Origin of the sequence: Neobacillus sp. NPDC058068 (assembly GCF_042885335.1) — a bacterium.
In the GTDB taxonomy this organism is placed as follows: Bacteria; Bacillota; Bacilli; order Bacillales; family Cytobacillaceae; genus Neobacillus.
This window is the reverse complement of record NZ_JBHVSI010000001.1, coordinates 113,609-228,951: the sequence shown is the minus strand read 5'-3', so window position 1 is coordinate 228,951 and position 115,343 is coordinate 113,609. Positions and strand designations below refer to the sequence as shown.

General features: G+C 39.3%; 89 protein-coding genes and 2 pseudogenes (2 of these 91 running past the window's edge). 15 read left to right on the top strand and 76 right to left on the bottom strand.

The features are described 5' to 3' along the window. Positions 1 to 1,049: the 3' portion of a right-handed parallel beta-helix repeat-containing protein gene (locus ACFVSW_RS01050; protein WP_387311228.1), read on the top strand. It extends 352 nt beyond the left edge of the window; 1,049 of the gene's 1,401 nt are visible here — the last part of the coding sequence; the start codon falls outside the window, past its left edge; its stop codon occupies positions 1,047 to 1,049. Positions 1,050 to 1,125: 76 nt separating this feature from the next. Here the strand turns inward: ACFVSW_RS01050 and ACFVSW_RS01045 are convergent, their stop codons facing one another. The 12 genes from ACFVSW_RS01045 to ACFVSW_RS00990 form a co-directional block, all read right to left on the bottom strand. Next, entirely contained in the window at positions 1,126 to 1,698 is a 573-nt protein-coding gene (locus tag ACFVSW_RS01045) for a hypothetical protein (protein ID WP_387311226.1), read from the bottom strand. A gap of 17 nt (positions 1,699 to 1,715) precedes the next feature. Further along, entirely contained in the window at positions 1,716 to 2,999 is a 1,284-nt protein-coding gene (locus ACFVSW_RS01040) for a hypothetical protein (protein ID WP_387311224.1), read from the bottom strand. Positions 3,000 to 3,047: 48 nt separating this feature from the next. Then, positions 3,048 to 5,660 (bottom strand): glycosyltransferase family 4 protein, encoded by a 2,613-nt coding sequence (locus ACFVSW_RS01035; protein ID WP_387311222.1) that lies wholly within the window; start codon positions 5,658 to 5,660, stop codon positions 3,048 to 3,050. A 43-nt stretch (positions 5,661 to 5,703) separates the two neighbouring features. Beyond that, positions 5,704 to 6,606 (bottom strand): ABC transporter ATP-binding protein, encoded by a 903-nt coding sequence (locus ACFVSW_RS01030; protein WP_387311220.1) that lies wholly within the window; start codon positions 6,604 to 6,606, stop codon positions 5,704 to 5,706. A 15-nt stretch (positions 6,607 to 6,621) separates the two neighbouring features. Next, on the bottom strand, positions 6,622 to 7,425 hold the full coding sequence (locus ACFVSW_RS01025) for an ABC transporter permease (protein ID WP_387311218.1): 804 nt from the start codon (positions 7,423 to 7,425) through the stop codon (positions 6,622 to 6,624). After that, positions 7,422 to 8,699: a nucleotide sugar dehydrogenase gene (locus ACFVSW_RS01020; RefSeq protein ID WP_387311216.1), complete on the bottom strand. Its 1,278-nt coding sequence runs from the start codon at positions 8,697 to 8,699 to the stop codon at positions 7,422 to 7,424. Before ACFVSW_RS01020 ends, ACFVSW_RS01025 begins: the two co-directional genes overlap by 4 nt. A gap of 49 nt (positions 8,700 to 8,748) precedes the next feature. Beyond that, positions 8,749 to 10,038, bottom strand: a complete 1,290-nt coding sequence (locus ACFVSW_RS01015; RefSeq protein WP_387311214.1) for a glycosyltransferase — start codon at positions 10,036 to 10,038, stop codon at positions 8,749 to 8,751. After that, positions 10,035 to 11,276: a glycosyltransferase family 4 protein gene (locus ACFVSW_RS01010; RefSeq protein ID WP_387311212.1), complete on the bottom strand. Its 1,242-nt coding sequence runs from the start codon at positions 11,274 to 11,276 to the stop codon at positions 10,035 to 10,037. Before ACFVSW_RS01010 ends, ACFVSW_RS01015 begins: the two co-directional genes overlap by 4 nt. A gap of 110 nt (positions 11,277 to 11,386) precedes the next feature. After that, the gene (wecB, locus tag ACFVSW_RS01005) at positions 11,387 to 12,547 is read right to left on the bottom strand and encodes a non-hydrolyzing UDP-N-acetylglucosamine 2-epimerase (protein WP_387311210.1); all 1,161 of its coding nucleotides are present in this window, start codon (positions 12,545 to 12,547) and stop codon (positions 11,387 to 11,389) included. 828 nt (positions 12,548 to 13,375) lie between these two features. Then, complete coding sequence (locus tag ACFVSW_RS01000) at positions 13,376 to 13,870, bottom strand: aminodeoxychorismate lyase (RefSeq protein ID WP_387311208.1); 495 nt, start codon at positions 13,868 to 13,870, stop codon at positions 13,376 to 13,378. Next, entirely contained in the window at positions 13,860 to 14,240 is a 381-nt protein-coding gene (locus ACFVSW_RS00995; protein WP_387311648.1) for a hypothetical protein, read from the bottom strand. The genes ACFVSW_RS01000 and ACFVSW_RS00995 overlap by 11 nt, the downstream gene beginning before the upstream one ends. 192 nt (positions 14,241 to 14,432) lie before the next feature. Further along, positions 14,433 to 14,924 (bottom strand): hypothetical protein, encoded by a 492-nt coding sequence (locus ACFVSW_RS00990; protein WP_387311206.1) that lies wholly within the window; start codon positions 14,922 to 14,924, stop codon positions 14,433 to 14,435. A 380-nt stretch (positions 14,925 to 15,304) separates the two neighbouring features. On the opposite strand from ACFVSW_RS00990, the gene ACFVSW_RS00985 reads away from it, so the two are divergent. Together ACFVSW_RS00985 and ACFVSW_RS00980 are read left to right on the top strand one after the other, a co-directional pair. Beyond that, positions 15,305 to 16,315 carry a 2-oxoacid:ferredoxin oxidoreductase subunit gamma family protein gene (locus tag ACFVSW_RS00985; protein ID WP_387311205.1) on the top strand — a complete coding sequence of 337 codons (1,011 nt, stop codon included), beginning with the start codon at positions 15,305 to 15,307 and terminating at the stop codon, positions 16,313 to 16,315. Between the two features lie 18 nt (positions 16,316 to 16,333). Next, a complete protein-coding gene (locus ACFVSW_RS00980) occupies positions 16,334 to 18,646 on the top strand; it encodes a thiamine pyrophosphate-dependent enzyme (RefSeq protein WP_387311203.1) in 2,313 nt (770 codons plus the stop codon). A gap of 583 nt (positions 18,647 to 19,229) precedes the next feature. Here ACFVSW_RS00980 and ACFVSW_RS00975 read toward each other — a convergent pair. From ACFVSW_RS00975 to ACFVSW_RS00960, 4 genes are read right to left on the bottom strand one after another with little or no spacing between them, the layout of a single operon-like run. Beyond that, positions 19,230 to 19,715, bottom strand: coding sequence for a nitroreductase family protein (locus tag ACFVSW_RS00975; protein WP_387311201.1), 486 nt, complete (start codon positions 19,713 to 19,715; stop codon positions 19,230 to 19,232). 2 nt (positions 19,716 to 19,717) lie between these two features. Beyond that, on the bottom strand, positions 19,718 to 20,353 hold the full coding sequence (locus ACFVSW_RS00970) for a hypothetical protein (protein WP_387311199.1): 636 nt from the start codon (positions 20,351 to 20,353) through the stop codon (positions 19,718 to 19,720). Positions 20,354 to 20,366: 13 nt separating this feature from the next. Further along, entirely contained in the window at positions 20,367 to 21,317 is a 951-nt protein-coding gene (locus ACFVSW_RS00965; protein WP_387311197.1) for a carbohydrate kinase family protein, read from the bottom strand. Positions 21,318 to 21,333: 16 nt separating this feature from the next. Further along, a complete protein-coding gene (locus ACFVSW_RS00960) occupies positions 21,334 to 21,765 on the bottom strand; it encodes a MarR family winged helix-turn-helix transcriptional regulator (RefSeq protein WP_387311196.1) in 432 nt (143 codons plus the stop codon). 274 nt (positions 21,766 to 22,039) lie between these two features. On the opposite strand from ACFVSW_RS00960, the gene ACFVSW_RS00955 reads away from it, so the two are divergent. Next, positions 22,040 to 22,495, top strand: coding sequence for a CBS domain-containing protein (locus ACFVSW_RS00955; RefSeq protein WP_387311193.1), 456 nt, complete (start codon positions 22,040 to 22,042; stop codon positions 22,493 to 22,495). A gap of 65 nt (positions 22,496 to 22,560) precedes the next feature. Then, the gene (locus tag ACFVSW_RS00950) at positions 22,561 to 23,805 is read left to right on the top strand and encodes an MFS transporter (protein ID WP_387311191.1); all 1,245 of its coding nucleotides are present in this window, start codon (positions 22,561 to 22,563) and stop codon (positions 23,803 to 23,805) included. 37 nt (positions 23,806 to 23,842) lie between these two features. Here ACFVSW_RS00950 and ACFVSW_RS00945 read toward each other — a convergent pair whose 3' ends face one another. The 4 genes from ACFVSW_RS00945 to ACFVSW_RS00930 all read right to left on the bottom strand — a co-directional run bounded on the left by ACFVSW_RS00945 (position 23,843) and on the right by ACFVSW_RS00930 (position 30,016). Then, on the bottom strand, positions 23,843 to 24,748 hold the full coding sequence (locus ACFVSW_RS00945) for a TIGR01777 family oxidoreductase (protein WP_387311190.1): 906 nt from the start codon (positions 24,746 to 24,748) through the stop codon (positions 23,843 to 23,845). 209 nt (positions 24,749 to 24,957) lie between these two features. Beyond that, positions 24,958 to 25,671: a DUF2161 domain-containing phosphodiesterase gene (locus tag ACFVSW_RS00940; RefSeq protein WP_387311188.1), complete on the bottom strand. Its 714-nt coding sequence runs from the start codon at positions 25,669 to 25,671 to the stop codon at positions 24,958 to 24,960. 109 nt (positions 25,672 to 25,780) lie between these two features. Beyond that, a complete protein-coding gene (locus ACFVSW_RS00935) occupies positions 25,781 to 27,250 on the bottom strand; it encodes a protein adenylyltransferase SelO (protein ID WP_387311186.1) in 1,470 nt (489 codons plus the stop codon). A 384-nt stretch (positions 27,251 to 27,634) separates the two neighbouring features. After that, the gene (locus ACFVSW_RS00930) at positions 27,635 to 30,016 is read right to left on the bottom strand and encodes a polyprenyl synthetase family protein (RefSeq protein ID WP_387311184.1); all 2,382 of its coding nucleotides are present in this window, start codon (positions 30,014 to 30,016) and stop codon (positions 27,635 to 27,637) included. A gap of 541 nt (positions 30,017 to 30,557) precedes the next feature. Between ACFVSW_RS00930 and ACFVSW_RS00925 the strand changes: the two genes are divergently transcribed. After that, entirely contained in the window at positions 30,558 to 31,379 is an 822-nt protein-coding gene (locus ACFVSW_RS00925) for an RMD1 family protein (RefSeq protein ID WP_387311182.1), read from the top strand. A gap of 86 nt (positions 31,380 to 31,465) precedes the next feature. Here the strand turns inward: ACFVSW_RS00925 and ACFVSW_RS00920 are convergent, their stop codons facing one another. The 3 genes from ACFVSW_RS00920 to ACFVSW_RS00910 all read right to left on the bottom strand — a co-directional run bounded on the left by ACFVSW_RS00920 (position 31,466) and on the right by ACFVSW_RS00910 (position 34,505). Further along, entirely contained in the window at positions 31,466 to 31,876 is a 411-nt protein-coding gene (locus tag ACFVSW_RS00920) for a hypothetical protein (RefSeq protein ID WP_387311180.1), read from the bottom strand. 131 nt (positions 31,877 to 32,007) lie between these two features. Beyond that, positions 32,008 to 33,081 (bottom strand): NAD(P)H-dependent flavin oxidoreductase, encoded by a 1,074-nt coding sequence (locus ACFVSW_RS00915; protein ID WP_387311178.1) that lies wholly within the window; start codon positions 33,079 to 33,081, stop codon positions 32,008 to 32,010. Positions 33,082 to 33,206: 125 nt separating this feature from the next. After that, complete coding sequence (locus ACFVSW_RS00910) at positions 33,207 to 34,505, bottom strand: MFS transporter (RefSeq protein ID WP_387311176.1); 1,299 nt, start codon at positions 34,503 to 34,505, stop codon at positions 33,207 to 33,209. Between the two features lie 95 nt (positions 34,506 to 34,600). Here ACFVSW_RS00910 and ACFVSW_RS00905 point away from each other — a divergent pair, with 95 nt between their 5' ends. Next, positions 34,601 to 35,053 carry a DUF2269 family protein gene (locus ACFVSW_RS00905; RefSeq protein WP_387311175.1) on the top strand — a complete coding sequence of 151 codons (453 nt, stop codon included), beginning with the start codon at positions 34,601 to 34,603 and terminating at the stop codon, positions 35,051 to 35,053. Positions 35,054 to 35,167: 114 nt separating this feature from the next. Here ACFVSW_RS00905 and ACFVSW_RS00900 read toward each other — a convergent pair whose 3' ends face one another. The 23 genes and pseudogenes from ACFVSW_RS00900 to ACFVSW_RS00790 all read right to left on the bottom strand — a co-directional run bounded on the left by ACFVSW_RS00900 (position 35,168) and on the right by ACFVSW_RS00790 (position 66,075). Continuing rightward, complete coding sequence (locus ACFVSW_RS00900) at positions 35,168 to 36,118, bottom strand: ribose-phosphate diphosphokinase (protein ID WP_387311173.1); 951 nt, start codon at positions 36,116 to 36,118, stop codon at positions 35,168 to 35,170. Positions 36,119 to 36,452: 334 nt separating this feature from the next. Then, entirely contained in the window at positions 36,453 to 37,301 is an 849-nt protein-coding gene (locus tag ACFVSW_RS00895) for a carbohydrate ABC transporter permease (RefSeq protein ID WP_387311171.1), read from the bottom strand. Next, positions 37,301 to 38,185, bottom strand: a complete 885-nt coding sequence (locus tag ACFVSW_RS00890) for a carbohydrate ABC transporter permease (protein WP_387311169.1) — start codon at positions 38,183 to 38,185, stop codon at positions 37,301 to 37,303. The genes ACFVSW_RS00895 and ACFVSW_RS00890 overlap by 1 nt, the downstream gene beginning before the upstream one ends. Before the next feature lie 52 nt (positions 38,186 to 38,237). Next, positions 38,238 to 39,500: an ABC transporter substrate-binding protein gene (locus tag ACFVSW_RS00885; protein ID WP_387311167.1), complete on the bottom strand. Its 1,263-nt coding sequence runs from the start codon at positions 39,498 to 39,500 to the stop codon at positions 38,238 to 38,240. A gap of 168 nt (positions 39,501 to 39,668) precedes the next feature. Further along, entirely contained in the window at positions 39,669 to 43,322 is a 3,654-nt protein-coding gene (locus tag ACFVSW_RS00880) for an FIMAH domain-containing protein (RefSeq protein WP_387311165.1), read from the bottom strand. Positions 43,323 to 43,834: 512 nt separating this feature from the next. Then, entirely contained in the window at positions 43,835 to 43,960 is a 126-nt protein-coding gene (locus ACFVSW_RS00875) for a hypothetical protein (protein WP_387311163.1), read from the bottom strand. Between the two features lie 164 nt (positions 43,961 to 44,124). Further along, positions 44,125 to 47,796 carry an FIMAH domain-containing protein gene (locus ACFVSW_RS00870; protein ID WP_387311161.1) on the bottom strand — a complete coding sequence of 1,224 codons (3,672 nt, stop codon included), beginning with the start codon at positions 47,794 to 47,796 and terminating at the stop codon, positions 44,125 to 44,127. 90 nt (positions 47,797 to 47,886) lie between these two features. Continuing rightward, positions 47,887 to 48,984: a D-xylose ABC transporter substrate-binding protein gene (xylF, locus tag ACFVSW_RS00865; RefSeq protein WP_387311159.1), complete on the bottom strand. Its 1,098-nt coding sequence runs from the start codon at positions 48,982 to 48,984 to the stop codon at positions 47,887 to 47,889. Positions 48,985 to 49,080: 96 nt separating this feature from the next. After that, complete coding sequence (locus ACFVSW_RS00860; protein ID WP_387311158.1) at positions 49,081 to 50,181, bottom strand: response regulator transcription factor; 1,101 nt, start codon at positions 50,179 to 50,181, stop codon at positions 49,081 to 49,083. 1 nt (position 50,182) lies between these two features. After that, a complete protein-coding gene (locus tag ACFVSW_RS00855; RefSeq protein ID WP_387311156.1) occupies positions 50,183 to 51,622 on the bottom strand; it encodes a sensor histidine kinase in 1,440 nt (479 codons plus the stop codon). 6 nt (positions 51,623 to 51,628) lie between these two features. After that, a complete protein-coding gene (locus tag ACFVSW_RS00850; RefSeq protein WP_387311646.1) occupies positions 51,629 to 52,441 on the bottom strand; it encodes a substrate-binding domain-containing protein in 813 nt (270 codons plus the stop codon). Between the two features lie 539 nt (positions 52,442 to 52,980). Next, entirely contained in the window at positions 52,981 to 53,532 is a 552-nt protein-coding gene (locus tag ACFVSW_RS00845) for a GNAT family N-acetyltransferase (RefSeq protein ID WP_387311154.1), read from the bottom strand. Positions 53,533 to 53,797: 265 nt separating this feature from the next. Beyond that, positions 53,798 to 55,183, bottom strand: a complete 1,386-nt coding sequence (locus ACFVSW_RS00840; protein WP_387311152.1) for an amino acid permease — start codon at positions 55,181 to 55,183, stop codon at positions 53,798 to 53,800. A gap of 193 nt (positions 55,184 to 55,376) precedes the next feature. Further along, entirely contained in the window at positions 55,377 to 56,228 is an 852-nt protein-coding gene (locus ACFVSW_RS00835; protein ID WP_387311150.1) for a DegV family protein, read from the bottom strand. A gap of 208 nt (positions 56,229 to 56,436) precedes the next feature. Next, positions 56,437 to 57,090 (bottom strand): vWA domain-containing protein, encoded by a 654-nt coding sequence (locus tag ACFVSW_RS00830; protein WP_387311148.1) that lies wholly within the window; start codon positions 57,088 to 57,090, stop codon positions 56,437 to 56,439. 77 nt (positions 57,091 to 57,167) lie between these two features. Next, positions 57,168 to 58,165: pseudogene (locus ACFVSW_RS00825) on the bottom strand (macro domain-containing protein). A gap of 168 nt (positions 58,166 to 58,333) precedes the next feature. After that, a complete protein-coding gene (locus ACFVSW_RS00820; RefSeq protein WP_387311146.1) occupies positions 58,334 to 59,380 on the bottom strand; it encodes an ABC transporter permease in 1,047 nt (348 codons plus the stop codon). Positions 59,381 to 59,398: 18 nt separating this feature from the next. Beyond that, positions 59,399 to 60,877 carry a sugar ABC transporter ATP-binding protein gene (locus tag ACFVSW_RS00815; RefSeq protein ID WP_387311144.1) on the bottom strand — a complete coding sequence of 493 codons (1,479 nt, stop codon included), beginning with the start codon at positions 60,875 to 60,877 and terminating at the stop codon, positions 59,399 to 59,401. 104 nt (positions 60,878 to 60,981) lie between these two features. After that, a complete protein-coding gene (locus ACFVSW_RS00810; protein ID WP_387311142.1) occupies positions 60,982 to 61,956 on the bottom strand; it encodes an ABC transporter substrate-binding protein in 975 nt (324 codons plus the stop codon). 101 nt (positions 61,957 to 62,057) lie between these two features. Further along, positions 62,058 to 63,044, bottom strand: a complete 987-nt coding sequence (locus ACFVSW_RS00805) for a Gfo/Idh/MocA family protein (protein ID WP_387311140.1) — start codon at positions 63,042 to 63,044, stop codon at positions 62,058 to 62,060. Then, entirely contained in the window at positions 63,041 to 63,865 is an 825-nt protein-coding gene (locus ACFVSW_RS00800) for a sugar phosphate isomerase/epimerase family protein (RefSeq protein WP_387311138.1), read from the bottom strand. The genes ACFVSW_RS00805 and ACFVSW_RS00800 overlap by 4 nt, the downstream gene beginning before the upstream one ends. Before the next feature lie 174 nt (positions 63,866 to 64,039). After that, positions 64,040 to 65,047, bottom strand: coding sequence for a Gfo/Idh/MocA family protein (locus tag ACFVSW_RS00795; protein ID WP_387311136.1), 1,008 nt, complete (start codon positions 65,045 to 65,047; stop codon positions 64,040 to 64,042). A gap of 38 nt (positions 65,048 to 65,085) precedes the next feature. Further along, entirely contained in the window at positions 65,086 to 66,075 is a 990-nt protein-coding gene (locus ACFVSW_RS00790; RefSeq protein WP_387311134.1) for a LacI family DNA-binding transcriptional regulator, read from the bottom strand. A gap of 169 nt (positions 66,076 to 66,244) precedes the next feature. On the opposite strand from ACFVSW_RS00790, the gene ACFVSW_RS00785 reads away from it, so the two are divergent. Next, complete coding sequence (locus tag ACFVSW_RS00785) at positions 66,245 to 67,213, top strand: sugar phosphate isomerase/epimerase family protein (RefSeq protein WP_387311132.1); 969 nt, start codon at positions 66,245 to 66,247, stop codon at positions 67,211 to 67,213. A 75-nt stretch (positions 67,214 to 67,288) separates the two neighbouring features. Here ACFVSW_RS00785 and ACFVSW_RS00780 read toward each other — a convergent pair. Continuing rightward, a pseudogene (locus ACFVSW_RS00780) lies at positions 67,289 to 67,561 on the bottom strand (ATP-binding cassette domain-containing protein); the annotation flags it as partial. A gap of 237 nt (positions 67,562 to 67,798) precedes the next feature. Between ACFVSW_RS00780 and dacB the strand changes: the two are divergent. Beyond that, a complete protein-coding gene (gene dacB / locus ACFVSW_RS00775) occupies positions 67,799 to 70,666 on the top strand; it encodes a D-alanyl-D-alanine carboxypeptidase/D-alanyl-D-alanine endopeptidase (RefSeq protein WP_387311130.1) in 2,868 nt (955 codons plus the stop codon). A gap of 446 nt (positions 70,667 to 71,112) precedes the next feature. Then, positions 71,113 to 72,138, top strand: coding sequence for a phosphotransferase enzyme family protein (locus tag ACFVSW_RS00770; RefSeq protein ID WP_387311129.1), 1,026 nt, complete (start codon positions 71,113 to 71,115; stop codon positions 72,136 to 72,138). Positions 72,139 to 72,217: 79 nt separating this feature from the next. Here the strand turns inward: ACFVSW_RS00770 and ACFVSW_RS00765 are convergent, their stop codons facing one another. The 5 genes from ACFVSW_RS00765 to ACFVSW_RS00745 form a co-directional block, all read right to left on the bottom strand. After that, complete coding sequence (locus tag ACFVSW_RS00765; RefSeq protein ID WP_387311127.1) at positions 72,218 to 73,024, bottom strand: RQC-minor-1 family DNA-binding protein; 807 nt, start codon at positions 73,022 to 73,024, stop codon at positions 72,218 to 72,220. Positions 73,025 to 73,207: 183 nt separating this feature from the next. Further along, the gene (locus ACFVSW_RS00760; RefSeq protein ID WP_387311125.1) at positions 73,208 to 74,068 is read right to left on the bottom strand and encodes an HD domain-containing protein; all 861 of its coding nucleotides are present in this window, start codon (positions 74,066 to 74,068) and stop codon (positions 73,208 to 73,210) included. A gap of 247 nt (positions 74,069 to 74,315) precedes the next feature. Next, entirely contained in the window at positions 74,316 to 74,663 is a 348-nt protein-coding gene (locus ACFVSW_RS00755) for a hypothetical protein (protein ID WP_387311123.1), read from the bottom strand. 58 nt (positions 74,664 to 74,721) lie between these two features. Continuing rightward, positions 74,722 to 75,294, bottom strand: a complete 573-nt coding sequence (locus tag ACFVSW_RS00750) for a DUF4386 family protein (RefSeq protein WP_387311121.1) — start codon at positions 75,292 to 75,294, stop codon at positions 74,722 to 74,724. Between the two features lie 348 nt (positions 75,295 to 75,642). After that, a complete protein-coding gene (locus ACFVSW_RS00745) occupies positions 75,643 to 75,870 on the bottom strand; it encodes a hypothetical protein (RefSeq protein ID WP_387311119.1) in 228 nt (75 codons plus the stop codon). A 442-nt stretch (positions 75,871 to 76,312) separates the two neighbouring features. Between ACFVSW_RS00745 and ACFVSW_RS00740 the strand changes: the two genes are divergently transcribed. Together ACFVSW_RS00740 and ACFVSW_RS00735 are read left to right on the top strand one after the other, a co-directional pair. Continuing rightward, positions 76,313 to 77,371 carry a PrsW family glutamic-type intramembrane protease gene (locus ACFVSW_RS00740; protein WP_387311117.1) on the top strand — a complete coding sequence of 353 codons (1,059 nt, stop codon included), beginning with the start codon at positions 76,313 to 76,315 and terminating at the stop codon, positions 77,369 to 77,371. Between the two features lie 309 nt (positions 77,372 to 77,680). Then, a complete protein-coding gene (locus ACFVSW_RS00735) occupies positions 77,681 to 78,823 on the top strand; it encodes an ElyC/SanA/YdcF family protein (protein ID WP_387311115.1) in 1,143 nt (380 codons plus the stop codon). A gap of 460 nt (positions 78,824 to 79,283) precedes the next feature. On the opposite strand, the gene ACFVSW_RS00730 is transcribed toward ACFVSW_RS00735, so the two are convergent. The 4 genes from ACFVSW_RS00730 to ACFVSW_RS00715 all read right to left on the bottom strand — a co-directional run bounded on the left by ACFVSW_RS00730 (position 79,284) and on the right by ACFVSW_RS00715 (position 84,026). After that, a complete protein-coding gene (locus ACFVSW_RS00730) occupies positions 79,284 to 79,604 on the bottom strand; it encodes a ribonuclease E inhibitor RraB (RefSeq protein ID WP_387311113.1) in 321 nt (106 codons plus the stop codon). A gap of 152 nt (positions 79,605 to 79,756) precedes the next feature. Then, positions 79,757 to 80,863, bottom strand: a complete 1,107-nt coding sequence (locus ACFVSW_RS00725) for a glycosyl hydrolase family 18 protein (protein WP_387311111.1) — start codon at positions 80,861 to 80,863, stop codon at positions 79,757 to 79,759. Between the two features lie 228 nt (positions 80,864 to 81,091). Beyond that, the gene (locus ACFVSW_RS00720; protein WP_387311109.1) at positions 81,092 to 82,819 is read right to left on the bottom strand and encodes a glycine betaine ABC transporter substrate-binding protein; all 1,728 of its coding nucleotides are present in this window, start codon (positions 82,817 to 82,819) and stop codon (positions 81,092 to 81,094) included. Position 82,820: 1 nt separating this feature from the next. Further along, a complete protein-coding gene (locus tag ACFVSW_RS00715; RefSeq protein ID WP_387311107.1) occupies positions 82,821 to 84,026 on the bottom strand; it encodes a quaternary amine ABC transporter ATP-binding protein in 1,206 nt (401 codons plus the stop codon). A gap of 183 nt (positions 84,027 to 84,209) precedes the next feature. On the opposite strand from ACFVSW_RS00715, the gene ACFVSW_RS00710 reads away from it, so the two are divergent. Further along, on the top strand, positions 84,210 to 84,890 hold the full coding sequence (locus tag ACFVSW_RS00710; protein ID WP_387311105.1) for a Dph6-related ATP pyrophosphatase: 681 nt from the start codon (positions 84,210 to 84,212) through the stop codon (positions 84,888 to 84,890). Between the two features lie 101 nt (positions 84,891 to 84,991). Here the strand turns inward: ACFVSW_RS00710 and ACFVSW_RS00705 are convergent, their stop codons facing one another. Both ACFVSW_RS00705 and ftsH read right to left on the bottom strand, forming a co-directional pair. Next, a complete protein-coding gene (locus ACFVSW_RS00705; protein ID WP_387311104.1) occupies positions 84,992 to 85,717 on the bottom strand; it encodes a 3-ketoacyl-ACP reductase in 726 nt (241 codons plus the stop codon). A gap of 364 nt (positions 85,718 to 86,081) precedes the next feature. Next, positions 86,082 to 87,929, bottom strand: coding sequence for an ATP-dependent zinc metalloprotease FtsH (gene ftsH / locus ACFVSW_RS00700; protein ID WP_387311102.1), 1,848 nt, complete (start codon positions 87,927 to 87,929; stop codon positions 86,082 to 86,084). A 232-nt stretch (positions 87,930 to 88,161) separates the two neighbouring features. Here ftsH and cls point away from each other — a divergent pair, with 232 nt between their 5' ends. Then, positions 88,162 to 89,613 (top strand): cardiolipin synthase, encoded by a 1,452-nt coding sequence (gene cls, locus ACFVSW_RS00695; protein ID WP_387311100.1) that lies wholly within the window; start codon positions 88,162 to 88,164, stop codon positions 89,611 to 89,613. Positions 89,614 to 89,715: 102 nt separating this feature from the next. Here cls and ACFVSW_RS00690 read toward each other — a convergent pair whose 3' ends face one another. From ACFVSW_RS00690 to ACFVSW_RS00620, 15 genes are all read right to left on the bottom strand, one after another. Continuing rightward, on the bottom strand, positions 89,716 to 92,274 hold the full coding sequence (locus ACFVSW_RS00690) for a glycoside hydrolase family 84 protein (protein ID WP_387311098.1): 2,559 nt from the start codon (positions 92,272 to 92,274) through the stop codon (positions 89,716 to 89,718). Between the two features lie 301 nt (positions 92,275 to 92,575). Further along, on the bottom strand, positions 92,576 to 94,162 hold the full coding sequence (locus ACFVSW_RS00685; RefSeq protein ID WP_387311645.1) for a long-chain-fatty-acid--CoA ligase: 1,587 nt from the start codon (positions 94,160 to 94,162) through the stop codon (positions 92,576 to 92,578). 486 nt (positions 94,163 to 94,648) lie between these two features. Beyond that, positions 94,649 to 96,106: a 4-hydroxyphenylacetate 3-hydroxylase family protein gene (locus tag ACFVSW_RS00680; protein WP_387311096.1), complete on the bottom strand. Its 1,458-nt coding sequence runs from the start codon at positions 96,104 to 96,106 to the stop codon at positions 94,649 to 94,651. Between the two features lie 130 nt (positions 96,107 to 96,236). Further along, a complete protein-coding gene (locus tag ACFVSW_RS00675; RefSeq protein ID WP_387311094.1) occupies positions 96,237 to 97,418 on the bottom strand; it encodes a M20 family metallopeptidase in 1,182 nt (393 codons plus the stop codon). Positions 97,419 to 97,458: 40 nt separating this feature from the next. Further along, positions 97,459 to 98,787, bottom strand: coding sequence for an MFS transporter (locus ACFVSW_RS00670; protein ID WP_387311092.1), 1,329 nt, complete (start codon positions 98,785 to 98,787; stop codon positions 97,459 to 97,461). A gap of 30 nt (positions 98,788 to 98,817) precedes the next feature. Beyond that, positions 98,818 to 100,407: a class I adenylate-forming enzyme family protein gene (locus tag ACFVSW_RS00665; protein WP_387311090.1), complete on the bottom strand. Its 1,590-nt coding sequence runs from the start codon at positions 100,405 to 100,407 to the stop codon at positions 98,818 to 98,820. A gap of 22 nt (positions 100,408 to 100,429) precedes the next feature. Next, positions 100,430 to 101,194 (bottom strand): SDR family NAD(P)-dependent oxidoreductase, encoded by a 765-nt coding sequence (locus ACFVSW_RS00660; RefSeq protein ID WP_387311088.1) that lies wholly within the window; start codon positions 101,192 to 101,194, stop codon positions 100,430 to 100,432. A gap of 240 nt (positions 101,195 to 101,434) precedes the next feature. Next, complete coding sequence (locus ACFVSW_RS00655) at positions 101,435 to 102,865, bottom strand: sigma-54 interaction domain-containing protein (RefSeq protein WP_387311086.1); 1,431 nt, start codon at positions 102,863 to 102,865, stop codon at positions 101,435 to 101,437. Between the two features lie 441 nt (positions 102,866 to 103,306). Then, on the bottom strand, positions 103,307 to 104,728 hold the full coding sequence (locus ACFVSW_RS00650) for an NAD(P)/FAD-dependent oxidoreductase (protein ID WP_387311084.1): 1,422 nt from the start codon (positions 104,726 to 104,728) through the stop codon (positions 103,307 to 103,309). A gap of 21 nt (positions 104,729 to 104,749) precedes the next feature. Continuing rightward, positions 104,750 to 106,216, bottom strand: a complete 1,467-nt coding sequence (locus ACFVSW_RS00645; protein WP_387311082.1) for a sodium/proline symporter — start codon at positions 106,214 to 106,216, stop codon at positions 104,750 to 104,752. Between the two features lie 221 nt (positions 106,217 to 106,437). Then, on the bottom strand, positions 106,438 to 106,785 hold the full coding sequence (locus tag ACFVSW_RS00640) for a cupin domain-containing protein (RefSeq protein ID WP_387311080.1): 348 nt from the start codon (positions 106,783 to 106,785) through the stop codon (positions 106,438 to 106,440). 15 nt (positions 106,786 to 106,800) lie between these two features. Beyond that, on the bottom strand, positions 106,801 to 107,559 hold the full coding sequence (locus ACFVSW_RS00635; RefSeq protein ID WP_387311078.1) for an SDR family NAD(P)-dependent oxidoreductase: 759 nt from the start codon (positions 107,557 to 107,559) through the stop codon (positions 106,801 to 106,803). A 25-nt stretch (positions 107,560 to 107,584) separates the two neighbouring features. After that, complete coding sequence (locus tag ACFVSW_RS00630) at positions 107,585 to 108,679, bottom strand: Glu/Leu/Phe/Val family dehydrogenase (protein WP_387311076.1); 1,095 nt, start codon at positions 108,677 to 108,679, stop codon at positions 107,585 to 107,587. A gap of 33 nt (positions 108,680 to 108,712) precedes the next feature. Continuing rightward, positions 108,713 to 109,537, bottom strand: a complete 825-nt coding sequence (locus ACFVSW_RS00625; protein WP_387311074.1) for a thiamine pyrophosphate-dependent enzyme — start codon at positions 109,535 to 109,537, stop codon at positions 108,713 to 108,715. 10 nt (positions 109,538 to 109,547) lie between these two features. Continuing rightward, positions 109,548 to 111,224 (bottom strand): 2-oxoacid:acceptor oxidoreductase family protein, encoded by a 1,677-nt coding sequence (locus ACFVSW_RS00620; RefSeq protein WP_387311073.1) that lies wholly within the window; start codon positions 111,222 to 111,224, stop codon positions 109,548 to 109,550. 139 nt (positions 111,225 to 111,363) lie between these two features. Here ACFVSW_RS00620 and ACFVSW_RS00615 point away from each other — a divergent pair, with 139 nt between their 5' ends. Continuing rightward, complete coding sequence (locus ACFVSW_RS00615) at positions 111,364 to 112,017, top strand: GntR family transcriptional regulator (RefSeq protein ID WP_387311071.1); 654 nt, start codon at positions 111,364 to 111,366, stop codon at positions 112,015 to 112,017. A gap of 215 nt (positions 112,018 to 112,232) precedes the next feature. On the opposite strand, the gene gucD is transcribed toward ACFVSW_RS00615, so the two are convergent. The 3 genes in view from gucD to ACFVSW_RS00600 are tightly spaced (at most 47 nt apart) and all read right to left on the bottom strand, a layout consistent with a single transcriptional unit that may run on beyond the window. Then, on the bottom strand, positions 112,233 to 113,711 hold the full coding sequence (gene gucD, locus ACFVSW_RS00610) for an alpha-ketoglutaric semialdehyde dehydrogenase GucD (RefSeq protein ID WP_387311069.1): 1,479 nt from the start codon (positions 113,709 to 113,711) through the stop codon (positions 112,233 to 112,235). A gap of 47 nt (positions 113,712 to 113,758) precedes the next feature. Beyond that, the gene (locus ACFVSW_RS00605) at positions 113,759 to 114,913 is read right to left on the bottom strand and encodes a M20 family metallopeptidase (RefSeq protein ID WP_387311067.1); all 1,155 of its coding nucleotides are present in this window, start codon (positions 114,911 to 114,913) and stop codon (positions 113,759 to 113,761) included. A 34-nt stretch (positions 114,914 to 114,947) separates the two neighbouring features. Then, positions 114,948 to 115,343, bottom strand: partial view of a thiamine pyrophosphate-dependent enzyme gene (locus ACFVSW_RS00600; RefSeq protein ID WP_387311065.1) — the 3' end only. 1,290 nt of this gene lie beyond the right edge of the window; the window shows 396 of its 1,686 coding nt (coding positions 1,291-1,686); its start codon lies off the right edge, out of view; its stop codon occupies positions 114,948 to 114,950.

The following is a 115,343-nucleotide window of genomic DNA, read 5'->3' as shown; positions in this document are numbered from 1 at the left end:
CTGTAATTTTACAAAAAAATAAAACAAGTGCCTTTATTTTCGAGAACAAACCGGTAAACACAACAAATGTGATTGAAAAAATGTCAAAGAATGATCGTTACGTGGTTTTAGAAAATACGAAGGGAATGAAGCAAGGGGGTTTGCTTCACTTAAAGTCTGATAAACTTTGGTACTGGGATAATCGTGATTATCTAACAAAAGGTGGGCTGTATAAAATTACAAAGATCCGCAATCAAAAAGTATATCTGGATCGTGACTTAAGTGAAAGCTACGATATTGGTATAAATGAAAACGTCACTGTAGATGCGTATGCGAATCATGAGATAAATTTAAAGGGAATTTCATTTACCCATCCATTGCCTTATGATTCAAAAATGGTCGTTATTCATTTTTCAAGCAACGCCACGATTAGTGATGTGTCCATAAGTAATTCAAAACTAACAGGTATATTTTTGAATAAAACATTTGCGACAACAATTCAAGATGTCAATATCAATCTTGGCGTTACTAAAAAGACAAAGTTAGGCTATGGCATTCAGGATTATGGTGGTTCAGGGACGATTATACAAAACAGTATTTTCAAGAATGTTCGCAGAGGGGTGGATTTTTCTGGAGATACCCCCTCCCGCTATGGGATCGTATCTGACTCCAAGGTATTCGGAGCAAAAAAGGGCAGCCTCGCACCAGGTAACAGTGGATTTGGAACTCATTCAACGGCTGAACATATTTTATTTAAAAACAATTATGTTGTAAATTTTAACCAAGCTTTTCTCGTGAGAGGCAATGAAATTACGATAAAAAATAATATCCATACTGGTAAAAGCAACTATTTTTTATCCCTTGGATATGGGAATCATGTCACACTCCAAAATAATATCTATAAGAGCACAACCAATGATTCACTAAAAAGTTTCGTATTAATTCAGAATAGTTATTTTGGCTCGTTAATAGCCGAGGGTAACAGAAGCGGAGACAATCCAACATTCATTGGCGGTAATCTCAAACACTTAGAAAAGTTAGCATTACAAAAAAAAATATCCATTAATTAAAATAGGAAAGGAGTAGCGTCTCCCTTCCTTTTTTAATTTGATAATTTATTCACATGATTGAACATCAACGAGCACACTATTGAATAATATAGTCATTCGACCATTTCGAAAACTTATTACCGGAAAGATCCTTCACAAATAACTTGATTGTGTAAGTACCTTTTTCTGGAGGAGACCATTCTAGCTGGTTTGATTTCGAAAATGAAATATAGTCCACTCTCTTGTTGTCTTTATAAACATACCACGCATATTTCAACTCTTCCCCTATTACATTTGCCTCCCATTTAATCACAGCACCTACATGCTGCGGGCTTTGCAGGTTTGGGGTTATATGTTCGATGTCCTCAAACTTTAAACAATCAATCACCTTATATTCAGCTGATTTAATCGAAACTTGTTCGCCATCTTTATCCCTTGTAAATGCTTTTATATAATAAGAACCGGGTTCATTCGGTTCCCATTCCAGTACATTAGCTTCTTGATAAGGAATATATTCAATCCGCTTGCCATTTCTAAAAATATACCAGGCGAATTGAAGTTTATCGCCATTAGCGTCTAAATCAAATCTTATCTTAGTGTTAATCGTCACTGGACTCAATTTATCAACTTTTAATAAATTGATCCAAGGAAATTGTGCAGTTACAGTCAACTAGATCCCTCTCTCTGTTATTTATTACTTGAATTTACTAAACTACGCGTAAACTCAATCTCATGGGTTTTATTACTGATTTTCTCTCCATTCTGTTTAGACCGAACAAAGTAATGGATTCTATAGGTCCCCGGTTGTGTAATAGGAAAAACTAATTCCTGTTCCTCCTGGTACATAATCTTCTCATATACTTGATTGTCCAGGATAATATAGAATGCGAATTCAACATCTTGAAGCTGATGACAATCTAGTTGAAAACAGATTTTGTTATTTTCGATGGAAAAATTATAGGTATTTTGTAAATAATCTCTACTGAAAATGATACTTTCCAGTGGAATGGATAGAGACTTTTCATGGAGAATTTCTAAGGCAATATCGATTTTTTTAAGCATATTACTTGATCCGATAGCGGATAAATCAAATCTTCCTTCAGCCTCAAACGGGATTTCCAAAATGGGTTCATCTTGGTGTTTAATAGAAACAACTGTACGAACTTCCTGTTTCACCGGTACATCGACTCGGATCTGCCGCCTGCCGCTGTCCATTTTCTCGTAAACGATTCCCAAGTCTAGTCCATAGATGAGCTGATACAAAGTTTTTTGTAAAAAATAAGGAAAATGTTTAGCAATATGGCTATGGTTTTTTATTTCATTGTTGATCTGAATGTGACTTTTTATCTTGTTCTGATTCAATTGATTCAAAAATGGTTTTATGTGTATAGGAAATTGACTATCATTCTCACTGGATAATAGATGTAACTCAGATAAAATGTCATGATCCATTTGATCAAAGATGATTTGATCTACTTTTTCTATTGCTTCTCTAGATGGATGACTTTCTCCAAATATATAGGCTGCAGTATCTTTTGCAGACTTTAACACATAGTCAGCAATTTTGGTTTGCGGAGCACCGGCAATGATATGCCCATAATGGTATTTAAGTCCAAAATATAAGGCAGCTGAGCCGCCCTTAGATGAACCAGCTGTAATGACATTTTTCTGGCTAATTCCGTATTTTCCGGTAATGTAACTAATTAATGAATGAACAGAAGTTTCTACCTCGAAATTCATATTTTCCCCTAAGTAATAACAGCCTCGGGGGCCATAATTGTCAAGAATAAACAAGCGGTGACAATCGATATGCTGTAAGGAACGAATATAATTGTAACTGTGCTTGATTTCCGCTTTTTCAGGTGAAAATGCAGAGAAAACGACAACCAAATGATCTTTGTTCACTTTCCCTTCTGAAAAAACATACTTTATTGGCAGATTGCTTTTGTATGTATGCTCGATTATCTCCAAGGAAAATCCCCACCTTTCATTCAATTTTCTGAGGGACTCTGTTTTGAGTTATGCCTCTAGTGCTTGAACCGGTTCTGCTGACTCTAATTGATAAATTTCATGATAGATTCTAGCTAATTGGTCCCAAGCTCGATTATTGACGACCCACTTTCTCCCTTGCTTAGCTAAATGCTTCGAGTTTTCTACTTGCTGAAGGCATTCGACTAACGATGATACGTCCTCAGCTTTGAATACAAGGCCAGTTTCGCCATCAATCACCATTTCCCTTAAAGCCGGAATATCGCTTACTAACACAAGTTTTCCCATCGCCATTGCTTCGAATGGCTTAAGCGGCGTTACTAGCTGACAAACCTTTGCCTTTGTACGCGGGAAGGGAAAAACATCAATTACAGAATAGTAGTCTTTGACTTCATGATGAGGTACTCTGCCTACAAATATGACCTCTGCTTCTAATTGAAGCTCCCGTGCTAATTGTTTAAGATCGGGAAGTGCCTTTCCATCCCCTACTAACAGAAATGAAAAGGATATTGCCATTTTCTTCAGCTCGGCTAATGCCTTTAATAAATAATCAAGCCCTTCATAATGGGTAACCGACCCGATAAAGCCAATGACTAATTTATTTTCTAAGTCAAACTTTTTTTGAAGTTCTGTATTAGGCAGCTGCGGCTTAAATTTCTTTACATCTACTCCATTTGGAACAAAGTAAATTTTTTCCTCTGGAATCCCCTTATTGATTAGATGTTCCCTTAAACTTTGACTAATAGCCACAACTCGGTCCGCAGTATGGCAGCAAATTAACTCGTATTTTTCATGCAATAAATAGCGTTCTGAATTTTCAAAACCCGCTGTTTTCGTTGCCTGTGTGTCATGCCAAAGCCCTCTAACCTCATAAACGGAGGGAATCTGGTACTTTTGTGCCACTTTTAAGGCAGGCAGGGCATTTTGAAAATTAGAAGCCGTATGGATCAAAGCGGGATTTATTTGGCGTAGGGCTCGGGCAAAGTGATCTGCATAAGTCCGAAAATACTCGCTCATTGGAACTTCATTTATTTTCGAACTGCCGTTTACATCCATAAGGCGATAATGTTCAATCCCATTATGAATTTCTCTTCCGATGCTTTCTACAACCTTCGAATCAAAAGAATAACCTAATTTCGTGATCACAACTGGATGTATTAGTGAATTCTTTTGATGTTCAACCATTTCAGAGCTTCTTATCGTATAGCCGTTTACTTCCGGTAATGACTTATTCAACACATGAACAATTGTCTTTCCTTTTTCAATGTTTTTACTTTTTCTCGACCAATTCCATTCGTTTTTTTGTAACAAGTATTCATCTAACGCCATCTCATATTCCTTTTTAAAAAGGCGATGAGGTGCCAATTTTTTAAGTTTCTTGATAAAATAATATCTTTCGGAAACATTGCCGAGCCGATGGTGACTGGCAATTAATCTCCTAAGGACTACCTCATGATTTTGGCTAATCTGATAAGCCTTTTCACCAAATATTAGGGCAAGTTTATTTAATTGCTGTTCATGGCAGTACTTCGCAACATATAGCAATAATTTTAACTGCTTGTCTTGTGGAAACGGATTTATAAAATCGTCTATATGTTCTAGCTCATTCCTCTGTAAATACCACCGCACCTCAAGACAATCCCATTTATGCTTTCCTTTTAAATAACTGGATAAAATCTTAAATGCTTTCTCATTAAAAGGCAGAGGCTGCGATGAATGGATAAGAGGATCAATTAATTTCAAAAGCAGGGATTTAAAAATGGGTTCAGGTAAGCTCTCACCATACACGACCACATTGGAAAAATCATCCTCTTTCCCTAAAAAGTATCGGCCATCGTATACGTCATGAAAGCCGCGGCAATTCGTAAGGAGATAAAGAGCGTCTTTACTGGTTAACGGAAGAAAACCCTCATCGATCATTAAATTTACGTCATGAAGATATTTCTTTTTCAATCCGATTTCTTTTAACGTTTCGATCAATGTGTGATAGATTAGCGGGGAGCGGTCTCCTTCTTTAAAAGAATGTAACACCAAATTTAAAGCTGGTTCATCCTTCATTTCTCTTAATGTTAGGGCCAATGCTGGCGACCCATCCCAAGACTCGCCTCTTCTTTCCATTTCTTTATACTTTTCTATTAAATCTTTGAAATGAGAAGTTCCATCATCAAAAACCTCAGATAATTGACGTGCCTTGAATGCCCCGTGTTTTCGAAATGAATATTGGATTAAAAAGTGTTTTTGTTTATCATCTAACGCCGAACCCGCTGCTATTTCTTTACTAAATTGAATTAACTCTTCAATGTTCCTGGCGTTATAAAGGGTGTTGCTTTTTAAGGAATGTATTTCTGGAGATTGATCATCGATCTCTTTTAATTCCATCCATGCCTGGTTATACAAACCTAGGTTTCTCCAAGCATAGGCCGCTAAGTATCTCCTTTGGTTTTCATCCAAACGCATACATTGGCTTAAATGACTTAGAAACCTCTTTTGCTTGCCTAAACGGCAGGAAACGCCCAGTAAATATCTCCCTCCAGCCAGCCTATTTTTTTTTCCTACACACAAATTGAACATAACTTTCTGCACAGGCTGTGGCCCGATATACAAACTAACAGCATAAGAAGCAGCCAGAAAAGCTTTCATCATGAAAAGATCACTTCCGCATTCAAATAAATTCTTTATTCCATACTCATTTACTTAGGAACATCCAAATCCCTGAAAGGATTGAAACAACCAATAATAAGCCTGTTTGGAAATAAAATCCCCAGGCCTTCTTATCTGTATTTCGGCTAACGGCAATAACTTTGTTGAATTGTTCTATTAACATCGTTTCTTTATACTGTTTTTTCTCAGGCGTACTTAAATTATTAAACCATTTTACAAACGAATCGTATTGACCAAGAACCGCTTTTGTCTCATCAAACTGTTTAACCTCACCGAAATGTAGCCAAAGAACCCGGTCACATAAATTACGAAGCTGTGAAATCGAATGGCTGATGAAAAAAATGGTTTTACCCTCCGCCTTTAGATCATTCATTTTTTGCAGGCATTTTTCATAAAAGGTTTGATCACCTACTGATAAGGCTTCATCGACAATCAGTATATCCGGATTTAAATGAACCGAGATGGCAAAGCCTAAGCGCGATTTCATCCCGCTTGAATAGTTTTTGATTGGCTGCTCGATAAAAGTGCCGATATCGGCAAATTCGATAATATCGGAGCTGATTTTAGCAATTTTCGCTTTTTTAAACCCGTTCATCAAACATTTTAATTGGATGTTTTCACGACCCGACAGCTGGTTATTTAATCCAGCTGAAATCGCAATGAGGGACGAATCACCATTGATGTCAATATTACCGGAAGTAGGCGGCATGACTTGTGCTAACAGGTTAGCAAGCGTCGATTTACCGGAACCGTTTATTCCTACAACGCCTATGGTTTCTCCTGCAAACACTTCAAAGGAAATATTTTTCAATGCATAAAATGCTTGTTTTCCGTGTTTATTCCCGATCAAGTCGATAAATTTATCCCGTTTTCTTCTATATAAATGATATGTTTTTGTCATATTTGAACAAGTTACTTTTGGTTTCATCCTGATTCCTCCATCCTACAAATAATCGATAAATTTACTTCTGAATTTAAGATGTATAAAGGAACCGATAAACAAGAACAATAATGTGATCGACCAAAAGTAAAGACCAAATTGTTTGTCCGTATAAAACCATCCTTGTCCTAAAAATGTGAATCTATATCCTTCTATTAAATAGGAGAACGGATTTAATTTTAATAATGCTTGATAACTAGAAGGTAAATGACTTCGATCCCAGATAACGGGTGTGATAAAAAATAGGAGTCTCATTGCATTTTGCAGCATAAGTTGAAAATCACGAAACATAATCGAAATCGTCGAACCTAATAGGGTAAAGGCAAATAGGAACGCCAGAGTACAAAGCAAATAATAAGGTAATTGCAGCAAATAGATTCCCGGTCTAAACCCATTTGCGAGTAAAATAACGAGTAAAACGATCAACATGATGAGAAAGTTTCGAAAATGGCTAAGTATCTTTGTTCCAGGTAGGACACTGATTGGGAATTTCATTTTTGAAACTAGATTCACTTTTTCATATACACTATTACACCCCTGAGTAACTGCAGGGCTGATAAAAAACCACGGAATCAGTCCTGCCACTAACCAAAGGAAATAAGGAACGCCGTTTATTGGAGCACCTTGTCTTAAACCAATGCCAAATACAAACCAATAGACAGCAATTTTTAGAATCGGAGTAATGAGCTCCCAAAAAATCCCCAAATAATGCATTCGATACTTACTCTTGATATCATAAGAAACAAGAGATAAGACAAGATGAAAGTTTTGAGCCAGTTCTTTCAAAACTTGCAGGACAAATCTCATGCAATAACGGCAACCTTTTGCGTATATTCATAGAGATTTCCAAAAGTAATATATTCAATTTCACGGTCATACTTTTGCACGCAATTTCTTGTATCAAAGATTCGTTTATGGGCCATCCCGCCAAATTTGTCCCCATTCAAGTGCTTAAATTCATTATGATCCGTTAAAATGACTACTAAATCTGAATGATCAACAGCTTCTTCCATATTCTTTATAACTGGATGTTGGTTGACATGCGGATCAAACGCACGGATCTCGTAGTTTCCTTGCTGCTTTAACATTTCGAAGATTTCCATTGCCGGACTTTCGCGAATATCATCGACATTTCCTTTATAGGTCAAGCCGAATATCGTCAAAACTTTCCCATTGACTTTTTCCATTAAAGCGTTTATGTTTTCAACCACAAAATCGGGCATGGACGTATTAATCGATCTTGATAAATTTATTAATTTTGCCGTTTCCGGTGCTTTGGCAACTATAAAATAAGGATCTACGGCTAGACAATGCCCGCCAACTCCCGGTCCTGGAATATGTAAGTTCACCCTTGGATGTTTGTTTGCCATCTGAATCACATCCAGGGCATTGATTTCTAACTCGTTACAAACCTTTGTCAATTCATTGGCTAATGCAATATTTACATCTCTAAAGGTATTTTCCATGAGCTTAGACATTTCAGCAGTTTTCGCGTTTGTTTTAATGATTTCACCTTTTACAAACGTTCCGTAAACTTTCGCTCCGGCTTCCGTACATGCTGGTGTAATCCCGCCGACAATCCGATTGTTATATACTAATTCATGGAGAATTTGTCCAGGTAAAACCCGTTCAGGACAATGGACTAAATAAACATCGTCTCCAATTGTAAAACCGGCCTCTTCCACTAAAGGTTTGACATCATCCACCATACTTCTTGGTGCAATCGTCGACTCTACAATAAGGACATTTCCCTTTTCAAGATAAGGAATAACCGAACGCACGGCAGAACGTACGATCGATAAATCACATGATTTATATTCGTCTTGATGGTTTGGTGTTGGTACTGAAATAATAAAGGTATCCGCTTTTTCTGGAGTTAATGAGGCCCGGAACATCTTTTTTTCCATTACCTCCGTTAAAGCTTCTTGTAGCCCCGGCTCTTCAATATGTATTTTTCCGTCATTTAATGCCTCTACCGCATTCACATTTACATCAACACCAACAACTTCTACATCATGTTTCGCAAACATAATTGAAGTGGGTAATCCAATATATCCTAATCCAATCGTACAAACTTTCATTCTAATCCCCTGCTTTCTTATCGTAATGTAATGAAAATAACCAATTCATTTAAGCTAGATATTTCTTCGTGCTTGAATATACATTTAGGAAGTTTACTTTTTCTTTCGTCCAATTGTATTTTTCCTTCGCTGCGGCACATCTGTCTTTCATCTTTTGATATTCTGCCTGAGAATCTAGTAAATAATTGACTCCTTCAGCAATTGACACCGAGTCATGTGAATCAATGCACAAACCTAAGGCATCACCCTCGACTACTTTTTTGATTTCCGGAAAAGAGCAAGCTATTACCGGTACATCGCTCATAATGTATTCAAATAACTTATTAGAGGATGCCGAATAATGATTAAAACAAACGTTATTTAACACTTGAAAGCCGAGATAAGCATTTCTTGTATATTTCGGTAATTCAGTAAGAGGAACCTTTGGAATGAATTTTACTTTGTGATGTAAGTCCATTTGATCCACCATTCTTTCCAGATCAGCTTTGATTTTTCCATCACCTATAAAAACAAGCGTTCCTTCTTTAAATAGCTGTGCAGCTTGTATTAATTTCTCTAATCCGCGCCCCGTTTGAATACCGCCTTGGTATAGGAGAATCTTTTCGTCCTCCGCTAATCCAAGCTGTTGCGTTAATGACAGTTGTTCACTGATATCTTCACGATGAATGTCCGGGTAGTTATAAACGACATACGGATAAAAGCCATAAAGATCTTCATTGTATTTTGCTCTCGTATGATTTTCGACAATCATGGCATCAATGCGTTTAATCAATATCCTCTCTATGATTCCATAAAGTCTGCTATTATAGCCGGTTCGACTCGTTTGAACTTCGTGAGAATCATAGATTAAGATCCTTTTCTTAAGTCTCACCTTTGAACAGATGAACCCCTGAAGCAGTGTATTCAAATCATTTGAATGATAAATATCATAATTTTTCCGTAGTCCCATGAAGATCATTCGTAAAAAGATTGTTCCCCTAATCCAAATCACTCTCATTCTTGTTTTAAGCAATAATAAAAGGAGCACTGCCAATGGAATCACCACTACCGGGAACATTACTGTTAAATAGGCCGAAACGAGTAGTCCTATTATTTTGAATATCGGTGCCATCCTAAAGATCCTTTGAAGCTGTAAAAGGATATCCGGATACCTTTTCACGCGATAAACTTTAAAATTAGGATTTATTTCTTCATAACGAGGAAGCTCTTTATTGTTTGGATTATCGATACAGATTAGGTCAACCAATTGGTCCGTTTCCGATAAAGCCGTGCATTCCCTCAATACTCTCGCGTCATTTGTGAAATGATTCCAAACAAACATACATACCCGTTTTTTCATCCTGTTTTAACCTCTGCAACATCTTCATTTACATGATCTTTAGAATGAGATTCAATGATCCCCACCAAGATTTTTATATTGTTTTCCCAAACGAAGTTTGACCTAACATAATTTCTAGCATTCATTGATAGCTTTTCTTGTATGTCAGCGTGTTCGAAAATTTCGAGAATATGATGTAACATTTCATTTGGGTTATGGGCATCGGATACAAAGCCAGCCTCTTCCTTGCAAATAATGTCACGCGCATAACCGGAAACAGCACCCACTATTGGAGTTCCGCAGGTCATATAATCGATAATCTTCCCTGGCAAAACCATTTCAAATACTTCATTGTTCGTTAAGGCTACTAGTCCAGCTTGATAACCGGAAATGAGCTTTAAGCATTCTTTTCTTGTTTTGGGAGTGAAGAAGCGGACATTGTTCAGATTTTCCTCTTGGACAAATTGATAAAATTCCTCCTTTTTCATTCCAAAGCCAATTATGTCCATTGAAATGTTCTGGTTATGTAACATTTTGGCAAGTTCCTTTAATACTTGAACATCTTGCGCCAACCCAAGATTTCCAGCATAAACAATTTTATTTTCTCGCTTTGCCGATACCATTTCTAATTCTGAGTGCCTGACACCGTTTGGAATAAACGTTATTTTTTGTTTAGGAATACCGGCATCTTCCATAATGTAATCAATATAGACCTTGCTGTTGACTATGATGGAATCAGCATGTTGATACATAAGCTTTTCCAGTTTTTTCACTAAAAAAATGACAAGCGGATGATGAAACACCCCTACTCCCTTTAACGACTCCGGCCATAAATCCCTAATATCTAACAGTAACTTGCCTCTAAAAATCCCTTTAGCAAGCAAACCGGCAATTCCTATGAAGATCGGCGGTGTTGTTACAAAAATAACATCATATTTTTGCTTATTAAAAAGGAGAAAAATTAGCATGCGAATGGTAATCTCTACATAATAAATCAATCGATTAAAAATACTTTGCGAATATTTTTTATTGGTTATTTTAATTCGCTTGATCGCTTGAGAATCATGATTCAGCGTTTCATCATCCCAAAACCTTTCATCCTCATACATTTTCTTATTGGGATACGATGGTTCGGTCGTTAGTACTGAAACGTTATATCCTTCCTTTTTTAAAAGTTGATAGATATTCTTCGATCGATTTGCAGCACTTCCAATCTCAGGATAAAAGTTCTGTGAAATAATCAAGATTTTTTTCGACATATCTACCCCCACTAGGGTTAATTTTTCAAGGAGCAACATCATTCCTGAATCAAAAGACTGACTAAACAAATTTGTTTAATCGGTTTTTATTTTGAAAATGGCTAATTTTTCTACATTGAATAGACTTTTTCACTACTTTCGATGTCTTGTGGTCGTTTGTCTGAAACATGAAAGTAATATTTAATTGCTTCGACAATTCGTTGGGACGCCTTGCCATCCCCATATGGATTAGATGCTTGAGCCATATTTTGATAGACTTCTTGGTCTGTTAATAGCTCTTTCATGTATGAGTAGATCGTTTCTTGATCCGTCCCGGCAAGCTTTAATGTCCCGGTCGCAATCCCCTCAGGACGCTCAGTAGTATCACGTAAAACAAGCACAGGGGTTCCTAATGATGGCGCTTCTTCCTGAACACCGCCGGAATCAGTTAAAATGAAATACGCCCGGTCCATAAAGTTATGGAAATCCTTGACCCCTAACGGCTCGATTAAATGAACTCGGGAATAATCCCCTAAAATATCACTTGCTGCTTCGCGCACAAGTGGGTTCAAGTGAACCGGATAGACTACTTGGACATCATCATGCTCCTCGACAATCCGCTTGATCGCTTTAAACATATTACGCATAGGTTCACCCAGATTTTCTCGCCGATGAGCTGTTAATAGAATGATTTTGTTCCCATTTAACTCTGTTAACAATGAATGTTGGTAGTCTTTTGTCACTGTTGTTTGAAGAGCATCAATAGCAGTATTTCCTGTAATAAAGATGTTATCTTTGTTTTTGTTTTCGGCTATAAGATTGTCAGCAGACTTTTTCGTCGGGGAAAAATGTAAATCTGCCATCACTCCTGTTAGCTGGCGATTCATTTCCTCAGGAAACGGTGAGTTCTTCTTCCAGGTTCGTAATCCCGCCTCCACATGCCCGATCTGAACTTGATTGTATAAAGCAGCTAGACTCGCAGCAAACGATGTAGTGGTATCGCCATGAACAAGTACAAGATCAGGTCTTTCTTTTTTGATGATTTCATCAAGGCCAGCCAGAGCACTTGAGGTAATATCAGTTAGTGTTTGTTTGTCCTTCATAATATTTAAATCAAAATCAGGGGTTACACCGAAGACTTCCAGTACTTGATCTAACATTTCTCGATGTTGGCCGGTAACAGTAACGATTGCCTCTACATCCTTATGTTTTTTGAGTTCAAGTACTAAGGGAGCCATTTTGATTGCTTCTGGTCTTGTGCCAAAAACAGTCATTACTTTTAATTTTCTCATCCATTCTCACGATCCTTTTACCGTTTCTTCAAAACCATTTACAAAATGTGTCGAATCATGATCATTAACAATCTATTTCTCCTCTTTTAATTTGTCGTTTCTTGTTGATTAGTAAATATTTTGTCGATGACATCTGATTGGTTCCTATTAAACACCTTTCCATTCGTAATTTAAACCTTTTTCATCTAAATTGGTATGAATTCCTTACTAAAAAATTGTTCTACGTCATCATGGTTGTTAAGAAAGTAGGATAGTCAAACTTCCTTCCTATCAAGGTTAGGTATACAGAAAAAATGGCCGCGGTAGTGGTGGTTTTTATGAACATTGATTGTAATTTTTTCGCCTTCGTCCATATTATTAAAGCGCTTTACTACCTTTTCCAAAGGCTTTTGACTTTTAATGCTCTGTGCGAAAATCAGAAATTATTGCGAAGTAGAATTCGCTGTTCCGCCAACAAAATAATGTCAATCCACCCTGACCAGATTCCCTAGTTTCTCTTAACAAGAATGAAAGGTATGATACAAATGCATGAATTTATTTTTAGGAAAGATGAATGAAGTCGAACTTTATGCTCAATTATGTCGTGGATTTCAGTAGATGCTTAATGTGTTTGTTCAATTATGACTGAATATTCAGGGGGGTTAAACACGGTCAAAGAACAACTTGAGGAGCTAAAGATGAGTGAGTGGTATCGATATGATATGCTTAAAAAATACTCCGATTTTCTTATATAGATACCCGGAGCTTTCGTTTAAATTTAAAGATGCCTGCCCCCGCCGCTTTATAGCTTTACAACACCGGGGGACAGGCATCTCTATTTACTTTTGTTTACTTAAAAATAGTAGTGATCATTTGATCGGTAGACATTTCACTATCAACTACATAGACACCAGGGCGCAAATTTTTATCTAGCCCTTTTTTCTCTACATCCATTGAGAAGTTAAATCCATTCGGAATCAAATTGGCTTTTTCTAGGCTTTTTCCGACATCGATACTGGTCATACCATCGGATACATTGACGACGACCCGTGTTACCTCTTTAGCAGGCTTTTTGTCATCAGCCGGAGCTTCTTTTTGGACAGATGCCTTCGCCGCCTTCATATTCTTGTCATATTCAGCTTTCGATTGAACAACATAGCCTTTCGTTTCAAGCTTTTGTTTCATTTCTTTTTCAGTTGATTGAACCTTAACCGTTTTTTGGTTATTGGATATTTTGGCAGCTGTTTTTGGCGCATCACCTGTACTAGAAAAGTAAACAATTCCAGAAATAGTTGTTGCAATAAGGATTCCTGCTGCAAAGCTGCTTAATAAGTTAATTCTCATTGGCAACTTTTCTCCCTTCATCCTTTATTTTCTGAAAAGGAGCCAACCTCTGTTCAATTTCACTTTCTGATACTTGTTTTTGTTTTGCGATACTTTCGATCGAGTAATTGCGTTTATATAAGTCTAGTATTTCACGCATGAAAACCTTTTCTTCTGAAGAAAGGTGAATCCCTGCTTCCTTCATTACCACTTCTATATCAATCTCAATATTCCGAATTGATTCTTTTAGGACATTGATTTCTTTCATAGTGGATATATGAATCACGTCAATTTGATTATGTTCCATTTTAGCCACTTGAGTAGATTTTAATATAGAAATTATCAGTAATAAAACGGATATCACAAACAATCCGCCAAAAGTCCATACCATCAAAATAATTTCCTCCTTCATATATATAACAAGTACTAATTATACATCCAAAACGAATTTTTTTCGCTTTTAATTTTAAAAATGCGTAATAAGTCGGAGGAACTTTACAAATTTTGTGGATTTAGGAAATCATTTTTCCCATTGGAAGATTAATTTGAAAAAGCACCCCAAAGAGTGCTTTGGATTAGCTATTCAGCTTTTCCAATAATCAGAAATGAATGCTTGGAATATTTCATTTAATGCTCCCTTTTTTTGAGATTTTAACCATTCAACCTGGTCAATTGGCAGTTTTAATTTTAAACTAACTTCTTCAATCGGCATTTCCACTTTTCTAATTTCTTCTATTGTTATGCCTTCTTCTATATTCGGAAACCAAGTATCATGTTCGTTCACTTTATCAAAATCATCATACTCTTGAATGTCATTAAGTTCGCAGAATAAATTAAGCTGCGGCAATCCGCCTGACAGGATTTTTAGGTGCATAATTGAATTTATCAATCTACCATCTTCTAACTCAATCTCCATAATCAGGTTTTCAAACTTTTTATATTTTTTTACAACAATTTCACTAACAATAATATCCAATTCCAAGGTAAATCCCGAGCTTGATTCAAAAATATAGATGGCACTTTTAAAAACATGAATACTTTCACCATCGATTTTTATACTTTTTATTCCAACCATAAACCGTTCCCCCATACAGCTTTGTGATTCATTTTAAACAAACACATATTGGATTAATTATATCTCTTTATAAGTTTTTTGCTACAGTTTTCTAGGGTTTAATAGAAAAAGACCGAATATTATATCTGTTGTCTAAGATTCCTTTGTTGTTATACAACATTTAAAATCTGTACTACATCACATTGTGGTTTTTAATAAACTAAAACATTAAAATTTTTTTAAAAGTGTTAAAATACAGGGTTTTAAGGCTTTTGTTAATTTTCCCCTTAATAATCTGTTGTCATTGATTTTGTATCCTGTTACAATAAAAATGGATAATTTATAGAAAATTTATAAAATTCCAATTGTTAAACTGATTTAAACAGATAGGAGGAATACGTTTGTCAAAACTGCCGAAAACCAATGAATTAGGTTTTTTTGAAATTCGCCTTGAATCAATCGGCGGATTGGGAGCTAATTTAGCTGGAAAAATGCTTTCCGAAGATGGAGTTGTTGGAAACGGACTAAACGGAGTCGGTTTTTCATCTTACGGATCAGAGAAAAAAGGCTCTCCAGTAAAAGCACATATTCGTTTTTGCGAACCTGAAACAAACATCAGAGACACGACACCCATTGAACGCCCACATGTAGTAGGGATTTTCCATGATGCCCTTTTTAAAACCATCGATTGTACAAGCGGGGTTTACCCTGACAGCAACATCTTAGTGAATTCACAAAAATCCCCTGACGAACTTAAGACGTTAATGAAAATTACTGGTGGAACAATCGCCATAGTTGATGCAACCGGAATTGCTTTAGAAGAACAAACAAAAGCCAACACGGCAATGTTGGGAGCGCTTTATCGAATCATAGGCTTCTTAGATCCAGAATCAATGAAACAAACGATTCGCCGTACATTCGAGAAAAAGTATCCACACCTTGTTGAACCAAATATTCGGACGTTTGACCGCGGATACAATGAAGTCGAATTCAAAACCTATTTGGTTGATGATGGGTACGAACCACAACCATTTATGAGAGCTGAACCGCTGCTAGGCTATCAAACCCAAGCGATTGGCGGGACCATTACAAATCCAGGGAACAGCATGTTAAAGGATTTAAGCATTTCTCGTGCCGGGATGCTGCCGCATTTTCACGAAGAAAAATGTATTAATTGTGCTGCTTGTGATACTGCCTGCCCTGACTTTTGCTTTGTTTGGGAAGAAAAAGCAGACAAACGCGGCCGGCCGCAAATGTTCCTGCAAGGGATTGACTACCAATATTGCAAAGGCTGCTTGAAATGCGTCACAGCATGCCCTGTTGAAGCATTATCAGGCGAAAGAGAATATAATGACGGTTATGCCGACAAGAACCGTGTGCCTCATTTATATGATTTGGCAACATCAATTTAAGGAAAGGGCGGGATCTTCATGTCCATTAATTTAGAACAAGAAAAGGGATCGATAAAAACAGGGTCCATTGAACAAACTGTTGTTTTTGAATCAGGCAATGAAATGGCTGCCTATGCAGCACATCAAATTAATTATCATGTTATGGGCTATTTTCCGATTTCCCCTTCTACTGAAGTCGCCCAGTTCCTCGATGGGATGAAGGCCAAAGGAGAACATGATATCGTGTTAATTCCTGCTGATGGTGAACACGGATCCGCCGGCATTTGTTACGGGGCATCAACTGGCGGTGGACGTGTGTTTAACGCAACCAGTGCCAATGGGTTTCTCTATATGTTAGAGCAGCTGCCTGTTCAATCCGGAACTAGATTCCCGATGGTATTGAATTTGGTCAACCGCTCCGTCTCGGGACCGTTAAATATTCACGGAGATCATTCCGATTTATATTTCGCGTTAAATACTGGATGGCCCATCTTGATGGCCCGTGACCCGCAAATCGTCTATGATATGAACTTGATTGCTATTAAACTAGCAGAAGATCCTGAAGTTCGTCTTCCAGTGATTGTATCATTCGACGGCTACTTCACCTCCCATCAAAAGCGACGGGTCCAGGTGTTGAAAAATAAACAAGATGTTCATACGTTTATCGGCGATCCTCCGAGGAACTTCCCTCATGCGCTAGATCGCGAGAATCCGGTCACAATTGGCCCTTATATGAATGAACCTGATTATATTAATAACTGCTATCAACAATCGGAAGCCATGTATAATGCAGAGCAAGTCTTCGAGAGAATTTCGAAGGAATATACAGAATTAACAGGCCGGGAATATCCAGTCCTTGATTTATATCGTATGGATGATGCTGAAGTTGCGGTATTTATGCTAAACTCTGCCGCTGAAGTTTGTAAAGACGTAGCCGACAAGCTCCGCTCACAAGGGATTAAAGCCGGGGTCATCTCTCCTAATATGATTCGCCCCTTCCCGCAAGCAAAATTAGCAGAAGCATTGAAAAATGCGAAAGCGGTTACGGTTGGGGACAGGGCCGACTCGTACGGAGCACATGGCGGAAACATGGCCCTTGAATTAAGAGCGGCGCTGCAAACCGTTGGAAATGTCAGCACAAAGGTGATTAACCGCATCTACGGATTAGGCGGTAAAGATTTTTATGCCGATGATGCAGAACACTTTTTCCAGTTAGCACAAGAAGCAGCGGAAACTAGCTTTGTTGAAAAGGGATTTGACTACTTCGGACATAATCCCGGCAGACCAGAATTCGCACCTAAGCGTGTCTTAAATCCAATGAAAAAAGAAGATTTGAATACCGGATTAATCACCGTCACTCCTGATGAAAATACAGGTGAACTAAAGGTGAAAATCCCGCCGCTTAGGAGCTTAACGAAAAAGCCAAAACGGTTAGCTTCCGGACACGGAGCATGTCCAGGATGTGGCATTTTCTCAGGGCTCGAGTTGTTTTTTAAAGGAATTGAAGGTGATATTGTCGCGCTATTCCATACCGGCTGTGCGATGGTCGTGACAACCGGCTTTCCATACAGCGCCCATAAAGCGACTTACATCCACAATCTCTTCCAAAATGGCTCGGCGACGTTATCGGGTCTGGTGGAAATGTTCCATGAACGAAAACGGCGCGGTGAATTGGCTGAACTGGGCTTAAGCGATGATTTTACCTTTGTCATGGTTACGGGTGACGGCGGCATGGATATTGGCATGGGGCCAGCCATCGGAACCGCACTGCGCAACCATAAAATGATTATCCTTGAATACGATAACGAAGGCTACATGAACACGGGCAGCCAGCTCTCCTATTCGACACCGATGGGACATATGACGAGCACCTCAAATGTTGGCTCCTTCCAGAACGGAAAGCCGTTCCATCATAAGGATACAGCGCAAATCATGGCAGCTACTCATATTCCGTACGTTTTTACGGGCACAGAAGCGTTTGACCGCGACCTATTAAAGAAAGCGGCAAAAGCCCAATGGTATGCTAATAATGAAGGCCTGGTTTACGGGAAAATTTTGATTACCTGCCCATTGAACTGGAAGTCGAAGGATGAATTAGGCCAGACAATTGTTGAGGCTGCCGTTAATTCCAACTTCTTCCCGCTCTATGAGGTGGAACGCGGAATCACGACGATTACCTATGATCCTGAGGCTAAAAATAAACGGTTAGCCGTAACGGAGTGGCTGAAGTTGATGGGGAAAACAAAGCATATGCTAAAAGAAGACAGTCAAGCCATGCTGCAAATGTTTGATGATGAGGTCGAACGCCGTTGGAACCGGCTAAAAGCGAAGCACGAAAGTCCTTATCTTTAAGGGTAACTATGGTTATAAGAGATTGAGAGATTAACTGTTACGGTCGCCAATAGGGGTTATTGGCGACCGTTTTCTAAATTTTTGGCGGTTTTCGGTCACGTAGAACTTCTCTCGCGAAGGACAATTCCCTCTTACTTTTCACTCGAAATGTCCTTCGGCACCCTCACGAAGGACAAATACCTCTTACTTTTTACTCGAAATGTCCTTCGGCACCCTCACGAGGGACAAATACCTCTTATTTTTCACTCTAAATGTCCTTCGGCACCCTCACGAGGGACAAATACCTCTTATTTTTCACTCGAAATGTCCTTCGGCACCCTCACGAAGGACAAATACCTCTTAATTTCACTCGAAATGTCCTTCGGCAAGTCACGAAGGACAATTCCCTCTTACTTTTCACTCGAAATTTCCTTCGGCGCCCTCTCTATGTGACCGGTCTCCTGCTTTTTTACTGTTTGCGGTCACATAGAACCTCTCTACGTGACCTTTCACTAGCTTTTTTAAGGTCTATTAAAGACATTTCCAAGGTATAGCCAGCGAGTTGTGTCCTTAAGTACGGACGGTTGTTGAATTGAATCAATGTTTAAGGTAAATATTTGATTTTATTTTCAATCGGAGTTCGTGGTTTAGGGTCTGGTATCATCTCAGGATATCCAACAGCAAGAACACCAAGCAAATCATAGTTATCAGGCACGTTTAGAATTGCACGTTTTTGTCCTGTTATCCCAATCGACGACCAAAATGTCCCTACTCCCTCGGTCCATGCAGCTAAATTAAAATTTTGGATAAAGCAGGCTGTTGCTGCGGCATTTTCTTCGGTTTCAACTTTAGAAGCCCCGTGCCTTGATAACACCGCCATTAAAGTAGGCGCGTTGCCAAAATTTGTTTTATGATTTAATTTTCCTCTTGTTTCTGCTCCAATAAAATAAATTTCCCACGGTTCAGTCATTCGGTGATTGGGTGCCATTGCAGCCGCATCTAACCAGATTTTAATTATGGTTTCATCGACCTGATCCGTCTTAAAATTTTTTATATTCCGGCGTGATTTAATCAAATCAATCATATTCATATCTAGCTTCCTCTCATTTGTTCAGAAGGGTTTGTTTCGCACAGAACCCCTTTCTGATGTAGTAAAGTTCGAATTTGTTCAAGTTGTGCAGAATTTCCTATCACAAGGAAATTCGAGTGAAATAGATTCCTTTTCACGTGAATTGTCAATTTATAGGCATTGTTTACCTTCTTAACTAGACCATATAAGGCATGCCATCGGACGATTTGCTCAGTCTCATAATTTTTAATTTGACTGTAGGTAAAATATTTTCCATTTAGAACGATCCCTTTTGGCAAAATAAATAGATTCCCGCGATGCCGAATTGAGCTAATGATGGCGAAAAACAAATAGGCCAAACTAAAATAGGAAGAGTCTATCCAATTGGTAGTAAGGACAATCACCAAAAGGGCTGTTAATAAAATTAGAGCTGCAACCGTTCCACATATTACATATCGATAGGACTTCGTGTTTTTTGTCAGGGGCTCCATCTGTTTCCATTCATTTGGAATAATGATGCCCGCAAACTCACTCTCATTCATTGGATAAAGAGCATCTTTTGAGAGCTCCGCTGCTTTTTTCAAATTGAAAAGATTTCGGATTAAATAATAAATTCCACTTAAAAAAATTGCAGTAAATAAGATAGTAGTTAGTATCAATGATATGTCCTTCCTATAAACCATTCTTCTGGAATTGTTTTTTCAACTCTCTCATATCAAAATTGGCGGTCAAGGACCCAAATTCCGTTGTCACGGCAGCACCTGCATGATTGGCAAAATGAATGTATTCAGTTAACTGGGAAGGTTCTGCTGGCTTCCCTTTTTCATGAAAGCAATATAAAATCGCAGCCATAAAAGCATCACCTGCACCTGTAGTGTCAATCGCATTTACTTGCACACCAGGAACATCTACTCTGGTCCCATTATAAACAGCAAATGCACCATTACCTCCCATTGTTACAAATAAATAAGGAATCTTCCATTGATATGCTTTCTCCAGCCCAGCCTCTATTGATTTGGTTTCCGTTAAAAACAGTAACTCATCTTCAGCAAATTTAACAATATCAGCATTCTTAATAATTGAGCAAACAATTTGACGACAATGGTTCTCACTCTCCCAGCGCTTTAACCTTAGATTTGCATCAAATGCAACCAACATCTCGGATTCCTTAGCATATTTTAGCCCTGTTTCTGTTGTCTTTTTGGCTATTTCATGAAAAAGTGTTCCAGAACCGAAATAAAAGATTTTTGCCAGTTCAAAAAGTTCCTTTTTCAACTGGTTTTCTATTAATACCTCATCTGGGGTCTCGTTTATGTAAGAGTAAAAATAGCGCTCGCTGGATTCATAAATATGAACATATACGCCACAAATCTTTTTGCTGGGGGTGCGGACACAAAATTCAGTATTGATCCTTTCTTTTTTTAATTCTTGTTCTACAAAATGGCTGATTTCATCGGTGCCTAATTTACATAAATAATAGGTGGGAATCCCGAGTCGACTTGTTCCAGCTGCCAAATTGACGGTTGCGCCTCCCAACAGCTGCTGGTATTTTGTGTTCGTTTGGTCTGTGGAAATAAAATCTACAAATGCTTCTCCTAGTGAAATGACACCTTTCTTATCCAACTTGCCCCTCGCTCTCTTACTGCTCTTGAATCGCAGATTGATTAAATTTTTTCAAAAGTTCTCCAAATACTCTGCTTTCTTCTTCAGACCAACTTTCCAAAACTTCAACAATTCTCGTCAATCGTTCACGCTTGTTTTCAGTATATTCCTTTTTTCCCAATTCCGTAATTTCGAGAGAGTATGCTCTCCCATCTAGTGGATCTGGAATTCTGTACACATATCCTTTTTGTTCAAGTGCTGCAGTTTGCCTGCTAACTGTGGAAATATCCAATTGGAATTCACCGGCCAAAGCCTTTACCCCCGCTGCCCCATTGGAGATTATTTGGTGTAGTAATAAATAGGCAGATCGGTCAAGATTGCCGAATTTTTTATGGGATGAAATTGACGTGGTCCGGCGAATCAAGATGGCCAGTTCCAGTTCAATCATTTCCAACACATGTTCATTCATGTTATATCTTCCTCACTGTTAACCGTATTTTCTAGACTTATGATAGCATAATCACTATAAACTTTGAAATCACTTGGTATTGCTGCAGGTAGCAATTGTATCATTGCCTGCACTATAAATTCCTTGTGATTTCGCAATAATTCGAGTTCAAAATGGAAACGCTGTACTTTAAAAACAGTATTGACATCGCAGAAAATGGTTGTATAATACAATTACATAGTTTCATCATACAACTTTTTGAAAAAGAAGGAAATTTATTATTGGGGGATTTAATATGCTCGCACATGAAATCATGATTAGCCAAGTCCATAAGGTGAAGGAAACTGACACAGTCCGTTCCGTTATTGAAAAATTTATTGAGTATCATATCAGCGGACTTCCCGTGGTTAACGACAGAAATGAAATTATTGCCTTCTTAAGTGATGGGGATATTATGCGTTACATCGGTAAACATGATGACCGAATTGTGGATGCTATCTACTATACATTCGTGATAAAGGGAGATAACGAAGATTTCCAGGAACGAGAACAAAAACTATTGAATTTAAATGTGCTTGAAATTGCCAATAAAAAGGTTATCAAAGTCGCCTGGGATGAGAAATTGGAGAACATTGCTGCGATTCTAGGAAAAAGACAAATTAAAAAACTTCCTGTCGAACGGAATGGGGTATTGGTCGGAATAATAAGCCGCGGCGATGTCATCAGACATTCCTTTAAATCCCTGCTGTGAAAGTGGCACTGTTCACATCTTGATAGTTTTTCTGAAAAAATTTTATTCAGAAGAGGAGAAAAGATATGTCAACTAGATCACAATCTGTGCCTGCAGCTCAGGCAAAAGCACTTACTGCAACCGAAGGAAATACGAGTCTTCTAACGCAGCCTAAAGCAGTTTGGGCCGTCTTTTTTGCATGTATTATCGCTTTCATGGGGCTTGGTCTTGTTGACCCGATTTTACCGGCAATAGCTAAACAATTAGACGCCTCTCAGAGTGAGGTAACATTGCTTTTCACCAGCTACAACGCAGTAATGGCCGTGGCAATGCTTATTACCGGTGCTATTTCGTCAAGACTTGGAGTCAAGTGGACGCTCCTGACTGGTATTATCATTATTGCATTATTTTCAGCCCTTGGCGGGGCTTCGAATAATATCTGGGCACTCGTCGGTCTCCGCGGAGGCTGGGGTCTCGGCAATGCCCTGTTTGTCGCTACCTCACTTGCCGCAATTGTCTCCCTTTCAAATAGCGGAACTGCAAAAGCCATTATATTATATGAAGCCGCAATTGGACTTGGCATTTCCGTTGGACCACTGCTTGGCGGCTGGTTAGGCGGCATGTCATGGAGAGGCCCGTTTCTTGGAGTGGCAACATTGATGGTGATTGCCTTCATTGGCCTTTCGATATTAATGCCAAAATCAAATTCCAATGCGACTGTAAAAACCAAAACATCCTTACTAGATCCATTCCGTGCTTTAAAACACCGTTCGCTTTTAACATTCGGAATAGCAGCAGCCCTTTACAACTTTGGATTCTTCACCCTGCTTGCTTTCGCACCTTTCGTATTGGGATTAGACGAACATGGATTAGGTTTTGTATTCCTGGGTTGGGGGTTATTGCTCGCCGTTACTTCTGTTTTCATGGCGCCAAAACTTCAACAAGCGTTCGGAACCATTAAATCCATGTGTCTTATGTTAATCTTATTTGCTCTCCTTCTCCTAGTAATGGGGATCTGGACGTCAACTCAATGGGTCCTTATCACCGCGGTTATTCTAGCTGGAGCTTTATTAGGAAATAATAATACGTTGATTACAACGGCCGTTATGAACTCGGCCCCTGTTGAACGCTCAACAGCATCTGCAGCGTATAGCTTCCTGCGGTTCCTTGGCGGAGCGATTGCGCCATTTCTAGCAGGTAAATTGGCTGAGTGGTACAACCCGCATGTTCCCTTTATTGTTGGCGCAGCGTTTGTACTTATTTCCGTGCTATTTATTGGCATGAACCATAAACATGTGAAGCACGTTGATCAAGCTGGTGCTGGCCATTGATATCAATTAAGGATCTGCGATGAAGCAGATCCTTTTTTCAATTTTTTATAAGTAAATCTTCTAAAGCAGTGCGGAGTGAGGGGAACATAAATTCAAACCCTTCTTCTAATAACACCTGTGGAATAACATGCTGCCCTTCAAGAACAAGTGTACTTTTTTGTCCTAGGACCATTTTCATGGCAAATGAAGGGACTGGAAGCCAGTGAGGACGATGTAAAACAGAACCAATGGTCTTACCTAAATCCTTCATCTGGATTGGAGACGGCGAAGTGACATTAACAGGTCCACTTAATTTGTCATGCTCAATGGCAAAGTGAATAGCACGTACAACATCCATGACATGTACCCATGAAACCCACTGCTCACCCGAACCAACGGTCCCACCGACGAACAATTTATAGGGAAGTGCCATGAGGGGAAGTGCACCGCCGTCATTGCCAAGCACAACTCCGAATCTCATTAAGATGACACGAATTCCAAGTGTTTCTGCTTGTTTCGCTTTGTTCTCCCAGTCAAATACCGTCTTACCGAGAAAATCATTTGCCGTTTCTGTTGAATTTTCTGTATATATTGTGTTTATGGATGTAGGGTAAATGCCGATTGCACTAGCATTAATTAGTACAGAAGGCTTGTCAGGCAATGCTGCGATTATTCTTAATAACTCGTCTGTTGCTTTCATCCGACTGTTGTAAATTTGTTTCTGATGGTTTGTATTCCATCTGCCATCGTTTATTGAAACACCTGCTAAATTAATAAATACATCAGCATTTTTAATTTCTTTTTCCGGAGAAGTGCCTTCCTCAAGCCACTTAACGTTCGTCACATTCCCAGCAGACTGTTTATCCTTCCTTGTTAAAATCACAATTTGATGTCTGGCGCTTAGAAGGATGTCAGTCAATTTCTGGCCGATAAATCCTGAACCACCAGCAATAACAATCTTCATCCTTCCCTCTCCAATCCTGATACAAAGCTATTTATTTTCAGATTCAATAAAAAAGTCATACGAAGTAGCGAACAAACGACTCAAAATATTTAACTCCAAACTTTTAAGTCCTTTTCTGTAAATATGTTAACTTCCACTTTTTCCGGTAATACGTCTATAAATTCCTCATTCAAGTCTATAGCTAATATCTTTCATCTGTAACCTTTTACCTATTTTTCCAAATAATAACCCATAAGATCCGGGTACGCCTTTATCTCTTGTATCCCCTTCTCACTAATTACATAGGTACCTCGTTTGATTCTTTCAAACCATCCATAATAGTTTTTAGTTATAATCGTGGAGGTTTTCTCGCCAGTTCCCATTTGAATTAACGACTTGGGGGATAATGGACCTGATTTTTGAAGATAACAGGCAATTTGGATAGAATTTTCTTTATAGGCCGTCATGATTTTTGTTCGATTACTACCACCCACATTGAAGTCCGCACTCCGACCATTGATTTCTTTCATTATCGCTGCTCTCTTTTGCTTGCTCTGACCGATACTTTTACGGCGATTAAACGGAGTAGGATGAAAAATTATTTCTGCTTTTGCATACTTCCCTGAATATGAAACAACAATCAATCCCAACTCCAGCCTTCTAACTAAATGGCATTTATCTACCCATTGCCTAGAATTTAATCGATATTTTGGTTTTGGTATCGCAATGTAAACTTGATCCGTTAACCGTTGCCGTTTTGCAGCCTGGATTAGCAGGTCCACACTTAAGGTGAGCTTTAATTCAATAATAACCAACTCATCCCCTTTTACTGCAGCGATATCACAATCTTTAACTTCCCCATATACCTCATACTCTTCACCTAAAAAATACGTCTGAATTGGCTTGTATAAATCTACTTCTAGCAACTTTTTCATTTCCTTCATATGTCATCACCACGGAACAAGGGGACAGGCTTTTTGTCCCACAGAATATCTATAGAGTTAAACAAATCTAATTGAATGTGGAACACTGTGTCTGTCCCCATGACCCTTTTCATGTTCCGCAAAACGTCCGGTAAGGTTGGATTGATGGCGCTGGAAGTGTCGAGTAAACAGCCTGTTCGCTCGTGTGCGCGAAGGGGCTTGAAAGAACTTCAAGAAGCTTCTCCATCACGCTATAATCTCCATGCTGCACTGCCGCTTCAAGTGCCTCTTCTACCCGGTGATTCCGTGGGATTAGCGCCGGATTGCTGTTTTGCATCAACTGAATCGAAGAGTCTTTCGATTCCTGCTGTCTTTCTTTCCTTGCCTGCCACTGTTCATTCCACTGAGCAAATTCCGGAGTTCCAAACAGGGCGATATCCTCATATCTTTCAAAGGTTAATGCGTGGAAGGTATTGGTATAGTCCGCACGATACTTCTGCATCATAGTGAGAAGGGTTTCAAATAGGGATTCGTCCTCTGCCTCTGCATTAAATATTCCCAGTTTCGCCCTCATTCCAGCGAGCCAATTACTCTTATACAGCTCCATATAATCTGAAATCGCAGCCTGCGCAAGTTTAACAGCCTGTTCCTGATCATCATGCAACAGCGGCAAAAGGGTTTCGGCAAAGCGTGCGAGATTCCACCCGCCTATATACGGCTGATTGCCATAGGCATAGCGGCCATGCCTGTCAATGGAACTGAATACCGTTTCCGGGTTGTATTCATCCATAAAGGCGCATGGACCATAATCAATGGTTTCACCACTAATTGCCATGTTGTCAGTATTCATCACCCCGTGGATAAAACCAACTAGCTGCCATTTGGCGATTAACATAGCCTGACGCTTGATCACTTCCTGAAGCAGTGAAAGATATCGACTCTCATCAGCTTCAACATCTGGATAATGACGCTTAAGTGTATAGTCAGCCAAGACCCTTAGTTCCTCATCTGTGCCCCATTTTGCAACGTATTGAAAGGTGGCGACACGCAGATGACTAGCAGCCACACGGGTCAGAATCGCACCAGGAAGTTCGGTTTCGCGGATTACTGACTCACCGGTTGTCACCACTGCTAGACCGCGGGTGGTAGGGATCCCAAGCGCATGCATCGCTTCGCTGATGATGTATTCGCGCAGCATCGGTCCAAGCGCCGCCCGTCCATCTCCTCCGCGGGAGTACGGTGTTCTGCCTGGACCCTTGAGCTGAATATCAACCCGCTCACCTGTGGGAGTAATCTGCTCGCCAAGCAGTATAGCCCTGCCGTCGCCTAACATCGTAAAGTGCCCATATTGATGTCCCGCGTAAGCTTGAGCAAGCGGCAAACCGCCTTCCGGAATTTGGTTCCCGGCAAAAACAGCTGCGCCATCTTCACCTTGTAAAGCCTCTTCGTTCAACCCCAAGGATGCTGCTAACGGATAATTGAAAATAATCAAATTCGGCGAGCTTACAGCAGTTGGGTTGACGCTGGAAAAAAATGATTTCGGTAAACGTGAATAACTGTTATCGAAGTTCCACCCTGGATCTTTTATTTCTTTTGTCATCGTATCTCCTTTTCTTCTTTTGATCATTCATGCTGGGATTTAATTATTTTATTTCAAATGCTTTATCTTACTCTAATTAATATATCATTATTATCCATTAATAAACTCATTTAACTGTGTCTATTTGCTTAGCTGCTTCATCAATTTTAGGCTGTGTTAAAAGTGAATGTTGATTTCCGTTCCAGGCGCGAGCGGTTCGCGGGGCGGGCGGTGAGCCTCCTCGGCGCTAAAGCGCCTGCGGGGTCTCACCTGTCCCGCTGCTCCCGCAGGAGTCTCGCGCCTACCACTCCAATCAACATTGTGCTCAAAATCAACAATGTTCTTTAACACAGCCTATTTTTAAAGTCCTTTTATTCAACCTGAATTTTTAGATAGCACAAATGTTTAATGGTCCCGGTTCACAATATAATTCAATAAATGCTTCAAAAAAGTCGTCTTTAGCTGCACCTCTTGCAATGCTTCCATGGCAGAACAGTAATGTTCCCACATCGCCTTTCTGGCACCTTCCAGACCTAGGATTGACACAAAGGTTGAATTTTTGTTTTCAGCATCTTTACCAATCGGTTTTCCTAGTTTGAACAGTTCTCCTTCAACATCAAGCAAATCATCCTTTATCTGAAAAGCAATGCCGGTATGGTAAGCATATTTTTTCAAAGCTCTTATTTCCAATTCGTTTGTCTGTGCAAGAATCGCAGGCATGATAAGTGAAGCTTCGAAACCGATTCCAGTTTTATTAAAGCACATCAAATTCAATTGTTCCAGTGTCAATGGTTTCCCTTTAGAATCCAAGTCCATCGCCTGTCCATTACACATATCCGCTGTCATTTGCGCTGAATAATGAATTAACTTCATCACCGTTTTTGAATCGAACTGGTCAAGAGATGCTTGTTCCTCAGTAGCCTTCTGGGTCAGAAAGAGAGCGGTTAATTCTGCGATGGCAATATTATACGTCTTATGCAGGGTTGGACGCCCTCTGCGAATGGACGCATTATCCTGTGATGGCAGATCATCGAAGATTAGTGAGGCGGTATGCATATATTCCAAAGATTTCAGAAGCGGCTCGATTGAAGAGCTTTTTAATCCGTATTCATTAACGCCCATGACCCAGGCAACGATAGGACGGAGTCGCTTTCCATCTCCTTTTAAACTGTAATTTGCCGCATCAATGATGGGCTCTAACATCAAAGGGTTATGATCGTTTTTAGGGATAGGCAAGACGTGGTTAATCTGATTACGGACCATCTCAATCGTATCTAAAAATTCTTCTTGCTCTTTCCGTTCATTTTTCAGAATGGTCATCATATGGTCACGAAGCAATTTATCAAAGAAATCCACATTATCCGCTTTTCGAACCATTTTTTCGATGATCCGATTGAATTGCAGATTTCTTGGAGCAAACAACTCCATCACTTCATTGTATTTTTTTGTTCCGATTCGTTCTTTAAAACGTTTTAATCCATTTATGGCACGACCCAACATCACCTCACTCGTCTTGGGATCTGAGTGATAGACATTATGGATTAAATTGTAAATGACCGTCCAGTATAATTCAAAGGGGTTAATAAGATCGGGACGCTTTCGATGGTGTTTCAGATAATAGGTATAGGGTGTCACAGCGCCATCCTTCAAGTCATCAAACATATCAGCAAAGTCATCTGCCAGCTGGTTGTAAATGCCATATAAGAATGTTCGGTTGTAAAAGCCCTCATCCTCAGGAGCACTGAGTACCGAACGGGCAATCAATCTTGATGAAGAGGATTTTAATATGATTGGGATATAAAGCTCTTCATTGGTGTACTTTCCATAGGATAGATCCTTTACACGGTCTACTTCCTGGGAATGAAAAAACACATAGGCTTGCTCGAAAAATTTCCTTCTTGACTCCGGCCGCTGGTGTCCTTTAATGTACTCAAATGCCTCCCGAAGTTCCTTATGAATATATCGGATCAGGTTTGTGTTACTGCCAGTCCACTTGCCCAATTTCGGCACAGTTCCTGTGATAAGGGCAGTCCGTATCAAATCAGAATATTGTTTTTTCTCATTAGCGGACAAAACGTCTGAATCCAGAAGATCGTCAATGAAGGGATATGTCAGACCATAGGCATAGCCTAACCTAATTGCTTTATCTAGTTTGTGAGTCCGTTCTTCGGCAGATATCTCCGAACCCATCTCTTCAAACTCGTGCAAAAGTACTCCGGCAATGATTTTAATAAGTTTTCGCTGAGCTTGTTCTGCATACATCCCCTTTGGAATATTGGAGGAAACAGTCTTCAGTTTGTCGAATACCCAGATTATCGTTGATTCAACACTTTCCTTCTGAGCCCATCGGTACAACCGGGCCATACTAAACGACTCAGTTTTATCTCCCCGGTCCGTTGTCAAATGATTCTTTAAACTGTCAACAACACGCCGGATTCTTTTTTGTGTGTCAGATGAGTCAAGTCCTTTTCCCAGGTCCCGCATGAAAATATAGGAGATGCTTCGCTCCAGGTAATTATCTAATTTGCCTGTGTAATCTAGCCATTTAATATAATTATGATACTCGCGAGAATCGCGTTTTCCCTTTCCACGTGTAAAAAAGGATAATAAGGAAGGATGATGAATATGGTTCTGTTTCCAAGATAGAAAATCTTTTGTCAGGGAAGGAACATAGGTCTTCTGTGAGACCAGCTCATAAAGTACGCGGAAATAATCAGCAGCCTTCTCCTCAGCCAGCCGGTAGCATGCATCAGCATTTTTTACTAACTCCTCATTCATCCTGTACATACAATACCTCTGCTTCATATTTTCTTAAAAACTATCAAAATATATTTAAATATAAGCAATAAATACCATCTTTATTACAAAAAAGAAAAAGGAAAAAGGGTGTCAGGCACCATGTAAATTTTTCACATGGTGCCCAGACAATAGTTTTACCTCTTTCCATAAAAGCCCATAAAGTGACTTTTCAAATTTTCTTTTCCGATGTCAAATTGGAAATAAAAACAAATGTGAAGGGGAAAAAGAATGGATAATAAAGATTCGTTACGAAGATATGATATTGATTGGTTAAGAATTTTTGCAATCTTGCTACTATTCCCGTTTCATTCTGCCAGAGTTTTTGATTATTGGGACCCTTTTTATCTGGATAAAAACTAAAAAAACCACACCATTACTTAATCAAGATCAAAATACGACAGTTTAAAAATAAGCAAACATTGTCATTCTAATCCAGATCTTCTCATAGAAATAATAGTAGTAAGAGATTGATAGAAATTGTTATTTTTCTACTTGCAACGTAAATATTTCGCTGGAAAGAGTGATTAGAATGACTCCTATCCATTTTAAGGCATTTGCGATTACGAATGAAATTGATTTAAACAAAATTGCCATTCAATGTGGCATTCCTAAAAAGTTTACTTGGGAACAGCCCTTGATCCTAAAAGGCAATATTCTCCAAACCATCCTCCAAAAAAAGCTGGACGACTCACAAATGGTGATGGTTTTTTCCTTTGGCAGCGTTGTCTTTATTAATCACTCGCACACCGATGAGATAACCTGCTTTTTGAAATACCTTCATTCCTTTGAACAGGATATTGATATCAAAAATACTAATAGATATACCGACGATTACAGTCTTCATATCAAAGAAACCGAAAATATTGAGTTAACAGACGAATATATTGTGGTTCCGGAATATGAGGTTTATTTCCCGGAGTTGATTTCTACTGTCCTTGCCAAATCGGTGGCACTTGAGAAAACAGAGGAGCAGCTCGGAAAAATCCATGATAAACTCGAAACGATGATTGACCGGCTGGAAAAAGGCAGACTGAGAATTGGCAATAAAGAACTGGCGAGGACGACCGCGAAAATCGTCCGCCACGAATACAACACGCTTGCGTATATCATGATTTTAGATAAACCTGATATTACATGGACGAGCAGTACGGCAAACGAATTTTACGACAAGATGGTCGAGTTTTTTGAATTAAATGACAGATATATCATTTTGAAAAATAAAACAGATATTTTATATAATATCATGAATGGTTTTTCCACCATTAGTCATTCCATCCGTGGACTCTTCGTGGAATGGATTATCGTCTTACTCATCCTCTTCGAGATCATTCTGACGATTATAAAATACTAGTAAAAATGGGGTGAGTCCCCCGGCGCTATAAAGCTTTATCGCACTGGTGGACTTACCTCTAAAGTAAGAGGCCAGTCCACTGTGTTTTATGGAACTAAGGGAATTATTTTTGCTGATTCCTCTTCAAGTACATGAATTCCTCCAATTACTTCATAAGCTGAGCCAATTGATACTAGCAAATCTCCTGTGATAGCGAGTTTTTGTTCTTGGATAAGTTTTACTAAATCTGTTTCTCTTAATTGTCTTGATACAGATACAGCCTCAAGTATTTGTCCAATTGTCCTAATCCAAACACCTGTTAATATTTGTTTTTCGCCTATTGCATTTGCATCTTCCTCTAAATGAAAAAGTTCTGATAAACCTTTAAGTTCAATAATCTGCCCCAAAACTTGGACCCAAAGCCCGAATGAAACCTCTTTTTCTAGTTGTAAAATTTTTTTGCTTTTATTAACATTTAAATCTTTTTCGTTTTGGTTCATATGCTTTGGATTATCCATTCTTACCAACCCCAGAACTCATTTTTGCTTTATTTTATGTAAAACAAATGCAATTGTGTATTCCAAAATTGAGGTCATTCCCCCTGCGCTGTATGGCTTTATCCCGTCGGGGGAATGAACCCTTAGGTAATTTATTTACTAGAAAGTATTCGGTCTGCACCTGTTACTAGCTTTCTTATTAAGTTTTCAGCAGTTATTTCGTTTAGTAATAGTCTTGTAGCCTGCCCAGCCCATAGCGACATATAGTCGGGATTATTGTGAAAAGCTGCTGCCCTGCGAATGTCACTGGTCAACGTGTTTTGGGTTGGGAAGTCGGCAGGAGGTATTTTTGCATCTTGGTAGGCTTTTATAAAAGCATTTTTAATTCCTCTAGCCGGACGGCCAGAAAAGACTTTGGTAATAACCGTGCTTTCTTCTGTACTATTGATTAGTGCTTGTTTATATACTGGATGAGCACCAGACTCTATAGTAGTTAAGAATGCCGTTCCCATTTGAACAGCTTGTGCCCCTAATGCTAATGCTGCAACAATGCCGCGGCTATCCATGATTCCGCCTGCAGCCACCACTGGTACCGAAACAGCATCCACTACCTGGGGGACAAGGGAAAAGGTTCCGATTGCAGCTCCAAGAGTATCTTTTTCGATTTCAAATGTTCCTCGATGACCGCCGGCGTCACTCCCCTGGGCGATGATGATATCTGCGCCCTCATTTTCTGCCAGTTGAGCTTCTCGAACAGTCGTTATCATCGTTGTAACTGTTATTCCCTGTTTCTTGGCTGCTGCCATTTTATCCGGGGGAAGAACACCGAAAGCGGTAGACAGTACTGGTACTTTTTCTTCCAAAAGGATTTCAAATTGTTTATCAAAAAAGTTGTTTGTTATCACCTGCTGATCCAAATACTTTAAACCTAACTTTTCTCGAATCGGATTCAGTACCTGCTGAGACTCTTCTACTCCTTCATATTGATCTTGCCAATTGGTACAAAATAAATTCACGGCAAATGGCTTTGTAGTCCTCTCTTTTATTTGTCTGATCGCCTTTCTTATCTCATCTGGTTTCATATAGGCCGCACCTAAGGTTCCTAAACCGCCAGCATTAGAAACATTGACAACCAAATCCACGGTTGTTGGGCCTCCAGCCATTCCAGCTTGAATAATCGGATAGGAAATACCCAGTATTTCGCATAGTTCTGTGTTTAGCCGCATAAACAACTTCCTTTCAATCTTTTATATTTCGATGTGGACACAGGGAAAGGGTTTTTTCCCACTGCAAATCTACCAATAAAGAGTTAATCAATAATAATTTATGGAGGGACACCGTGCCTTTCCCTTCATTTATGTCGGGACCATAAAACAACCGGAATCAGCAATAGTGAAAAGATTCCTCCTGCAAGTGAGAGTGTTGCATAACTTGATTGGGCAACAACCATCCCCGAAAGTGCTCCCCCTGTCGCTCCTGCTAATGCAATCAAAACATCTACAGAGCCCTGCGTTTTGGCGCGAGTTGAGGGAAGGGTTGCGTCTACGATGAGTGCTGTGCCGCAAATCAAACCGAAGTTCCAGCCGAGCCCAAGCAAAGCAAGAGCGATGATGAGAAACAGCATGGAATCAGCGGGTGCAAGAGCGGCAAAAACACCGGCTGCAAGAAGCGTGGCACCAGCAGCAATAGCCATTGCCGTCCTGCCAATTTTATCAACGAGAATTCCAGTCACGAAGGATGGCTGATACATGAAGGCCACATGAATGCTGATGACCATTCCTACCTCACTCAAACCATGTCCATGATGCCTCATGTGGACGGGTGTCATCGTCATAATGCCAACCATAACCATTTGAGTCAAAATCATGAGTACTGTTCCAACAACGATACCCCGCCCCTCTAATCTTTGAGTGTCGCTGGACTTCTCAATTGTAAAATCTTCCTTTTCCCTTCTTTTCACTACTGCAATGCCGTTAGCTACCAGAAGAGGATCAGGACGAAGAAAAAATAAGTGTACCAAACCGGCTAGAATGAATGCTGTGGCAGCCAATATGAAAGGGCCGGCTAAAGCTGGAACACCGATTGACGCAGCAAATCCCCCCATGACATCAACCAGGTTTGGACCTGCAACAGCTCCAAACGTGGTTGAAGCCATGGCAATACTAATGGCTGTAGCCCGCTGTTTCGTATTGGCCATGTCGGTACCAGCATAACGAGCTTGGAGGTTGGTTGCTGAACCAGCTCCATAGATTAATAGAGAGACAAAGAGCAATAGAAGATTATTAGTCAATGCCGCAATCACAACTCCGATGGCGCCAATACCGCCAGTCAGGAATCCTGCAGCAAGTCCAAACCGACGTCCATATCGTTGAGAAAGCCGCCCTACAAAGTAGGCTGCTGCTGCAGAACCTAAAGTGAACAATGCAGTAGGAATGCCGGCAAATCGATCCGTACCTAGCATATCTTGAGCAATCAGTGCCCCGACCGTAATTCCCGCAGCAAGTCCGGCACCACCAAAAATTTGTGAAATAACTACAACCATCAACGTCCGTTTATATAACTGCCCTTGTTTTTCGGGAGAATCAATGTAATTTTGTATCCAATCCGGTTGACTTTCTAAAGCTTTTGACTCATCAGCTGTATGGGACAAACAATCAGTCCGCCTTTCCTTTTAAAAATAGATGTTCTAATTTTTCGATAAATTCAGTAAAATCAAAACGTAGTAATAAAGAAGGAGTGAAGAACATGACATTTTACTCATTTGTTTTGCTCATTCACATTGTCACAGCAGTAGTCGGATTGGGCTCGACTTTTGGCATGCCCGTGTTGATGGGAAGGGTGAGAAATGTTTCCCAGGCTAAGTTTGCTCTGTCAGTTTCACGAGGAACGGAGAAATTAGCCAAAGTTGGAAGCATCACCTTGCTGGTAACAGGCATCATAATGGGCATCATGCATCCGGACTTATTCAAGGAAATTTGGTATATCGTCTCCATCGTCATTTACATAGCGGTGCAGCCAATTGCTGCTGGGATGCTTCCCAAGAAAGCTAAACTTCAAATGGAGATCCTTGAAAAATATGATGGCGAAGAGCTGCCAGCGGAATATATTCTGGTAGCTAAACAGGCTGTTCCGCTTAATAATACCTTATATGTTTCAGCAATTATTTTAATTATTCTAATGACAATTAAACCATTTTAATACTTAAAATCAATGGTCTTACAGGTTTTTTATTCATTTATTCTCGAAAAATGCAACCATTTCCATACAATATGAAAAAGCCAACTATCTTAGACAGTCAGCTTTCCACTAAACCTATTCAAATAATGGACTTACGGCTTTTTCATTATGAATCCGATCAATTGCCTCTACAAGCAATGGCGCAGCGGATATCATTTTTATTTTTCCAATTAATTTCTCTTCCGGTAACTCAATCGTATTCATTACTACTAATTCTTTAATAGGTGACAGTTGAATTTTTTCAATCGCTTGCCCGGTGAAAACAGGATGGGTACAGCCCGCATAAATAGATGTTGCCCCGTTTTCTGCTAGTGCCTTAGCTGCGGATGTAATGGTTTCAGCTGTATCAATTAAATCATCAATGATTATGGCATTTTTCCCTTCAACATTACCAATGACATTGAGGGATTCGAATTCATTATCTTCAAGTTTTCGTTTATCGATAAGCGCAAGTGGAGCATGTAATAGGTTAGCCATTTTTCTCGCTCTGCCGATGCTGCCATTATGCGGCGCAACGACAACTAAATCGTCTAATCCTTTATTTTTAAAATACTGTGTAAGGATTGGAACGCCAATTAAGTGGTCAACTGGAATATCAAAAAATCCTTGAAGCTGTGGAGTATGTAGATCCATTGTAAGAACTCTAGTTGCTCCTGCAGCCTCTAACAGGTTAGCCACTAGTTTTGCCGTAATCGGTTCCCGAGAACGAGCCTTACGATCTTGGCGGCCATACCCATAGTAAGGAATGACTACATTAATCGTTCTCGCCGATGCCCTTTTCAAGGAATCCAGCATAATGAGAAGCTCCATAATATTTTCATTAACAGGGTAAGAGGTCGATTGAACAATAAATACCTCACTGCCGCGAACGCTTTCTTCTATATGAATTTGAATTTCTCCATCACTAAATTTAGTTACAGAGCATTTGCCCAACTCACAGCCCAAAAGCTCGGCCATCTCGGTTGCAAGCGTTTGATTTGAATTCAATGTAAACATTTTAAATCTGTTATTTAATTGATACGTCACCTTTTATCCTCCACACATGTAGATTTCATACAGTCTTTTACTTCAATTTCTTATTTTACTATATTAAACAATATAATGGTAGGAAATACACCGGATAGAATCATCAATTTTCGAAAAAAGATACTATAAACCGTTTAGAAATATTTCAGCTTTTTATAGGACTTCTTCAACTTCACGTGGATAAAAATCAAAAATTCCAAACCGATCCAAATTCCTATAGGAATGTTACTCATATAAATCTCCCTATCCAAAAAAAGGAACTGCAAAGGCAGCCCTCAACTAAAATTCGCTGTATGGTTCGAAAACTCATCACAAACTATCAATACTTTAAGAATCATTCTTTCACTCCTCCTCCAGTCATCCCTTGGACCAATTGTTTTTGGAACAAGAAAACTATGATAATTGGCGGCAATGAGGCTAACACTCCACCAGTTGCTACCATACCGTAGTCAACAGAATTTTTCCCACTAAATTCTGATATAGCAACCGATATTGTTTTTGCATCCAGTGACGAGGTGAATAATAACGAAAAGAAGAACTCGTCCCATGATAGAAGAAATGCGAGAATTCCTGTCGCAATGATTCCTGGTTTTACTAAAGGCAACACAATATGCCACAAAGTTTGAAATCTGTTACAGCCATCAATAGAAGCAGCTTCTTCAAAACTCTTAGAAAAAGATGAAAAATAACTCTGCATAATCCAAATAACAAATGGAATCACAAATGTTAAATCAAGTAGTACTAATGTACTTTTTGTATCTAACATTCCCATATTGCTCAACAACAAATAAAGAGGAATAACCACGACAACAGGTGGAATCATGTAGGTGAATAAAAATAAATAAATCAATTTTTTACGAAAATAAAATTTTAGCCGCGCGAATGCATAAGCAGCTAATGAACCGACAATTAAAGCGATGGAGGCAACACAAATTGAGACAATTAAACTATTCAACATGGAAACCTTAAACGCATAAGCCATATCATTATTTGGATTGGTAAAAATATCGAGATAGCGTTGAAAGGTTACATCATTTGGTATCCAATCAAGAGGGACTTTGGTTAAGTCCTTTTGGTAAGAGACGCTTGAAATAGCTAACCAAGAAAATGGACCCAATGTACAAAGTGTAATGACAATGGCAAATAGATATTGAAAAAAGGTTAATACTTTGTTTTTTTTCATCAATTTGCCGCCTCACTTTTTAGTAGTTTTACATATAGAAGGGTTAAGATAAGAACCATAAAAGCAATCAAATACGAGATTGTTGCACCCTGTGAGTATTGTAGATTGGTGAACGATTTTAAATAGGCATCATAGGTTAAGGTAAGTGTCCCATTTGCAGGACCTCCACGGGTGGTAGCGTAAATGATATCAAACACTTTGAACGCTTCCATCGTTCTCATAACAATAATCACCAGTATAGTTGGTTTTAGAAAAGGTAGGGTTAAATGGTAAAATCGCTGAAAGATATTTGCTCCATCAACGCGTGCTGCTTCATAAATCGAAAGATTACGTAGTTGCAAACTTGCTAAAAAGAAGATCACCACTAAGGGAGTCATTTTCCATGCATCAGCAATAATGATCATATTCATCGCGAGCCATGGACTACCTAACCATGACTGATAATGGTCAATTAGTCCTAATTGGGTTAATAATGCATTAAGCGCTCCATATTCAGGATGGTATATCCATTTCCACATTGCCCCGTTAACAATGGTAGGTATTGCCCAAGGAATTATAATGATTGTTCGAAGGAATGCTTTCCCTTTAATATTCTCATTTAACAAAAGAGCAATAAAAATACCTAAAATAAGTTCAATAGTAAGCGAAACTCCCGTAAAATACGCCGTCCTTCCAGTAGTTAACCAAAATTCTTTATCTCTAAGCAGGTCCATGTAATTCCGAAGCCAAATCCATTGTCCATATTGGCTTGATGTTAAATCCATATTTTTCAAACTGTAAATGAATGTTGTAACGAGAGGGAATATAACAATCCCAAAAACAATCACACAGGCAGGTGCAATTACTAGCCAAGCAAATCTCTGTTCAGAAAGTTGTTTTTTCATTATTGGTTCCCCTTACAAAACAAAAGGGGTCAAAAAAAACCCCTCTATATTTTTATTTCGATGCGATTTCTTCTGCTTTTTTCTGCACAGAATCTAACGCTTTTTCAGGTGTAATTTCACCTAGCAGTGCTTTCTGAACATTCACTTGAAGTTCTGTTGATAATTCACCATACCAAGGTACACGAGGGCGGTTCTCCAATTTGTCATATTGAATTTTCGATGCTTCTACAACTTCCGGCCCAGTTTTAACCACACCTTCATCTTCATACAATGATTTCCAAATTGGTAGAGCATTTTGTGCAAAACGCTTTTGCACATCCTTGGATGATAAGTATTCGATATATTTCCATGCTTCATCAGGATGTTTGCTTCCTTTGGTCACTGATAGGCCCATGCCGCCGTTTACACTCATGCCATTATGACCCTGTGTTCCTGGAACAGGAGCAATACCTACTTTACCTACTACACTTGATTCTTTAGGATCATTCGCCATGTTATACATGTATGTCCAGTTTAGAGCGAATGCCGCTTTACCGCTAGAGAATACCCCGCGAACATCTTCCTCTAAATATTGAGTTGATTTCGAATTGGTTAGGCCATCTTTCAAAGACTGTGTCATAAAGGTAAGAGCATCTATATTTTCTTTTGAATTCACGCTCGGTTTGCCTTTTTCATCAACTAAAGATCCGCCAAAAGAAGAAGTTATCGCAGTAAAGTCACAAATGAGCGCCTCTGCTTGTGCCCATGAGCCAACGATTGGAGTATCAGCGATTCCTTTTTCTTTAATCACTTGGGCTTGTGCTAACAACTCATCCCAAGTCGTTGGGGGATTATCAAAACCAGCTTGTTTTAACATATCTGTGTTGTAAAATAAGTATTTTGTATCGTTTAACCATGGCATTCCATATAATTTGTCCTGATAAGAAACAGAATCAATGGCTCCAGGAAAAATATCTGCACGATCTTTCTCATTTAATTTGTCAGAAACCTCTTTTACGAATCCTGCTTTTGCAAATTTTGCTGTCCATGGAGCATCAATAATAACCACATCAAAACCGCCTGTTGGAGCAGAGGTTTGAATTTTTTGTTCTAATGCTTCATATTGAACAAAAGATGGCTTAATTTTGATAGTTGGATTTTTTTCTTCAAACTCCTTTGTAATCGCTTTCACATCATCCTCAGAATAACCAGCCTGCTTCATAAATAAAGCATTTATCGTTACCTTATCTCCTTTTCCGCTGCTACTCGTTGAACACCCTGTGAAAATTCCAACTAAAAGGAAGATACTAAACAATATTCCTAGTGTTTTCTTCACGAGAATTTCCCCCTTAAACTTATATTCCCATTCATTTTTCAATCGTATCTTTAAAAAATGAAGGACAATCGAAAAAGATTGTCCTTATATGGTAGGTGGTCGTATCTTTATTATTTTACGGAACTTTATATATTTAGCAGATTATTATTCTAGTGTTCTAAAGAGCTTTTATTTCCACTCTAGAATTAATTGTTCTATATCCGCTGTCAATTTTGCTTTTGCCTGCTCAGATATTTTATCCTTATGGGCTTCGTTATTCATATGCTTTAGAAAATCGTTGAGACTCTTTATCGCCTGATCACGATCCCCCTTCTCCCCATGGTGGATGGCCTGTTGCAGACTATTGCTTAGTTGATTAGTCAGTGGTGAACGAACTTCATTTTTAGAAATATATTTCTCCAGTTTCTCCTGGATCGTATTGAGACTTACCGGCTGGGAGTATACTTCGAACGAAGCAATATTAAAACTGGTAGACTCCGGTGTTGCGCCTAATCCAATTACGCCATTACCTGTGCCTCCCGGACCGATCTGCGGACCTGCTGGGCGTTTTCCAGACATCGTTAGCCTAATATATCGCTTAGTTACAGAGTCAAACTGTAGATCACTTACAGAGGAACCATTGAGATTTGTTCCATTATAGATTGGCTCCCAATTTACGCCATCATCAGAACCTTCAATGACCATGTTCCGTGCATAGTTCGCATAATCCCATCTGATGATTGTTCGATCAAATTTCGCCGGTTCACCAAAATCAACCATAAACCATTGCGGGTCAGCGCCTGTGGTGGCATTTGTTGAGCTCTGCCATTTTGTATACATCGTGGTGTCTAATGCTTTGTCTGGAGTATTTGTAGTACCTTGTGTTGATGATGCTATTGCTGTTTTTCCTAAAGCTAGATTTGTAGTAGTCGGCATCGGCTTATTCTTCGATGTTAGGTTGTTAAAGCTGTTTACCTCAACTACAGGAGCTGCATTACCCAAATCAGATAATTTGTATGTTGCCGAGAGGGTCCTCTTCTCACCAGGCAGCAACATAAAGTAGTTATCTTCCATTTTTACCGGGGCAACCAGATCACCATTAGCGCCTTTCTTGATTTTGGCGAATACGGCATAAGCAATTGAATTTCCCTTGTTTTTAACCGTATAAGTAATGGTTTGCTCCTGACCGTTGTTCACCGTTTTTGGTTTTCCTTCGATTTGCAATTCAACCTGTTCCAGCAGCTGCAATTGGGTAAGGTCTGCAAATTGATCCTGTGGAGTATAGTTCCAACTATGATTCTGGTATCTGACCAAATCTTTTTTCGTCGTTTGTGCATAGGAGTTGATACTTACAAGATTATCTTTGGCGTCTCTCAATTCTAGCCTTACAAAATAAGTAGGCGATACTTGAAGATCGGCTTCTGTTATTTTGTCAACCACTGTTATTCCGTTGGCCTTGTCAATTTTGCCATCAAAATTGATTGTTTGGTAACCAACCTTTTTAGGCTTGCCCCCAACAGTTGCGCTTGCACCATCTGGGGTCACATCAAGATTTTTAAACTCTTTGTCATACACTTTTTTGCTATCAATATTGTAAACTTGAACCTTCGCTTTCAAACCGGAGTAATCCTTATTCGTACTGTTAAGAATTTTAACTTCCTTGGACTTATAATCAAACATGATATGAAGCGGTTCATTACCTTTCTTCGCTCCGAAATAGGATCCGTTCGGGTTCAGATAAAAGTCAAACAGGTTCCAGAACATGCCTGGCCATGCATTGTTAAGCATCCACTGGACCCAACCTGTTGCCTTCGTATATTTGTTGGCATTTAGCGCTTCAAACACGGCACGCTGTGAATCATATTGCTGAACCTGAGCCTTGATGTTATATTCTTCTAAATTATGAGATTCGCCGTAGTGGTTATCCATCGCTAAGTTAAATTTCGAAAGCTCCCTGAAATTGCCCCTAGCATTGTGGAAATTCCATTGTTGGAAATTATCGCCACCGATATTATAAGGCCATAATGCACTTTCAGGCAGAATCTTCTTCATCGTCTCAATAACTGGTATACTTGGACCTGGACCAGCTTCCGAAGTAAATCCGAAGGCACCGCCTTGATCCATATCCTCGAACCACATAGCAGGAGGTGCATAGTCATAGGAAGCGTCCATGTGCATACCGCTAGTCGTTCCGGTTAATGTCGCAATCTTAGCAGATCCGCTGGAGATAATAGCTCCATAATCGTCCCAGTGTAATTCATTTTCGATATCGAGAAACGCTTGCTCTACTTCTCTCCCACGGGCAGAATTTGAGTAAGATGCGGGGTTATCACTTCCATTCATCCACGCTATCATACTAGGATGCACTCTTAATTCACGGAGCTGAGAAGTTAACGATTCACTAACAACTTCTAGATCATGATCAGTATATTGAGCAGGTTCCTGCCACTTGCTGCAGCAAGTCCATCCACCCATGTACATGAGACCGTTTTCATCCAAAAGGTCGATCAAGCGGTCATCAAAGAAAATACCTTCATCCCTGATTGCGTTTAAACCCATATCTTTTAGATATTGGACAACGGCAATATTTGTATCCATATCCCGGCGTAAGTACAAGTCAGTTGGAGAATATCCTCCAGCTTTTATAAGAACAGGCTTGTGGTTAACATAGAACTGCACCATGTCCTTAAGCGGTGGGCTGGTCCTTGTCGATGGAGAGACATTCATCTCAGTGGTAATTTCACGGATACCAAATCTTTGTGAGATGTTGTCGCTAACCTTATTATTGTCTGCGGTAAACTTGAATTCTACCGTGTGCAATGATGGGTCGCCCATACCGATTGGCCACCATAGTTTAGGGTCTTTGATTTTTAGTCCATTAAATTTTTCTGCTGTAAAAGCAATTTCCTGGTCCTTTGCACCCGCGCTTAAGGTTACAGGCTGGGATAGAGTGGTTACAACGGCACCTTTAGGGTCTTTAATTGTTGCTTCCACTGTTCCTGAAACAGGACTATTGGAATAATTCGTCAAGTCTATATAGGCATTTAAACTTGCGGTTGAAAGGTTCGGTTCAACTTTAGAGGTAACAAATGGGTTACGGGTCGTTACAACACTTGAAGTCGTGATGAATACGTCACGCCATAAGCCCATGTTGTTATCAGTCGGCCTTGGAACCCAATCCACCCAATATACTGAAAAGTCTTTACCAAAGTTGGATTTCGTTACTTCTACTGCGATTGTATTTTTTGTTTTCCCATCAGCCGTTACATAGTTGGATATATCCAATTCGAAGGTTCTAAATGAACCGATAATCTCCGATTTATCTGCAATTTTCGTTCCGTTAATCCAAATGTCGGCTTGATAACCAATTCCTTGGAAGTTAACAATTATTTTCTTTCCCTGCTCGGTTGATGGTAAGGTAAACTCGGTACGATACCACCATGGAGCATTATATCTGGATTCATCCGTACGGGATATACGATCGTGAATAAACGGATCTTCAATATCACCTGCTTCAATTAGCGCACCCATTACAGTATTAGGAACAGTCGTCTGAAACCAACCGTCTGTTTTATAGCCTTGTTTTGAGATGGAAGCGCCATTTTCCTTTGCAATGGCAGAGGACTGGATTTGCCAATTTTCATGCAATTGATAGACATTGTCATATTTTATCGCTTGTTTTAATGAATATTCATCACTGGAAATAGGTGAACTAGCAGTCGTGCTACTGGAATTGTTTGTTTTGGCTTTGGTAGATGAGCCTGTTGTAACTAAACCGCAGGTAGAGATCAAAAGAGCCATCGAAATATTAAGTATCTTTTTGAATGATCTGCTTAAATGCAATCTTTCTTCCTCCCTCATTCTTTTACTTAATTACTTTGCAGTTACTCGATTGACATAAGATGCAAATATGGAAAAGGTTTGTCACCCCCTTTAATAGCCTTTTTTTACGTTTTTTTTTACCTCCTCTTTCTTATGGAATCCTTTAGAAATTACTATCTCATCAATCGTTTCTTTCGTTACGGCTATCGGTTCAAGTTGTCCATTGATTTTATGAATCGGATTGATAGTACACGCTGTAAAGAAAGTCAAAAAAATCAGGGATAAAAAAATACACTATTTTTTCTCCACGTTTCTCTCATTCCTTAAAGTCGCGACTATTTTCTGAATATTCGAAATTTATTGTATCATTAATTAAACGCTTTCAAAGATGTTTTTCTTGGACATTCTTGTTATCTATAGGACTTTTTGGTGATTACCTAACAACTTGTACATCTTCTTCTAAATATTGGGTTGATTTCGGATTAGCTAGGGCATCTTTCAGCGACTGTGCCATAAAGGTAAGAGCCGCCAAGTTACAAATCCTGCTTTTGAGCATTTATCGTTACCTTATCCCCATTTCCGCTGTTGCTTTTTGAACACCCTGCGAAAATTCCCACTAATACAATGATACTAAACAATATTCCTAGTGTTTTCTTCACGAAGATTTCCCACTTACATTTATATTTCTTAATAACCAATCTCATCTTAAAAAATGAAGGACAATCGAAAAAAGATTGTCCTTCTATGGTAGGTTGCCGTATCATTATACTTTTCAGGACTTTTTATATTTTGCAAATTATTATTCTGGTATGCCAAAAAGCTTTTATTGCCACTCTAGAATTAATTGTTCTATATCTGCTGTCAATTTTGCTTTTGCCTGCTCAGAAATTTTATCCTTATGAGCTTCATTGTTCATATGCTTTAGAAAATCGGTGAGACTCTTTATCACTTGATCACGCTGCCCCTTCTCCTCATGGTAGATGGCCTGCTGAAGACTATTGCTTAGTTGATTAGTTAATGGTGAACGAACTTCATTTTTAGAAATATACTTCTCCAATTTCTCTTGAATTGTTTCAAGACTAAGCGGCCCAGCGTATACTTCGAACGAAGCAATATTAAAGCTGGTAGATGCTGGGGCTGCGCCTAATCCGGTTACCCCATTTCCTGTCCCCGTTCCTATCTGCGGACCTGCCGGGCGTTTTCCTGACATCTTTAGCCTAATATATCGCTTAGTTACAGAGTCAAACTGTAAATCACTTACAGAGGAACCGTTAGGATTTGTTCCGTTGTAGATTGGCTCCCAATTTACGCCATCATCTGACCCTTCTAGGACCATGTTCCGTGCATAGTTCGCATAATCCCATCTGATAATCGTTCTATCAAATGTCGTTGGTTCGCCAAAGTCAACCTTGAACCATTGGGGATCGGCGCCAGTTGTATCATTTGTTGAACTCTGCCACTTTGTATACATTGTGGTGTCTAATGCTTTGTCTGGAGTATTTGCAGTACCTTGTGTTGATGATGCCGTTGCTATTTTTCCCAAAGCTAGATTTGTAGTAGTCGGCATCGGTTTATTCTTCGATGTTAAGTTGTTGTAACTGTTTACCTCAACTACAGGAGTTGCATTACCCAAATCAGATAATTTGTATGTTGCCGAGATGGTTCTCTTCTCTCCAGGCAGCAGCATAAAATAGTTATCTTCCATTCTTACCGGGGCAACCAGGTCACCATTAGCGCCTTTCTTGATTTTGGCGAATACGGCATAGGCAATTGAATTACTCTTATTTTTAACCGTATAGGTAAGGGTTTGTTCATGGCCGTTATTCACTATTTTCGGTTTTCCTTCAATTTGCAGCTCAACCTGACCAAGCTGCTGCAATTGGGTGAAGTCAGCGAACTGATCCTGTGGAGTATAAGCATATCCGTGATTCTGGTATCTTACCAAGTCTTTTTTCGTCGTTTGCGTATAGGAGTTTATACTAACAAGATTGTCTTTGGCGTCTCTTAATTCTAGTCTTATGAAATAAGTAGGTGATACCTGAAGATTCCCTTCATAAATTTGATCAACCACTGTAATCCCATGTGCCTCATTAATCTTGCCATTGAAATTAATCGTTTGGTAGCCGACTTGCTTAGGTTGACCACCAACAGATTTGCTCGCTCCATCTGGAGTTACTTCAAGGTTTTTAAACTCTTTGTCATATACTTTTTTGCTATCGATATTGTATACTTGAACCTTTGCTTTTAACTCGGAATAATCTTTATTCGTGCTGTTAAGAATTTTAACTTCCTTTGACTTATAATCAAACATAATATGGAGCGGCTCATTGCCTTTCTTTGCTCCGAAATACGAACCATTCGGGTTCATATAGAAGTCAAATAGATTCCAGAACATACTTGGCCAAGAATTGTTAAGCATCCACTGGACCCATCCGGTTGACTTTGTATATTTATTTGCATTCAGTGCTTCGAACACAGCCCGCTGTGTGTCATATTGTTGAACCTGTGCTTTGATATTATATTCTTCAAGATTGTGAGACTCTCCATAGTGATTATCCATTGCTAGGTTAAATTTGGAAAGATCCCTAAAAATCCCCCTTGCGTTGTGGTAATTCCATTGTTGATAATTATCTCCCCCAACATTGTACGGCCACAATACTCTTTCAGGAAGAATCTTCTTCATCGTCTCAATGACCGGAATACTTGGGCCAGGTCCTGCTTCTGAAGTAAATCCAAAGGCACCACCTTGATCCATATCCTCAAACCACATTGCTGGAGGAGCATAATCATAGGAAGCGTCCATATGCATTCCACTAACAGTTCCGGTTAACTCGGCAACCTTTGCAGAGCCGCTGGAGAGGATTGCCCCATATTGATCCCAGTGCAAACGATTTTCGATATCTAGAAATGTCTGCTCTACTTCTTTCCCGCGTGCAAGAGTCCCGCCGGCTGGGATCTCATTTTTATAAGATGGAGGGTTGTCGCTTCCATTCAACCAAGCGATCATACTGGGATGGACTCTTAATTCGCGAAGTTGAGAAATCAACGATTTATTTACGATGTCAAGGTCACTATCGCTAAAGGCTGCAGGTTGCTGCCACTTGCTGCAACAAGTCCACCCGCCCATATAGAACATACCGTTTTCGTCTAAAAGGTCGATCAATCTGTCATCGAAGAAAATACCCTCATCCCTGATTGCATTCAAGCCCATATCTTTTAGGTATTGAACAAGGGCAATATTTGTATCCATATCACGACGTAAGTACAAGTCAGTAGGAGAATACCCTCCAGCCTTTACTAGGACAGGCTTATGGTTTACATAGAACTGCACCATATCCTTTAACGGCGGGTTAGTTCTAGGAGATGGTGATACATTCATCTCCGTTGTAACTTCACGGATACCAAATCTTTGGGTAATGCTGTCTATTACCTTTTGATCATTTCCTATAAATTTGAATTCAATCGTGTGCATAGATGGTTCACCCATATTAATAGGCCACCATAATTCTGGGTCTTTCATTTTTAGCTCTTTAAATTTATCCGATGTAAAAGCAATTTCTTGATCATTTGCCCCGGCATTCAGAGTCACAGGCTGCGAAAGCGTGGTCAGAATTGCACCTGAAGGGTCTTTAATAGTTGCTTCGAGGGTTCCAGCAACAGAATCATTGGAGTAATTCGTCAAATCTACATAGGCATTTAGACTTGCTGTTGAAAGGTCAGGATCCACCTTAGAGGTTACAAATGGATTACGCGTTGTTACGTCACTGCTAGTAGTGATAAATACATCGCGCCATAAGCCCATGTTATTATCAGTCGGTCTAGGAACCCAATCTACCCATAAAATTGAGAAATCTTTTCCATAGTTGGATTTCGTTACTTCAACCGCAATAGTATTTTTTGTGGTACCATCAGCGGTAACATATTTGGTTATATCTAATTCGTAGGTTCTAAAAGAACCAATAATATCAGATTTATTCGCAACCTTATTTCCATTAACCCAAATGTCGGCTTGATAACCAATCCCTTGGAAGTTCACTAATATTTTCTTTCCGTGCTCGGTTGTAGGTAAGGTAAACTCGGTACGATACCACCATGGAACATTATATCTGGATTCATCCGTACGGGAGATACGATCGTGAATAAACGGATCTTCAATATCACCTGCTTCAATCAGAGCTCCCATTACAGTGTTAGGAACTGTTGTATTAAACCAACCGTCTGTTTTATATCCTGGTTTTGAAATGGCAGTTCCATTTTCCTTTGCAATGGCTGAGGATTGGATTTGCCAGTTTTTGTGTAATTGATATACATTATCATACTTAATCGCTTTCTTTAATGAATAAACATCACTGGAAACGGGTGAACTCGCGTTCGTACTACCGGAATTAGTCGATTGGGCTTTAATGGATAAGCCTGTTGCAACTAAACCGTAAGTAGAGATCAAAAGAGCCATCGAAATATTAAGTATCTTTTTGAATGACCTGTTTACATGCAATTTTCTTTCCTCCCTCATTCTTTACTTAACTACTTGACAGTTTACTCGTTTGATATATAAAGCTAAAATGGAAAAAAGTTTGTCACCTCCTTAATCGCCATTTTTTACGTTTTTATACACCTCCTCTTTCTTGTGGAAGCCTTTGGAAATTACCGTCTCATCAATCGTTCCTTTCGTTACTGCGACCGGTTCAAGCAAAATGGTCGGGACGTTGATTTTTCCATTATTTTCTGTAGCATTTGTAGCAACCTTTTCACCTTTTGCTAATTTTACCGCTACCATCGCTGCTGTTTCAGCCATATCTTGAATTGATGTATATACAGTCATTAATTGCGTTCCTTCAACGATTCTTTGACATCCCGCAAGCTCAGCATCTAACCCACTTACCGGAATTTTTCCAGCCATGTTCTGTGCTGCTAATGCTTGGATAGCCGCTCCGGCCGTAGCATCATTTGCCGCAATAATGGCATCAATCCGGTTCTTATTTGCTCTTAAAGCATTTTCCATATTGGTCAGTGCATCCGCTGGATTCCAATTCTTTGTCCACTGATCATATACAATCTCAATATCCCCTTTTTCAATTAGCGGCTGTAATATGTTCATTTGTCCTTTTTTATATAAATGGGATGAATAGTCGGTATCAGCACCTTCGATAAGTACATATTTTCCTTTTGGTGCATGCTCCACAACCGTTTTAGCTTGAAGTTCACCGATTAAGATACTGTCGAATGAAATATATAAATCGATATCGGAATTCGTAATCAAACGGTCGTAAGCGATTACCTTGATGCCCGCAGCATGCGCTTTTTCCACAATCGCGGCAGCCGCGTCTGCATTATGTGGAACTACAATCAACACATCTACACCTTTGCTAATTAGGGTTTCTGCTTGGGTGATTTGTTTTGCATCATCTCTTTCTGCCGCTTCCACGAGTACTTCAGCACCTAGTTCCTTCCCTTTTGCAACTAAATAATCACGATCGCGCAACCACCGTTCTTCACGTAACGTGTCCATCGAAAATCCTATCGTTATTTTCTTTCCTTTATTTCTGCCGTTCTCTGAATTTACGTTTTGCCCCTCGGCTGTTCCATCAGTATTAAGAGTTGGATTCTTAGTACATGTTGTAAAGAAAATCATAAAAATCAGGGATAAAAAAATTACACTGCTACTTCTCCAAGGTCCTCTCATTCTTATATACTCGCCTCTATCTTTCTGAATATTTCAATTCTATAGTATCAGTTTTAAAGCGCTTTCAAATTACTTTTTCTTGTACATTCTTGTTATTCATAGCACTTTTTGGTGATTGACTAACAATTTTTTCCTATACTCAGTAGGTGAAATACCATGACTTCGTTTAAATACCCTGCTAAAATAGCTTGGGTCATGGAAGCCAACTTCAAAGGTAATTTCCTTTAGGCTATTGTCAGGATCAATCATCAATTGCTTGGCTTTCTTTATTCGGCATTCTGTTAAAAAATCAATAAAGTTCGTACCGCTTTGCTCCTTAAATAGCTTGCTAACGTAGTAGGGGCTTAATTTTACATGTGCAGCTACAGTATCTAAGGTAATATCCTTATGGGAATGTGCAATAATAAACTGTTTAAGTGTTTGAAATATATTTGGAAAGATTTCCTTTCTCATCAAAGTAAATGAATTTAGCATTTTTTCTAATACCACCCGGCTTTCAGTTTTCATTTGCTGATAATTTGCTGCTTGAAGAGAAAAAAATGGTGTTTCAATCTCAATTCCTATTTCATTTAAAAATCGCGATATTAATAACACAATTCGGAGCAACCTTTGTTGCGTCTCAGATATGCTTTTTCCAGATGCCTCACAATATTCAACGAAAGAAAATACAAGCTTATAAACCCCTTCTTCGTTCCCTTGACGTAATTGTTCTAGGATGTTATTTTCCGTTTCAATTGCCCGTCGGCTGCCTTCATGATACTCTCGCAGCAACTGTTGAATCTTAATTTCCTCCTGATTTCTGATATTCCTTTCGTTTTTTTCCGACTGAATTCGTTTTATTAGACTTTGAACCGTTTCAATAATCGTGTCTATTCGACTAGGTTTAAGCAAATAATCCTTTACTCCCAAACGTAACGCTTGTCGTGCATATTCAAATGTTTCGTATGCTGAAACGATAATATATTGAATAGCCGAATTCTTCTTGCTAATTTCCCTAATGGCGGCTAATCCATCCATTCCTGGCATTTGAATATCCATCAAAATAAGATCGGGCTTCAGCTCTTCAGCTAATTGAATGGCTCTCAAGCCATTTTCCGCCTCCCCGACAATATTGATATTTTCGATACCCTGCTCGATAATTTGTCTAAGTGCCATTCTTTCAACGCGTTCATCATCAACAATGAGAATGTTAATCATTTTAATCTCCTCTCATATTTGGTAATTTCAAAATAATGCGCGTCCCTTGATTCTCCCTACTTTCAATTTCGATGATGTCATTCACTCCATAAAATAACTGTAAGCGTCGGATGACATTATGTATCCCGATACCTGTGGAATGACCTTTATATTCAATTTGAGAGTATCCTTTTATGATTGATTGTATGGTTTCATGCGGAATACCTGGTCCGTTGTCTTCAATTTCTATGATGTTATGAATTCCCATGTTTCGAATCCGAATCGCAATGTTCCCGCCTTCTGGAAAAGGTTCGATGGCATGGATTAAGGCATTCTCGACAAACGGCTGCAGCGTGAGGCTTGGTAGATTAAAGGAGAGACATTCCTCATCAGCATGTATCGAATATTGGACCCGCTCCTCATACCGTGCTTTTTGAATCGTAAGATAGTCTTCCAAACCTTTGAGCTCATTTTGTATGGTTGTAGAAATATCCATGCTTTTTAAATTGTAGCGAAGCAAATCGGATACCGAGATAATTAAGTTACTTGTTTCCGTAGCATTTTCCAAATAGGCCTTCTTGGTTAACGTATTTAAAGTATTAAATAAAAAATGAGGGTTAATTTGGCTTTGCAACGTTTTCAATTCGCTTTCTTTTAGCAGCAGTTTATGTTCCTGCAATTCGCGTTCCACCTTCGCCTTTATCTGCATTTCCGCAATCAACTTTTTGAGGTTAATTCTCATCTGATTAAAGGTGCTGCCAAGAAAGTTCATTTCGTCGTTCGTTCGGATATCAATATTTCGTTCAAAATTCCCACTGGAAATTTCCCGTGCAGCATTCGTTAACGTAACAATCGGGCGGGTAATGTCGTTCGAAAACTTGAAAAAAATCAATAACATAGTGAACGAAGTCGATGCTAATGTCAAAAAGCTTAACATAATAGAATCCTTACTTTGCTGAATGGTTTTCTTGTAAAAATTTTCGTATGTATTTAATTCTCCATTAATAAGTAGTAGCGTAGTTTCTGATATATACGCTGATGTCTTCGCAGCCTCAGTAAAATGAATAGATGACTTGGTATAGTTTTTCTCTTGGAAAAATGAAGCCGCTAGTCCCATTGATTCCAACTGACCTTTGATCATGTTGTCGTAATTTTTTAGAGAAATGAAATTGTTTTGATTTCTAAAATCATTGAGATTCTCTTGCGTTTTTTTCAATTTCTTACTAAAACCCAAATATTCATTTTTTGACTCTTCAGCCGAGTTAATAAAATATTGATTCAAAGCATTTATGGAGTCTTGACTTAATTGTGAGGCCTCCTTTATTAGCAAATACCTCTGTAAAATTTCATTATAATTTTCAATAGTCTTTTGATTGGAATAAATCATTAATAGCCAAACAAGCGAAATCATGATCCATATAACAGCAAATAAAAATATTATCTTATTTCTGATTGTCTTCATGTTATTTCACCTTTTTTCAAGCAATTGTACGTTTGTATAATAATTCGGCTCTAGAGGGTACTCAATGCCTTCCAGCCACCTAAGCATAAGCGTTGTACTTTGAGCACCGATTTCTTCTGGATACTGTATTATTGCGGCGGAAACCACTCCATTGTTAATGAATTCCGATATCTCCGGGTTCTGATCAAAGGTATAAATTGAGTAATCTTGTAGTTTGCCCCTCCCTTTGATTACTTGTACAATTCCACTAGTTGCCTCTTCCGTCAATCCAAAAAGAACTCTGCATTCCGGGTAATTGTTGAGCAGTTCCGTCGTTTCCTCTAACCCATTTTGGTTAGAAGCAGAATAGTTCGGCACTTCTAAAATTTGTATATTTGGAATTGATGCAAGAGCATTTTCAATCCCTTGTTTCCTTAACGACAGGTGGCTAATTGGTGGACCTCCGTAAACAATACCTATCTTCCCGCCGCCTTTTAACTTTGAAGCTATATGTTCTCCCAGAATCAGCCCTTCTTGATAGTGATTAGGACCAACATAAGTTTTACGTAGACTATCCGGTGCATCAGTAAAAACAGTTATGACCGGAATCCCTTTTTGCAATGCTTTATTCACAATTTGGATAAATTCAGGATCTTCCTTTCCCTGAACAACAATTCCGTCCACTCGAGATGAAATGGCCCTGTCGATATTTTTTAAGTATCCAAAGATGTCTGCTTGAAATGTTTCCTGAAACTCGATCGCCACTTTCTCCTTGTTTGCCACTTTTTGAGCTCCTTCTTTCACCTTATTCCAAAATGGGCTCCCTGAATCCGCCGAAATAAATTCGATTCGATAAATATCTTTATTGTCAATTTGGGAATAGGAAGAAATCTCAGGGTTCCCCAGGACGACTTTTAACGTAAAAAAGGTGAGTACTAATAAAGTGAATCCCCCTCCAATATATAAGAATGCAACAATAAGCTTTGTCTTTTTTATAACTCTTCCCCCTCAAAATTGAATTAATATGTCTTTGATGTATTTCTCTTTAAGGCCATGCAAACCCTTCTATTATTCGAAATATTTCGATTATTACAAGTGAGTCTATCTTGGCATTTGATAATCAATGTAATTAGATTCTTTGCGAATGTAGAGCAGAAAAAAGGAGGGAAGGGATCACATAGGAGGATCTTATGTGACCGCAAAGCTCAAAATAGTGGGAACGCGGGCACTAGAAGATAAAAAATCTATCGCGAGAAACAATTTTCCCTCATCATAATCCCCAAAAAAACGCAAAGTTCTACCATCCATTTCTGCAGCACTCCGCTTGTCCGTTACCAAATACAAAAACGACCGCAATCACAATGATTACGGTCGCTGATTTATTCACGAAATCGTGGATTGGCCTCCCATTCCTCACGCAAAAGACCCATTCTAATAGAATCATAATATTCTCCATTATAGTACCGGCATTTTCGAAGCCGGGCCTCCATTGTCATCCCTAGCTTTTCGCCAACCTTTATCATCCGCTCGTTCCCTGACCAAGTTGTATAGCCGACACGGACCAAAGGCAATGTCTTAAATAAATGATTGATCCACATTCGGAGAACCTTTGTACCATAGCCGCCGCTCCAATAGGCGGGAGTGTAAATCGCGATTCCCATTTCGAGCCAGTTTGAAGGTTTATGCTCCCAGTAATAGCTAACTGTACCGACAACCTCACCCTTCACAACAATTGCCCAGCGATCTTCTCGGTTTATCCATTTTTCTTTTTGCCCTATGTATTCGTCAAAGGATATACGCTTATGTTCATAATAGGGTGCGTCCCACTTTTTCCATTCAGGGGTTTCGTCTTGATAAATAAGCTTCCAAATGACTGGTAAATCTTCTTCTATAATCGGTCTTATTAATAAATCATCGTCTTGATAAAACACGAAATCGCCTCCAAACATTTCAAAATTTATTACTATATTATTGCGAAATCTCTTTTTTAATAAATTCATATTTTTCTTTATTTTAACATAGACTTCTATGTTCCTTGGAAAATTAGTAACTTATTTTTGCACGCAAAAAAGGGCAGAAAAGGGTAGCACAAGGCTTCGTTCTACCCTTCTTTGTCCTTTAACTTAAGAGTTTAAGTTCGATTATGAACCTTACCATTTGGCGTATAACTGTAACTACGCTCTCCAGAGTTGTCGCTTAATTAGCTATTTTCCCTTGATTCACTTTATCAATAGGATTCGCCTTCGGTTTCCGCATCATATAAATCGCAATCAGCAAAATAAACCAAACGGGAGTTACGAACAAGGCAACACGAGTGTCTTCCGCAAGAGCAAGTACGACAAGAACAAACGCTAGGAAAGCAAGGATTAAGTAATTGGAAAATGGATAAAGCGGCAATTTAAATTTGTTCACTTTTGCTAGTTCGGGCCTAGTTTTCCGGTATTTCAAATGGCTGATGACCGTAATTCCCCAAATAAATATGAAACATACTGTAGAAATACTTGTAATCAGCGTAAATACTCCTTCTGGCATAACATAGTTCAAAATAACGGCAATTAGAATGACAACAGTGGAAAAGAACAAGGCATTGGAAGGTACTTTACGGGCATTAAGTTTTGCAAATGGTACAGGTGCATTTTTATCTTTGGAAAGTGTGTATACCATCCGGCTTGTACTGAAGATGGCGCTGTTACATGCCGAAGCTGCAGATGTTAGGACGACAAAATTGACGATACCAGCAGCTACTGCGATACCAACCGCCACGAAGACTTGGACGAATGGGCTTTTCATTGGGTTGATAGCACTCCACGGATAAATACTCATAATGACGATAAGGGCGCCAATATAGAAAATTAATATCCGTATCGGAATATTATTAATAGCTTTTGGGATAACTCTTTCAGGGTCTTCTGTTTCACCTGCAGTTAGTCCTACAAGTTCGATGCCAACAAACGCAAACACTACCATCTGGAATGAGAGGATAAAGCCATTTATGCCATTTGGGAACATGCCGCCATGGCTCCATAGATTCGTGAAACTGGATGAGCCCGAATTTGTGGAAAGGCCTTTAATAATCATGAAAATGCCGATAACAATTAGTGCTAGAATCGCAATGACTTTAATTAATGCGAACCAGAATTCCATTTCGCCAAAAAGTTTTACAGTTGCAAGGTTCATGATTAGCAAAATAACTAGGGCGATTAGTCCCGGCATCCACTGTGGTACATCAGGAAGCCAATACTGAGTATAGAGACCAACAGCTGTTAAGTCGGCCATTGCGATTGAAATCCAGCAAAACCAATAAGTCCAGCCGGTGATAAACGCTGCCATATTACCTAAATAGTCTTTTACAAAGTCAACAAAAGAATGATATTTCAAATTGGATAAAAGCAGTTCCCCAAGTGCGCGCATGATTAAAAAGCAAATTACCCCTGTTATCAAGTAAGCAAATAAAATGGATGGTCCTGCTAAATGAATAGATTTTCCTGCTCCAAGAAATAATCCCGTTCCGATTGCCCCACCAATTGCGATTAGTTGTACGTGCCTGTTTTTTAGACCTCTCGACAATTTTTGTTCCTGCATCTGTTTTCCCTCTCCCTACTTTCCTAGATTTTGAAATCTTTTGATAGATTTGAATAATTTAATAATAAAGGAAAATCAAATAATTGCAAACTGATTATCGATAGTAAGGGGGACCAGGGGACAGGTTCCTTGCCACAGAAAATCTAATTAAAACAATGGAAGGGAGGGACACTTACCTGTCCACCCGTCCCCACTAAACTTCTAAGCCTGCCACACCGAAGCCGCCAGGTCCAGCGTGAGTGGATATCATCGCGCCGGCTTGAATCCATTTAACATTTTTAAAACCAGTTTCTTTAGCGATTTCATCCATCCGCTGCTTGATCCTATCATCAAGTCCAATTGAATAAAGAAGATAAAGTTGTTCTCTATCAATGTCGTATTGAGTTAAATAATCCCGCATAAGTTTTTCAGTAACTACATCCATTTTCCCTCGATATTTTTTTGTTGAAACAAGATTTCCATCAATTAGTTCAATCCGCGGCTTTATTTTTAACAAAGCCCCTCCGAGATATGCTAGATTACTAACTCGTCCACCTGCTCTTAAAAAATCTAAATTTCCTGGAACGAAAGCCAGTCTTGATTTAGGAACCTTTGATTCAATCTTCTCTACAAAGCGAACAGGGTCAATCGCAGGTTCATTCTTTAACAAAGTAACCGCATACATTACAATCGCAGTTAATCCACCTGTAACGTTCAAAGCGTCAATTAGAAAAATATCATCCAATTCTTCCGATGCAATGATCGCATTTTGGAAGGAAGATGATGCCTTTGAGGTATAACCAATATGTATGATGATGCAATCAGGATAATCATTTTTTATCCTCGTAAAAAATTGGTGATATTCATGGGAATTTGTAGCCGTTGTAGAGGGTATTTTTTTGGTCCGCTCATAATAGTTATAAATATCCGTTATCGGTAACGAACCGTCTAAATAATCCTGCCCATCCATGATGACGTGCATCGGGACCACTTGAACATTATGTTTGACAGCTAATTCTTCTGGTAAATCCGCGCCACTCTCTGTCGACAAAATCAGTCTTCTCATAACCATCCCCCACTTCCATATAACAAGCCGTAACTGCTTGTTCAGCATTTTACGTTCTACTCTACCTTACATGAAAAAGGCAATAAAATACAGATTAAATGTAATATAAGGAGATAGGAAAAATGGAACAGACCGTACATGATTGGACGCATGTACGGTTCAGCAGTAGACGATGGTTCTCTTAAAAGAATCGAAAAATTTTTGTATCTTATTGATTTCTCGACCGCCGATTATAATCCCTTTCAATTTCTTCCTTCCAGCTTCGATCAATCTTTTTGCCACTGCGAAGATTCATCACGACTTCGTTTACCGCTTCATAATTTATTTGCGTTCCCGTATTATCAGCATGGTACTCCACTGCGAAGTCCTCACTGATTCCAAACCGGGCAGCGGTTGTGATGGCATCGATATTGGCTCCAAGGAACAGGAATTCCCAGCCATATTTCTCTTTTTGATACTGAACTATTTTTTTGATTTTGCTCGTTGTGAATTCACGGCTGGCATTTTCCTCTCCATCCGTTGTAATTACAAATAGAACTTTTTCCGCACGTTCATCCTCACCTGTCCTCTTTTGAACATTCACCATTTTTTGAATGGTAAAACCAATGGCATCTAGTAATGCAGTAGTACCCCCTACTTCATAATCAGCTTCCGTAATCGGGGATATTCCCTTTACATTAATTCGGTCATGTAATAATTCGTATAAGTCATTAAATATTACGGTAGTAACAATGGCTTCCCCTTCAGCTTTCTGCTGTTTCATCAGCATCGCATTATAACCGCCAATTGTATCTGCTTCAAGGCCAGCCATTGAGCCGCTTTTATCTAAAATAAACACTATTTCTGTAAAATTATTTTTCATGAATGTCATCCTCCGTTCTTTGATAAACAAAGGATAACAATAATCCGATAACAAATGGTCGCTTTGAAAGCGACATTTTAAGCACCGAGTAACGGCTGATCAAATGCAAATAAGGCTTCATTGATTTCATGAATATTGTAGTTGGCTTGCCCGATAAAGAACTCAATAATGACATCAAATTTACTGCTGCGTGACAATGTATAACCGGCGGTAGTCAGCAGAGCAATCGTTTCCTCTAAATTCAATTTTAAAGCAATGGCAAAAGCAATGGCGGTTTTCTTATGGGGGTTATATTCGACTCCATTTCGAATTTTTGAGAATAATCGCCGGTCAATATTCGCCCTTTTATATGTCTCAACATCTGTCATTTCTTTTTCATCAATTAAACGAAGCAGCCGCGTGGAAAAAGATTCATCCAATTGGTCCAACAGGTTTACTAAGGAATACTCTGCCTCTATAAGTTCTCCTGAGGAATACCAACTTCCCGCAGTTGTTCCATTATATATCGTTCTTTTCTATTTCGTTTAAAAGTGCTTTCGGCTTCCTCTACATAATGCTCATCAATATATTGATAAATAGATGTAAATAACTTTCTGCTTAAACCGAAAGATTTCTTGTCAAAAACAACAAGATAAACGAGCATGTCATGATTGAATAAAAATGAACTGATAGTGGAAACCGCAATTTGTAAGGCTTCCTCTCTTGGATAGCCATATATGCCCGTCGAAATTAACGGAAATGCAATGGATTCACATTGATGATTGTTTGCTAGTTCTAATGAGTTATAGTAAGATGCCTTTAACAGATTTGCTTCTTGATTTGAGCCTCCCTGCCAACTAGGACCTGGTGTATGAATAATATATTTTGCATCCAATTTAAATCCATCCGTAATAACGGCTTCCCCAACCTTACACTGACCTATTTGATTGCATGCTCTTTGCAACTCACTGGCACCCGCTGCTTGAAATATAGCTCCGCATACACCACCACCCATTTTCAGTGCTGTATTCGCAGCATTTACAATCGCATCTACCTTCATCTTTGTAATATCATGGCGAACAATTTCTAATGGCATAAGTTTTTCCCTTTCCCACAATACATTTACCTTTATTTTACTTTAATATTCTAGCAAACACCAAATACAAACTACTTTTGATATTAAACTTTAAATGTGCCTGGCACACAAATCGCTTAGTATATGGCGGCGCCAACTAAGTTGGGACAAGAAACCTGACCCCCGCCCCTAAGATGTTTTTTCCTTTCTTTGCAAGAGCACGGCTCCAATCACGATAATCCCTTTAAAGGCTTCTCTTAGGAAAGGCGGCACACCAAATAGATTCAATAGATTGTTCATGACAGCGATAATCAACATCCCAAAAACAGTTCCCATGATGAAGCCTCTTCCGCCCATCATGCTCGTTCCACCGACGACAGCTGCTGCAATCGCGTCCATTTCCATTCCTCTTCCAGCATTCGAAAAGTCCATCGAACCAATCCGAGAAACCTGAATGAGTGCAGCAATCGAAACAAGAAGTCCCATCAAAGCGTAGACACACCGCTTAACTTTTTCCACATTGACACCGGAAAGTTTCGCTGCTCTTTCATTGGATCCCACGGCAATGATCTGTCTTCCAAAGGTGGTTCGCTTGGACACATAGTAAAGAATATAGGCAATGATTGCCCAAAAGATTATGGGCATGATCATATAATTTCCAATTTTAAAACTAGCAATCTGTAAAAATTCCATCGGCACCTTCGGATTATACCCTTGCATGAAGTGCTGTGTAACACTTCGGAAAATCATCATCGCGCCCAATGTCACAATAAATGGAGGGACCCTCCCTTTCGTAATGGACAAACCGATGAGTGATCCCAACAAATAGCCGAAAAGCATCACTAAAATGATTGTAACGACAAACGCGGGAATTCCGGTTATTCCCAAGATTCCCAAGATACCTTTTGTACTGGTATCGAGAAGAATCATCGCAAATGCACCTGTTACAACCAAAGTAGAACCGACGGCTAAATCAATACCGCCTGTCATAATAACCAACGTCATCCCTAAAGCAATGATCCCGATACCCGCATTATTTCGCAGAATATTAACCCAGTTGTTCAACCACGATTGAAACCAGCTGCCGAACGAATCATATTCAAATCCAAGAACCAATGTCTGCAAGATGACCATAATCAAGAAGGCTATGCCTATACTAAACAACGGAACGTCGATCCATTTTGCTCGAAACCAGCTAAAAACGTTTTTATTGGATTTTACAGCTTTAGTTTCCATCCTTCGTTTCCTCCTCTCTCACATAGTCAACTGTCCACCCGTTGCAAGACTCATAATATTGTGCAGATTCATTTCCTCTCCCGCCACTTCCCCTTGAATAACACCATGGTACATGACAAGTGCGCGGTCACAAATGCGGATGATTTCCTGCCCTTCACTCGAAAGCACGACGACAGCAATGTTTTCTTCAGCCAGTTGAAGGATAATATCATAGATATCTTCTTTCGCCCCCACATCTACCCCTTGGGTCGGGTTGTCTAATATAAGCAATTTGGGGCTAGCCGAAAGCCACTTGGCTAACACAACTTTTTGTTGATTTCCGCCTGAGAGACTATTGATGCTGTCTGTCACCTTCCCCATCTTAATCCTTAGTGCCTGACGCTGTTTTTCAAAATTCTCTTCTTGCTGTTGGGTCTGAATGACACCTCGTTTTGAAAATTTTGGCCAAGTGACAATCGAGGCGTTTTCAAAAATATTCATATCCTTGATGATTCCATTTTCTTTCCGATTTCTTGGTAGATAGGCAATCCCGTGATTGATCGCCTGGGTTGTACTCTTGAAGGTTACTTCTTTACCGTTCAAGAAAATTATTCCGGATGACATTTTTTCTGCTCCAAAAATCGCTTGAAAAAGTTCGCTTCGTCCGTCACCAAGGAGTCCAGTAACGCCAAGAATTTCACCTTCTCTGATTGAAAAATCGATATTGCGAAAAGTATGTTTGTATGTAAGTCCTTCAACACGCAATACTTCATTTCCTATTCTTTTTTCTCGCAGGAGCGGTTCGGTTCTCACATCATAACCCACCATGAACCGGGCAAGGTCATCAGTCGTTACTGCATTAACCGTTCCTTCCTCCACAAGTTGTCCATCCCGGAGAACGATGAATTTCTCGCAAACCTGCATGACTTCATTCAATTTATGTGAGATGAAAATGATTCCCACTTTGCTGTTTTTCAATGTTCTCATCATGGTAAAGACGCGTTCGATTTCTTGATCCGTTAAAGAGGTCGTTGGCTCATCCATAATAATGATCGATGCCTTCATCATCATCGCCCGGCAGATTTCAACGATTTGTTTATAGGAAGCATCCAGCTCATGAACCATCGTTTTGGGATCCAGGTTTACGTTCATTTGTTTGAACACTTCTGCGGTTTCGCGAATCATTCTTTCTAGGTCAAGACTTCCTCTCTTGGTTTTTAACTCTCTCCCAAGAAACATATTTTCATAGATTGGTAAATCATTGATGAGATTCAATTCCTGATGAATGAAGGCAATACCCGCCTCCTGTGATTGTGCGGGCGTGGTGAACAGTACTTGTTTGCCATTTAAGATAATTGTCCCTTCATCCATTTGATGAACGCCGCCAAGAATATTCATCAAGGTTGATTTTCCCGCCCCATTTTCGCCAAGTAAGGCACATATCTCACCGCCTCTAAGTGTGAATGACACATCTTTAAGTACGTTGTTGCTGCCAAAAGACTTTCGAATATTTTTCATCTCGATTATTATGACAATCACATCCAGTCGTTTGTTAAAAGAGAGGCTATAGCAACTGCCATAACCCCTCCATTATTTCTGTTTTGGTCCATTATAATAATCGATTAATACGGTGACTTATCGTCAAGGAAATCCTTATAATTGGATTTATCTACGATTGTGGTCGGAATAATCGTCTCCATTTCAACCTTTTCACCCTTTAAAAGCTTAAGGGCAACATTTACAGCATCTTTCACCATCGCTGGACTATAAAGTGCCGACTCGATGAAGATATCATTATTTTCCCGAATCATTTTAAAATATTCCTGCATCCCACCGCCGCCAGTCACCACCTTAATATCAGTTCTACCCGCTTCCTTGATTGCCTGCAGGACACCAATAGAGGTTTCATCGTCCATGGAGTATACGGCATCTATCTTTGGATTTTTTGTCAAAATATCAGCAAAATCCTTCAACCCATCTTCCCGTGTAAACTGTGTTGCATAGGTGATAAGCTTCATATTTGGTGCAAGATCCTTTAATGTATCAACAAATCCTTCTTTTCTCAGTACTGAAACGGATCCTGAAGAAGGTACCTCAAGAATGGCAACTGTTCCTTCTTTCCCGATTTTATCGACAATATACTTCGCTCCTTGTATCCCCATATCCTTGTTGTCGCCAGCAACTCGGTACACGCCGTCGACATCAATCTTGATATCAAAGTTTACAAGCTTAATTCCTTCATCCAGTGCCTGCTTAATTGGCACCTCCATACCTTCCCATTGCGGGAAAGCAACAATGGCTTCCGCCCCCCATGTTTTTAAATCATCTAATTGAGCAGTCATTTCTTGGGCATTCGTACTTGTCTGAATCTTGTATTCTACCTCACCGGATAGTTCTTTTGCACGAGCTTCTGCATTATAGGCAACTGCAGCAACCCAGCCATGCGTTACCGCTGGTGCAAGAATCCCAATCTTGTGCTTTTTCGTCCCTTTGTCGTCTTTTTTACCTGGATCACTTGTTGCCTTTTCACCACATGCACTAAGCAGTGGTACCATAATCACTGCAATCAGCAACAGTAAAGAAAGAGCCTTTTTCATTCAACGAACCCCCTTAGTAGTTCTCATAATCTTCTAAAAATAGAACTTTACATAAAACCATTCATCTACAAATAAGTAACTTCTTTCCAATGATTTCACATCTATAACCGGACTTCTTTCCTTGTTTCTAAGGATTGTTGAATTGCCTTTAATAACTTTAGGGTATAGAGAACGTCGTCAAGAGGAATCACTTGGTTTTCTTGGTTCGTTTCTAAGCAATTCACAAAATACGCCAGCTCATTTTGAAAGGCATCCTCTTTTTCAATTTCGATTGAAGACTTCTTCTGGTTAGCATAATACATAAACTGATGAGTACTGTCATGAATGTTTTCAATATTTTTACCAGCAGAAATAGTAAAATCCACTGTCCCTGTGCCTGCTTGGGCTCTAAAGTTAAAAGTAAAGGTATATCCCAAAGGCATTCGCTGGGATGCTTCTACAAAGGCCTTACTTTTATTTTTAAAAGATAGGTTGGTCATCACATGATCCCAAGCCCCATATTTGTTTTTCGTCCCAACAGCATAGATAGTGTCAACCGGACCGAGCAAATAATAGACGAAATCTATATCATGGATATGGAGGTAAAATAAGGCACCGCCGCTTTTTTGAGGGTCTTGAAACCAGCAGCTCCAGGCAGGTGCCTGACCTAATCTTCTGGCATGAACGATTTCCAAATCCTTCAATTCGGTTTCGCTATATAGTTTAATTAGCTTATATTCTGGCCAAAATCGCAGCACATGCGCGACAAATAATCTCACTTTATTTTTCGTAACCGCATCAACCATTCGATTGGCAGATTCCAACGTTAAGGTTAATGGTTTTTCACAAATGATGTGTTTTCCGGCATTTGAGGCTTTGATAAGAAATTCTTCATGTAAATAGGTTGGTAAGCAGATATCGATGATATCGATTTCCTTATCATTTAGTAAATCCTCATAGTTTGTCACAAAGGATCCATTGTAATGGCTTGGAATTGCGACATCATTTCTCGTACATATTGCCGTTACTTGACAATTTTCAAGATTACGGTATGCCTCTAAATGCGTCTTACCGATAAATCCTAAACCTACTAGACCTACATTCTTCATAGCTTCCGCTTCCACGCACTGATTAGTTTGGAAAGATAGCTGAAAGATCTTTTTACACTTTGGTTTACTTCCTCAAGATTTGCGGGCCCTGATGGGGTAAATTCAATCTCAACACTAATTGGACCCTTATAGTTTGCTTTCTTCAGTATTCCAAATAGTTTAGTGAAATCGAGATCCCCTTCCCCGATAGCCGGAAAATTCCACTCGTTATATAACCCAAGCTTATCCTTCAAATGGATGAATTCCACATAATCAATGGAAGCCTCTAAATCTTCATAGGGTAAAGTATTCCCGTAAAAAATCACATTTGCCGTATCGTAATTTATTTTGACGCGATTATTAAACGACTGTACTAATTTTATTAACGAAGTGCCGGTTGGAAAGTTATGTCCGTGCGTTTCAAGAACAAGCACTTTACCCAGCTTCGCGCACTTTTCAATAATCGGTTCTAAATTCGCTACTAAAACTTTCTGATCATCAATCACATCTGCAACTTCATGGGTATCACCAGTAGCGGTGATGATATAGTTACAGTCAAATTCCACAGCCAAATCAACGCTTTTTAATAGATTAGTAATTCCTTCTTCTTTCATCACGTTACTGTGTGCACCAATACCGACGCATTTCATCCCGTAATCTCGAAGCAATTCCTTCACGCTATTCAGTTCTTTCGGCGACATTTCCGCCAAAACATGGGCGGTATGGCTCTTTACTGCGGATAATTCCATTTGAGTGAAACCTGCTTTCCTGGCTCCTTTAACCGCATCCTCTAAAGAATAACCGTGGTACGTATTCGAATTGATGGCCAGCTGTTCTAACATGACAACCCCCTTTGCATGTCATTGATGGTATTAATGAATATTACTTTAGTAATACTTTTTCTAATTCTATAGTATGAAATCCGTTACATTTATAGTATTGAAAAATAAATATCCAATTCATTACTTCAAGTATTCGTTCGTTTACCTGTGACATATGCCATAATATCCATTTTTTTAATAACCAATGATTTTCTCAATCACTTTTAGGCTTGCAAGCGCCTGCTTGCCGGTAACTGCTGTTTCTTTATTCTGAAGAATCGAATCGATAAAGGAATCAATCACACCAGTAGTGGTTTGGTTTTCATTTGTTTGCATCGGCTCTAGTTCATAATTGACCACTTCGCCATTCTTCTTTTCGATGATCAGTTGATTTTTAGGATGATGATAGATTTTGATAATCCCTTTTTGACAATAAATGGTGGTTGAATTATCTTCCAAACCGTAATAAGTCCACGAGAATGCTGCTGTTCCTAAACGACCTTTCTTCGTCTTTAAGGCACAGACAACATTGTCGCACACCTCAATGTGCTTGCCATGTTCATCGACTTTATCAAGGGCACCTTGGAATGCATGAACCTCTTCAATTTCATCAGCCAATAGATAATGGATTAAATCGATTTTATGAATGCCGAGATCACCTGCGACACCGTAATGGGACCGCTCTTTTTTAAAAAACCAAGTCTCATTCGATTTGTCTACGCCCCAGCTTTCAGGTCCTTGGTGGCCAAAAGAAGTCTTGAAGGTTAGTACCTCACCTAATTCTTTTTTCTCAATGATTTCTTTCGCTTTTTGATGGGCCTTAGTAAATCGCTGGTTATGATCCACCATTAATTTTTTGCCGGACATGGCTTGCGCTTGAAGGATTATTTCCGCAAATTCCACATTAATTGCTAAAGGCTTTTCACATAGAACGTGCTTGCCGCTTAACAACGCATGAGAAGAATTGATATGATGGGCCTCATTGGAGGAACAATCACTAATCGCCACAATCGTCGGATCAGATAATAGTTCTTCCACCGTTTCAACCGCAATGCCGCCAAAATCATTTGCCAATTCTTTTGCCCTCTCTAGTTTACGGTCAAAGAAGACGATCTCATCTACATGTGGATTTGCTTTATACTCTGGTGCATGACGGAATTTCGCAATCGAACCACAGCCAATGATCCCTACTTTTATGCCCAAAGATAATACCCCCTTCAATTCATTTCTTCTAACAACATCTATCCCATTGTGGACTCACGGATGACTAATTCGTGCTCTAAAACAATACTTTCCACTTGGTTTCCTTTTATCCGATTAATCAGCATATATGCTGCGGTACAACCCATTTTGTACATCGGCTGTGCAACGGTTGTAAGTGTGGGATTCGTCATATTGGAAAAGCTGATTTTATCAAATCCGACAACAGCGATATCATCTGGAACATGTAAACCACTTACATTGATCTCCTTTAAGGCGCCAATCGCTAAGGTATCTGATACAGCAAAAACGGCTGTTGGCCGCTCGTTTACTTGCAGCAGCCTTCTCATCGCATGAACTCCATGTTCAAATTCCAGATGCTCCGTATGATAGATCCATTCCTTACGGATAGGCAGATCAAACTCCTTTAAGGCCCTTTCATACCCTTCTCTCCGCTGGCGTGCATAGAGATAAGTTTCATCAGAATTAATCAAGGCTATTTTCTTGTTCCCTAGTTTAATCAAATGTTTCACGGCATGATAGGCAGCCAATTTATGATCTATGGTGACGTAAGGAATCGAACCGCCTTCTTCGTACTCGCTACAAAGGATAATCGAATGTTTCTCAGCTAATTCATTGAGTTTTTGCCTATTGATGGTTGGATCCATCGAAATAATTCCATCAGCCAGTTTATTTTTCACCATGTTAAAGTAAATGTTTTCACGCTCTGAATTAGAGTCTGTGGCACAGAGAAGAATGTTGTAATGGTTGGCAATCGCAATCGTTTCAATCCCCTTGATTATTTCTGTATAAAAGGGATTGGAAATACTCGGAATTAACACTAATAACAGACGACTTTCGGAGTTTCTTAGATTTCTCCCTAACATGCTCGGTTCATAGTTCAGTTCTTTAATCGCATGTTCCACTTTCAATCTTGTTTTCGAACTGACGGAGGCTACGTTATTAAGCACCCTTGAAACCGTGGCAGCGGAAACACCTGCTTTTTCAGCTACCTGTTGGATATTGGCCATGATGCTTCCCACTTTCAGTTTTAAAATTGTAATCGATTCCACGGTTAAATAAAATTCAATTCTATATATATGTCAATAGCTCTACTTTTATATCAATCTATATTGATAATAATTGCTCTATCATACTAATAGAATGGAAGTAACGGATTACAATTAAGGGGGGATTTTTATGAAGTTAGGGGTTTTTACCGTTTTGTTTTCAGATAAAAAGCTGGAGGATATGTTAGATTTCGTTGCCGCAAAAGGAATAGAAGCGGTCGAACTGGGGACTGGCGGATATCCAGGTGATGCCCATTGTAAAGTGGATGAATTATTAGCCGATGAAACAAAGCAAAGAGAATTTTTGGATCAAATCGGCAGCAGAGGACTGACGATAAGTGCATTAAGCTGTCATTCGAATCCACTACATCCGCAAGTACAAATTTCCGAGGAAGCTGATGCTCTTTTCAATAAAACCGTTCAATTGGCAAGTAAACTTGGTGTCCCTGTCGTCAATACGTTTTCCGGTTGTCCTGGTGATCATAAGGATGCAAAATATCCTAACTGGCCGATTGCTCCATGGCCAATTGATTTCCAAGAAATATTGAAATGGCAGTGGGAAGAAAAAATTATTCCGTATTGGAAAGAGAAAGCCGCCTTTGCTGATCAGCATCATGTGAAAATTGGACTAGAATTGCATGGTGGATTTTCCGTCCATACACCAGCGACACTACTGAGATTAAGGGAGGCATGCGGTCCGGCAATCGGCGCCAACCTTGATCCCAGTCATTTGTGGTGGCAAGGCATTGCCCCGGTAGAGGCGATAAAAATTTTAGGCCGTGAAAACGCCATCCACCATTTCCACGCGAAGGATACCATCATCGACCAACAAAATATGAATCGAAACGGTTTAACCGATATGACGTCCTACACGGATATGAGAAATCGCTCGTGGTATTTCCGTACAGTCGGATTTGGCCACGAACTAAAGGTATGGGCGGACATCATCAGCACGCTGCGTCTTTATGGCTATGATGATGTCATCAGCATCGAACACGAGGATGGATTAATGACTATTGAAGAAGGATTTACCAAAGCGATTCAAAATCTCCTGCCCGTTATCGTGAAAGAATCTGTTGGGGATATGTGGTGGACCTAGCTTCGTGAAAAAAATTCCTGCCCCCCGATACATTAACTTTAATACATTAACACGCCGGGGAGCAGGCACCATAGCTCAATCTTCACTCTGCAAAACCATGCCATCGCTCATTTTAACGATATGGTCAGCATAGGAAAGCATTTCCTCATCATGGGTGACCATTAGTGTAGTGATGTTCAATGTTTTAGTCAATTCCCGGATTAACCTCATCACATCTTTAGACCTTTTTGAATCTAAACTTGCAGTAGGTTCATCTGCAAAGAGAACTTTAGGTTGATGGATAATGGCGCGAGCAATGGCAACCCGCTGTTTTTCTCCCCCGGATAACGAGGATGGATAGGCATTTTTTCAATTATTGACTATTTTTTTTCATGCTTTTTAAATTTTCGCTTTACACTGGCTACTTCATTAAATAGCAATTCAATTTACTTAAATTTTTACCTCTTATTACCTTCTCATAACCAATAAGACTAAACTCTTCTGATGCTAATCTACTATTATGGTAATTTAAGTAGGAATATACAAATAGTTGTCGAAATATTTAATCTTTAACACAATCCTATTTTAATTGAAAGGAGAGATTATATGAACCGATGGAAAGCTAAGTGGGGATCGGTACTGTTAGCATTCATGCTCATGATTTCTTTAGTTCCGCAAATCCAGGCACAAACCACTCAGGAGGAGGAACTGAGTCAGCTTTTACAGGCCTATGTTCAGCAGCTGAACGCCAATCCAAATAGTGAAGGAATGTCTGTGGGGTATGAAGTCTATTCGCTTGATGAAGATAAGACGCTCGCCTCTTATCATTCTGATAAAACATTTGTTCCTGCCTCTGTCTTTAAGCTCCTCGTAACTGCGGCAGCCGTAAGCAAATGGTCAAAAGATATGACAATCCCGACAAAGGTTTTTACTACTGGAAATCTGAGTAATGCGGGAGTTCTAAATGGAGACATCATTCTAAAGGGCTATGGCGACCCGACGCTGACAGTTGAAAAATTAGACACCTTGGCAAAAAGTTTAGCAGATAAAGGTATACAAAAAGTGAATGGAAACATTATCGTGGACGAGAGCTATTTTGATGGTCAGCGTTTAGGAGAAGACTGGATGTGGGATGATGAGCCTTACAGCTATAGTACGCAAACGAGCGCCCTATCCGTAAGAGAAAATACAATGGATGTTACCGTTCATCCAGGAAAGGAAATTGGCGAAAGCCCAACAATCACCATTGACCCGGCACCTGAATATGTGACAGTTGTCAACAAGGCAAAAACGGTTGACGGAAACAAAGTTTCTTTAACAATTGACCGAACACTTGGAAAAAATGAAATCGCCGTAAGCGGAACAATTGGGCAAAATTATTCTACTACCGGGTATACCCTCACACGCACGATACATGACCCGGCGCCTTTTACAGGTACCGTATTTCGTGACTTACTCGTAAAACAAGGCATTACTTTTAAAAATAAATCCGCTGTTGCAAAAGGCACAGTGGATGATGATGTTCGTTTAGCTGCAGCCGTCGAATCACCAAAATTAGATGATATCTTAACAGAAATGGTGAAAGAAAGCGATAATTTTTACGCAGAGATGCTCACAAAGCTGCTGGGTGCCAAAGAGTCCGGCGTAGGATCTACAGCTGCAGGAACCGAAGTGATTCATCGTTTTCTGGTAAACAATTTGGGGCTGGAGGATGGTTTTATCCAAAAAGATGGCTCTGGCCTAACACGTTTGGATCACATCTCTCCTCATTCCTATATTCAATTACTGAACAGCATGTATGACGGACCGGAACGAGACCGATTTATTTCCTTTCTGCCGATTGCCGGTAAAGATGGTACGTTGAAAAACCGACTGAAGGGCACAGCTGCTGAGGGAAATGTGAAGGCCAAGACAGGAAGTATGAGCGGAGTAAACTCGCTTGCCGGTTATGTTACGGCGAAAAACGGACAAACCTTTGCGTTTTCGATTTTACTCAATGGTATTTATAAAAGTTCTTTCGCGACAAATTTACAGAACCAAATTGCCATTGCTCTAGCGCAATATCCGAATTTGCCTCAGCCGCCTGCCGGCACACCTGAATCGCAAAGCTTTCCTTTGGCTAAAGATTTTGATCCGATAGTGGATGATCCGGCCTTTAAAGGAATTATTAAAGGAGCAGTGATTTATTCTACGAAGAAACAGGAAATGCTGTACGCCCGAAGTCCGCAATCGCTTCTGACGCCTGGAGCAAGTGTAAAATTATTAACAACCGCAAGTGCCCTTGATAACCTTGGACAAAACTACCGGTTTAAAACAGAACTTTATACCAATGGCACCATCAAAAATGGAATCTTAAACGGGGATATCATTGTTAAAGGCTATGGGGATCCAACATTGGCTTCTGACAATAAGCGGCAAGTGCAAGGCGGCCCAACGATTGAAGGAATCGCACAAGACCTCAAGATTGCCGGTATTCATCTTGTGAAAGGAAACATTATCGTGGATAGTCAATTCTTCACGGACGATGTCTATGCACCAGGATGGACATGGGACAATGAGAGTGAACCATTCCAGCCGCAAATTACAGCACTTTCCGTCAATCATGGTACGGTCCGGCTCCAATATGAACCAGAAAAGATCGGCAAGAATATTAACGTAAAAATGGAGCCAAATGTGAATGAAATCAAAATTGTCAATAAAGCCGTCACCGGAGAGGCAACTAGCAAAAATACGCTGGCAATCAAAAGAGTTCGCGGAGAAAATACCATTGAAATTTCAGGAACATTGCCTGCCGGAACGGATAAAGGATATAAAGATGTTTCCATCGAAGCCCCTCATCTATATACGGGGTATGTTTTGAGAAATAAGTTAAAAGAAGCAGGGGTTAACGTAAGTCCGCATAGCCAAGTGGTGAGTGCAGCCAAACCAGCTGATGCCAAACTTATGAATAGCTATGAATCAACTACTCTAGCTGAAATCGTCAGCTATATGAATCACCATAATGACAATTTCACTGCAGAAATGATTATTCGGTCATTGGGAGCGCTAATCAATGGCAATGGTACCTTTGATGAGGGAATCGATACGGTTCAGCGCATGATGAATAGAGTGGTTTCCACACCATTTGATATGATGGATGGATCAGGATGGACAAAATACACACAAATTTCGGCAGCACAAGTTGCCAGCTTATTAGCAGCACAAACAGAAAAACCGACTTTCCCAGTGTTCTACGCCTCTCTTGCGAACGCAGGTGAAGACGGTAGCTTAAAAACCGGATTAGGCAACATCTCCAGTCCGCAGTTAACAGGAATTTTGGAAAATCGCAAAGATATGCCCGGACTTTCAGGATATATCAAAACAAAAGATGGCGACCTATTAGCCTATTCATTATTACTCAACGGCTACAGCCAAACCGAAAGCAAGCAGCTCGTTAAAAACTTTGCCCAGAAACTTGTGGATTTGACGCAATAAAACACGACAACGGTTCTCTTTGCTACCCTTTTTAAAGTAGCAAAGGAACCGTCTTTTTTTATCTGAGTTAATGATTTTGTTTGAATAATTGAACTCTGAAATAATTATTTCTTGATTCAATTTAAAGGAAAACTATCGGTCGTTAGTCCGTCTACCTCATTTATGCTCCGAAACCTTTTGCTTCGCTTCATCACATCTAACACTCTATTAGGATAGCTGCTATAAAGAAGTTCAAACACCGAGTAGATTTGGCTTTCAATGATTCAAAATTAATATATTGAATATACCTTACTAAATCTCCGATATTCGTGCCCTTCCACTCTTCACTCACCTCCGAAAAGGTAACAATTATTTCCGATTTTCCCCAATCCCTGTAAGAAGTGTTGACGATATGTCTGAATTTTTATAGAATTTTCTTACAATAGTTTAGAGATGGGGGCTTTACCATGGAAGAATCGGTATCAAGATTATTTACGGAAGAGCTTTTACAAAAAGCTTTATCATTATTTACGGCAACAGAACAAGAACCAAAAAAGCTTGGAGATTTCGAGAATTACGCATTTGAGGTCTATCGAAATGGCATCCCTTTTGTCTTACGTTTAACTCACAGCTCCCATCGATCAAAGGATCAAATTGAATCGGAGTTGGATTGGCTTAATTTTTTATCTAATCAAATGGTAAATGTGTGCCGTGCAATGTCTTCTATTAATGGAAATTATGTGGAAGCACTAGTTTCAGAAGACACATTCTTTTACGCCTGCCTGTTTAATAAGGCTAATGGAAAAAATGTTCGAACGGAAGAGTTCAATGATACATTGTTTTACCAATGGGGAAAGTTAGTTGGGAAAATGAATCATGCTACAAAAAACTATCAAAAACCAGATCATATCACCAAACGACCTGAATGGGACGAGGACGACTTAAATTTAATTGAAAAATATGCTCCTACTGATGATAAAGAGGTCATCGAAAAAGGAAAAGCATTACTTCAACAAATTCAGCAACTTGAAAAAGATCCTAACTCTTATGGATTAATCCATTCTGATATCCATTCAGGTAATTTCTTTGTTGAAAATGGCAAAATTGAGGTATTTGATTTCGATGATTGCTCCTATCATTGGTTTGCCAGCGATATTGCGATACCGATTTATTATGCTGTTTGGTTTAATACGGCTCTTGAAAGTAAGAAAGAACGATCGGAATTCGCCCAAAACTTTGCTAGACAATTTTTAAAAGGATATTACGAGGAGAATCACATTGATCCCTATTGGATTAGACAGATACCATTATTCTTCAAACTTCGTGATCTAACTTTATATTCTGTCTTCCATAAAAAAGAAGATTTAACAAAAGCAAGTGAGAGATTACTAAAATTAGTTAGTGATATTAAAAATCGAATCCTTTTGGATGAAGCGATTGCCGATATAGATTATGAATTGATTTTGAAAGAAATTGAAAAAGTGAATAAATAGATTACAATGGGACTTCAAAAATAGAAGTCCCTTCCTTTTTTATCATGAAAACCATAGAGTTAAATTTGAAAAGTTTTTCTCAGTCAATAACTCTTACTACCTCATTTCCACATTTATGACATTTACCTTGAAGCAGAATTCCATTGAAAGATTCTTTGACAACATAATTTTCAATTTTTACAACATCCCCACAAGAACCACACCAAACATTTCGTTCAAGTTTTATGCGTATCTCTTCAGGAAGAGAAAGCCATTTTTTATTTGCGGAAAATGAAATTACTTCTTGATTCTGTGTTAAATTCGGGGTATCTTCTATAATCTCCAATCCATCAATAACTTCTTGGATTCTTGTTCTGACCTTTTTGGATTCAATCCCTTGCCATGCTTTCAAGATTGTAATCAACTCTTTATTACTTGAGTCCGCAATCTTGTCCAATAATAAAAGGATCATTCCACGGTTACGATCTTTTAGTGATTCAACAAATTCATACTGACCATTCTTAGCTGCAAAAATTAGCTTATCCAATAATTCATTAGCATAGGTCTCCCGTTCAATCTCCCAGCCTTTATCAGTGTAGACCAGTAGCGGAAGTCTGTAATCATATTCAATCGCTAAATAATGATGAACAATCATCCAGTCTATTTTTGCGAGGATTTCTTTTTGCGAACTATCTTTAAATGCCCCATATTCAGGGCTGTAATCCAATTCTAGCTCCAATAGCTTTTTTTCTTTCGATCCGGCAAGAATCTTGGCAAGCATGGCGCGGCCGCCACTCATGATCAGATCTTCCGCCCCTCGCAAAATCGTTTTTATTTCATCCATCGGCAAAGAATTAATCCCGTCTGCATTAAGCTCATATGGAACACGGTTTACCTTTTTCCCCATTGTAATCCCTCATTTATAAAAATAATTCATGCTACCATAATCTATTACAAGTATAGCCAACATTATATTTTTTAAAAAGGTAAAAGTGTCTCCCCTCCGTGCGTTCATTTATGAAGTTTACTGACATCCGACAACATACAACAAAAACCGAGTGGTGACTGTGGCACAGATTTTATCGATCGCCTATAATTTCTTCGCATTTCTCTTAAAATGTTTAAATAGCTCTTCGTCCGTCCATTTCATTTTATTTTGCAATGCTATACCAAATGCAGCGAGTATCAATGGGCCGTCTGAGTTGGATTGGAACCCGATACCCCTCGAAATAAGGTCATCCAATTTGGTTGTCACTATTTCATTTTGATTCCGATACATATGTTCAGCTTCCGCTACTAATTCACCGGCAATATGCGTTAGATTGTGTTTTTCTAACATTCTACTATTACCATCACTACCATAGGCACAGGTAAAAAGTAGAGAAATTTCAGCATCAGTTAAGATCTCTATTGAACCGAATACCTCTTTTACTTTCTTCTCCAGCTCTCGAATTAGGCTGAATTCATTTTTTCTTGGTTTTAACGCCTTTACAATACTGGTGTAGTACCAATGCTGGTCAACCTTACCACGGTTAAAACGTTCCCAGGTTTTTTCTCCATTCACTTCAAGATCAGCATGGATTGATTTCAAATTATGTAATTTGTCCGCGGTTATGATTTGGATTTCCTCTAAATATCCATCTTTCAACATATCAATGGTATGCTGTTTTCGTTTCTCCCAAGATAGGCTTTTATCATGTTCCGATGCGGCAAGTACAAGTTTGGCAATACGAGCTCCAAAATGTTCTATCAAATCTTCATAAGTTGTAGAAGTGTCTTCAATCGTGTCATGTAAAATTCCAGCAGCAATTACCTCATCTGAACACTTTGCCTTTTGCAAAAGCATTCCAACAGCAAAAGGATGTGTAACGTATGGAATATCAGTTGATTTCCTAGACTGATCCTTATGTGCTTTTGCGGCAAAAATGATGGCCTTTTCAATAATATCCATTAAACTTCCCCCAAAAATAAATACTAAAAGTGGAATTTTTCTTTTCATTACTATATCTTTATACTTCAACAAAGCTTTATTATTTACCTTTTAACAACAGAAAAAAGCAGATAGCACCCTCTGCCTTTTCTCGCTACACTGATTTTACATTCTCAAATACTTAATTGAAGTAACACTATACTCCAATAGAGGTCAGGCATCTTGATTAAAGTTTACATAATATATTTATGTTCAATAAACCTGCGCCTCACTTTTGTAATAATTGACTAAGGTTCTTTAATGTATAAAGTCTAGCCGTAAAGAGGAATAATTCGTTGTAATTATTGTTTACATATTCATCGATTATGTTGATTCCCTGTCGGAATTGGTCAACTAAATAAAACGTGTACTTTTCATCCCAAGAAAACTGATTTATTCTCAGGAGCTCATCTGCTATTATTTGAAACTTGAACTCCTCCATCCAGAGTTTTATTTGATATATTCTATCTTTATTTGCATAAAGGATGTTTTTAGTTTGATAGCTTCTTTGGACATAGTGAATAAAATCATTTATATGTTCAGCCAGCATATTTGCTTTTTGCATCTCGAAGTTCATATCTCCCTCTCCTTCATGCCTAAAATCGAATACCTCCGGGTGGTGCCAGGCACCGAGTTTATTCGGAGGGTCGCTTCAATTCATTGAATTTTAATCCAGATACGATAAATCCAACTCCAGTAAAAAGAGCGCCAATGACCTCGACTATCTTCTGGCTGTCGCCTGAAACACTTGCCGCAGCAAACACTATGGTACCAATCAATAATAGATATCCCGAAAACCTCGGAAATACCTTACCCCTAATCATCGATACTCCCAACAATATCATCCCTAAAACAAACAGGAGCGGGCCAAACGTATAAATGGGTTCAGTAACAGCTGTCGTAAAAACATGGTCAACCTTTTCACCTGAAGCCTGTGCAATTTCCACAAAAACAATCGCTGTAACAATGATATTTCCGATGTTTCCTAGAATCATAGCAAAAAAACCAAGCAAGCCGTTCCTTTCCCCTTGAAAAGAATACAATCCGAAAAAAGCAAAAACGAGCAGTAAATGGGCTACAAAAACAAGAAAGGTTCCGAAAATGTGTTCAAATTCTCCAGCCACAAGATTTAAAGAATGGGCGCACACCAGGAGGATTCCAGAAAGAATGGAAGTGATACACCCCATGCGAGCAATAGCTTCTTTCATTTTTTTCACACCTTTCATTTTTTTAAGCACGGATGCTTTAATTGATAGGAAAAAATTAATATGACCTCTTTTCCCAAAACCTTTACTCTCAGTTAAAATTGTTTTACTATTTAAAATTTAAGGTGATTCTCCTGAAATGTAAAGGACATTTTTCCCAAAATTCACGACAGAAGAACTAGGAGGTCAATTTTTGAAAAGAGAGCGGAACAAGGATATATGGCCACAATTTTAATAATCCAATCATTTAAACTTACAAGATGTGTAGTGTCCTTTCAGGGTACCTTATTTTCATCATCTTTGTTACCAAAACTTCACACCAAAAATCCTTTGTCGATGGCGATCAGAAGCCTAGATTCTTTTTTTGACCTCTTCTCTAATTGATTCGACTACTACTTCTGGTACATATGCTGGAAATGAGGTACTATCCTCAAAAACCCAGGAATTGATGATTTCAAGGTCTGCTTTTTTAAATGTCATACTATATGTTTTATGCATGTATATAAATTCAGCAGTCACATATTCATCTACAGCAAAATCGTCATCTATAATCATGTTAGTTATTTTATATAGCTCCATCGAAGTCATCACCTTTTTTTAGATTAACTCTTTATATAGTTAGCCTTAAATTCATGTTTATTCACTTTCATTCTCCGCCCTGACCTTGTCTCCTAGTTAAAGCTGCACCCAAAATTGAGCATACAAAATGATCTATGTGGTCCCCCGTGCTTTACCCTTTGAAATATAATCAATCCTATTGAGAAAATAGGACCAACAATGTCTGGAGTTCCAATATTTCATCCTAATCCACCACGTGTATCTATGTGTTTTTCAATTATATTTCCAATAGTTGGGCATACTCTTTTTGAGGTTGCTATTCATTTTTGGAGGATACATTATTGGTATCCATGCATAAAGTGAATTTCCGATTCAAAAATTTCCACCTCTGGACTAATTAACAAAATGATTCGATGGAAAGCGCCAATGTGTTTATCGATAAAATCAAGTGGGGGGAAGTTAATTGAAATGCCCGCAATGTGTTTATACAAATCCGGATGGAGTAAAGTTCTGTATTAGCTGCGGTGAAACGTTTGTTAAGAATAACACGCAAGAGGATGAAAACAGCTTTTTTTATGAGTTTGCCCATTATGTAGACATGGTCCCGAGATTCGAACGTTCGATTGAACCAAAATTTCAAAACGTATTTTCCCGCGTTTTCCGAAACCATAGCGAATTGGAGGCTGAGCGGCTATTTATCGTAGGGACGGCGCTTACGACGCCTAAAATTTCGGAAGTAACAGATACATGGCCCAAACCTTGGCTTTTTGCAAGGGTGTTTATTATTGCGCTTCTAGCATTCGCAGGATTTTACATAGGCGTCAACTATTTTGGAAATATAAATTTTATCCCAGGACTTATCATTGTTGGGGCATTTGCGGTCCCGTTGACAACATTAATCTTCTTCTGGGAGATGAATGCTCCGCAAAATATAGCCATTTACCGGATTATTTATGTCGTGTTGATTGGCGGGATTCTCTCCATGTTAGCCGCGCTTGTGTTTTTTGATATTTTGAAAAATATGATCAATCCGATTACGATTGGAATTGCCGAGGAGCTGGCCAAAGCAATCACGGTCATTAGTTTTGTCCGCTACCGAAAATACAGGTATATTCTTAATGGACTGCTCATTGGGTCAGCCGTTGGAGCGGGATTTGCTGCATTTGAAACGGCAGGATATGCTCTAAGGTCGCTCATGTCCGGGGATGCCCAAAATCTTTATACCACAATCCTTTTGCGCGGGCTTTTAGCTCCGGGCGGGCATGTTGCCTGGGCCGCTCTGACAGGCGCCGCGTTTTGCCGGGTACAAGGGGACCATCCCTTTAAGCTGAATACGTTAGTTAAATTTAAATTTTTACGGGTCTTTTTCTTAGTCGTGTTGATGCATGCATTATGGGATACTCCTATAACCGGTATGTTTCCCTTTGGACAGGCCTTTTTGATAATTGCTTCGTGGATAGTCGTTTTTCTCATGATCCGCGCTGGTCTTAAGGAAATAGGGGAAAAAAAGTCGCTGGTTTAAGAGGAAGCAAGAGAACGGTTCTTTTGCTTCTTTTTTAAAGCAGGAAGAGAACCGTCTATTTTTATCTGAGTAAATAAATAATGGATTTAGTCCCACAGCGAACTTAGCCATATAATCTATGTTATGTTAACAATTAAAGTTTCACGGTAAAAACCAGAAACAGGACTTCGTGCCATCTCACCCATTATTAAATTCCTACTAAAAATATTCCGTTTAGGCAATTGGTATGGACTTCTAGTTATATAGTTTACTCTTTATAAACACTAAATTATAATAGAAGTCAAAAGATTCTGTAAGGGAGAGAATAACTTGATAAAGTTGAAAAGTAAATTAGGGCTGATCTTTGCTATTTGTGGAACCTTAACTGTTTCAACGGCTTTTGCGACTGCAGATGTAAAGACTGCCGAAGAAACGAATCCGAATCCTATAATTGCCCCTATCAAAACGGATGAACCAACTTCTAATCGACTAAAACAACTTGAAGAAATTGCGATGTATTATTATTGGCATGGAGGGGACCTCAAAAAGGCGGAAGAAGAGATTTTCAAAGGAATTACACTTAAAGGAAAATATGACGTAGTCGAAGCTGCTTATAATGAAGCAACCATTCTCGATCCGCATAATCTGGATCTTAAATTCTCGCTTGCATCGACGCAAATTATCCAGAAAAAAATCCCTGAAGCACTAAAGACATACAGGCAGATATTGAATCTGGATCCGCTAAATTTCAATGCAAATCTTCTAAACGGAGTTTATTCAAAAATTAATGGGGATGAGGATACATATAAAAAATCAATCTCCACTCTAAAGCAGATTGACGCTCATACAACAAAAGACTATCTTCAAAAATTCGAAGCAGCAGACGCAATCCTGAAAGAAAAATTAAACACAACCGTTCCAAAAAATTTACCACAGAAAAATCATGCAATCGTGATCCTTGGATATGCCCTTGCGGATGACGGGACGATGAGAGAGCCATTGATTGAACGATTAAAGGCAGGTCTCGCAGTTGCAAACAAATACCCAAATTCAAAAATCATTGTTACCGGCGGAGTTCCGAAACAAGGTAATACTGAAGCTAAACTAATGAAAGAATGGCTCATTTCCAACGGAATTGATGAAAAGCGTATTATAGCGGAGGATAAATCAACAGACACAGTGGAAAATGCCCTCTTTACAACGGCAATCCTAGAAAAAGATGGTCTTAAGGATGTCACACTAGTGACAAGTGCAAGCCACGTGAGAAGAGCCCTCACAATATTTAAGGAAACCAGCAGCTATTACGATAAAATGAATGCAGGTAATAGTGAGAGAGCTTTTACAAATGTTGCTTATTTAGATTATCCAACCATAGAAGAAGCCCACAAAGTAACAAAAGATGAAATTCTGGTTATTTATCGTGATCTTCTAAGAGCATCAGGTATCTGGCAATATCCAGGAATACAACGATAGACACTCAATTGACATAGGCTGAACTAAGTGTTTACCATTTGGTTTAGCCTTTTCCGATTCACCCAAATTTTTACTCCCTGCTTTTTCTACTCTACTTCACATGATATGTCCATGAAATACTGATTGAATAATAAGGTAGTACCAACAAAAAAAATGCTAGGCACGCTCCATTAATTGGATTGCGTTCTAACCAGCAGCTGTCCCTAGAAGATTTCACATACATATCCTCAAACTCGGTGATAGATAATCAGCCATTATTTATCGGGTGGATTGGGTTATCTGAATACTAAATTATAACAGGTCTAAAAAAAGTATCAGTAACCCCAAAAAAGTTACTGATACTTTTAAATTAATTAACAACCTTCTCCGTCATTTCAGACTCTGAAAACTAAAAGTGCCAGGACCAAAATAGAATGATCCTGGCACCTTTATCCATAATAATCCCCTAGATTCACACAATTTAATCTACAAATACGCCCCAACCATCAGAATAACCACCGTGTGGTTTACTTAAGCTATCTAATTTACTCTGAATTTTAATTAATTCATTGTAATTTAAGAGCATTCTTTTAGAGCTGCAGCATGACCACTCTTCTGTTTCGTCGTCTTGCTCTAGGAAACAATTGAAGCCTTCTCCTTTTAGTACTTGCGCTAATTTTTCACCTGTTGCTTTATCAGGCACGGCAACAAAAAATTCCACTGATTGTTGTTTTTTAAAATCCAGTCCCTCTTTATATAGACTACGTAAAGCATCCCCATCAGCATCATTTGGAAATTTCAATCGTTTCCCCTCCATATTCTAGTACATTCAATGTTGTTATTATAATTCATTTCGTTCCTTTAGAACAACACTGTTGCAGCCATACTATGTTAGATACATTTAAAAATTGGGCGCAGTTTTTGCAATGTATTTCAAACATTTAACATTCAACATCATTTTTTTACTTTTATTTTCTCAGGTATGACCGTCCAGTACGAAGGATCTTCTAAGCCGAGTCGCCAAATCCCTATTCCTTGTAAATTATATTTTTCCACCAGGTTTAGCTTAACCCGGAGACTTTTGCCATTCTCATACCATACCTGGTGGCTATGGTTTTTTTCATCTAAATAACTGAAATGAGGTGTTTTCGAACGGGAATCCCATAAAACTTCAGCTTTATATTTTGCTTTATGCTCCATTAATAGTGTATATGAGCTATAAACGGATTTGTTCGCTGTTGTGTCCCAGTCCCAACCATAACCAGCGATACCGAGTAAAATTTTTGATGGTGGTACTCCTTTATCCAAAGCATAACGAATCGTTGTTTCTGTCCAATCCAACGATGCTGTTGACCCGGATGTTGTTTTTGCGTTGTGTTCATCGTAGGTCATGATCATTAACCCATCTGCAAATTGACCAAGCTTTGCATAATCAAACCAGGGTGACCACGGATTAGCCCGCGAATCACCTGTGTTTGCTGGGACTGAAACGGTCACTACCTTCCCATCACGATGCAGCGCATCAGACAATTTTTTAATCATCAGACTAAAGGAATCTCGGTCATCCAAATACAAATTTTCCATGTCTATATTAATACCGTCATAACTGAACTGATTTATTTCATTTCGTAAATTCTGAATGAAAACATTGCGGTTATTATCGTTATTGATGACACTACTCGCCACTTGTTTGCCCTTCTCCAGGGTTTCATAAAAGAGGTTGTGGACAACTAAATATACCTTCACATGATTATCATGAGCGCTCTGAATAACCTTTCTCTTATGATCTGCTGTCACGGAATCTATAAGACTGCCTGGACGCTTATCATCAAGCTTATACCAAAAGGGCGCAATGCTGCTTAAATTCGTGAATTGCGAGTTAACAGTAGGTTGAGACCCTGGATAACTTCCTTCCTGCTCTGTGTAAAAGCCTAATACTTCGCGTGGAACTTTATTTTCTGGGCTAACTTCTTTTCTTTGTGATTGATTACAGGATGACAATAGCAAAATGACCAAGTTTAAAAAAATTATGGTAAATAACCGATAACCGTTTCGCGACATCTATTACACCCACCCACTTCACTAATTTGTTTATTTCTTAATATAATATCCCCACAAAATAAAAAGAGGTTTACCAAAAATGGTAAACCCCATTCTATAGACAAAGTTAATATTCCAGGTTGTTCCCCGAAGTGTTCGTAAATTGCTTCGCCGTACAAGACGGAAGAAATTTTATTAAATTTATTTATAAAGTTAGCTGCCACCGAATAATTTAAAAACCCCAGTAATTTACTTTAAATCTTCAATGGAATCTATATCCATATACTTTGGTACAACCAACCCATTCTTTGTTCCATTAAGGTTAATCCCTAAATCCACGAAATCATCTTTATATTTTTTATAATATTCGTTATGGGTACTTGGCAGCCAGGCGGCTACCATACCGTCGGCACTACCGTTGGCCACACCGGCAAACATCGGTCCGACCTCCACTTGGCTTAATCTTACCTCATAGCCATTTTGCTTTAGAACCTGAGCGATGACATTGGAACTAGCGATTTCTGTATCCCACGCCACATAGGCAAGTTTGATCTTTTCCCCATTACCTGCTTCGGCACCATTGGTCCATTGCGCCACTTTATCCTTGTTGGCAGTAATCCATTTTTTCGCTGTATCGGCTGGATCCATCCTGTCCTTAATATCGACCATCACTTTTTCGATATCAGCTGGTTTCCAGTTAAATTGATCGAGTATGGTATAGGCACCTGGCGCGTCCTGCTTCAGTCCTTTTCTTACGATTGTATGAATTTCTTCCACCGCACCAAAGGATTTTTTTGGGTCTTTAAGAAATTTCAAATCGTAGGTGGAAAACATCCAATGTGGAGCCCAGCCGGTAACAATGATTGGTTTCTTATGATCATAAGCTTTTTTCAATTCCGCGACCATAGCTGCGGATGATCCTTCTGCCAGCTGCCAATTATCCAACTTATAATCTTTGATGGCTTTATTCGCTTGTGCCATAATTCCTGCACCAGGTTCAATCCCGATCATTCGATAGTCGGTTTGAGCCCCAATGCTGTTGTCATCCTTATTTACAGCTGTTTCTTTTGTAATGCCTGTCACAATAGCGGTAACGATGATTAGAACCGCTAAAATGGAAAAGACAATTTTTTTCTTGATCATATTCTCATAGACCGGATTTCGTAAGTTTTGCGAAATCCGGTCGAGGATAACGGCAATAAACACAATCGATAATCCCGCTTCAAATCCTCGTCCCACGTCAATTTGACTGACAGCCCGATAAACATCTGCCCCCAGCCCCGGTGCACCAACTAATGAAGCCGTCACCACCATTGAAAGGGCCAGCATAATACTTTGGTTCACCCCGGCCATAATCGTTGGTGTAGCGATTGGTACTTGAACCTTAAACAATTTTTGGCTGTTACTGGACCCAAAGGCATCGGCTGCTTCAATTAAATCATTGGGGACTTCCTTAATGCCAAGATTTGTCATCCGAATCGTTGGCGCAATCGCAAAAATAAACGAGGCAATAATTCCCGGTACGACCCCAATACCGAAAAATAATATCGATGGAATTAAATAGACAAATGCTGGCATGGTCTGCATAAAATCCAAAATCGGCGTCACAATTCGATGCACTGTATTTCTTTGAGCACTCCAAATTCCAACAGGGATTCCAATAATAATGGTAAGTAATCCTGATAATAAAACAATGGCAATGGTTTGAACACTGGACTCCCAATAGCCGAGATTATCAATCAACAGTAAGCTGATAAGCGTAAAAATTCCTAACGGCCATCTGCTGGTATAGGCAACTAACAGTGTTAAAATGATGATTAAGATGATTGGCGGGCCAACACTTAATACGTCCACGATAATATTTAATAGGGACTCGATGACGGTGGTTAAAAAGGCGAAAAATCCGGCAAAGGCAATGGTTACCCATTTGACCAGTACATCTACCCAATCTCCTAAAGGGATTTTCGGCACATTCATCTCATTCACCCTCCAAATCGTTCAAGGAATCTTTATTTCCTGCTAAAGCCCCGATAACGGCGCCGCGAATGACAATTCCTTTTAAGTGATGTTCTGCATCGATAACCGAGATTGGCAGACTGGATGTGGACATCACATCCATTAGATCCGTCAGTAATGTTTCACCGGAGACAATTGGAATATCAGTTGTCATGACATCGGCAATGGTTTGATTATGCTCAATGGCCTGCCGTGCTTCCTCAGCGGTAATGGCGCCCAAAAGTTTCCGGTTGCGATCAACGACAAAGATGCTGGAATATCCCTGCTTCCGCATAATTTCCAATGCTACTCGCGGACCTCGGTCGACACCAATTTTTTCTGCCCGTTTCATCACATGGGAGGCCGTTAATATTTTCGCTAAATCTACATCTTCGACAAACTTCTCGACAAATTCATTGGCAGGATTCATCAAAATTTGTTCAGGTGTACCCAGCTGAATGATGCTGCCATCCTTCATTAATGCAACCCTGTCTCCTATGCGCAGTGCTTCATCTAAATCATGGGTGATAAAAATAATTGTTTTCTTATATTTTTCTTGAATATCCAGCAGTTCATCCTGCATATCCTTCCGTATTAACGGGTCGAGCGCACTGAATGCCTCGTCCATCAAAATCACATCCGTGTCACTGGCAAGTGCTCTAGCTAGTCCAACCCGTTGCTGCATACCGCCGCTCAATTGTTTAGGCAACTGGTTTTCGTACCCTTTTAACCCGACTACCTCAAGGGCACTTAATGCCCTCTTCCTGCGCTGTTCAACAGGAACTTTCTGGATTTCCAGCCCATATTCCGTATTTTCCACAATCGTTTTATGAGGAAATAAAGCAAAGTTTTGAAACACCATGCTAATCTTTTTCTGTCTTACTTTCCTCAGTCTTGCCTCACTCATCTTCACGATATCTTCATTCTCTATCAGTATTTCTCCGATTGTCGGTTCAATCAGCCTGTTAAACATGCGGATTAAGGTGGATTTCCCACTTCCGGATAAACCCATGATGACAAAAATTTCACCGGGATAAATTTCGAAGGAAACATTTTTTACCCCAACTGTCTGTCCTGTTGCTTTTAAAATTTCCTTTTTGGTCTTACCCTGTTTCAATAGATCAATCGCTGCTTTCGAATTATTACCAAAAATCTTAGAAACACTTCTGACCTCGATGTAGGGATTCATGCTGTCACCTCATTCTATTAATGACCGTATCATATACATTTTTTCCAAATGTTGTTGTTTTATGTTACTTTAGAAGATTAAACTGATTACTCCTTTAGTTCCTAATTGAGTGTTGCCATCAATGATATGATAAAATTAAAATATTCCAATCAGTAAAAATATATTTTATAAGGATGATCAATCTTGAAAAAACGAATTGCTTTATCTTGGAGTGGCGGAAAAGATTGTTGCATCGCATTAGACACTCTTATTCAACAAGGCTATGATGTCGTATGCCTAGTTACCACTGTGCCAAAAGAAATCGGTCGAACATTTGGTCATGGAGAACGTACGGAAATGATTACATTACAAGGAGAATCACTATCTATCCCCGTTCATTTTATAGAATGTACATACGAAAATTACACAGATCAATTTAACAAAACAGTACACGCCTTGAAAAATCACCTAAAAATTACAGGAATTGCTTTTGGAGATCTCTATTTGGATGGACACCGGGAGTGGGGCGAAAAAGTTGCCGCCACTGCGGGAGTCGATGCCTTGTACCCTCTATGGATGAAGAAGGAAGTTGCTTTACAAGCACTGGAACACTTTGTCCATTCCGGCTATGAAGCAGTAGTTATTCGTGTGCGAGAAGATGTATTAGATGAAACGTGGCTTGGGAGAATCATCGATGATTCATTTTTGCAAGATGTACAAAAGAAGCTTTTTTGTCCAATGGGCGAATCAGGTGAATATCATACCTTTGTATATGATGGACCTTTATTTTCAAAAAGGATTGATTTGAAACATGGAGAATTGATTCAGCTTGAAACGACAAAGAAACTAGAATTTAAGAGTTATTGCCTAATAGATAAGGTTTGAGTATATTTACTTCCATGCCAATCATGAAAAAGAATCATTGCAAATCCAATTGCTAGAAGACAAAAAAATTCGAAGTCAGCATGGACCGACTTCGAATTTTATTAGAATGGGTTAGTTGCTAAAAGGCTTGCAGTTTTGATATAAACTCGTGGATGTAATTTTAATTGGGAAACGATAAATTCAGCAATATCTTCAGGTTGCATATATTTTTCATCATCGTTTTCTGCGATTAAATTGGTTTTGGCAGCCAGTTCTGTAGCTACGGTGCTAGGAGTTAGGGCCGTCACCCGGATATTATTTCTACGGACTTCTTGTGCTAATGATTCAGTTAGACCAATTACTCCAAATTTAGATGCGCTATATGCACTAGATGTAGCAGCCCCGTTCAACCCATTGGTCGATGAAATATTAATAATATCACCGCCATTTTTTTCGATTAACTTTGGAAGTACAGCACGTGTTACATAATATGTACCCATTATATTGACATCAATGATTTTCTTCCATTCCTCTGGATCCATTTCTAAAAGAGTCGCAAATTTTCCAATTCCGGCATTATTTATTAGAATATCCGCCGAGCCCAACGCGTTTGTCAATTTTTCAATGGCTTGATCTACCTTTTCTAAGGATGAAATATCAACTGCAGCATACGCTACTTTAACTCCCAAACCTTCAACTTCACTTGCCACTTCCTTTAAAGCAGCTTCTGTTCTTGCAAGCAAACCAACATTTATTCCTTCATTTGCTAATGCAATCGCAATCGCCTTGCCAATTCCTCTTCCAGCACCAGTTACAAACGCAACTTTTCCTTTTAATGATTGTGCCACTACAAACAACTCCTTCGATAAACTATCATTCCCCACTTTTCCATTATATATTGAGGAAAGCAACCATTCTAAAATTATGCCTGCAAGGGTTCCAGAAGAAGCAATTCAATAATGTCGTTGCAGATATGGTTAGCCATGAAACAAGGTACCGGTTTACATACTGCCACGGAAATTAGCCCACTTATATGGCAAGTGGCACTGAGAAGCAACCGAATAACAGTCACTCTCACCACCACTGGCATTTATAAAAGACAGCATAATTGTCGAAGATTTAAAACACTAAAAACGGTCACGGAGCCGCATTCTACATGACCAAATAGACCCTGTATCATAGATAACAATAACGTATATGAGTCCCTAAACTCTACTTATCAAGGTTCACGCTTGACTCCAGTTTCCCGGTTAATATCGCCATAAATTCCTCACCGCTGATCGTTTCTTTTTCTAACAGGTACTTGGTTAGTTCGTGTAATTTATCTTTGTTTTCCTCCAATATCTGAATCGCCTTCCGGTGGCAAGATTTGATAATCTTGAGAATCTCCGCATCTACTCTAGCGGCTGTTTCTGCCGACACCATCAGCGATGTATCGCCGCCTAGATATGGATTGTTCACTGTTTCCAGCGCCATCATATCAAATTCTTCACTCATCCCAAACCGTGTGACCATTGCTCTGGCAATCTTTGTCGCTTGTTCAATATCATTCGAGGCGCCTGAAGTGACCGTTTTAAAAACAACCTCTTCGGCGGCACGTCCTCCCATGTAGGTAGTAATTTTATCTAATGCCTGTTCTTTCGTCATGAGAATCGTTTCATGCTCATCGACTTGCATCGTATAACCTAAAGCCCCAGACGTCCTGGGGATAATCGTAATTTTATGAACCGGCGCCGAGTGACTTTGTTTCGCTGCTACCAGTGCATGTCCAATTTCATGATACGAGATGGTTAATTTATCCTTCATGGAAATAACCGCATTTTTTCGCTGATAACCGGCAATGACCACCTCAACGGACTCTTCCAAATCATTTTGCATTACTTTGTTACGGCCCATCCTAACCGCCCTAAGTGCCGCTTCGTTAATAATATTCGCCAAATCAGCCCCTGATGCTCCTGAAGTGGCTCGCGCAATCATATTAAAATTCACATCATCAGCTAGCTTTACTTTTTCCGCATGAACGCGCAAGATCGATTCTCGGCCTGCCAAATCAGGTAATTCAACCGGAACCCGCCGGTCGAAACGGCCAGGTCTTAATAGTGCTTTATCAAGTGTTTCAGGCCGGTTCGTCGCTGCCAGAATAACGACACCTTTATCGGCATCAAATCCATCCATTTCTGTTAAAAGCTGATTTAACGTTTGTTCCCGCTCATCATTTCCGCCAGGCATACCCGAATTACGGCTTTTACCAATAGCATCAATCTCATCAATAAAAACAATACAAGGCGCCTTTTCTTGCGCTTGCTTAAATAGATCCCTTACTCTTGCGGCACCCATCCCGACAAACATCTCAACAAATTCAGAACCTGACATGGAAAAGAACGGAACCTTTGATTCCCCCGCAACTGCCTTTGCAAGAAGAGTTTTCCCTGTTCCTGGAGGGCCGACTAACAAGGCACCCTTTGGAATAGTTGCGCCGATTTCTTTATATTTTTTCGGGTTATGAAGGAAGTCGACAATTTCCTGCAGTGCTTCTTTTGCTTCATCTTGACCGGCAACATCTTTAAAGGTAATCCCTGTTTGGGTTTCCACATAAACCTTGGCATTGCTTTTGCCCAACGACATCATACCGCCGCCGCCCATCATCTTATTTTGCATCTTTTTCATCAGCCATTGACCAATCGCTATGAAAATCAGCAGTGGAAGAATCCAAGATAGAATGAAATTTAACAGCGGGGATGTTTCTTTTGGGATCACCTTAGCAAATTTAACATTCGCTTTATGCAAGCGATCAACCAATTTCGGATCATCGATGGTTCCTGTCTTGTAAATCTTAGCTTCACTCGTATCAGTTGGCTTAAACATAATTGTGTTATTTTCGATTTCTACTTGTTTTACTTTGCCTTCTTCCACCATGTTTAAAAATGTTCCATAATCCACTTCTTTGACGGAGTGATTAAAGATGGCGGGAAAAATAAACGAATTTAACAGTAAAATAATAACCAATATTACTCCATAATAGAATATCAGTGGTTTTTTCGGCGGTTTCATTTGTTTCATATAGATTCCTCCATGTTACGAGTCATTAAAACTTCAACTTTTTCGTACAAGCCCATGTATCAAAAGACTCATCTCCATTATATCATTCCCCGTTACTTCCTCTTTAGAAAAGGTTTTAGGTGAATTTTTCAAAAACGCGACAATCTGGTAACCGTCATATTCCTTTTAAAGTCCACCCAATTCAGGTAAGATTTACTAGGAGACTTTTAACAATAAGGGGAGATATTTTCGTATGGATGTGACAAATGTAACGACACTGCTTGTAACCATTGTTCTCATCGGGAATATTGTGCTTGCGGGTGTGGTTGTGTTTATAGAACGAAGAGACATTGGTTCTACATGGGCCTGGCTGATGGTCCTATTTTTTATTCCAATCGTGGGATTTTTAGTTTATCTGTTCCTGGGAAGGCAATTAAAACAGAGGAATTTTTACCGTTTATCATCTGAAGAAAGAAACTATCTTCAATCAACTGTAGACGAACAAATTCATCAGCTGCAAAACAGGAGGTTTTTCGACCATAAGCTGCTAATAAAACATTCGGATTTGCTCTTGATGAACTTGAACTCCTCCAATGCATTACTCTCCATGTTCAATGAAATTGAGATTTTCAGTGATGGTCATGAAAAATTTCAATCATTGTTTGAAGATATTCAAAATGCACAAGAGGAGATTCATTTGCAATATTACATCATTCAGCGCGATTCCCTTGGAAAAAGACTGCGCGATGAACTGACAAAAAAAGCGCAAGAAGGCGTCAAGGTCCGGGTACTCTATGACGAAATTGGTTCTAAAAGGATTTCTCCCGGTTTTTTTAAAGAACTCATTCATTATGGCGGTGAAGTCGAGGCCTTTTTTCCCTCGTTTCTAAAATTGATCAATTTTCGCATAAATAACCGGAATCACCGAAAGCTTTGCATCATTGACCGAAAGATTGCCTATATCGGCGGCTTTAATATCGGAAATGAGTACCTGGGCTTGGATAAAAAATTCGGTTTCTGGCGCGACACCCATCTAAGAATTAAAGGTGAATCGGTGAATCAATTACAAGGAAGGTTTCTTTTAGACTGGAATTATGCTGCCAAGAATAAATTGAACCTTGAGCCCTATGCTGTACCAATGGAAAAACCAGAAGGGAATAGTCCTGTTCAAATCATTACAAGCGGACCAAACTCTGAAACGGAACATATCAAAAATATGTATATTAAACTGATTATGACGGCTAAAAGAACCGTATACATCCAATCCCCGTATTTTGTTCCTGATGCCAGTTTTATGGATGCATGCAAAATTGCCTTGCTTTCAGGTGTTGATGTACGAATTATGATACCTAGTAAAGGGGATTTTCCCATAGTTTATTGGGCAACCTTGGCATACACTGGTGAACTGGTCGATTACGGCGCAAAAATTTACTTGTATGAGAAGGGATTCATCCACGCAAAAACGATTGTAGTAGATCAGGAAGTGGCTTCTGTTGGGACTGCCAACATCGACAAACGCAGCTTTCAATTAAATTTTGAGGTGAATGCCGTAATATACGATGAAAAAGTCGCTAAACAGCTTAGTGATTTGTTCCTGCAAGATTGTCATGATAGCTCTCAACTGACAATGGGAAAATATAAAGAGCGCTCCATGTTTATCAAGTTTAAAGAGGCCATCTCACGTCTTTTATCGCCTATTTTGTAAAAAACCTCGGCACCCCCATTGAGTGCCGAGTTTTTTAAAAATGGGGTAAGTCCCCTGGTGCGTTAAAGCTTTGGCTTACCGGGGGACTGACCCCAAAATTCGCTATGGTGCAATAATCAGCACAATCCCATCCTCGATTTGGATGGTGGTCCCAATCGTCGTATTGTCCCGCAGCCAATCGTTCGCATGGATACTTAATACATATCCGTTAGCAGGGATGACGGAATCATTGCCCCCTCTTTGAACGACCTTGCCATCGACTACCGTTACTTCGTATCCCCAAATATTAGTTCCGGTCGTCTTTCCACGAGCAGGAGTGTACTGAATGAGTTCACCGGCACCGCGACCTCTATTTACACCGTCTAACTTTCGATATTCGCTGACATGGCGATTCCTCCACATGGATTCGATTAAGAACGGTTTGACCACCTGCTCTCCGATTTCTTGCGGCATCTGATAAGCCTGAATCATTAAGGTTTTTAATTGATTTTTTAATGCACTTACTTCGTTTGCCTTGCCCTCTTTTTGGGCCATTAAGTACTGAACCGCAACATACCCCGCATCACCGTATACCCTAAGGTTTTGCAGATATGAATTAATGGAAATCAGAAATTCCTCGCTGCTGCCTTCTTTCCGAAGATTTTCAGGAATTTGCCGAAGCCGATCAAATTCAGCCATCAACTGTTCTGCAACTTGAGCTCCATCATTTCCATCAATCGCTTTCCAGAATGCATCTATTTCCGGTTTTAAGGTTAATGATAACGGCGGCAATTCTAAAACGCTCTCTACAAGGAAGGGTTTGATGACGCCTTGTCCGATTTTTTGCGGAATTTGTTCAGACTGATTGAACAATGTAATCAGTTTATCCTTGTACGCTTTTGCCTCAGTGGTTTTCCCTTCTTTTTCTGCTGTTAGATAGTGAACAGCCGCTTCGCCGGCCTCACCATATAATTTCAATTTTTCATTGTAAGGTTTGATTTCCAGCAGAAAGTTGTCATTCTTCATTTTTTGCTGAAGAGTTGCCGGAGCCTGTTGCAATTTCTTGAATTCCCCAATCAAGTTTGATGCAGCTTGATCTAGATTTTTATTGGATACATAAGCTTTCCAAAACCCATCAATCAATGGAGTGAGTGTAAGCGACTCCGTTTTATTAATCGGTGAAGAGTAGGTATTTTCAGCAAAGGTTTTTAACGCATCTGCACCATCCCCGCCAAAGGATTGAATACTGCGCTTCCACGATTCTTCCGGGTTATAGGCCGCCCCGTTCCAAGTATAATCGGCAATGGTATACAATGGTATTTTGGAAGCCTCTGCCTCGTTCATTGGATTAGCCGTTATCCCAAGGACTCCTTGTTTGGATAAATCTGCATCACGTCCTACGATTGGGCCAATAAACAGGCTGTTGCGATCATAATCGTTAACCGGGTAATTGTCCCATAATAACATATCGTGGTTAAATGCGCCTTGAACCTGTTTGGCTTCTTCGGAAGTGACTTGTTCCGATACGACCTTCTCACCGGTCCACATCACAATCGTGTCTTTATCGAGTAATTCGGCAAACCGATCACGGTAAGGTGTCGGCCCGTTACCGGCATAGTCCGTCGGGACGGTTATTAACCGCTCGGCACCCGGATGGGTTTGAATAAATTCCTTCGTAAAACGATTCAACAAGTAAGCTTGTGCTGCAGCGACAGGATTTTTGTCCTTTCCAAATTTATCTTTATCTTGCTGATACTTTAAACTCGAATCAATATCGTCCAGGAAAATGGCATAGGAACGCACACCTAAATCCCACACCTTTTCCATCTTCTTTTTCAAAAATTCAAAGTCTTGGTCATTCGAGAAGCAAATGGAATTACCTGGAGATAGGGAGAACGTAAATTTCACATGATTCTCTTTTGCCCGATCAATGAGCTCCTTTAATTTCGCAATTTCTTGCTCTGGGTAGGGTTCACGCCAATTGTCTCGGTGATATGGATCATCTTTGGGCGCGTAAATATACGTATTGAGTTTATTGTCACCGTAAAAATCCAACTGACTCAGCCTGTCCTCCTGTGTCCAAGGTGGTCCGTAGAATCCCTCAATCGAACCGCGGATGGCCATGTCAGGCCAATCACGGATTTCTACCCCCGGAAACCGATCTCTTCCTTTTTGTTCCTGGATGATTTGTTTAAATGTCTTTGCTGCATAAAAAGTGCCTGTCGTGTCTTTTCCAGCCAGAACAATCTGATTTTTACCTTTGCTGCTTGATGCCAGGACATAACCCTCATCCTTCAAGGCATCTGGACCTTTAATTCCCATTTGCTCCAACACTTTTTGGGAGTCTTGATTTTCGGCAGGGCCGCCAATCCAAATCGTGACGGGTGTTGTAACCTTTTCGCCGGCGTTATATTGAATGATTTGCTTTACATCCGCAGCTTTCAGGGCGCCAACAACCTCTTTAAATGCTTGTTCATCGGTTTTCTTCCCGGTAACGATTCCCACTTTCGGTGTCAGCGGAAAGCCTTGATCCGTTATTTTGGCTTCCTGCGGTGTGGGGTTAATAGACAAAGTGACATTGCTTGCTGCTGACGTCTTATGCACGCCCTGTACACCTGGAATACATAACAGCAATGCGGAAGAAACAACCAGTGCCCTTTTCAACCTTTTTAAACCTTTCATCCCTCACTACTCCTCCTTCAAATAGAATTGATTTACGAACAAAATATTGGCCATTCTAGATTTCTATGAAAAAAAGGCATAGAAAACGAAGTGGGTCAATCCCGCTTTGTTTTCCATGCCTAGTATCATCCAGTAACATGAAACCAATATTTACCTCAATGATAAACCGCTTACATTATGAGGTCAATTGTATTTAGAATATTCAATGAATTAGTCCTATGAAAAAATTGATACAAGGGCTGCTGGTAGTACTTTAGATATACTCATTTGATGAAAAAATAGGAAATCCGCAACAACATAATTAATTAACCCTCTTCGGTCCTGACCAGTGCATTTCCCTTAACCGATATTTTTGCAGTTTCCCTGTCGCGGTTTTTGGCAAGGAATCGACAAACTCCACTGCTTTCGGAGCTTTAAAATGTGCCATCTTCACACGGCAGAATTCAATGATCTCCGCTTCCGTTGCCGTCGCCCCAGGCTTCAACACGATAATCGCTTTTGGCACTTCGCCCCATTTTTCATCCGGGATGGCGATGACCGCTGTCTCCAAAACATCGGGGTGCTTGTAGAGGACACCCTCCACCTCGGTGGAAGAAATATTTTCTCCGCCGGAAATAATTAAGTCCTTGGCACGGTCGCGGATTTCGATATAGCCGTCCGGATAGGTAACAGCCAAATCACCGGTATGGAACCAGCCATCCCTGATTGCCGCGGAAGTCGTAAACGGATCCTTGTAATATCCCTCCATGACGACATTCCCGCGGGTCACGATTTCTCCCAATTCCTTCCCGTTCCAGGCAACTTCTTCACCGTCTTGGCGAACAACCTTTGTTTCCCCGTTAAAGGCGAGCTCAATTCCTTGTCTTGCCTTAATTGTCGCTTGTTCATCTGCAGATATTTCCGCAAATTCCTTTTTCCATTCACAATAGAGAATAAATGGCGATGTTTCTGTCAGACCATAGACATGAATCATATTTAAGCCAAGAATTTCTTGGGCTTTATGAATGAGGGCAGCTGCCGGCGGAGCCCCTGCAGTCGCCATTCTTGGGCTAGTCTTAATCTCGACTTCCTTGGCCCGGGGATCATTTACAAGCATGTTGACCACTGTCGGTGCACCGCATAATAAGGAAATTTGTTTGCTTTCAAACAAATCAAGAATAAGCGGCGGGTCTACTTTACGTAAGCAGACATGGGTGCCTCCTGCTGCTGTGATTGCCCAGACACCTCCCCACCCATTGGCATGGAACATGGGCAATGTATGAAGATAGACATCATCATGCTGAACGTTCAGATGATATAGGAAATTGGCCGCATTCAGGTAATTGCCGCGATGTGTCAGCATGACCCCTTTTGGCTTGGATGTTGTACCGCTCGTATAATTTAGGGTGAGAAGCTGATTTTCATCAATTTCCACCTCGGGAAATGATTCACCAGCATGTTCAAGAAAATCCTCATAAGAGACACCATTTAATGAACTTTCATGTCCCTCTACTGGTACGATGACGATTTGTTCGAGAGACAGAAGATCGACGATTTTTTCAATTGGTGCGCTAAATTCCGCATCAACAATTAACATTTTCGCATCGCTGTGACGGATGATATATTCTAAATCCTCCGCTGACAGCCGGTAATTTAATGGAACCATGACCGCACCAAGCTGGCAGATGCCATAAAAGCATTCAAGCATATAATGCGTGTTCGGCAGCATTACCGCAACATGGTCGCCTTGATCAATACCTGCTTGATTTAATGCGGAAGACAACTGGTCAACACGCCGGCCAAATTCACGATATGTAAATTCCTTTTCGCCATCGATGACGGCGACCTTTTGCGGATAATATTTCACCGCCCGGCGCTTCCAGTCCAATGGTGTTAACGGAGAAATCATCAAAACCAGCCCCTTTGTTTGAATATTCATTTAATTATTTCACCAATGGATTGTCATTTCCCTTTAATTTATATGCTTTTATTCAAAAAAAATAGGACGGCCGAAGCCGCCTATTCAAATTCAAAGATTATCTCACACCAACCCATTTTCAAAATGTCCTATACACATACACAATATATTCTTATATTTGCAAGAAATACATTCGCAGTTACGAATTAATAACTAAAAGGGGTAACCCGAAAAATGGGATCAGTCCCTCGCCAAAATAAAGCGTTAATACGACGGGGGACTGACCCCAAAATCCTTGGATTTCTCGACAATTACCATAATGTTACGATAACGAGAACTTTTGACATGATAATTTCCTCCCGTTTCCTATTTGTCTCATTCTATGTAAAAAAAGCTTCCATAAAACGAAGCCGAGCAGCTGCAAATGGGCATCTACTCGGGCAGCAAAGAATTTATCGTTACTTGTAGATTAGCTATTTAGCTATTTACTTCACTTGGTTCCTCTGAGTCCTTGACGATTTCCGAAGCAAATTTAATCTTTTCTCCCCAATTAATTGATCTTTGGATGACCACTTTTTGTGCCTGCGGCGATCCCGCACCATGCATGCACTCGATAATTGGAGTTGAGCCTGTCATATTTTCAATAAGGCGTCCCATTTTTATTCTTTGAATTGGATCTACATTTTCACCTGTCCGATAGTATTTATAAATATAAGGTGCAATTCTTGGGTTATCTAACTCTTTTTCAGAAGGCAGTGTGGCAACAAACCCTCCTGCTAAATCTTGGGAAAGCTTTGTTACTTCCGGATAATAACGAGCAGTATTTAGTTTAGATGTATTTGCCAACACGGGATCAACAAAAGCTGTACCGCATCCAGATTTAGAACAATTAAATGAACAGGCGAGGGCTCCACTATACATGGTTTCAACTAAGTGAGCCATTTCTGAAAGTTTCTCCTTCACATGACTGGCTTTTGATATTCCATGCATATCTGCAAGTGACGCTGTTGCCCCAATCAGAACATCAAGATTTCCGGCCTTACAAGCACCATAGTTTTGACGATGGTAGGATGCGAAACGATCAACAAGTTTTCCAGTATACTTGGTTTCCTTATACATAAATACACGTTCCCATGGAACAAATACATCTTCAAAAATAATCAGCGCTTCTCCGCCGACCACTCCATATTTGGCATTTCCTTGATCTATTTTTCCTTCCCATTTACGGCTGTCATTAACTTGCCGTCCAAAAACATAGACAATCCCTGCTTCATCGGCTGGAACAGCGAACGAAATGGCGTAATCTGCATCGTTTGGCGTCATCGCAGCACCAGGCATAACTAAAATTTGATGTGAATTGATGGCACCGGTTTGATGCATTTTTGCACCGCGAACAACAATCCCATCTTCTCTTTCTTCTACCACCCTGACATACTGATCAGGGTCTTGTTGTTCTGACGGTCTTTTCGAACGGTCTCCTTTTGGATCTGTCATGGCTCCATCTGTCATAAAGTCATTATTTTGTGTATCAATTAAAAATCGTTTAAATCTTTCATGATAATTCGTACCAAGATCCCGGTCCATCTCCCATGTTGTTGAATATAGGGTAATCAAGCCATCCATTCCAACACATCGTTGAAAACAGGTTCCTGTTATTTGTCCCGCAACCCGAAGCATCATCGCTTTCTTAACGAGATCTTCTTGGTTTTGCGGAATATGTGTCCAACGGTTTATTTTATTTCCTGTCAAATGTGAGGTAGCACTGCCAAGTTCTTCATATTGCTCTTCTGTACCCAATTTATAGGTGACAGATGCTGCATTAATATGCGGCCTCATCGCCGGATGATCGACTACATTTTCAACTCTTTCTCCCATAAAATAAACTTCCTTCTTTTGATTGCGAAGACTTTCAATATATTCTTCTTGTGTCATCATAAAAATTTTCCTCCTCATTTTTTAGATGCATTGTTTTATGAGTTGTAATCTCATCCTACATTCTATTAATGAATTTAAAAGTTTATTAATCAATTAGACACACTGCAGCTATTTACCTATCGAACAAATTCTAGCTTTCACCCAAATAATCAATCGCGAGGGCCATAAAATAACGGATAGATTCTATGAATTTTTCAATTTCTACATATTCATTTGGCTGGTGTGCAAGTTTTGGATTTCCCGGGCCAAATATAATAGTCGGTATTTTCAAATGTGGGCAATAAACAGACGCATCCGTATAATAATTAACACCTGAAGGAATTAGCTCTATGTTTAAATGATTCTTAGCAGTACTAACAGCAAGTATCACAAAATCATCTGATTCATTGGTGCCTACGGATTCCATACTATTTATGACCTTTATTTGGTAGCTTGATTGTGACCGTAATGAGATTTCTTGGATCATATTCTCGATATCTTTTAAAATTCTATCTTTATCCTGTCCGGGAATTGTTCGTATGTCTAAAGTCAATTTACATTGATCCGGGACAACATTTGTTTTTACACCGCCTTCAATTGTCCCAATATTAATCGTTGGATGACCTAATAATGGGTGGGGCGTGTAATCAAATTGATAGGATTGGAGAGTATTTATAAACTCATTCATTGTTAAAATAGCATTTATGCCCTCGTCTGGCATTGAACCATGAGCTGTTTTTCCATTGGTAGTGATTTCTACCCATAAACAACCCTTATGTGCAGTGAAAAGTTGGTTTTCACTAGGTTCCGATACAACCAATGCGGTTGCCTTGTCTATTTGCCCCTTTTCCACGACTTTTTTTGCACCGTATCCATCGACCTCTTCACCTGCGGTCCCGACAAACTGTACCGTCCCCTTTAGTTTCACACCGGCACGTTCTAAATATTTCAGAGCAAGGACCATTGCAGCGACACCACTTTTCATGTCGGTCGTTCCTCGCCCATATACTTTATTACCTACTACCTTCCCGGAAAAAGGATCATGTTCCCATTTGACCTTCCCCGTTGGAACGGTATCTAAATGACCGCTGTAAATTAAATATTTTTCATCTGTCTCAACATTTGGATAGGTAACAAATAGATTAGCCCGATTGTTACCAAGATCATCTAATGCAACGTGAAGATTGGATGTTGTTAAATATGCCTTGATCACTTCAGCTACTCTTTTTTCATTTCCGGGTTGATTCACACTGTTCACTTGAATGAGTGATTGTAAAAATTGAATGGCGTCTTTTTCATTAATCGTTTCAAAAATGGATGGCAAAACCTGCATGTTATATCCCACCTTTTTAATATGATCTGATCAGAAAAACTTAACTTATCGATTTCTCATTGTTAATCAATTTTATACTGGCATTCGTTACCTTCTTTTCCTTCAAAATGATGGAACAAACTGCCGCTACTGCCGAAACTAAGGCAAAGAAGATGAAAACTCTGCTAAAATCTTGTGCTCCATTTGCCCCTACTTTTACTAAATACCCTGCAACTAGAGGAGAAACAAATGCACCCATTTGACCAATTCCATTCGCTAATCCTGTTGCACTTCCAACAACTTCCTTTGGATATAATTTAGGCAGATAAGCATAAATGGAGCCAAAGTTTAAGTTAACAAAGAAACCAACGAACAATAGTAGTGTAAGTAATAGACCCGTATTCCCTTTTTCTACTGCACCAAGCATCCACAGCACAGGAATACTGCATATATACCCAATCAAAGCAACAGGCTTCATTCGATGAAGAACGTTATCCATCAGCCATCCCCCAAGCATCATAGCGAAGAATGCAACGATATAAGGTGCAGATGCGAACAAGCCCATTTCCTTAAGATTTAACCCATGCTGTGTAACCAAAAAGGAAGTTAACCAGGTCGTTGTTCCCCAATAAACAGCTAATTGACAAAATAGACACAAGGTAAAAACATAAAAATTAACATCTTTCAGGAAAACCCCGTAGCTTTTTCTTTTCTCTTCTTTCGAAATCGTTCTAACAGACGAATCATTATCCCCATCAATATCCTGATCCTTACTCAATTTCCCTTTCGCAATCATTTCTTTTGGAGAATCTGATATAAAACGCCATAGTAAGAAAATTCCAATTATTCCTGGTATAGCAAGAACATAGAAGACCGGTCTCCAATCACCGCTAAAAAAATAAACAGAGATACTAGTAACGATAACCGGTACGATTGCCGGGGCAACGGCCCATGAAGTTGCGAAAAACGAAACCGCCCTTCCTCTTTCTTTATGAGGGAACCAATTATTTATTGCCCGAATTGCCGGAGCAAAATGGTGTCCTTCTCCAAGCCCTAATCCAATTCGGAGTGCCAAAAACTGTGCGAAGGTTTTCACCATTCCTGTTATAGCGGTAACGAATGTAAAGACTGTAATGGCTACATACATAACTCTTTTGGCTCCAAATTTATCAGCCAGGAAACCAGCGCTAATTTGTGCGGCAGCATAGGCAAAGAAAAACACAGATGCTAGCTGCCCTACTTCCACAGGGGTTAAGTTTAAATCCTTCTGTATGAATGGCAGGAAGGTTAAGACCGCCATCCGATCAAAATAATTAATAATATAGACTAACCAAAGAATGATTAATACCGCATATCGATAGCTCCAAGCCTTTTTCACAATTGTAGACATTGCATCTCTTCCTCTCTTTTGTAAAAAAAATTAGTAGTGCTGTGATTTCTTCAGCACATTTTTTATTATTTTCCCCGCCGCATTACGAGGCAGTTCGGATACAAATTCTACTAGTTTCGGAACTTTAAAATTTGCTAATCTATCCGCAACAAAATCTTTTATTTCTTGGCTCTCAATGGTTTCATCAGCCTTTGGGACAATCACCGCTTTGACAATTTCCCCAAAGAGAGGATCTGGAACTCCTACGACAGCCACTTCAAATACTTTTGGATGATTGTAAAGAACATTCTCGACCTCAATTGAAAATATCTTTTCCCCGCCCCGATTAATTAAGTCTTTTTTTCGATCGACAATATAAACAAAACCATCTTCATCTATTTTTGCTAAGTCGCCGGAGCGCCAAAATTCATTATGGAATGATGTTTGATTGGCAACCTCATAGTTCCAATAGCCTTCAACGATCATGGGTCCTTTAATTAATAATTCACCCACTTCACCAGATTTACATGGCTCATCCAAATCATTTACAACTCTAATCTCGCCAACAGGAACAGGCAGTCCAACGGAAGCTACCTTTGACTCATTAAAGATTTGCGGCATAATGGTTGCAGGAGAGGAGGTCTCAGTGGCTCCATATGCATTATGCAAGTACGAATTCGGAAAATACTTTTTCAATTTATAAATCGTTTCCGACGACATCGGAGCACCGCCGTAGGCGATACAATTTACTTTTGAATAGCTATATAATGAGAAATCTGAATGTGCCATCATCATATTGTAGATGGTTGGAACATTAAACAAAAAGGATACATTTTGTTCCACTGTTAATCGGATGTATTCTTCAGTCTTAAACCTCCTCAAAATAACGGATGTCCCCCCCACTTTAACCATGTGAAAAAGCTGGCCAATTAAGCCTGTAACATGAAAGAGAGGAACAGCGATTAGGGTTCTTGCTTTGTCATTTGTCTTTAACACGTATTCATAATTGATTGCACTGTGAATCGCACCTAAATGACTGCCGATCGCACCTTTTGGAAGTCCAGTTGTTCCAGATGTATACATAATAAATAATGGATCCTCTTCCGTTACATGAACTTCCGCAACTGAAGATGGTTGTTCTAAGATTTCAAAAGGCAAATAATCTTTTCGGTTTGGTGTTCTATTCCCCACTAAGAAAAAGTATTGAACATTTTTGATGAAATCAAGATCTCTCATGCTTTCGACCTTCTCTAAAAATTCATCATCCACAACCAAGATCTTGCTGTTAGATTGTTGAATCATAAAAGAAAGCTCATCTTCTCTTAGTCTAGTATTTAATGGAACCACAATAGCCCCTAATTTAGCACAAGCAAAAACGAGTAAACAAAATTCAATACTATTTCCTAATAAAAGTGCAACACGATCTCCCTTTTTTACACATAGCGAGTTCTGTAAATTACCGGCAATCTGCTCCACTTTTTCGTGCATTTCTTTATACGTTAAGCGATTTCCATTCATCACAAGGACCTCATGTGATGAATATTTTTGGGCAGTCTCTTTCAACATCGCGTGCAGATTTTTAGGCCGATTCTCGAAGACTTTTACTTCACGATTAAAGTGGACTTCATTGATGATCTTCATTTATTAACCTCCAATCCTTCCTTTAACGAGCAGTCCATCCGCCATCAACATTTAATATCTGGCCTGTAACATAGGCTGATGTATCAGAGGCAAAGAAAACCACTGGTCCCACAAGATCCGAGGTTTCTCCGATTCTTTTGATCATGCTGGCATTGATTATTTTCTCAGCCCGGTCAGGATCAGATAACCATTCATTGGTCATTGGTGTTTTTATGTATCCTGGCCCAATGGCATTAACGGTGATATTATAGGGAGCTAACTCTTCAGCCCAAACTTTTGTAACTTGGTTAATCCCTCCTTTACTTGCCGCATATGATGTCTGGAACGGCATTCCAATTGATCCTAAAATCGATGAGATGTTAATGATTTTTCCATAATTTTGTTTGATCATTTGTTTGGCACAAGCTTGTCCCACTAAAAAAAGTCCTTTTAAATTGACCGTTAAAACTTGATCCCAATCGCTTTCTTCTACTTCAACTAACAGCTTACGGATATTCATTCCTGCGTTGTTCACTAAGATATCCAGCGAGCCGAATTGATCAACAATTCTTCTTACTAGCAGTTCCACCTGATCCTTTTTTGTCACATCACAAGGAATATAGGCTGCTTCGATATCCTCTTCCTTTAACTGTGAAACAGCCTTTTCCCCTTCTTCAACCCCTCGGCTGGAAATAACAAGCCTTGCTCCATAATGCCCTAATGCCTGAGCCATGCTAAATCCAATCCCTTTACTTCCTCCTGTAACGAGGGCAACCTTGCCTTTTAAATCAAATGTTGGTAAATCCATACCCTTCATTCCCCTTCATCCTCTTTTATTTGTTGTCGTACTATTTATTATTAATATTCATGCAATAATTGTGCCAATTTTTCATATTATGTGAAAATAAATAATAATTCGACATATTGTTGCAAAAATACAGAAATTTCTTCCTTTATCACCATTAATATATTGATAATTATTCGTTTTCCCATTGAGTGTAATGAAAAAAGCCAACGAATGAACGTTGACCTTTGATTCCTTTTTTCATCAAAAACCTAATTTCTGCATTTTTTTTACCAGGGCTGATTGGCTAATCCCTAATTCTTTTGCAGCTTGGCGTGTTGTCTTTGATCTTTCCATTTGCTCTTTAATTAGCTTTCGCTCAACATTCGCAACAATTTCCTTTAATTTCCCCGTTTCTGTCTTTTTACGAGCCTTTCCTTTTAACATACCAGCTGGTAAATCATGCATCCCTATTTCCTCATTGTCTGTTGTTACTACTAATCTTTCAATTAAATTTTCTAACTCTCTAATATTCCCTGGCCAGCGATATTCTTCGAAAAAATGAATAATTTCATGATGAAACCGCTTATTTAACTTATTCTTTTTATTGGTTTTATTTAAAAAATAGAAGGCAAGTGGAATAATATCTGCTACCCTTTCTCTTAAGGGAGGGACCTTTATAGGAACTATATTCAGCCGGTAATAAAGATCCCTTCTAAAATCATTTTTATCTACCATTTCCTCTAAATTCATATTTGTCGCTGAAATGACCCTTACATCAATTTTAAAGCTTTTTCTTCCGCCAACGCGCATGATTTCAAATTCTTGGAGAACCCTTAATAGTTTTACTTGAAGATCCATTGGCATGTCGCCAATTTCATCTAGAAATATCGTCCCCCCGTCCGCCTGTTCAAACAATCCGGGCTTTCCCTGATTGTCAGCCCCTGTAAATGCGCCCTTTTCATAGCCAAATAATTCAGATTCCAGCAAGTGTTTTGGTATTGCGCCGCAATTCACTTTAATCAAAGGTGCATTCGCCCGATCACTTTCTTGGTGAAGATAATTAACAATCACTTCTTTCCCTACTCCAGACTCTCCTAAAATAAGGACGGTAGAATCAACCTTAGCTACCTTCCTTGCAAGATGAAAAACCTTCATAATTTCTTGGCTTTGACCGATAATTCCATCAAAATGCATATGTATTAATTCTCTCTTTTTTAATTCTTCAATTTCATATATATACTGTTCCGTCAATCTCTTTGAGTGCAGCAGCTCAGTTTTCATATAATTTAAATCAGATATATCCCTTACGTTTGTTACAACAAAGGTAATTTTCCCGTTATGGTCAAATACAGGATTGCCCGTTACTAATAATTCCTTCCCTCTAACCGTTTGAATAATCGTTTGAGCTGTTTTTTCCTCTAAAACCTTTATAGTAACAGATTCTGAAACTAGCCCTTCATTTACCACAGTCATCATGTTCTTTCCAAGTAACTCTTGGCTATTTACACCAGTAATTCTTGAGTAAGCGGAATTAACCATAATTCCCACACCATCATTGTCTGCAACGTAAATACCATCGTAACTTGATTGAAAAATGGAAACTAAGATGGTTTCAATATCGGATTTGTTCACACTATCAAGCTTCGTGTACTCAGTCATGGAAATATCCTCATTTGTATGTTCAATTGTCATTAGATACTCCCCCTCAGTTCGATTGAATTGAAAGCGCTGTTTTGTAATGTGTTTTTTTGATAAAAAGAGTTGATTCCTTTTTAAATCAAATTTTATCTATGATTCTTAATCGAATCGTTCATACTATATAGTTCTCTATATATGTAAAACTTCCTTTTATTTTTTTGTTTTTTTGAAATAATTCGAAAATTTTAAAAATAAAAAGCCGAAAATATATTTCGTTCTTTTCTAACAACTAAATCAATACCATTCAATTCCTAAGTTCCAGATAATACCGAAAAATAGTACCTGACCCCCGATGAAGTAATGCTTTACTCCATTGGGGTCAGGCACCCCGGTCAAGGTGAATTCCTTATTTCAATTCGTAAAAAAAGAGCCTTGCCCTATTTATAAAAATCACCTGGGGTCAGGCCCTTACTATGGTCCTATAAATTTTTTTAGTTAGTGGCGAATCATTCGTTCTGCCAAGGTATTTCCTTTAGGTGCTATCCCATATAAATCCGATCTTTTATCTAGCCGGCCAATTTCTGATTGAACATACCTGGCCCCTATCCACCGGAGTGGCTCCGGTACCCATTTTACTGAAGAATGTTGAACCATTGGCAAACCAGTAAGGGAAGTTTGTTTCTGATAAATTAGATCAGTGAGAATTCGACCAGCCAAATTAGAGGTAGAAACACCTTGACCAAAGTATCCAAATATTTTTGCCACTCGGGTTTGCTGATCGTATTGAAAGTTGGGAGTCCAGTCACTTGTTACTCCAATCGGTCCTCCCCAAGCATGGGTGAACTGATTGGTGGAAACCGTAGGGAACCATTTAATGACCCTTTGCTTTAACCAGTCAATGACGGAATCATGAGTGTCAAAAGAATCTTTTATTTTTGAAGCATAACGGTAGCGACCAGCATTACCTAGTCCAAATAAAATTCGGCCATCAGCAGTTCGTTGAAGATAATCTTGAGATAATGTGTTGGACCCAACAGCCTCCCGATTTTCCCAACCAATAGACGCCCATTGAGCCTCTGATAAAGGTTCAGTTACTACCATTGATGAGTACATCGGAATAATATGGCGGCGAAATTGAGCCATTTGACTAAGATATGCCTCTCCCGCAATAACGGCTGCTATATTAGCGGTTACATTCCCAACTCTAGTCACTAATTTCGGAGGATTTGACAAGTCTCCTTCTTTAAATTCTAATACTTCCGTTTGTTCGTATATTTTTACTCCTCTATCTTCTAATATTCTAGCCAATTGCCTAGCTAATTTTGCTGGATGAAGAACGGCTGATACCTTAGTGAGAATACTGCCTTTAAACCCATTTGCATGAATTCGATCCTTTGTTTCGCCACTGTTTAGAAGTTGATAGTACTCCTCTAATCCAAGTTTCTGAAACGTTTTTATTTCTTTTTCAAATTGAAAGAGTAAATGTTCTCCCCTTGACACCTTCATAAATCCGGATTTTTTCCAATCAACTTCCATCTTTTCTTCCTGAATAACACGTTCAATTTCATTCACAGAAGCATACATTGTTAAAAGTAATTCTCTAGCAGCCACCTCTCCATACCGTTCCATTGCTACTTCAGGAGTTAATGAAAATTTTGGTGAACACCAGCCTGCATTTCTGCCAGAAGCACCAAAACCGGTGATATGCTTCTCAATAATCGCTATATTTAAGGTCGGATCTTGTAGTAATAAATAATAGGCAGTCCATAATCCTGTGAAACCTGCACCTAATATTACGATATCGACAGTTAATTCCTCTCTCAATTTAGGTCTGGGACTTAAATCCTCACCACAACTTTCAAGCCAGTAACTCCTTGAAGTGTAGTATTTTGATAAATCGGGACTTTCTTCTGCCATATTGAACACCTCAACTAATGATTAAGTGACATTTAAACCTCCACTCTTTGTTGTTGGTACTTCTTTTTTCTCTGGAATGGCCAAACTAACAATTACGCCTGCTATCAATGCCAGAACTAATGTGGCTCCACGGGATGTAACAATTTCCTCAAGAGGAGTATTAATCCAAATAATGGTACCAATTAAGCCAGTGAGCAGTGCAGCTATAACACCAGCGCCAGACATACGTTTCCAGAAGAATGTTAAAAGAATAGCAGCGGCAAAACTGTTTCCTACACCTGCCCATGCCCAGCCAATTACCACATATATTAACGATTTAGACAAGAGACCGATGACCAAACCAATTAAACCAACAACCGATACTGAAATACGTGAAATCAATACTAGTTGTTTCTCATTTAATTTCAGACCCATAACCTTGTGTAAAATATCCTCGCTTATGGAAGTGGAGACGACTAATAATTGAGAGGAGGCTGTTGACATGATGGCAGCAAGAATACCTGCAAGTAATATACCAACTAACCATCCAGGAAGTAATTCAGTCAGCATAAATGGTAAGATCATTTCAACGTTTTCAACTCCACCTGATCCGTACAAGGTCAACCCTGTAATACCGATTAAAAATGCTCCTCCATATGCTAATACTCCCCAGAGAATCGCAGCATTTCTACCGATTTTCGCATCCTTTTCATTTCTTAACGCCATAAATCTTGCACTAATATGTGGCTGCCCTCCCAAATAACCGAGAGCCCATGATATGTTTGTATAAATTAGAAGCCCAATTCCTAACCCTGTTAATCCACCTGTCCAAGAGGACGCACCATTTCCAGCTTGAACGAGTGCATCGCTAATGGATAGGTCTAAAGATCCAATTTTAAACAAGGCAACAATCGGCAAAACAACGAGCGTGGCAACCATTAAAATAGCTTGAATGGCATCCGTCCATACAACCGATAAGAACCCTCCAAGACATGAATATACGACGACAACAACTGCGACAATAAGGATGCCAACTATTGGTTTAATTCCCATCGTTTGTTCCAAAGTCTGACCTGTACCGCCAAACTGGGTCCCTACATAAAGAGTAAAGAAAGGAATGATGATTATTGCCCCTATCCCTCTTATAATATTTGCGTGTTTTGGAAATCTAGCTGATAAATAGTCTGGAAGAGTCATTGCATTATACTTTATTCTCTCCTGCATAAATTTTTTAGCTAAAAATAACCAAGAAATAATGATTCCAACTAACATCCCGATAAATAGCCATACACTAGAAAGTCCAGTGGAAAAAGCAAAACCAGTAGCCCCAAGCAGTAACCAAGCAGAGGCTTCTGTGGATCTTTCCGAAAAAGCCAAGGCCCAACCGGGAATTTTATTCCCCCCCAGATGGTAATCTTCATAGCCCAGCTCTTTACGACTAAAATAAACTCCAATTCCTATCATTGCCACAAAGTAAATAATGAGTTCAACTAGAACAATCTTATCCATACTATGCCACCCCTTTTCCAATTTTTCTTCATCGTTAAAAAGACATTTAATTAAAAAGAAGGTCCTATTACGCTTTGATAATTCACAATAATCAGAATATTTATTTTAAAATTATTCAGTTTTTGCTATCTAACATCTAACATTGAGGTTTTTAACAAAGGGGCATTTGTAGTAGATGAAACATCTATTTTATTTTAAAACAGATGTTTCATCTTGCCTGACTATAGCTTATTCCAATTGGCTGGGTATAAAGAAAATAGAAAGGTGCCATGGGATACAGCCTGATAAACAATTGGTGTCCCCTTTTCTATGAAAAATGAATCTCCTTCTTTTCCAACCATGTTTTCTCCATTTGATTCAATTATTATTTCACCTTCGGTTACGTACAGTATTTCATCGTAACGGACAGTCCAGGGAAATCTACACTTCTCCATCTTTACCATTCCGCCGCCAAGAGTTGGCGAAAGTTCGTCAGTTACAAACCGAGCGATTTTCGCCTCACCAGATCCGGTCGTTCCTTCTAATGTTTCAAAAAAATAGCCCTTTTCTTCTAATAATTTGACACCCATCATATTCCTCCTATTCTACCAACCGCCATACGCAACCCATCCGCCATCGACATTGTAAACGGAACCTGTTACATAACTTGATTCATCTGATGCTAGAAATAATACAACGTCTGCCACTTCTTTTGTCGTACCAAAGCGTTTTAATGGTGTTCGTCTGATTACATCTTCATCCCCATAACCGCCGGTTTCCTGATCGGTTTCATCCAAAGGCGTTTTAATATAGGCAGGTGCTACACCGTTGACACGAATATTTTTTTCTGCCCATTCTACGGCCAGGACTTTGGTTAACCCATTCATGGCAAACTTTGTTGAACTATACGCCGCTCTCATTGGAACACAGACTTGGCCATAAACGGAAGTGATATTAATGATAGATCCACCATTCCCTTGCATATACTTAGCCGCTTCTTGACAGCCGAAGAAGGTACCCGTCAGATTGGTATCTATTACAGTCCGCCAATCTTCCTCACTTAATTCAATAGATGGACCAATCCGATTGACTCCTGCATTATTTACAACTACATCAATTCTTCCATACTTTTCAACAGTCTTATCCATCAGTGCAACCACCGATTGCTTGTTGGACATATCTGCAGCGATTGCATATACATCGTATCCTTTTTCTTTAAGTGCTGCAGTTGTCTTGTCAGCTCGCTCTTGACTTCTTGAATTCACGACAACTTTGGCGCCTTCTTGCGCAAATCGTTCGGCAATTGCTTCACCAATTCCCATACTTGAACCTGTTACAATACAAACCTTATCTTTTAAACGCAATTGGATCACACTCCATGTTTATTTTTTAATTAAAGATAGAAACTTGTTTCCGCAACTGTTTAGCCTTCCCTACACTTTCAATTCTTCTTTCAGCAAATAAATCAGCAGCTTTATAGGTTGGTATTTTTTCTGTTTTTGAAATATGAATTAAATCGGTCATCGTTTCATAGATTCGCTTAACTGCATTTATCCCTCTTTGTTCATTAAATCCACCCGGTTTGATTCGATCTGTATCAAATATAGTTCCACCGGCATTGGCAATATAATCAGGAGCATAAAGGATACCTAATTCATCTAAGAAATTACCATGCTTCTCTTCTGCAAGCTGGTTATTTGCAGACCCAGCAACAATTGAACATTTTAACTCATCTAACGAACGGTCATTGATTACCTTTCCAAGTGCACAAGGAGAATAAATATCAACATCCAACGCATGAATCTTCTCAACCGACTCTTTAGTTGTTCCAAACTCGTCAGCTACTTCTTTAACCCTCTTATTATCAATATCTGCAATCGTGATATCGGCTCCTTCTTGCGCAAGGTATTTAACCAGATGATACCCAACATTTCCAACACCTTGAACCGCAATTCGTACACCTTCAAGACTATCCGTTCCAAGTTTCTCCTTAGAGCAAGCTTTTATTGCTTGGTAAACACCCAGTGCTGTATAAGGTGAGATTTCTCCGGCACCGCCAAATTCTCGTGGAAGTGTAACGACATAAGGCGTTTCCGACCGGATGGTTTCCATATCTCTTAACGTAGTACCTACATCTTGCCCGGTTATATATAACCCGTTTAACCGATTAATAAAGCGTCCAAATGCTCTAAACAAAGCTTCACTTTTTTGCTTTTTGGGATCGCCAATAATAACCGCTTTTCCACCGCCAAGGTCCACACCAGCTGCTGCATACTTATAGGTCATACCTTTTCCGAGCCGAAGGGCATCTTCAATTGCATCCCATTCGTTTTGATAGGTCCACATTCTTAAGCCGCCAGTTGCAGGACCTAACGTTGTATCATGTATGCAAACAACACCCTTTAGGCCCGTTTCATTATCATTAAAAAAGAAGAGATTTTCATAATTGTATTTTTCTAAGTATTCATAGATTTTGCCTTCCATGTCTCCACCTCAAATTTTATTAGTTTAATAGAATTAAATAATTTTTGCTTTAAGATATGAAACAATATCACTATCGACAACTTTTTGTTGCTGATATCTAGAAGTATCCTTTTTATTCTGCCAGAGTACTCCAGCTGTAAACGGATTTTCAGAGAGTAAAGAAACGAACTCTGGGCTTGTTTCCGCAGGAAGAGCTTGATAAGTAATTTTCTCTTTATAAAAATCATATCCCTGTGCCTTGTTAAAAACGACACATGGGCTAAACACATTAATTAAAGAGAAACCATCATGGTTTATTCCCCTAATAATTAAATCTTCCAAATGTTTAATATCACCAGAAAAGCCCTGGCCGATGAATGTAGCCCCAGAAGACCATGCTAATAGTAGTGGATTAATGGGCTGGTCAAGATTCCCCTCGGGTGAAGTCGATGATTCATACCCCAATGGACTGGTTGGTGATGTTTGACCTTTTGTATTGCCGTATACCGAATTATCCATAACAATATAAGTGACTGGTAAATTTCTTCTTGCAGCATGAACCAGATGGCCAACTCCAATTCCATATCCATCACCATCACCACCTGCTGCTATCACCGTAAGTTCTGGACGAGAAGATTTTATTCCTAATGCAGTAGGTAAAGTTCTTCCATGAGTTGTATGGATCGAATAGCCGCCAAAGTAATGAGAGATTTTTCCGCTGCAGCCTATTCCTGAAACCAGGACTGAATTTTCTGGTCTAATATTTAATTTTGCTAATGCTCCTTGGATTCCCCTCAATACACCAAAGTCTCCACATCCGGGACACCAAGTCGGCGTATTACCATTGGAGAAATCCTTTGCAGTTAATGTTGCAGACATTTTATCCCCCCTAATTTGTCAGATTACTTGTAACTTCGTTTAAAATGGTTAAGATTTCTTCACTAAATTCTTTATCCGTATAGTGTTCACCATCAAACCTTAAAAGCGAATGAACTTCTTTATTCTCTAACCCAGGTTTTAAAATGGTTCGTATTTGAGCTTTGGCATTATACTCTGCGACAACAATCCTTTTGGAATTTTTCAATGCTACTGATAATTCTTCCTTTGGTAACGGGGCAAGCTGACGGATGAGCAAGCCTTGATAAGCACCAGGGTTATCCTTAACAAAGTTTTCAATTAATTCCCCCATTGCCCCTGTTCCAATAATGGTATTTGGGGCGTCTTTATCACCGATTGTGGAGAAAGGTCTATTATATCTAATGGAGTTAGCCTTATTTAACCTTCTGATATGCAAAGTACCCCTTACTTTTTTAAAATCAGGTTCCATTAGGCCTCGCTCATCATGCTCATCACCACTTGCAACATAAGCTCCACCAATTACACCCGGAACTGTTCGAAGAGGAGGTGAACTGCCTACTGCTTCAAATCTTTTATAAGGACCTTCAATTGGTGATTCTAAAATAGTTGGTCCTCGGTCAATTTCAACAAACTTGATAGCGCTTTCAACTTTTTCCCATGGAATGGATATCTTTCTAAGTGCAAGGTCTAAATCTAATGCAATAATCACGGGGCATTGATAATAGTCTGAGAGGTTGAGTGCTTCTTGAATTGTGACGATACAATCTAAAACACTAGTTGGGGTTAGTAGGATACGGGCAAATTCCCCATGTCCTGCATTCATAAGGTGTAATAAATCACTTTGTTCGGTTTTAGTTGGCATTCCTGTTGAAGGCCCACCGCGCTGATTATCTACTAACACTAGTGGGATTTCTGTTGCCGCTGCATAACCCAATCCTTCGGTCATTAACGCTAATCCAGGGCCACTAGTTGCAACAAATGTACGTTTACCGGCATAACTGCATCCTAATGCAGCATGGATTGCTGCTATCTCATCTTCAACTTGATAGGTTCCTCCCCCTAAAGGCGGCAGCCACTTTGAGAAGTTCTCCAATATTTCGGAAGCTGGAGTTATTGGGTATCCGTAATAATACCTTACATCTCCGGCAATTGCCCCAAGGCATAATGCATCATTACCAGAGATGGTTGCATTTTCAATCCCAAGGTCTATTAGTGGTTCTTCTGATAAAACTGTTAATCCCAATTGATAACCTGCTTCGAATAAATCGAGATTTTTCCCCTTTTTAAATTTCATTTCCACTTCTGACTTTACCAATTGATACGGAATGCCTAAATGGCCGCATATAATCCCTAAAGACCAAACGTTAAATCCTAGTTTAGGAGGATTTCCTTGATGCTCACTTGGTATGCTCTTAACATTATCAGGGCCAAATATCATGGACTTATCCTTTAACCTGGATAAATAACGATCGACACCTTCATCGGTCCAAACAATGGCCAAATCGATTTCTTCCATTCTTGGCGGGGATTCAGTTTCAAACTTTTCAGCAATATAAATCTCAAAAGAAGTATTTCCACCACGAATAATCGTTGAAAAATTACGCCAATTTCGATGAGTATATCCAAGAGATTCAATAACTTTTGAAAGGATTTCACCGGCAGTTTCAATCCCCTGGCCCGTTAATCCAAATAGTGCTATACTTTTCAAAAAATTCCCTCCTTTTGCAATGATAATATCTAGCGTTGATATATAATATCTGATATATTAGATATTAATACCAATAATTTTAATTGTCAATAATTTCTGAATATAAAGTAATATTTATTATTTAGGGGAGGAACGGAAAATGAATACTGCTGCATTTGATAACCGCAATTTAAATGAAAAAATTTATTATGTAATAAGGAATAAAATTGTAAATAATGAATTAAAACCGGGGACAAGAATCGATTATAATGATATCGCTAATGAGTTGGGTGTCAGTAAAACTCCTGTGAGAGATGCATTGCAACTACTCTCACAAGATGGTTTAGTGGATGTTAAAAGTAGGTCCGGCACATTTGTCAGTCAACCAAATGTAAAAGATATCGAGGAAATATATGAAGTTAGAAAAGCACTGGAAAGGCATGCAATAAAATTATCAATGGCAAATATGCCACGTCATATTTTAGAAAAAATTTATCAAAATGTCTTGGATGTGGATCATGATATCGATTCAGGGGACTTTAACTCCTTTTTTCAGTCCGATCGTAATCTACACAAAACCTTAATAACCTATTCAAAAAACAACCGCTTAATAAAAATGATGGAATCACTTGAAGCTCAAATTAACTGGATTGGTGTTATGATTGCTCACTCCCAGGAAAGACCGCGCCAGGCAAATAACGAGCATAAAGAAATTCTAAATGCACTTTTACAATCAGATGTACTATTAGCACAAAATCTTATGGAGGATCACATCGAAACTATTAAGCAAATGACATTGAAGGATTTTAGATAAATAGATTTAGGTTATTCTCCTGTGGTAATCGATTAATTACCCCTTAATTTTCCAAGAGTTTGATTTTCAAAAAAAGTGCCTGACCCCCGGTGCGCTATTACATTAACAGGCCGGTGTCAGGCACTAAAAACCCAAAGTCCTCTGTCTGAAGAATGGATAAGCATTGATAAATGAGCTTCTCTTGGTCTATAATTTTCTATTCAAAATTAACTATTTTAAGGAGTTGGTGTTATGGTTACGGTTTTTATGGAAGTAAAGAACTCAATAGCGGCCTTACCTTGTTCCCTCGAATGCGAACTGGATTGCTTCATTCCTCCAAATGGCGCTTGCGGCTCTACTCCTGCAGTCTCCCCATTAACTTTTACCATACCAACTTCAATTTGATTAATAAAATCTAATGATCTAGCCAGATCTCTGGTAAACAAGGCAGCACTTAATCCAAATTCTGTATCATTCGCTTGTCGAATTGCTTCTTCATAACTATCAATCTTAATTAGGCAAAGGACAGGACCAAAGATTTCCTCTCTTGCAATTGTCATTTCATTTGTCACATTTTCAAATAAAGTTGGTTCAACGTAATAGCCCGTTTCGTACTGTTCACCAATAGGTATACCTCCACCATAACTTAATGCTGCCCCCTCAAGCTTACCTTGTTCAATATAGCGTAATACAATTTCTTGTTGGTTTTTAGAAGATAATGGTCCCATATAAACACCTTCTTCTAATCCATCTCCTACTTTTATTGATTTCAATTTATCTACCACACGTGATTTAAAATCTTCATAGATTGATTCTTGAACAAACACTTTACTTGTTGCTGTACACTTTTGCCCTGTATGTTTCATCGCTCCATTAACAACTAATTCAGCGGCGACCTCTAAATCAGCATCTCCTAGAACAATAGCAGGATTCTTCCCGCCCATTTCTAATTGATATTTCGATCCACGGTTTATCGCTGCTGTCGCTACTTTTTTTCCAATATCATTTGAACCTGTAAAAGAAATTGCGTTTATTCCTCGATGTTCTAAGAAATAATCTCCTATGATTGAACCTTTGCCGGTAACCAAGTTTAATACTCCAGCTGGCAATCCTGCTTCATCAAAAACTTCTACAAGTTTTGCTGCTGTTATCGCTGTCTCAGTGGCTGGTTTGAAAACGATTGTATTACCATAAATAAGAGCAGGAGCTATTTTCCAAATGGGTATAGCAATCGGGAAATTCCAAGGTGAGATGACGCCTACCACCCCAACTGGAGTTCTTGTTGTATATAACAGGTTTTTACTATCTGCAGAGGGAATAACATCTCCAACTTTATTCATTCCTTCTTGCGCATAATACCTTAGGATTGTTGCGGCTCTAAGTACTTCGCCTTTTGTTTCACCGATGGTTTTTCCCATTTCCTTGGTAGCAATTTCTGCGATTTCCTGAAGTCTGTTTTCCATAATATCGGCTGCTTTATTTAAGTAAATACCTCGCTGAACAGCCGAAGTATCTTGCCATTGTTTTAAAGCATTTTTTGCTGAGTTCACAGCATGGTCAACATCTTCACTTGAAGAACTTTGAACGACACCAACAACTTCATTGAAATTTGCTGGATTTTTACTTTCAATTACTTCATTTCTCTTCCCTTTTACCCATCTACCATTAATATAGTTGTCAAACGCTACGATTCTACTTTTTTGATTAATCGTCAATTTCCTTCACTCCTTTAAATGGAAAGTTACTATTTATTATCTCTAAACTATAATTCTTCCAATAATTTGACTAAGAGCGCTAATCTTTTAGATATTTTATCCATTTCAATATGTTCATAGACAGCGTGAGCGCCATCTCCAATCGGCCCTAAACCATCCAACGTAGGAACTCCAAGTGCGGCTGTTAAATTCCCATCACTTATAGCGCCAGTAGCGGTTTCCTCCAAATCATATCCAAGATCTTTTGCGAATTTCTTTGCTTTTTCAAAAAGATGCACCACACCCTCTGTCCGATCTAAAGGAGGTCGTTTTACTAAAGTGTATATATCTAATTCTGCTCCTGCTAACACCGGCGTTAATGATTCCATTTCTTTTGTTAATCTCTTTACTTCCTCATTTGTTGGAACTCTTGCATCGACTTCTAATATGGCCTGCGCAGGAATCACATTGGTTCGAGTGCCCCCTTGGATGACGCCGCAACTAACTGTTGTCCCTATTTGATAGTCTGTTAACTTTTGTATTTTTAGAATTTGGTGCGAAATTTCTTCAATCGCATTGATTCCCTTCTCATGATCCATACCAGCATGAGAAGGCTTTCCTTTTGCGGTTATTTTAAAATACATAATACCTTTTCTAGCAGTTAATACGGATTCTCCTACGCCACCTTCAAGAATTAACGCAAACTCTGATTTCATTGCTTCGCGCTTAATTACAGGTCTAGAGGTTGTACTGTTTATTTCTTCGTCTGAATTAAATAAGATGGTTATTGGTCTTTTAGTTTTCCTATTTAGATCTTGAATGATTTTCATTGCCTCAATAGCAAAAACGACGGCGCCTTTCATATCAAATATACCTGGACCATAGATTTTATTACCGACTACTCGAAAAGGCATATCAACTAGTGTGCCTTTTTTCCACACAGTATCCATATGAGCAATGACTAAAATTGGTTTTAGAGAGTCATCTTCGCCTGGCCATCTCGCGATAATATGATCTCCGCGATCTTCTACCCCTGACGGTTCGACTTCAATACTCGCACCTAATTGACCTGCCTTTCTTTTAAGTAAATTCCCGACAGCATTAACTGCTTCACAATCGGTTGTTGGTGACTCTATTTCAATGATTTCTTTAAAAAACTGGATAACTTCATCTAGATAATCATCTTCAATAAACTTAATCAGGTCTTCAGTAGCAACACTCATCTACTCTCTCCCTCCCTTTCGTTACTAGATTTTTTTAGCTTTTTATAACTTGCTGCTTATGTTTTACTCGTATTGACTCAATTGTAGCTTTATATGAAATATTATTCGGATCACAAATAACCTCAATTAACGCTGGTTTATTGGATTTCATCGCTTTTAATAAAGCATCTTCAAAATCAGCATCACATGTTATACGTGCAGTAAATACTCCAAAAGATTCCCCTAAATTTTTAAAATTAGGATTACCTAAAGTTGTTCCAATCACTCTTTCAGGGTAGTGAATTTCTTGATGCATGCGAATAGTTCCAAACATATTATTATTAAATACAAGTGAAATAATAGGGACATTATAACGGACAGCAGTTTCTAGCTCCTGCATCGTCATCATAAACCCACCATCACCAGATAATGAGATAACGGGACAGTCTGG

Bases quoted from the DNA above. Each gene is read 5' to 3' on its own strand.
- ftsH (WP_387311102.1), bottom strand. From the start codon at position 87,929: ATGAAACAAATGAAACCGCCGAAAAAACCACTGATATTCTATTATGGA.
- ACFVSW_RS00725 (WP_387311111.1), bottom strand. From the start codon at position 80,863: ATGTCGCGAAACGGTTATCGGTTATTTACCATAATTTTTTTAAACTTG.
- ACFVSW_RS00715 (WP_387311107.1), bottom strand. From the start codon at position 84,026: ATGAATCCCTACATCGAGGTCAGAAGTGTTTCTAAGATTTTTGGTAAT.
- ACFVSW_RS00980 (WP_387311203.1), top strand. From the start codon at position 16,334: ATGTCCATTAATTTAGAACAAGAAAAGGGATCGATAAAAACAGGGTCC.
- ACFVSW_RS00950 (WP_387311191.1), top strand. From the start codon at position 22,561: ATGTCAACTAGATCACAATCTGTGCCTGCAGCTCAGGCAAAAGCACTT.
- ACFVSW_RS00895 (WP_387311171.1), bottom strand. From the start codon at position 37,301: ATGAAAAAAAACAAAGTATTAACCTTTTTTCAATATCTATTTGCCATT.
- ACFVSW_RS00860 (WP_387311158.1), bottom strand. From the start codon at position 50,181: ATGATTAACATTCTCATTGTTGATGATGAACGCGTTGAAAGAATGGCA.
- ACFVSW_RS00915 (WP_387311178.1), bottom strand. From the start codon at position 33,081: ATGCGGCTAAACACAGAACTATGCGAAATACTGGGTATTTCCTATCCG.
- ACFVSW_RS01025 (WP_387311218.1), bottom strand. From the start codon at position 7,425: ATGAGATTTGTCCTGCAAGTTTTGAAAGAACTGGCTCAAAACTTTCAT.
- cls (WP_387311100.1), top strand. From the start codon at position 88,162: ATGGATGTGACAAATGTAACGACACTGCTTGTAACCATTGTTCTCATC.
- ACFVSW_RS00665 (WP_387311090.1), bottom strand. From the start codon at position 100,407: ATGAAGATCATCAATGAAGTCCACTTTAATCGTGAAGTAAAAGTCTTC.
- ACFVSW_RS00670 (WP_387311092.1), bottom strand. From the start codon at position 98,787: ATGTCTACAATTGTGAAAAAGGCTTGGAGCTATCGATATGCGGTATTA.
- ACFVSW_RS00770 (WP_387311129.1), top strand. From the start codon at position 71,113: ATGGAAGAATCGGTATCAAGATTATTTACGGAAGAGCTTTTACAAAAA.
- xylF (WP_387311159.1), bottom strand. From the start codon at position 48,984: ATGAGAGGACCTTGGAGAAGTAGCAGTGTAATTTTTTTATCCCTGATT.
- ACFVSW_RS00625 (WP_387311074.1), bottom strand. From the start codon at position 109,537: ATGTCTGCAACATTAACTGCAAAGGATTTCTCCAATGGTAATACGCCG.
- ACFVSW_RS00930 (WP_387311184.1), bottom strand. From the start codon at position 30,016: ATGTACAGGATGAATGAGGAGTTAGTAAAAAATGCTGATGCATGCTAC.
- ACFVSW_RS00645 (WP_387311082.1), bottom strand. From the start codon at position 106,216: ATGGATAAGATTGTTCTAGTTGAACTCATTATTTACTTTGTGGCAATG.
- ACFVSW_RS00840 (WP_387311152.1), bottom strand. From the start codon at position 55,183: ATGCAGGAACAAAAATTGTCGAGAGGTCTAAAAAACAGGCACGTACAA.
- ACFVSW_RS00855 (WP_387311156.1), bottom strand. From the start codon at position 51,622: ATGAAGACAATCAGAAATAAGATAATATTTTTATTTGCTGTTATATGG.
- ACFVSW_RS01015 (WP_387311214.1), bottom strand. From the start codon at position 10,038: ATGAAAAAACGGGTATGTATGTTTGTTTGGAATCATTTCACAAATGAC.
- ACFVSW_RS00750 (WP_387311121.1), bottom strand. From the start codon at position 75,294: ATGAAAGAAGCTATTGCTCGCATGGGGTGTATCACTTCCATTCTTTCT.
- ACFVSW_RS00640 (WP_387311080.1), bottom strand. From the start codon at position 106,785: ATGGGTGTCAAATTATTAGAAGAAAAGGGCTATTTTTTTGAAACATTA.
- ACFVSW_RS00830 (WP_387311148.1), bottom strand. From the start codon at position 57,090: ATGAAAAATAATTTTACAGAAATAGTGTTTATTTTAGATAAAAGCGGC.
- ACFVSW_RS00765 (WP_387311127.1), bottom strand. From the start codon at position 73,024: ATGGGGAAAAAGGTAAACCGTGTTCCATATGAGCTTAATGCAGACGGG.
- ACFVSW_RS00630 (WP_387311076.1), bottom strand. From the start codon at position 108,679: ATGGAAGGCAAAATCTATGAATACTTAGAAAAATACAATTATGAAAAT.
- ACFVSW_RS00920 (WP_387311180.1), bottom strand. From the start codon at position 31,876: ATGGATAATCCAAAGCATATGAACCAAAACGAAAAAGATTTAAATGTT.
- ACFVSW_RS00810 (WP_387311142.1), bottom strand. From the start codon at position 61,956: ATGAAAAAGGCTCTTTCTTTACTGTTGCTGATTGCAGTGATTATGGTA.
- ACFVSW_RS00675 (WP_387311094.1), bottom strand. From the start codon at position 97,418: ATGCAGGTTTTGCCATCCATTTTTGAAACGATTAATGAAAAAGACGCC.
- ACFVSW_RS00685 (WP_387311645.1), bottom strand. From the start codon at position 94,162: ATGATTTCTCCGTTAACACCATTGGACTGGAAGCGCCGGGCGGTGAAA.
- ACFVSW_RS01000 (WP_387311208.1), bottom strand. From the start codon at position 13,870: ATGAGAATTAACTTATTAAGCAGCTTTGCAGCAGGAATCCTTATTGCA.
- ACFVSW_RS00655 (WP_387311086.1), bottom strand. From the start codon at position 102,865: ATGACAATTGAACATACAAATGAGGATATTTCCATGACTGAGTACACG.
- ACFVSW_RS00790 (WP_387311134.1), bottom strand. From the start codon at position 66,075: ATGGCCAATATCCAACAGGTAGCTGAAAAAGCAGGTGTTTCCGCTGCC.
- ACFVSW_RS00960 (WP_387311196.1), bottom strand. From the start codon at position 21,765: ATGAATGAACATGTGTTGGAAATGATTGAACTGGAACTGGCCATCTTG.
- ACFVSW_RS00745 (WP_387311119.1), bottom strand. From the start codon at position 75,870: ATGGAGCTATATAAAATAACTAACATGATTATAGATGACGATTTTGCT.
- ACFVSW_RS00935 (WP_387311186.1), bottom strand. From the start codon at position 27,250: ATGACAAAAGAAATAAAAGATCCAGGGTGGAACTTCGATAACAGTTAT.
- ACFVSW_RS01010 (WP_387311212.1), bottom strand. From the start codon at position 11,276: ATGTCGAAAAAAATCTTGATTATTTCACAGAACTTTTATCCTGAGATT.
- ACFVSW_RS00680 (WP_387311096.1), bottom strand. From the start codon at position 96,106: ATGATGACACAAGAAGAATATATTGAAAGTCTTCGCAATCAAAAGAAG.
- ACFVSW_RS00975 (WP_387311201.1), bottom strand. From the start codon at position 19,715: ATGAATATGATTGATTTGATTAAATCACGCCGGAATATAAAAAATTTT.
- ACFVSW_RS00905 (WP_387311175.1), top strand. From the start codon at position 34,601: ATGACATTTTACTCATTTGTTTTGCTCATTCACATTGTCACAGCAGTA.
- ACFVSW_RS00990 (WP_387311206.1), bottom strand. From the start codon at position 14,924: ATGGTTGGAATAAAAAGTATAAAAATCGATGGTGAAAGTATTCATGTT.
- ACFVSW_RS01030 (WP_387311220.1), bottom strand. From the start codon at position 6,606: ATGAAACCAAAAGTAACTTGTTCAAATATGACAAAAACATATCATTTA.
- ACFVSW_RS00605 (WP_387311067.1), bottom strand. From the start codon at position 114,913: ATGAGTGTTGCTACTGAAGACCTGATTAAGTTTATTGAAGATGATTAT.
- ACFVSW_RS00890 (WP_387311169.1), bottom strand. From the start codon at position 38,185: ATGAAAAAACAACTTTCTGAACAGAGATTTGCTTGGCTAGTAATTGCA.
- ACFVSW_RS00945 (WP_387311190.1), bottom strand. From the start codon at position 24,748: ATGAAGATTGTTATTGCTGGTGGTTCAGGATTTATCGGCCAGAAATTG.
- wecB (WP_387311210.1), bottom strand. From the start codon at position 12,547: ATGAGAAAATTAAAAGTAATGACTGTTTTTGGCACAAGACCAGAAGCA.
- ACFVSW_RS00940 (WP_387311188.1), bottom strand. From the start codon at position 25,671: ATGAAGGAAATGAAAAAGTTGCTAGAAGTAGATTTATACAAGCCAATT.
- ACFVSW_RS00925 (WP_387311182.1), top strand. From the start codon at position 30,558: ATGACTCCTATCCATTTTAAGGCATTTGCGATTACGAATGAAATTGAT.
- ACFVSW_RS00785 (WP_387311132.1), top strand. From the start codon at position 66,245: ATGAAGTTAGGGGTTTTTACCGTTTTGTTTTCAGATAAAAAGCTGGAG.
- ACFVSW_RS00615 (WP_387311071.1), top strand. From the start codon at position 111,364: ATGAATACTGCTGCATTTGATAACCGCAATTTAAATGAAAAAATTTAT.
- ACFVSW_RS00955 (WP_387311193.1), top strand. From the start codon at position 22,040: ATGCTCGCACATGAAATCATGATTAGCCAAGTCCATAAGGTGAAGGAA.
- ACFVSW_RS00820 (WP_387311146.1), bottom strand. From the start codon at position 59,380: ATGGAAACTAAAGCTGTAAAATCCAATAAAAACGTTTTTAGCTGGTTT.
- ACFVSW_RS00755 (WP_387311123.1), bottom strand. From the start codon at position 74,663: ATGAACTTCGAGATGCAAAAAGCAAATATGCTGGCTGAACATATAAAT.
- ACFVSW_RS00650 (WP_387311084.1), bottom strand. From the start codon at position 104,728: ATGGCAGAAGAAAGTCCCGATTTATCAAAATACTACACTTCAAGGAGT.
- ACFVSW_RS01035 (WP_387311222.1), bottom strand. From the start codon at position 5,660: ATGATGAAAGCTTTTCTGGCTGCTTCTTATGCTGTTAGTTTGTATATC.
- ACFVSW_RS00815 (WP_387311144.1), bottom strand. From the start codon at position 60,877: ATGAAAAATATTCGAAAGTCTTTTGGCAGCAACAACGTACTTAAAGAT.
- ACFVSW_RS00720 (WP_387311109.1), bottom strand. From the start codon at position 82,819: ATGAATGTGCCGAAAATCCCTTTAGGAGATTGGGTAGATGTACTGGTC.
- ACFVSW_RS00835 (WP_387311150.1), bottom strand. From the start codon at position 56,228: ATGAGAAGACTGATTTTGTCGACAGAGAGTGGCGCGGATTTACCAGAA.
- ACFVSW_RS00800 (WP_387311138.1), bottom strand. From the start codon at position 63,865: ATGTTAGAACAGCTGGCCATCAATTCGAATACGTACCACGGTTATTCT.
- ACFVSW_RS01020 (WP_387311216.1), bottom strand. From the start codon at position 8,699: ATGAAAGTTTGTACGATTGGATTAGGATATATTGGATTACCCACTTCA.
- ACFVSW_RS00660 (WP_387311088.1), bottom strand. From the start codon at position 101,194: ATGGATTTACCAACATTTGATTTAAAAGGCAAGGTTGCCCTCGTTACA.
- ACFVSW_RS00995 (WP_387311648.1), bottom strand. From the start codon at position 14,240: ATGGTATGGACTTTTGGCGGATTGTTTGTGATATCCGTTTTATTACTG.
- ACFVSW_RS00760 (WP_387311125.1), bottom strand. From the start codon at position 74,068: ATGGATATTATTGAAAAGGCCATCATTTTTGCCGCAAAAGCACATAAG.
- dacB (WP_387311130.1), top strand. From the start codon at position 67,799: ATGAACCGATGGAAAGCTAAGTGGGGATCGGTACTGTTAGCATTCATG.
- ACFVSW_RS00805 (WP_387311140.1), bottom strand. From the start codon at position 63,044: ATGAAGAATGTAGGTCTAGTAGGTTTAGGATTTATCGGTAAGACGCAT.
- ACFVSW_RS00690 (WP_387311098.1), bottom strand. From the start codon at position 92,274: ATGAAAGGTTTAAAAAGGTTGAAAAGGGCACTGGTTGTTTCTTCCGCA.